Genomic DNA, 113,152 nt, shown 5'->3' with positions numbered 1-113,152 from the left:
CGCACCCGCGAGCTTCGACGTGCTCGCCGCGGCCAGCGAGCAGGACGTCGCCGACGCGCTGCAGGCTGCCGAGGAGGCTGGCCTGATCAGCCTGGGCGGCGGCCAGGTCAGGTTCACCCATCCGGTGTACGCGAGCGTCGTCCGCGCCGGCATCCCCGACCCCGAGCGCCGCAGGCTGCACCAGCGCCTCGCCGACGTGGTCACCGATGTCGAACGACGAGCCCGCCACCTCGCCGCCGCAAGCGTCGAGCCCGACGAGCAGCTCGCCGCCACGCTGGAAGACGCTGCCCGCCTGGCCAGCCGCCGCGGCGCGCTCGACGTCGCCGCCGACCTCGCCGAACAGGCGGCCGAAGCCACGCCGGAGGGCAGCCCCAACGCACCGAGGCGGATCCTGCTCGCCGGCCAGTCGCGCGCCGCTTCCGGTGACCTCGGCGCTGCCCAGCACTGGCTGACCATGCACCTCGACACCCTCCCGCTCGGTCACGACCGAGCCGAGGCCTATCTGCTGCTCGCCACCAGCTCCTGGCACGCCGACGACTCGGCCGCCGCGGAGTGGCACGCCACGTCGGCGCTCGACGCCGCGGCCGGCCACCCGATCGCCGAGGGCAGGGTGCACGCGCACCTGACGGTGATGGCGCCGGAGGACCGTTGGCTCGACCACGGCCACCGCGCGATCGAGCTGCTCCGCGGCACCGACGAGCACGAGTGGCTCGCGTTCGCGCTGTTCCAGACGTTCTACAGCGAGATTCTCAACGGCCAGCGTCCGGACCTGACCATGCTCGACGAGGGGCTGGCGCTCGAGTCGAGTCGGCCAGGTCGTCAGCACAGCACGACCGTGGGCATCTGGTACAAGGCGATCGACGACTTCGACGCCGCACGCGCGCGGTACGTGGCGATGCTGGAGCGGGCCCGGGACGCGGGCGACGAGGCGTCGGTGCTCGAACTGCTGCCGCACCTCGCCGACAACGAGTTCCTCGCCGGCGACTGGGAGCTCGCGGCGCGCTACGTCGACCAGGCGACCGCACTCGCCGGCGAGCTCGACGTACCGACGACGCAGGCGGACTTCGTCGGCCACCTGCTCGCCGCCTACCGCGGCGACTCCGCCGAGGCACGCAGCCACGGCACCGACGTGATGCGACGTGGCGACGAGGCCGGCGACACCTGGCTGGCCCGGGTGGGCATGCGCCTGCTCGCGACCGCCGAGGTCACCAGTGGCGAGTACGTGGCCGCCGCGGACCGCCTCCGCGAGATCAGCGGGCAGCTGGACAAGATGGGCCATGTCGAGCCGGTCGGCGTCCGCATCGAGCTCGACCAGCTCGAGGCGATGAGCGGCTCGGGCGCGGACGACGCCGAGCTGGCCGCGTACGTCAAGCGGCTGGACGAACGCCACGAGGTCATCCCTCGCGCCCGGCTGCGGCTCGCCGCGGCGGTCGGGCACGGGCTGATCGCCAGCCTGCGCGGGACACCGGGGGACGGTGCCGCGCTGGTCGAGGCGGCGCTCGCGGAGGTCGAGGGCGAGCCGTTGCCGCCGTTCGACCAGGCCCGCGCGCAACTCGTCGCCGGCAGGCTGCACCGCCGCGCCCGGGCCAAGGCGGCGGCGCGGCTGGCCTTGGACGCGGCGATCGCCGGCTTCGAGAAGCTGGGCGCGACCGCCTGGGTCGAGCGCGCGAAGTCCGAGCGCGACCGCATCGGCGGCAGGCCGCCGGCACCGGCCGGGCTCACGGCGACCGAGACCCAGGTCGCCAAGGCCGCGGCGGGTGGCGCGACGACGCGGGAGATCGCCGAAGCGCTGTTCCTCAGCCCGAAGACGGTCGAGGCCAACCTCACCCGGATCTACCGGAAGCTCGGCATCCGCTCGCGTGCGGAGCTCGGCGCTGTCATACGTGGTTGATCTATCGGGCTGTGGGCTTTCCGACGAAGATGTTCACGGTGCTGTTCGCCTTTGGCCGGTTGCCTGGGTGGATCGCCCAGTGGCGGGAGATGAACAACGACCCCGCGACGAAGATCGGTCGGCCGCGCCAGGTTTACGTCGGTGAGCCGGAGCGTCCTTTCGTTCCTATCGGTCAGCGGTAGTTTCTTCGTTGGATCCGTCGAACGCCCCCTCTTTTGAGGGGGCGTTTGTCGTGGGCTTCTGCTGGACTGCGACATGCACTTGGCCGACAGCGCTCAGGTCGATCTCAGCGTGGTCGGCGGTACTCCCACCCTCTCCACCATTCTCACCTCGCCCGTCGGGCCGCCACTTTCACCCACTGGGCTGTCACTTCACCCACTAACCCCGGCGACCTTGCGCGCCCGCGACCATCACCCCACCCTGACGCCGCGCATATTCCCACCTCTCCACCATCGTCCATTGCCCGGTCGCTCCTGCCTCTCTCGACCGTCACTCCCGTCCTCTCCGCCATCGCCTCTTTTGGGGGCCTGTGCTGTGCTTCTGCTCTTGCTGTTGCTTTGCCCTGCTGTGCTTGGGTGGATGAGCTGGTCGGGCTGTGGCGGCGGTCGATGGTGGTGGCCGGTCCGGGCGCGTCAAGGGCGCCTCTCTGGGGCGCTTCGCGGAGGAGAGAGGCGTCGCTACGCGACCGCTTTGCGGCCCTTGACTCGCCCCGGACCGGCCACCAGATTTTCACGCGCCGCCCCTGCCCCCGGAACAGGGTCCCGGGCAAGGCCTGCCTGCGCCTTGGGTCTGTGGCCGTGTTGCGGCTGCTTGTGGAGCCCCCGGTCTCTTGTGGTGGCGGATGAAGCCGGGAGATTTCCCTTGCCGGGTTGGGCATTAGACCGATCCGGCTGGTAGAATTGCGCTATGAAATCGACCACCTGCTCGAACACCACCGGCACCGCCGATGGTGTGTCGGCGTGGTCGATGTCCGATGACCAACTCACCACCGCACTCCTCGACAACGCCACCCAGCTGAACCAACTCCAGGGCCGCCAGCTCGAACTGATCCGCGAGGCCGACTCCCGCAACCTCGCCGTCACCGCCGGCGCCGCGAACACCGCGCAGTGGGTTGCTGGTCGGCTTCGGGTCCCGACTGCTGAGGCCGGGGCGATGGTGAAATTAGCCTCTCATCTCGACGCCGAGCTTCCGGCGACCGCGCGAGCGTTGGCTGAGGGTGAGATTTCTGTTCCGCATGCGCGGGTGATCTCGCGGGTGGTGCAGCTGCTGCCCTCCCACATTTCGACGCCGGAGCTGCGTTCCCAAGTCGAAGCCACTCTGCTGAAGCAAGCCGCGACCTTCGACCCCAAAGTCTTGTCGAAGGTCGGGAACAGGCTCTTGGAGACCGTCGCTCCCGATCTTGCCGACCAGGTCCTGGAACTGAAGCTCAAACAAGAAGAAGCCAGCGCCGAACGGGACCGGTTCCTGCGCATGTCCTTCGACGCCACCTCGGGGACGTGGCGGGTCACCGCCCGGCTCCCCAAACTCGTCGGAGAACGACTCAAACTCTTCCTCGACCCGCTCGCCGCACCCCAGCCCGGACCCGACGGCCGCGACACCCGCCTCCCCGAACAACGCAACGTCGATGCTCTGGATGAGGCCTGCCGCCGGTTGCTAGCCGAGCGGCTCGTTCCCTCCCATGGCGGGAACCCCACCCAGCTCGTCGTCACCCTCACGAACACTGGTGGGCGGACTCTGCACACCGGGATCGAACTGTCCCGCAAACTCGTCGACCAGCTGATGTGCGAAGCCGACCGGGCATTCTTGGTCAAGCCCGAGGACCAGCCCGGCCGCGTCACACTGCTGACCGACACCCAGCAGCGACTGTTCCAAGGCAAACTCCGCCGGTTGCTCGAGCTCCGTGATGGTGGGTGTGCGTTCCCCGGCTGCGACCGGCCACCCGGCTGGTGTCACGCCCACCATGTGGTCCCGTGGAGTAAGGGCGGTCCGACCACTCGGGACAACGGGGTCCTGCTGTGTGGGTATCACCACCGCCTGATCCACCAAGGCGCATGGCAGGTCCGAATCGCACTCGACGGATTACCCGAGTTCTTACCCCCCGACTGGATCGACCCCCAGCAACGACCACTCCGCAACCACCGCCTCACCCCAGCCGCCTAAACAGCGGCCGGGTGGCTGCGGCGCGCGTGGGGCGTTTGTCGCGGAAGGCTCCTATAACGTCCGATTTCCCTTCTGAACAACGACTTCGGCTGGGAGAAACGGCGGGTCCATATGGTCCTCAGCTGAGGACCGCACCCCCAGACTCATCTCCACCATCGTCCTCAGCATCCTCGGCCTCACCTACCTCACCGCCCTCTGGCGGTACGGCGAAGCGCTCCCCGGCATCGAGCAGGGGTGATGGCGAGGGGGTTCCCTGATTCCCCGGCACGTTCGCATTCCTTACGGTCAGCCCATGACCGAGAGCGCAGCGGCGTGGACTCCGAGGCAGGTCGTCCTCGCCGAGCACTACGAGGAGTCGGGGATCGCGCCTGACCTGACCGCCCTCGCGGCGTCCGTACCCGAGGGCGCGATCCTGGCGGCCGTCGCGATCCCGGACGACGACGTGGTGCTCCTGGTCGTGGCCGCCGACCAACTCGGCCGCGTCACCGAGGCAGCGGCGCTGGCGGGGATCCCGTTCGACCGGACGATCCCCGCCGTCATGATGGCGCCCGCCACCCGTCCTACCTGCTGATCGCGATCCGCGCCCGCAGCGGTGCCTCCGACGTCAGGTGCCACGCCGCGGTGGTCTCGAAGTCGGGGTTGCGCACGTCGAGGCCGGCGGTCCGGATGGCGTCGAACGTCGCGTCCATGAACAGCTCGCCGTACGCCTTGTCGTTGCACATCCGGAACTCCAACCGGACCTGCTTCTTGCCTTTCACGAAGTCCGTGACGTCGATTGCGCCCTGGTGGTCCGAGCCGTAGATCTGGTACCAGTCCCACGCGTCGCGGGTCGACCGCTTCCACAGCACCTCGCCGTCGATCACGAGCTGCTTGTGCTGGATGTGCTCACCGCCGAACGACCAGGTGTCACCGTGCCAGAACGAGATCTCGTACCGGTCCAGCCCGGGCTGGACTCGGACGTCCTGCCACGCGGTCGCGCAGGTCTCCCCCTCCGGCGAGGTCGTTCCCTCGGGCTGGGAGAAAGACAGCCGCCCGTTGCCGTTGAACGCGACGTTGTCGCCGCCGGTGCGCAGCTTCTTCCATTGCGCTCGTGCCCACGCCGGCGCCTCGACCTTGTGGTGCCGCACGCCGCGGAGGTCGGCGTAGACCTTGCCGATCTCGTTGATGATTCTCGCCTGGCGGTCGGCGCGGTACTGGTCGATGAACGTGCGGAAGCCCTCGTTCGTCTCGGACAGCGTCCACGCGCCGCCGTTCTCGAAGTCGCCGTTGCGTACGGTCAGCCCGCGCGCTCGTACGTCGTCGATGCTCACGTCGGTGGGCCAGTGGCCGACGCCGTTCTTGTGGAACAGGCGGAAAGCGATCGTCGCCTTCTGCTTGCCCGCCAGCGCCGCGGTGAGGTCTACCGTGGTCTTGGCCCAGGTGTAGCCGGTGTCGGCGGAGATGTCGGACTCCCAGGCGACCTGGCCGTCGACGAGTAGCTGCTTGAACTGGTAGTCCTTCAACGCCCATGGGCCAAACGGGTCGCGATGGAAGAACGTCAACTCCTTCTTGGCAGCGCGTGGGTCAACACGGACCTCCTGCTTCGCCTCCGCGTAGTCGCCGGCGGCCGTGCCCGTGAACATGTTGATGCTGAACGACAGTCGTCCGCTCCCACTGTGCCCGCGGTTGGTGTAGCTCGCCTGCTGCTCGTCCAGCGCGACGGGCGCTGCGTACGCGATGACGCCGATCACGCGGCCGTCGTCGATGTAGGGCTGCACGCGGCGCAGGATCTCGGCGACCGTGTCCTCGTGCGGCTCGATCACCGTGTCGAGGAATCGCCCTGTGTACTGGAGGAAAACCAGGTCGAGGTCGTACGGCTCGAGCGTCTGCAGCGCGGAGTCGATGCGCCGTTCGACCCAGTCGGTGTCGTTGGTGTCGGCGTTGTACCCGACGTACGGATAGATGACGCCGTCGAGCACGCCGTCGATGATCTCGAGGTTCTCGGGCGCGATCTCGCCGAAGTAGAGCGTGACGTAGAAGCCGAGCTTCGGGTTGATCGCGTCCTGCGCGGCGCGGACCTGGCTGAGGTACTCGTTGGTGAACAGCGCGCGGTTGCCCGGGCCGGAGAGGAAGTCGTCGATCGCCCAGGCCTTGATGTTCGGGTACTTCTTGGAGAGCTTGGCGATCTCGGTCGACCAGGTGATGAAGTCGAGGTCGTACGGGCGGCTGCAGTTGCCGTTCAGGTGCCTTTCCTGGTTGTTGAAGCACTCGGACGGCGGGACGAGGTAGACCCAGATGTCGATGCCCGCTCTCTGTGCCGCCGGCGCGAACTCCAGGCGCAGGTCGTCCCAGTCCTTGTCGCCGTCCCAGACGCCGTACGTGAATGTGTTGGCGTGCATCGCCTTGAGGGTCCTGATCATCGCGGGCGTGTCGAGGTGCAGGTAGCCGTCGGAGCGCGCCTTCTTCTCGCGGATGATCGCGCCGACCGTGTTGCCGCCGGTCATCGCCGACAGCACACCCTCGGGCGGGAGCTCGACGCGTCGTTCGGTGCCGGTGGCCGCGTTCGTGGGTCCGGTGGTGGCGATCACCGCCACCAGGGCCAGCAGGATGCCGAGCAGATGGCGTGTACGCATGGCCGCCCCCAGGTGTCTACGGGATTTCAGAAACTAATCCACATATCCGAAGCGACGGTAGGGCTTGCGGCAGGACGCGAGCAAGACCCGACGCCCGGGTCCGGCCATCTCACCCTCGCTCGCCGGTGTTAAGAAGTGGGTGAGAAACCGGCCGGTGAGTCGCCCTAACGACGCCGGTCGGGCATCGTAGAGGTATGAGCGCCGCGTACTCCTACCCGCAGCCGTCCGGCCGGCAGTCGAGCGAGACTTCCCGGCGGGTGGTGGGCGGTCTGCAGGTCCTGGGCATTCTCGTGGGCCTGATGTGGATCAGCGAGGTCCTCGACACCGCGCTCGGGCACCGGCTCGACGCGTACGGCATCGAGGCTCGCGACATGGACGGGCTGGTCGGGATCGTCACGGCGCCGTTCCTGCACCTCGGGTTCGGGCACCTGATCTCGAACACTATCCCGCTGGTGACGCTCGGCATCTTCATCGCGATCGGCGGCGCGTACAGGCTGCTGATGGTGACCGCCGGCGTCGCACTGATCTCGGGCATCGGCACCTGGCTGACCTCGCCGTCGTTCACGGTGACGATCGGCGCGAGCGGCCTGGTGTTCGGGTACGCGACGTACCTGATCGTGCGCGGCATCTTCAACCGCAAGCTCGGCCAGCTCGCGATCGGCGTCGGCGTCATCCTCGTGTGGGGCGGCGCCCTCCTCGGCGGCCTGCTGCCGCAGGACGGCATCTCCTTCCAAGGCCACCTCTTCGGCGCCATCGGCGGCATCCTCGTCGCCTGGCTGCTGGCGAGCCGCGACCGCAAGCAGAAGACGCCCGCGCAGGGCCCCACCTACTACAGCTGAGATCCGAGATTCCTGGTATCTTGGCTTTATGGAAAAGCATGTCGCCTTCGCCGCAGTCCAGCCCAAGAACGGGACGGTGACGATCCCTGCCCAGGTCAGGCGGGAGTTCGGACTGGACAAGCCCGGCGCGCAGGTGGAGATCATCGTTCGTGATGGGGAGATCGTTCTCGTCCCTCACCTTGCGGTACGAGTCGACGAGACCTGGTTCTGGTCCAAGGAATGGCAGGCCAAGGAACGCGAGGTCGACGAGGAACTCGCGGCTGGTCGGCGCACCAGGCATGAGACGAGTGCCGACTTCCTCGCCCACCTCGATCGGCTCGACGAGGCGACCGACGAGGCATGAAGCTCGACACGCAACCGGTGTTCGATCGCGAGTATGCGCGGCTACCGCGGGAGCACAAGAAGCTCTTTCGCGCAGCCCTTCACGAGCACTTTCTGCCCGCGGTCGACTCAGGCGCCTTCACTGGAAACCCGCCGTGGCCGACTCGGTTACGCATCCATCGGATCGCCGACACGTCGATCTACTCGCTGACGTGGAGCTTCACTGGGCCGGACGGCCGCGCCACATTCCACCTCGAGTCTGACGACGAAGGCGATCCTGTCCTTGTGTGGCGGCGGATCGGCACGCACGAGATCTACGACCGGCCCTGACCGCTTGCGAAGTCCTCGAACGGCAGGTCGCTCTCGTACTGGTACTCCCGCCACGACGCGACCAGCCCGTTGCGGAAGGTCGCGATGACCACGCCGTGGTACTGGTTGCCGCCTCGGAACGTGTACTCGCCGTACGCCGTCCGGGACGCCTCGTCGTACGCGAGACCGTGCCACTCCATCCGCAGCGGCTCCTCGCCGAAGAACTCGGCGAGCGCCGCGCGGCCGACGTAGCGCTGCTTGTCCGGCGGCTCGAGGTAGAGCGCGTCCTCGGTGAAGTACGCGGCCGCGTCGGCAGGACGCGAACACCAGGCGGCCGCGATCGTCTGCAGGACCTCGCGCGGCGTCATGCCGGCACCAGGGCGCGGCGACGTAGCGCGGGGCCGATCAGCAGCTGAGCCACGCAGCACACCGCGCCGACGACTGCGCAGCCGATCCACAACGTGACTGGGCCGAACGTTCCGAACACCGCCGTTCCCGCGAGCGGTCCGATGATCGTGCCGACCGACCAGGTGAAGCCCGCCAGCCCGAGGTACCGCCCGCGCAGGTCCACCGGCGCGAGGTCCGCGTACAGCCCCATCAGCACGCTCGTCACGCCAATCTCGCCGAGCGTCCACACGACGACGGACACGCCGTAGCCAACCGCGCTGTCCACGAACGCCCCGATGCCGAAGCCGATCCCGACCAGCAGCATCGATCCGCCGGCCACCCGGCTGCGGTCGAAGCGCGGCATCACGCGGACGAGGAACGGCTGCACGACCACGATCGCGGCGCCGTTGAGCGCGATCACGATGCCGTACGTCGCGTTGCTCAGCCCGTCGGCCGCCATCGCGAGCGGGAGGCTCGAGTACGCCTGGAAGTACAGGCTCGCATAGACAATCGAGACCACGAGGAGCAACAGCAGCACGGTGTCGCGGGACGCGACCGCCACGAAGCCGCGGCGCGGCTCGTCCGGATCGCGCTCCGGCTTCGTCTCGGGGACGAGCCGCCAGATCACGATCGCGGCGATCGCGCAGGCCGCGGCGTTCAGCCAGAACAGCAACCCGAAGCCGAACGAGGCGAGGATGCCCGCGCTCAGCGTCGAGATGGAGAAGCCGAGGTTCACCGCCCAGAACAGCAACGCGTACGCACGAACCCGCGCCTCCGGACCGAGGAGATCCGCCACCAGCGCGGAGCTGGCCGGGCGGAACAGGTCGGCCATGACGCCGACGAGGAAAGCCGCCACCCAGATCAGCGGCAGCGTGTCCACCGAGCCGAGCGCGATCATCGCCAGCCCAGTACCGAGGAAGCCGACGATCAACGTACGCCGCCGCCCGACGTGGTCGGTCATCCAGCCGCCGAGCAGGCTGGAGACGACCGACCCGGCACCGACCGCGGCGGCGATCGCACCGGCCATCGCTGCGGTCAGATGCTGTTCCTGGGTGAGGTAGAGGACGAGGAACGGCAGCACGAATCCGCCGACCCGGTTGATCAGTTGGCACGCCCAGAGCGCCCAGAACGGCAGCGGCAACCGTTGCCGCCCGGCGGGCGTCAGCGTCTCCGTTTCACTCACCACACCAGGCTGCCGGCGGTGATCTTCGCTGTCGACGATTAGAGCCTCGCCTAATCGTCGCGTACGCTCGGTGGGGTGATCGAGCTCGACCTGTCGCCGGCGGACCTCAGCCGGATCCGGTTCGCGTTCTCACCCGTGTGGGAGACCGTGACGAGCCTGCGGACGTTGGCGGGCTCGGCGGCGAACGGGCTGCACGGGCCGTGGCTGCGCGACGTACGTCCCCGGCTGGCCGCACTGGACCTCGAAGTGCTGTCCGCGCTGGTGCCCGCGACCGGGTACATCCCCGACTTCCTGACCCCGGCGCCGACCCGCCGCTCGTCGTCGTTCGAGGCCGGGCTGCGCGACCTGTCGGCGACGCCGTTGAAGCACGTCGCGACGGATCTGGAGATGCTGTCCGTGTCGCAGCCGAGCCCGGTGCTCGACCGGCTGATCGCCTCGCCGGCTTCGGCGCTGCGGACGATCGCGGCGGAGCTGTCGCGGTACTGGGCGGTGGCGGTCGAGCCGTACTGGTCCCGGGTCCGTGCGTTGTTGCAGGCCGATCTGGCCTACCGGATGGAGGAGCTCGCGTCGGGCGGAGTGGACCAGCTGTTCCGGACGCTGCATCCGCTGGTCGGGCTGCGGCACGACACGCTGCTGGTCACGAAGGCGTACTGCGGCCAGACCGAGCTCGGCGGCCGGGGGCTGCTGTTGGTGCCGTGCGTGTTCGCCTGGCCGGACGTGCTGGTGTTGACGGCGCTTCCGCACCAGCCGACGGTCACGTACTCGCCCCGGGGCATCGGCCGGCTGTGGGAGACGACGCCCGCGACCTCGGACTCCCCGCTCGCCGACCTGCTCGGTCGTTCGCGCGCGGCGATCGTGGCGCAGCTGGACCTGCCGATGTCGACGACCCAGCTAGCCTGCCAGCTCAACCTGACAGCGCCCACGTTGAGTGTGCACCTGAAGACCCTGCACGCCGCCGGAGTCGTCTCCTCCCGCCGCGACGGCCGTACGGTCCTCTACCGCCGCACCGACCTCGGCGACAGCCTGCTCGCCGGCCGGACATAGCGGAAGGGCACCTTCCACAGGGGAAAGTGCCCTTCTCGACTTGGCAGTCAGCCAGCTCAGGCGAGCTGATAGCCGTTCAGGTCGGCGGCCAGGGCTGGGTCGACCCGGGCCTTGAGGCGGGTGCCGTCGGCGGTGTGTTCCAGGGAGAGCACCTCGCCGCGTTCGTGCACCTTCGCGACGATGTCGCCGCGGGCGTACGGGACCAGTGCGTCGACCTCGATGTCGGGCCGCGGCAGCGCCTCGGCGATCATCGAGAGCAGCTCCGCCACGCCTTCGCCTGTCTTCGCCGACACCACGACCGTGCGGGGCTCGTGGCGGCGGAGGCGGGCGATGGTGAGGGCGTCGGCCACGTCGGCCTTGTTGATCGCGATGATCTCCGGCAGGTCGCCGGCGCCCGCGTCGGACAGCACCTCGCGGACGGCCGAGATCTGACCCTCGGGGTCCGGGTTGGAGCCGTCGACCACATGCACGACCACGTCGGCCTGCGCGACTTCTTCCAGCGTGGAACGGAACGCCTCGACGAGCTCGTGCGGCAGGTGCCGTACGAAGCCCACCGTGTCGGTCAGCGTGAACAGCTTCCCGTCCGGCGTCGCCGCCCGACGCGTCGTCGGGTCCAACGTCGCGAACAACGCGTCCTCGACCAGCACGCCTGCTCCGGTGAGCCGGTTGAGCAACGAGGACTTGCCCGCGTTGGTGTACCCGGCGATCGCGACCGACGGAACGGCGTTCCTCTTACGGTTCAGCCGTTTCGTCGCCCGCGCCGGTGCCATGTCCGCGATCTGCCTGCGCAGCTTGGCCATCCGCGTACGAATGCGCCGCCGGTCGATCTCGAGCTTGGTCTCACCAGGACCGCGCAGACCCACGCCGCCGTTGCCGCCACCGCCACCGGCTCCACCGCCCTGTCGGGACAGGTTGCCACCCCAACCACGCAAGCGGGGAAGGAAGTACGACAGCTGCGCGAGCTCGACCTGCGCCTTGCCCTCTTTGCTCTTCGCGTGCTGGGCGAAGATGTCGAGGATCAACGCGGTCCGGTCGATGACCTTGACCTTGGTGCGTTCTTCCAACGTACGCAGCTGGGCAGGGCTCAGCTCACCGTCGCAGATGACGGTGTCGGCGCCGCTCTCCAGCACTGAGTCACGGAGGTCTTCGACCTTGCCTCGACCGATGTACGTCGCCGGGTCGGGCCGCGAACGCCGCTGAATGAGGCCGTCCAGAACCTCCGAGCCGGCCGTCTCCGCGAGCAGCTTCAGCTCTCGCAGGGAGTTCTCGGCATCGTCAGCGGTTCCTTCGGTCCAGACGCCCACGAGCACGACACGTTCGAGCTGCAGCTGCCGGTACTCGACCTCGGTGATGTCCGCGAGCTCGGTACTGAATCCGGCAACCCGGCGAAGCGCTTGGCGATCTTCGAGATCCAGCTCCCCCGTCGCGGGGTCGTCGAGCTGCTCGAAAGGCACGGGAAACTCTGAGTCAGGGGTGCGATAGGGATCTACAGACACATCTCTCCAGTTGATGGCAGGACTAGTTGCGTCAACACCGCCGGCACGCGGCGGATTCCCCTCACAGCTTCATGTCGAGAAGGATGACACGACTGCCAGCGCAATGCACGCCACTTAATGGGACTCTGTGTAAGCGACGGAGCGAAGAAGGTGGGCCGTACGCTGCGCCGCGGACTCGCGAGCGCGGTGAGCGGCCTGGCGGGCTCGCACGGTCCGGAGAACGACAGCGCGCCGCTCCTCGCGAGAAGCGTCTCGCTGCTCCGGAATCCTGATCGCGGCCATGCCCTCACATTAGGCGTGACCACCGACATTCCTCTTCGGTCCAAGGTCTCCTCCCAGGTCATCCTCTGGGAGGACATCTACCCCAGCCAGCCTCAGGGAACCACTTCGCCACGGAGCGTGAGCACCGCGGGGCCGGTCATCTCCACGTGCCCGTTCGGCAGGAACGTGATCGTCAGGGATCCCCCCGGCACGTCCACCTGGTACGCCTCAGCCGGCCCGTCGGCCGACGCGGCCACCGCGGCGGCCGCGCAGGCCCCCGTACCGCAGGAACGGGTCTCCCCCACCCCGCGCTCGTGCACCCGCAGCGCCACGTGCTGAGGCCCGCGCCGCACCACGAACTCGATGTTCACGCCCACCGGGAAAGCGCTCGGCGGTTCCCACGTCGGCTGCTCGACCAGCGCGCCCGGGTCGTCGAGGGTGTCGACGAACGCCACCGCGTGCGGGTTGCCCATATCCACCGAAACCGCCGACCAGGACCGCCCGGAAGCGGTGACCTTGATGTCGTCCGGCCCCGGGAGCCCCGGCACGCCCATGTCGACGGTCAGCTGCCCGTCCGCCTCGAACCGCACCGGCCGCAGCCCCGCCCGGGTCGCGATCGGCACCGTGCCGGTACGGGAGACCAGCCCCAACTCGGCGAGGTAGTGGGCGAACACGCGTACGCCGTTGCCGCACATCTCGCCGGTCGAGCCGTCGGCGTTGCGGAAGTCCATGAACCAGTCCGCCTCGTCGACCCACGGCGCACCATCGGTCAGAGCGTCTGTACGGACCACGCGCAGCACTCCGTCCGCCCCGACTCCGCGCCGCCGGTCGCAGAGCGCCCGTACGGTCGCGGCGTCGAGGTCGGGAAACTCGGTGCCGTCCGGGTCGTGGAGCAGCACAAAGTCGTTCTCGGTGCCGTGCCCCTTGACCCAGTTCATGCCGCCAAGGTTATTTCACTGGCCAAGCCACCATCGCGGAGCCACCACCACGACGCGTCGGTTCGGCGACGGACGTCACGAAGCCGTGCCGCCCGAACTCGATCGCGGTCGCCGCGCCGATCTCCGCGACCGAGCTGAATACGTGCTGCTTGGCCACGAGCGCCTGTCCGACGGGCGAGGCGATGAACGCGGGCTCCGCCTGCGTCACCGCGTTCCGCGCCGACACCCGCGGCGCCGCGAGTGCCTCGGGCAGCGTCATGTCCAGGTCGACCCGGTTGACCAACGTCTGCGACACGGTGCCGATGATCGTCGCGCCGCCGGGGCTGCCGAGCGCGACGAACGGTTTGCCGTTCTTCAGCACGATCGTCGGCGACATCGACGAGCGCGGCCGCTTGTTCGGGCCGGGCAGGTTCGGGTCGAACGCGTCGCCTTGCGTCGGCGTGAAGTTGAAGTCGGTCAGCTCGTTGTTCAGCAGGAACCCACGGCCCGGAACGACGATGCCGGAGCCGCCGGTCGCCTCGATCGTGAGCGTGTACGACACCACGTTGCCCCAGCGGTCGGACGTCGTGAGGTGCGTCGTGGACTGGCCGTCGTTCTGCTTGCCGGTCTCCTTCGCCGCCTGCTGGCCGCAGCCGGAGTAGCGGCCGTCCGGTACGCCTGGCGCGAGCGGCTTGGGCAACGCCCGCGCGGGATCGATGAGGCAGGCGCGCTCGTCGGCGAAGCCCTGCGAGAGCAGCTGGCGCAGCGGTACGTCGACGAAGTCGGAGTCTCCGACGTACCGGTTCCTGTCGGCGAACGCCAGCGACGCGGCCTCGATGTAGGCGTGCAGCACCGAGGTCTCGTCGGGGGTGTCGGAAGCCTCGAGGATGTTGAGGATCTCGCCGACCGTCGAGCCACCGGACGACGGCGGACCCATGCTGAAGACGTCGAGCCCGTGGTACCTCACGCGGGTCGGCTCACGCAGCGGAGCCTTGTAGTTCGCAAGATCGCGGATCGACAGGTCGCCCGCGCGGACGTTCCGCGTGGTCTCCGGAGCGACCGGCGGGTGCTGGACGGCCTCGACGATCTCCTTGCCCAGCTGGCCGCCGTAGATCGTCCGGACGCCGCGGTCGGCGATCTGCTGGTACGTGTCCGCCATGTCGGGGTTCGTGAACACCGAGCCGACCGCGGGCGCCGATCCACCCGGCAGGTAGAGCTCACGCGTCGGGACGAAGTCGCCGAACAGCGCCTTGTTCTCGTTGACCTGCGAGGCGAACGTCGCGTCGACGAGGAAGCCCTTGTCGGCGACCTTGATCGCGGGCTTGAGCGCCTTGCGCAGGGACCAGGTGCCCCACTTGTCGAGCGCGCGCTGCCAGGTGAGCGGCGTGCCGGGCGTACCGACGGACAGGCCACTGCCGCGGGCGTCGTTGAACGCCAGCGGCAGGCCGGTCGCGGGGTCGACGAACAGCTGGTCGGTCGCGCTCCGGGGCGCCGTCTCGCGGCCGTCGATCGTCGACACCTTGCCCGAACGCGCGTTGTAGTACACGAAGAAGCCGCCACCGCCGATGCCGGCGGAGAACGGCTCGGTCACACCGAGCGTCGCGGCCGCGGCGACCGCGGCGTCGACCGCGTTGCCGCCCTTGCGCAGCACCTCGATGCCGGCCTTGGTCGCGTCCAGGTCGACCGTGCTGACCGCACCGCCGTACCCCTTCGCCACCGGCACCTTCGCGTCGCCGTGGCTCGTTCCGGCTGCCGCCGGCGCGATGCCCGCGCCGGTCAGCGCCAGTACGGCAGCGCCCGCGACGATGGCACGCGTCTTGAATGTCCGCATCCGCCCCACATCCCTCCAGGTCCCACTGAGAGGGGTCCTACCCTGCCGCGTTCTCGTCCATCCGTGAAGTGGGGGCTGCGGCGAGTGCGCGCTCGGGTAGGTCTGGTGCGTCGAACGGCAGCCACCGGATCCGGTCGTCACGCCGGAACCAGGAGTCCTGCCGCCGGGCGAACCGGCGCGTCGCGCGGACGGTCTCCACGCGCGCCTCGTCCTCGGTCAGGTCCTCGGCGAGGAACCTGAGCACCTGCGAGTAGCCGAGCGCGCGGCTGGCGGTCACGCCGTCGCGGAGTCCGGCGGCTTCGAGACGGCGGACCTCGTCGACGAACCCGGCGTCCCACATGCGGTCCACACGCAGCGCGATCCGTTCGTCGAGCACGTCGCGAGGAACGTCGATGCCGACCTGGCGGACGTCGTCGTACGCGTACTCGTGGCTCGGCAGCTGGGCGACGTACGGCTCGCCGGTGAGCTCAATGACCTCGAGCGCGCGTACGACGCGGCGCCCGTTGCTCGGGAGAATCTGCTGTGCTGCTTGAGGATCGAGCTCCGCGAGGCGTTCGTGCAGTGCGCCCGGGCCCTGTTCGGCGAGCTCGGCTTCGAGGCGCGCGCGGAGGTCCGGATCCGTACCGGGGAACTCGAACCGGTCGAGCACGGCGCGGATGTACAGCGCCGAGCCGCCGACGAGGATCGGCGTCACATCGCGTTGCTGGCAGTCGGCGATCGCCTCGCGGGCACGGTGCTGGAAGTCCGCGACCGTGGAGGTCTCGGCGATGTCGAGCACGTCGAGCAGGTGGTGGCGAACGCCCTGCTGCTCGGCCTCGGTGAGCTTCGCGGTGCCGATGTCCATGCCCCGGTAGAGCTGCATGGAGTCGGCGTTCACGACCTCGCCCTGGAGGGCGTGCGCGAGCGCGACGGCCAGGTCGGACTTGCCCGCCGCGGTGGGTCCGACGATCGCGAAGATGGGTGGAGATGGCACGTGAGAAACAGTTCCGTCCGATATGTGTGAAAGCGCACGCTCTGGGGTAGTCGCTGGCCTAGTGGGTGCCCCGGCTTGCTGAGCCTACCTATCCCTACCGGGGCCTGAAGGAAGGACGAAGGGATGACGGAACAGAGCGGTTACGACCGTCCCTCCGACGAGAACAGTGGGGGCTTTGGCCAGGAAGGCGAGGAACGCCCCGAGTCCGGCGGTGGCTCCTCCAGCGGCCAATCCGAGGGCTACGGCGGTGGCGAGTCCAGCGACTCCGGTAGCGACTCCGGCGGCTATGGCGGCGATAGCGACTCCGGCGGCAGCGACCACGGTCACGGATCCGAAGGCGGATCCGACAGCGGATCGAGCTACGGCGGGGGCGACTCCGACCGCGAAAGCGGCAGCGACTCCGACCGCGAAAGCGGCAGCGACTCCGACCGCGAAAGCGGCAGGGACTCCGACCGCGAAAGCGGCGACTCCCGCTATGGGAGCGGTTCCGACGGGGGGTCGGACAGAGGTTCCGATGGCGGATCGGAAGGCGGATCCGACAGCGGATCGAGCTACGGCGGCGGCAGCGACTCCCAGGGCGAGTCGAGCGGCGGCTTCGGCGGAGGTGACTCCGGCGGTTCCGACACGTTGAGTGAAGACAGCGGCCGGGATACTGGCGAGTCGGGCGGCTACGGAGGAGACTCCGGCAGTGAGTCGGAGAGTTTCCAGCGTTCCGACAATTCATAGAAGAAGGAGCTCAACGATGAGCATGTTCGACAATCTCAAAGACAAGGCCGAAGAGCTCAAGGACAAGGCCGCGGACCTGCTCGGCGAGCACGGCGACAAGGTCGACGAAGGCGTAGACAAGGCTGCCGACTTCGCCGATGAGAAGACCGGCGGCAAGTACAGCGACCAGATCGACCAGGGCGCTGACAAGGTCAAGGACGGCCTGGACAGCCTCAAGAAGGACGAGGCCTAAGCCCCCGCGGGCGGGCGGGTCTCGCAGGTAGCGCTGGTTAAGCGCGCGGCGCATCCGCGTCGCGCGTCAGGCGATACATGCGAGACGTGCCCCGGGCTGGGGCGGCCACCAAGACGGTCACGGGCCGCCCCAGCTGGCCACGTAGTACGCGACGCCGTACGGCGCGACGTACGAGCGCAACTCCGACTTGACAGTGCCACCTTCGGCGGCGCCGGCGAGTACCTGCCAGGGCGCCCTCCCCGCGATGAGCAGCTCACGCGCCGTCGCCGGGTCGAGACGAAGCAGGCCTTCGACATCACCGTTCGCGAACAGGTCGGCGACGCCGTCGTCGAACGGTTCCGCGCGCTCGTCGAGGTAGCCCGGCGCCTTCTCCCCGCGCCGCGCCGATCCGTCGCCCATCACCAACAGGCCAACGCCGTTCAGCTCACGCCCGAGCTCAGCGCACAGTGCGGACGACCAGTCGTCCGGCACACCGACGTACCTCCGCGGCCCCTTGTAGCCGGCGCGGTCGAGCAGCCAGGCGCCGATCGTCAACGACAGCGGGAGATTCTCCTCCGCCGTACCGCCGGCGTGGACGTCGACGCCGTACGGGCGCAACGTCCCGCTGGCGTCGGACCCCCACCAGCGGTGCTCGGGAGCCGTGCCGACGCAGACGATCCCGCGCGACACTTCGACGAGCTCGCGCACGGCAGCGTCGCACGCGGCGCGCAGTGGTTCGAGGGTCTCCACCGCGCCCGGCGCGACCTCGGGAACGAGCGCGGGCGGATGCGGGCAGACGGCAGCCGCGAGGCTCAAGAGATGCCGCGGCGCTTGAGGATCTCGTCGATGTCCTCGAAGCCCGAGAGCGGGTCGTCGTCGTTCTTGGCCTTGGGCTTCGACGTACCCTTCTCGATCGCGGCCGGCGCCTTCTTCGCCGCGGCGGGCTGACCAGCGGCGGTCGGCGTCGCGACCTCCTTCGAGGGTGTGGTCTCGCCGCCCTTCGCCTTGCGCCGGCGGCGCACGATGCCGACGCCACCGAGCAGGAAGAACCAGAGCGCGAACAGCGCGACGCCGATCCACACCTTCGGGCTCAGGAAGACGCCGCCGATCCAGCGCGTCGCCTCGACGACCACGGTGTAGATCAGCCGCGACAGATCGGTGAGCCAGATCGCCATCGGCAGCGCGGCCCAGCCGACCAACCTCAGCCCCGCCGACGCACCTCGCTTGCGGAAAGCGAAGAACGCGGCAACCAGCAGCAAGGCCGACAGCCCTCCGGCTACGGGCAGCCACATGAACGCGTCGTATTTCATACCTCCATCCTGCCTACCTCGCGGCCGGATTGCACGAAGGGACTCCCCTGAGTTCGTCCCTGAACGACCCCCGGAGGTTGACACGTAGGATTTTTCCTACGTATTGTCGCCGCCATGAACATCTCGCAGATCCGCACCATCACTGTCTTCGTCTCCGACCAGGACAAGGCCAAGGACTTCTACGTCGACGTGCTCGGGTTCGCCGTACGCACCGACCTGCAGGCCGGCGACAACCGCTGGCTGGAGGTCGCGCCCGCCGAGTCCGGCACCGCGATCGTGCTGCACCGGCCGTTCCCCGGCGCCTCGGCGGGCAGCTCGTCCGGCGTGATCCTGTCCACCGCCGACCTCGACGCCGACGTGGCCGCGATCCGCGCCGCCGGCGGCTCCGTGGACGGGCCGGAGGACCTGCCCTGGGGCCGCCAGGCCACGGTCAAGGACCCCGACGGCAACGCGTTCGTCCTGTCCACGGCGTCCCAGGCCGTGTCTGGCAAATAGCGCCGGTCATCGCGCGTAGCGCGATGGCGCGCGGCGCCCCGCGCCCGGCTGGGCGTGGTGCAGGAGGAATTCATATTGGTTATATGGGTGACGAGGTGCACCGCGTCCAGGCGGGATGTGGGGTGTCGCGCGCCAGGCGATCTTTGCCAGACACGGCCTTAGGGTGGGTGGATGCCGCAGCGCGTCAAGTCGACGCACGCCGACGCCCTGTTCGGGGCGCTGGCGAACCCGACGCGCCGCGACATCCTCGACCTGCTGCTGTCCGGCGCGCAGACCGTGCAGGTGATCGCCGAGCGGTTCGACATGGCGCGGCCGAGCGTCTCGGAGCATCTGAAGGTGCTGAAGGACGCCGGGCTGGTGTCGGAGGAACGGCAGGGGCGGCACCGGTACTACGCGATCGACCCGGTGCCGCTGTACGAGGTGCAGACCTGGCTGTCGCCGTACGAACGGTTCTGGCGCGACCGGATGGGCGACCTCGGCCGCACGCTCGACGAGATGCCCGAGGACTGAGCGGTGGGAACGGACCTGACGCGGATCGAGCTCGACCAGTTCTATCCGCACCCGCCGGCGAAGGTGTGGCGCGCGCTGACCGAGCCGGCGCTGATGGCGACGTGGCTGATGACGGCCGAGGACTTCGCGCCGCGGGTCGGTCAGCGCTTCACGTTCCGCGCCCGCCCCGTCGCCGCGACCGGCTTCTCCGGAACGGTGGCGTGCGAGGTGCTGGAGGCGGACGAGCCGAAGCGGCTCAGCTACAGCTGGAACGACGCCGGCCGCGACGACCCGCTCGGCTGGCTGGTGACCTGGGAGCTGCTCCCGGAGGGTAGGGGCACGCGGGTGCTGTTCACGCACAGCGGCTTCGACCCCGACAGCCCGACCGCCCAACTGTCCCGCACGATCATGGGCAGCGGCTGGCCCCGCATCCTCACCAACCTGGAGTCGGCCCTGACCTGATGCCACAAACTGTGGGGTTCTGGTAGCAACACGCTGGCGTGTTGCTACCAGAACCCCACAGTTTGGGCGGGCAGAGGTGGGCGGGCAGAGGTGGGCGGGCAGAGGTGGGTGGGCAGGCGAGGCTGGGAAGGGGGGCCGCAGGTCAGAACGTGACGGAGGGGAACGTCACGTGGGATGGCTCGAGCTCGGACACCTTGCTCACGCCGAGCAGCTGCATCGTTCGCTTGATCTCCGAGCCCAGGATCTCCGCCGCACGCTGCACGCCACGCTCGCCGCCGGCCATCAGGCCGTAGAGGTACGCGCGCCCCACCAGCACGGCCGACGCGCCCAAAGCGATCCCCGCCACGATGTCGGCACCGGTGAGTACGCCGGTGTCGATCATCACCTCGGTCTTGTCGCCGACCGCCTCGACCACCGGCGGCAGCAGCTCCAACGGGATCGGCGCGCGGTCCAGCTGACGCCCACCGTGGTTGGAGATCACGATGCCGTCAGCGCCAAGATCCACCACCCGCTTGGCGTCCTCGACACTCTGAACCCCCTTGATCACAAGGGATCCCGGCCAGATCTCGCGCATCCACTCCAGATCGGAGAATGTCACCGTCGGGTCGAACATCGAGTTGATCAGCTCCGCCACCGTGCCGTCGAAGGTCGACATCGACGCGAACGTGAGCGGCTTGGTCGTCAGCACGTTGAACCACCACGCCGGGTGGAGGCTCATGTCGAGCAGCGTCTTCACGGTCAACGACGGGGGGATCGTGAGCCCGTTCCGCACGTCGCGGTGCCGGTCCCCCGCCACCGGAACGTCGACCGTCAGCACCAGCGTCGTGTAGCCCGCCGCCAGCGCCCGCTCGATGAGCTCCTTGCCCGGCGCGCGGTCGTTCCAGACGTACAGCTGGAACCACTTGTCCGCGCCGGGTCCCGCCGCGGCGACCTCCTCGATCGTCGACGTGCCCAGCGTCGAGAGCGCGTATGGGATCCCGACCCGCTCCGCCGCGCGCACGACCGACGGCTCACCCTCGTGCTGCATCATCCGGGTGAACCCGGTCGGCGCGAACGCGAACGGGTACGCCGACTCGCGCCCGAGGATCGATGTCGACGTGTCGACCTTCGACACGTCCCGCAGGATCGCGGGATTGAACTGCAGTCGCCGATAGAGCGACCGAGAACGACGAAGCGTGATCTCGTCCTCGGCCGCGCCGTCGGTGTAGTCGAACGGCCCCTTGGGCGTACGCCGCTTCGCGATCGCGCGCAGATCGGCGATCGTGTGCGCACGCGCCAGCCGACGCTTGGTCGCGTCGAGCTCGAGCGGGCGGGTCCGGATCAGCGGACGCAGCTCGGACCATCGGGGCAGTCGACGTTCGATCATGAGCGAGACAACCTCAACGTAAGGATCTGGAACGGACGCAAGGACAGGTTGACAGTGCCCTCGACCAGCACGCGGTCGGCGAGCCGGCGCTCGAGCAGGTCGGTCTCCTCGACCTTCGAGACGTCGAACGAGGTCGACAGCTTGGCCGCCGCGCGACCGCCGAGCGACTCGTACAGCCGCACGACCACGTCGCCCGACTTGTCGTCGGCCAGCTTGACCGCCTCGACCACGACGGCCGGATTGTCAATGGAGACGAGAGGTTCGACGTTGTTCGCACCCTTGACGACCCGAGCGGGCAGGTTGATCCGGTAGCCCTCCTCGACCGCCTCGGAGATCCCCGCGCCCGGCACCAGCGCGTACGAGAACTTGTGCTCGCCGAGGTCGGTGACAGGGTCCGGAGCCTTCGGCGCCCGCAGCAGCGAGAGTCGTACGGTCGTGGTCGTGCCGCCGTCCTCGCGGACGTCGCGGGTCACGTCGTGGCCGTACTTCGAGTCGTTGACGAGCGCGTGTCCGTAGCCCGGCTCACCGACGTGAATCCACCGGTGCGCGCAGATCTCGAACTTGGCCGCCTCCCACGACGTGTTCTCGTGCGTGTCGCGGAACAGGTGCCCGAACTGCGTCTCCGACGCCGACCGGTCGGCCCGGATGTCCAACGGGAACGAGACCTTGAGGAACTTCTCCGTCTCGTCCCAGTCGATCACGTTGTCCACGTTGACCTGGCACTCGCCGGCCTGCACGCGGATCGTCTGCTTGATCGTCGAGCCGCTGAACGAACGCGTCACAGCGACCGCGGCCTCGTTCGGACCCTCCGAGACGACCTCGATGCTCTCGACGTCGACGATGTCCCGGACGTTCTTCCGGTAGAACGGGTCGACGTCCCACGCGTCCCACATGTTCGGGGTGTCGACGTGGAGCTGCAGCAGGTTGCCCGTCGCGCCTGGAGCGAGCGCCTCGCGCTGGGACTCGACCTCGTACACCGACGTGAGCAGGCCGCGCTTGTCGATGACGACCTTGAGCAGCCCGTTCTCCAGCACGAGGTTCGAGCCGTCGCGCGTCACCGTGACGCCCGGGGTGTGGCTGGCATGGACGTTCGCGGCGCCGAGCCCCGGCACGCCCTGACGCGGGTGCGGCGCGGCGTTGAACGCGATGTCCTTCTCGCCCTCGCCGGCCAGCGCCTGCTGCGCCTTGGCGATGATCGCCTCGAGCTCGACCGCGACCCGCGCGTACGTCTCCTCGGCCTCGCGGTGCACCCAGTGGATCGAGCTGCCCGGCAGGATGTCGTGGAACTGGTTGAGCAGAACGGCCTTCCAGATCCGGTCGATGTCCTCGTACGGGTACTCCGCGCCCACTCCGGCGACAGCCGCGGCGGTCGACCACAGCTCGGCCTCGCGCAGCAGGTGCTCGCTGCGCCGGTTGCCCTGCTTGGTCTTCGCCTGCGAGGTGTACGTGGCGCGGTGCAGCTCGAGGTAGAGCTCTCCGACCCACACGCCGGCGTTCGGGTACTCCGCTTCGGCGGCCTGGAAGAACTCGTACGGGTGCTGGATCTCCACCTTCGGCGAGGACTCCAGGTCCGCGACCCGCTCGGCCCGCGCGAGCATCTCGCGGGTGGGTCCGCCACCGCCGTCGCCGTGACCGAACGGGAGCAGCGACCGCGTGCCGCCGCCCTTGTCCTGGTAGTTGCGCTGCGCGTGCGCGAGCTCGCGACCGGTCAGCTGGCCGTTGTAGGTGTCGGCCGGCGGGAAGTGCGTGAACACGCGCGTCCCGTCGATGCCCTCCCACCAGAACGTGTGGTGCGGGAACTTGTTCGTCTGGTTCCAGGAGATCTTCTGGGTGAGGAAGTAGTCGTTGCCCGCCAGCTTGACGATCTGCGGCATTCCGGCGGAGTAGCCGAACGAGTCGGGCAGCCAGACGACCTTGGTCTCCACGCCGTACTCGTCGAGGAAGAACCGCTTGCCGTGGATGAACTGGCGAGCCATCGCCTCGCCGCCGACCATGTTGGAGTCCGACTCCACCCACATGCTGCCGATCGGGATGATCGACCCGTCCGCGACGGCCTGCTTCAGCTTGTCCCAGACCTTCGGGTGGTGGTCCTTCATCCAGGCGTGCTGCTGGGCTTGGGAGAACGCGAACTTGAACTCGGGGTGGTTGCCGACGAGCGAGGTGACGTTCGACACCGTACGGGCGACCTTGCGCACGGTCTCGCGCAGCGGCCACAGCCACGCGGAGTCGATGTGCGCGTGGCCCACCGCGGTGATCTGGTGCGCGCTCGCGTACGCCGGCTTGCCGAGCACGACCGCGAGCTCCGCGCGCGCCGCGGCGGCGCTGCCCGGGACGTCGTCGATGTCGATCGCGTCGAGCGCCCGGTCGAGCGCGCGCAGGATCTCCGACTTGCGCGGGAGCTCGTTCGGCAGTTCCTTCATCAGGCCCTCGAGGACCTCGATGTCGTTGACGAGGTTCCACACGTCGGCGTGGAAGACGGCGAGTTCGGCGCGCCCGATGGAGTACATCGGCTCGGTGCCGGCGGTCGACTTGTCACCGAGCTGGGTCGGCTTGAAGTCCGGCCAGCTCAGCACGTCCGGGTTGGCCGCGGCCTCCAGGTAGACCTGGAACTCGGTGCCGTCGACCGGAAGGTAGATGTTGTCCGGGTTGAGGCCCTTGATCGGGTCGCCGTCGCGGGTGTACGCGAGGCCCTCGGCGCTGAAGCCCGGACCGCCGCCGAACCCGAGGTCGACGACCGCCTCGACGCGCTTGCCGTTCCACTCGGCCGGAACGGTGCCGGTCAGCCGGAACCAGCTGGTGCCCCACGGAGGGCCCCACTTCTCCCCGAGTTGGACGGGTTTGTAGTCCGCTCGCAGTGCGTCGGCGACCGAAACCGGCTCGCCCGGCGCGTGCCACACCTCGATGTCGAGGGGCACCCTTTCGCCGTACACCGCCGGCTTGATCCGTTGCCGGAGAGCCCGCCCGAGACGGTTCTCGATCAGGCTGCGGTCGTCATGCATCAGGCCTCCGAACAGCGCTGGATTGCCCAGCTGGAATCGTTCCTACAACGTACCGTCGAGATTGTCTGCACGACGCTAGCTCACGGCGCCGGCAGGCTCGCCCACCTGCCCACCCACAGCGTCTCCCCCACTCCCAACCGCGACCGGATGCTGACGGTCGGTCTCCCTGAGCTTTCAGATACGGTCTCGACCGTTTATGTTGGACCCCGTGACGGGCCCTCGGGACGAGCAGGAAGGGCGGGCCTTGGTGTTCGGTACCGAAGAAGAGTGGGAGGACCGGCTCGCTGAGCCGTCCGCGGCTCTCGTCTCCGACCTTGCCGCGACGGAGGGCGACCTGGTCGTCCTCGGCGCCGGCGGCAAGATGGGGCCCAGCCTCTGCCACCTCGCGCGGCGTGCTCTCGACGCGGCTGGACAGACGGATCGCCAGGTCATCGCGGTGTCGCGGTGGACTGACAAGGTCGTCGAGAAGCGGCTGACCGAGCGCGGCGTTCGTACGGTCACGTTCGATCTCAGCCCGGACGCCGACCTGTCGGGGCTGCCCGACGGGGCGCAGGTCGTCTACATGGTCGGCGCGAAGTTCGGGTCGACCGGCCAGCCGGCGGCGACGTGGGCGGTCAACGCGCTGCTGCCCGCGACGGTCGCGCGGCGCTACGCCGACTCCCGGATCGCGGCGTTCTCGACCGGCAACGTCTACCCGCTCGTCGCCGTGGACAGCGGTGGCTCGGTCGAGACCGACCCGATGGACCCGGTCGGTGAGTACGCGATGTCCTGCCTCGGCCGCGAGCGCGTCTTCGAGCACGCCGCGCTTTCGCGGGGCACGAAGGTCGCGCTGATCCGGCTGAACTACGCGATCGACCTGCGGTACGGCGTGCTGGCCGACATCGGCCGCTCCGTCCGCGACGGCGACCCCGTCGACGTGACGACCGGGCACGTCAACGTCGTCTCGCAAGCGTACGCGAACGAGGTCGCGCTCCGCTCGCTCCTTCATGCTGACAGCCCGGCGGTCGCACTGAACGTCACCGGCCCCGAGACGCTCTCGGTGCGGTCGGTGGCGGCGGATTTCGGGCAGCTGCTGGGCACCTCGCCCTCGTACGTGGGGACCGAGGCGCCGACGGCGTTGCTGTCGAACGCCTCACGTTGTTTCTCGTTGTTCGGGCCACCGCCGTTGCTGGCCCCGGATCTCATTGCCGCGCAGGCGGACTGGCTGCGATCAGGGGGCGTGCTGTGGGACAAGCCGACGAAGTTCCAGCGGCGGGACGGGCGGTTCTGACATGACCACGATCTTGGAGCTACCTCGGGCTGAGTCCGAGCTGCTCGCCACCGGCTGCGTGATTCCGGCGCACCCGCTGGCGTTGACCGCCGAACGGAAGCTGGACGAGCAGCGGCAGCGGGCGTTGACGCGCTACTACGTGGCCGCCGGCGCGGGCGGCATCGCGGTCGGCGTGCACACGACGCAGTTCGGGATCCGTTCCGTGGGGCTGCTCGAGCCTGTTCTCGACCTCGCCCGGGAGACGATGGACGACGCGCTGGCGGGCCGGCCGTTCGTCCGGATCGCCGGCGCCTGCGGCGACACCGCCCAGGCGGCCGCCGAGGCCGAGCTCGCGGCGTCGCTCGGCTACCACGCGGTGCTGCTCGGCCCGGCCGGGACCTCCGGTCTGGACGAGCAGGAGCTGCTGCAGCGGGCGAAGGTCGTCGGCGAGGTGCTTCCCGTCGTCGGCTTCTACCTGCAGGAGGCCGTGGGCGGGCGTTTCCTCTCGCGGGAGTTCTGGCGGACGCTCGCCGACCTGCCGTGCGTGGTCGGGGCGAAGATCGCGCCGTTCGACCGGTACCGCACGTTGGACGCCGTTCGCGGGATCTCCGAGTCGTCGCGTGGCTCGTCGGTGGCCTTGTACACGGGGAACGACGACAACATCGTCGCGGACCTACTGACGCCGATCGAGCTGGCGGGGCCGTCCGGTCCTGTGACTCGGCGGATCGTCGGGGGCTTGCTCGGGCAGTGGGCGGTGTGGACCGACGCGGCCGTACGGATGCTGTCCGACGTACGCCGCGCGTGGGCCGGCGACGACCACGCGCTGCGCTCGCTGACCACGATGGGGCCGCGGCTGACGGACGCGAACGCGGCGATCTTCGACGCGGTGAACCGGTTCGCCGGGTGCATCCCCGGGGTACATGAGGTGCTGCGGCGACAGGGTCTGCTGGCCGGGACGTGGTGCCTGGATCCGGACGAGGCGTTGTCGCCGGGTCAGGCTCAGGCGATCGACCACGTCTGCCGGGCGTACCCGGAGCTGACCGACGACCAGTTCGTGGAGGAGCACCTTGACGAATGGCTCCGCTGAGTCGTTGCGAGTCGCCGTCGCGACCTCGCCGGAGCTGCAGTCGGTGTTCTTCTCGCCTGCGGCGTGGGCTCGGCTGTGCTCTTCGTTCGCCGTGACGGCAGCGGACGGGCCGGTGACGTCGCCGTCTTCGTACGGCGCGCTGCTCGGCTCGGCCGACGTGGTGGTGACGGCATGGGGCACTCCGCCTCTTTCCGGCGAGCTGCTCGCGGGCGCGCCGTCGTTGGGTTTGCTCGCCCACACGGGCGCTTCGGTGAAGCCGTTCGTCTCCACTGACTGCTGGGCGCGCGGGGTACGGGTGACGCAGGCGGGGATGCCGATGGCCCGTTCGGTGGCGGACGCGGCTTTGGCGCACACGTTGGCTTTGCTGCATCGGCTGCACCGGTTCGACCACTCGATGCGGGACGGGACAGCTTGGACGGTCGCGCGTACGTCGGTGCCGGAGCGGCGCGAGATCGGCCGCGTGCGGATCGGCGTGGTGGGGGCGTCGCGGACGGGGCGCTTCTACATCTCGCGTGTGCTGGCCTTGGGCGCTTCGGTCGTGGTCTACGACCCTTTCCTGTCCGCCTCGGAGGCCGCGCTGCTCGGGGTCTCCGTGGTCTCGCTGGACGAGCTGCTGCGGACGTCACAGCTGGTGGCGCTGCACGCGCCGATCCTGCCGGAGACGCACCACATGATCGGGCGGCGCGAGCTCTCTTTGATGCCTGATGGTGGGCTGCTGGTGAACACCGCGCGGGCGTGGCTCGTCGACGGTGCCGCGCTGCTGGCCGAACTGTCGTCGGGTCGGCTGGACGCGGCTTTGGACGTGTACGACGAGGAACCGCTACCGCTGGCGCACCCGCTGCGCTCGTTGCCGAACGTCCTGCTCGCGCCGCACACTGCTGGGGCGTCGCTGGACGCGCGGCACGACGCTGGTGAGCTGCTGATCGACGAGATCTCTCGTTATGCGGCTGGTCTGCCTTTGGAGCACGAGATCTCCGAGGACATGCTGGCTCGGATGGGCTGACCCCCTTTGTTGTTTGGAATGAGGGCGTCCCTGTAGCGATCTATTCGATAGAGGGCGTCCCTGATTCGAAACGCTCCGCTGGTGGGTCGGCCGCTTCCCGCATCGTGACTGCCTCTTGGGGCTGAGGCCCTCGCTCGGATGTCGGACAGTTGTCCGTGATCATGAACGTGATCATGAAGGCGAACCCGGCGTATACGACTGGTTGGGCTTCATGATCACGTTCATGATCACGGGCTGGGTTGGATGAAGGTGCCCTTCATCCAATGCCGGTTGTTGCTGGCGGAGCTCTTCTGGGTTTGGTGCTGTCTTGGTGCGGTGTTCCGGTGCGAGCTCTCTGGGAGTTGGTGCTCTTCGGGGACTGTGGCGGCGGTCGATGGTGGTGGCCGGTCCGGGGCGCGTCAAGGGCGTCGCGGCGGCTTCGCAGATGGGGCGACGTCGCTTCGCGACCGCGGAGCGGCCCTTGACTCGCCCCGACCCGGCCACCTGTTTTAACGCGCCGCCCCCGCCCCCGGAACAGGTGTCCCGGGGGAGGTTCCTTCTTGCTGGGGTTTGCTGCCGTGCTGAGGTCGCTTGTTGGCCCTCGGTCTCTTGTGGTGACGATGAAGCCGGGGCCGTCCGTTGCCCGCTGTTTTGAATGAAGGGCACCTTCATTCAATAGGTTCGAATGAAGGGGCCCTTCATACAAACTGGCGCTAGAGGTCGAGGCGGTAGATCACTGGTGGGCGGCCCATCTGGCCTTCCGACAGGGTTCCCACTGGGATGGCTGCGCCGGCGCGCTCGAGGCGCTTGAGGAGGCGGCGGGCGCTGCGTTCTTGGATGGAGAATGCCTGCGCCACCTCGGTTGCGGTGACCAGTGGTTCCTCGGCGTTGTCGACGAGGCGTCGCAGCGACTGCAGTGTCGTACGGCTCATGCCCAGCCGCTGTGCCAGGCGGCCGAGGTCGACTGGGCCCTTCTCCGTCACGCGGTCCTTGGTCAGCACGATGTCCGCGTCGTGCGGCGCGGCGAGGATCGCGGCGACGTCGCCCTGGACGCGGGCACGGGCGAGGGCGCGGGCGGCGTGGGCGGCGGCCTCGCCGGCGGAACGGCCGAGGCCGAGCCCCACGTGGACGGCGCCGTGGCGTTCGGCGAGCTGTTCGAGGAACGGTGCGACGCGGAAGTCGTCGGTCGCGCGTTCCAGCGGGCCGCGCGTCGTCACGAGCAGGTACCGGCCCTCGTCGATGCCGACGATCGCGCCGCCGAGCTCGGCGAGGTCGCGTTCGAGGCCGTTGTCGGCGCGGGAGAGCTGAACGAAGCCGATCGCGACCTGCGCGTCGGAGTGGTGCCGGCTGCGGGTGAGCAGGACGAGCTGCTCGACGGCCTCGCGGATGTCGCGCGGCGCGGGCGCGAGCCGGACGACGGGCATCTCCTTGCGCAGTTCGTCGTACGCCGACCGCAGACAGGTGATCGCGACCGTCGCCCCGTCGCGCTGTCGGGCGGTCCGGTGGAACTCGACGACGTCGGCGGAGCGGACGGTCGGTTCGTACACCATGGTCAGCGCGGTCTCGGCGGGCAGCCCCGCCTCGTCGAGCGTCTCGGCGACCTCGTTCGGCTGCAGCGTGTCGATGCTGACACGGCGCAGGTCGGCGCCGGCGCGGAGCAGCTTGAGCAGTGCGGCGAGGAGCGTGACGCCGGAGTACGAGACGTGCTCGGCGGGCAGATCGACGACGTTCTCCGCGGTCGCGATCTCGTGCGGGACGACGCCGGTGAACAGCCAGGCGTCGACTTCCTCGGCGTTGGCGCGGATGATGTCGACGGTCTCCTGCTCGCCCTTGTACGGTAGCGGCAGCGCCTTCAGCTGCGCCGTCGTCTCGACGGCCTCGACGACGCGTGGGACGAGGTCGGACGGGCCGACGACGCCGAACGTGAGCAGAGCCATTACTGGCCTCCTCCGGTGCGGTCCAAGCGGCGATCCATGTCAGGTAGGTTACGGCCGCGACCGGAATAATGGGGGGCGGCGTCCCGAACTAGCCTGACCGGAGTCGACATGTCCCCAGTGAACCAGTGCAGACTCGTCCCATGACGGTGAACGCCGAAAAGGACGCGGACCGAATCCAGGCGCTGCGTTCCCGGCTTCGGGGGCGTGTGATCGCGGCGACGTTGACGCCGTTCTCGTCGTCGGGGTCGGTGTTGCGGGACTCGGTGGCCCCGTACGCGTCCGCGGTGGCCGCTTCGGGAGTGGGTGGGCTCGCGGTGGGGGCGCACACGGGGCGGGGATCTTCGTTACCTGCTTCGGAGCTGGCCTGGTTGGTCGGCGAGTTCGGCACCGTGACTGGACTGCCTGTGGTGGCGGGGGTCGCGGCAGCTCGTGGTGACTTCGAGGCGTCGTTGCCGGTGGCTTCGTCGCTGGTCTCCGCGGGAGCGTCGGGGCTGCTCGTGTATCCGGTGCCGGGAGCCTCTCCTGCCGAGATCGTGGAGTTGCATGCGCTGCTGGGGTCTTCGCTCCAGATCCCGCTGATCGTGTTCGTGCTGTACTCGCGCGCATCGGGCTGCCAGTACTCTCCCGCGACCGTCGCCGAGCTCGTCTCATTGCCATGGGTCGCCGGCGTCAAGCTGGCCTTGCTCGACGACGCGATGGGTTGTCAGGACCTGATCGCCGCGGCCCGTTCCGCCGCACCGTCGACGCTCGTGCTGACCGGCGAGGATCGGATGTACGGGCCGTCGATGATGTGGGGCGCCGACTCCGCGCTGGTCGGCATCGCATCGGCACTGCCTTCGTGGTCGGTGGCAGTGCTGGACGCGTGGATGGCGGGCGACCACTCGGCGTTCGTCGCGGCGTCGATGCGGCTGGATGCCCTTGCGCAGTTGACTTTCCGGGAGCCTATGGAGGGGTACGTCCAACGGATGGCGTGGACGGCGCAGTGGGAGGGGATCATCCCGGCTTCCGCGGCGTACGACCCGTACGGCCCGCCGCTGCCCGCCTCGGAGCGCGAGGAGCTGTGGAAGGCACTCGAGTCGCTTCAGTAGTACAGGTCGCGCAGGCTCTGCTCGCGCAGGTCCTTGGCGATCTGGGCGTACGCCGGCGCGAGCTCCTTGTCGATCAGCTCGGACTCGGTGCGGCCGACCACGACGGCCGCCGCCAGCTGCGGGCGCGCTTTGGCGAGCTCGATGCGCAGGTGGGTCGGCGGGTGGCTCTCGTCGACGCGCAGGTCTCGCTTGGCGGCGACCCGTTTGAGGCGTTCCCACTCGATCGGCGGGACGGACGCCAGGTGCTCGCGTTGGATCCGCCACAGCTCGTCCGGGTGCACCTGGCGGCGGACCGCGGTGTCCATCGTGCGGAGCGAGGCGGTGCCGAGGAGGGCGATCTCCAGGCCTCGCACCGTCGCCTGGCTGGAGCCGATGCGGGAGCCGAGCTGGTCGGCGAGGTACTCGGCGTACTGGCCGGCGCGCAGCGTGACGAGCATGAGCGCGGTGCCGAGCGCGTACGGGATCGCCGAGAGGCCGCGGAGCACGGTGCGCGCGACCGCGGAGAAGAACGCCAGGTCCTCGTCCCAGTGCACGCGCCCGTTCAGCAGGTAGTGGAGCTGACCCATCCCTTGGACCGCGGTGAACACGATCAGCCGGTGCCGCTGGTCGTGGTTGACGAAGTGGCCGATCTCGTGACCGAGGAGCTCGGCGCGTTCCTGCGGGCCGAGAACGTTCCACAGCGGCAGGCCGATCTCGAGGATCGGGCGCTGCCGGATGCCGTACCTCCCCGCCGTGGCGTTGAAGTCCGCGCTGACAACGACCTCGAGCCGCGGCCCGCCGAGCTCCGCCGAGATCCGGTCGACCAGGGCGTAGAGGCGCGGGGCGTCGTCGCGTTCCAGCCGTCGTACGTCCCCGTCGAGCTTGCCGAACCTCGGCCGCATCGCGATCGCGACGCCGATCAGGGCGAGGGCGGGGAACCAGGCGAACGGGTTCCGCCACCAGGCGACGAGCATCCAGACGCCGGTGACGAAGACGGCGAGCGTGAGCAGATGGATCGCGGCCGCGACCACGGTGGCGCCGACGGAGGCGAGATCCCTGCCCGGCTTGAGCTCCTGGCGGTCGCGTACCTCCTCGAACAGCGACCGGACGAGCCGTTCCTCCGCCCGGCGGCGGTACCGCGCGACGCGCGTGTCCTTGGTGGGCTGCTTCGAGGGATCGAGTCCCCAGTCACAGCGATCGCACCACTTGACGAACCGCGGATCCGTCGTCCGCAGCCCCACGCCACACTCCGGGCAGCGCCCATCCCCCGCCTGCATGGCGGCATCATGCCAGCGCTGGCTCAGCTCTGCGCGAAGAACGCCTTCGCCAGCTCGTCCGCGAGCGGGGCGGTGCCGAGGCGCTCGAGGTAGTCGACCTGCTCGTTGGCAGGGAGGGCGAGGCGGCCAATGCGGCGGAGGAGGTCGACGAAGTGGCGCGCCCGGAACGCCGCGCGCATGGGCCGCTCGCGTTCGACGAAGACCTGGTAGTCGTCCAGCGCGTCGGACACCGAGCCGCCGATCTCGGGGTCGTCCAGCCGCCACAGCAGCTCGGCCACCGCGCCGTCGTCCAACATCCCGTGCAGGCGGGCCAGATGCCCCAGCGCCGTGGCGGCATTGTGCCGGAGCTCGATCTCGTCGTGGTCCAACAGCCGCAGACATTCGCCCTGCACGCGTTGCCAGTCGTCGTTATGCAGCGCGAGCCCGAGCAACTCCCGCACAGCCGCCTCGACCCCGCCGCCGTCGAGGGCATGCTGGAGCCGCGACCAGTCCCCTGGTGGGATCGAGACGTACCGACCGATGCTCACGCAGGCAAGTACAGCCGGGGGAACGCCTGGCAGTACAGCGAATTAGTGGCCGATGGTCCCTTCCATGCCCGGCGCCAGCACCGCGCCAGCGCTGGTGCCCAACTCCTGGCCACAAGCTGCCTGGACTGACCCCTTGGCGGCCTCGGGCCGCTGCGTTCTAATGCATTACAACGTGGAAATGTCGGTGCACTCGCGGCGGGATCCCCACACACGTTGGCGATTCGCGTTGTCAGGACAGGAGATTCCAGATGAAGTCGGGAGTGAAAGCGTGGGCCATGAAGCTGGGCGGCCTGGTCGGCGGTTCCGCGATCCTGGCGGCGGGCGGCTTGGCGAGCTCGGGGCAGGCCCCGGATCAGTCACTCGTGCCGGTTGAGGCGGCCGCGACCGTACGGATCATGCCGCTCGGCGACTCGAACACCGCCGGCGCCGACAGCGCGCAGGGTGGATACCGGACCGATCTGTGGCAACTGCTCGCCGCGGACGGCCGGGAGGTGGACTTCGTCGGCTCAGGATCGGCCGGCGGCCCGGCGTTGCCGGACAAGAACCACGAGGGTCACGGCGGCTGGACGATCCAGCAGATCCACGACAACGTGATCGGCTGGCTGCAGACCCAGCAGCCGCAGGTCGTGCTGCTGCAGATCGGCACCAACGACATGTACACCGACGCGTCGACCGCGGGTGCGCCGGCCAGGATGACCGCGCTGCTGAATCGGATCACCAGCACCGCGCCGGATGCCGAGGTGATCGTCACCACGCTGCCGCCCCTCGCCGACGCCAACCACAACCGGCGGGTGCAGGCGTTCAACCAGCTCCTGCCCGGCCTGGTCGGGTCGCTGGCAGGCGCCGGCCGGAACGTGCGGCTGACCGACACCGGCAGCGCGCTGATCCAGGGCGACCTGATCGACCCGTTCCACCCGGGCTACGGCGCGGTGTCGAGGGCGGCGGCCCGCTGGTACACGGCGCTGACCGGCATCGAACTGACCCGGTACGAGGCCGAGCAGACCTCGAACGCGACGTTGGTGAACGCGGTCCGGCTGGGTAGCAACGTGAGCTCGTCCGGCGGCACCAAGGTCGGCAAGATCGATTTCGCGGACAGCTCGGTCACCTTCACCGTCCAGGCCGCCACCGCTGGCCCGCACCGGATCCGGATCCGCGGCGGGAACGGGATGACCACGGTCTGCAGCCACAACCTCTCCGTGAACGGCGGCGCCGCGACGTCCGTGCAGTACCAGCCTCTCGGCTGGGAGAACTGGACCATGGTCGGGGTCGACCTGACCCTGAACGCCGGGCCGAACACGCTGAAGTTCACCAAGGGCGCCTGCTTCGCCGAGATCGACGCGCTCTACCTGAGCGGACCCAGCTGAGTCAGCCTTCGGCGAAGAACGCCTGGGCCAGCTCGCGAATCGTGGCCCAGGCGGGATCGATATGTAGCGGCCGTTGCTCACTCAGCACGTACAGCCGCCAGCGGTACAGCGAATTAGCGGCCGATGGTCGACTCGCGGGCGATCAGCTCGTAGTTCGTGTACACCTCTTGCGGGCCACGGTCCGCGGCCGAGCCGTTCAGCTGGGCGTTCAACAGCTCGATCGACTGCGCCGCCAGCTGTTCCTTGTCCGGCGAGATCGTCGACAGCGTAGGTGTCGAGAAGCGGCCGTCCTCGATGTCGTCGAAGCCCATCACCGCGATGTCGTCCGGCACCCGGATCCCGTGCGACGCCAACGTACGCAACGCGCCAAGCGCCAGCAGGTCGGAGAAGCAGAACACCGCGTCCGGCAACGGCTTCTGGGCCAGCAACAGCTCCATCGCCTCGGCGCCGTCGGCTCGGTGGAAGCGGGTCGCGCTGGCGACCAGGTTCTTGTCCGCCGAGACACCCGCCGACTTCAACGCCTGCTGATAACCCCGCAGCCGGAGCCGCGCCGTCACGCCGGCCGCCACCTTCTGGGAGCCGATCGCCCCGATGCGCTTGCGGCCAAGCGAAATCAGGTGCTCGGTCGCCTCCCGAGCCGCGCGAACGTTGTCGATGACGACGTGGTCCGCCGGTCCGTGGTGGATCCGCTCGCCCAGCAGCACCATCGGCGTCGCGTCCGTACGCTCGTCCAGATCCGCCGCGGTCAACGCCAACGGGCTCAGCACCAACCCGTCAATCAGCTGGTCGCGAATCCCCCCGATCACCAGACGTTCCCGGTCCCGCGCGCCCTCGGTCTGGTCGACCAGAACGGTCAACCCGTGCCCCGCCGCCGCGGCCACGAAGTGGCGAGCCAGCTCGGCGAAGTACGGCTGGTCCAGCTCCGGCACCGCCAGCGCGATCACGCCGGTCCGCCCCTGGCGCAGGCTCCGCGCGGACAGGTTCGGGCGGTAGTTCAGCTCCGCGATGGCCTGCTCGACGCGCTCCCGAGTCTCCTTGCGCACATGGATGTACCCGTTCACGACGTTCGACACCGTCTTCGGGGACACCTGGGCAAGCTCAGCGACATCCCGCAGCGTCGTGCGCATCCATGCCTCCAACTACGTCGCCCCTGACCGTAGGCCATTCTTGCCCATCGGGTGCGCACATCGTGGCAGGTCGGCCGGGTATGCCCTGAACCCAGACCCCGGGCAGCCCGTGCAACCGGTGTGGACCCGTACCCTCAGCCGCTGCTCGACGCCCTGACCCGCTGGCCCGACCGCCCCGCCTTCGAGTACGAGGGCCGCGAGGTCGCCCGCGCCGAGGTGTACGACACCGTCCGTACGTTCGCCGCCGCTCTCCGCGCACGCGGACTGGGCAGGTGCGACGGCGTCGCGATCCTTACCGGGGTCTCGCCCGACGCGTTCGCCGTCCAGCTCGCCGCGCACGTCCTCGGTTGCCGCGTTGTCGCCGTACGGCCCGGCTGGACGCCCCGCCAGCTCGCCCACATGCTCGCGACAGACGTCGCCGCGGTCGTCGTCGACACCGCCACGCCAGAAGTCGAGGAGGCCGCCGGAGCGATTCCGCTGCACACGTTGGAAGATCTGCGGACCCACGCCCCAGCCAGCACCCTCGAAACAGCGTCGAGACCGGACGACATCGGCTGGCTGTTCTTCACCAGCGGCAGCACCGGCAATCCCAAGGGCTGCGCCTACAGCTACCGAGCCCTGGCAGCGCACTGGGCGTACAACCCGGCCAACTGGACGCCTCCGGTAGCGCGCCTCGCCGCCGGGTACGAACGGCTCCTGCTGATGGGAACGCTGTCCAGCCAGGTGGTCATGGACTACCTCACGTTCTGCCTCGCGACCGGCGGCACCGCGGTCATCCCCGACCGCACCGCCCCGTTCGAGGACGCGATCGAACGCCACCGCATCACCGGCATCCTCTGCACCGTCCCCCGCCTCTACGGGCTGCTCGACCGCGTCGAGCGCGACGGCCTGGACGTCAGCACACTCAAGGCGGTCATGGTCTCCGGCTCCCCCATCACCCCGCAGCGCCTCCACGACGCCACCGAGAGGCTCGGCCCGGTCGTCCACCAGGCGTACGGGCAGACCGAGGTCTGTCTGGTCACGCTGCTCACCCCCGACGACCTCGGCGCCTGGCCGTCGCCCGCCGCCGCGTCCGTCGGCCGCCCGCACCCGCTCGTCGAGACCGAGGTCCGCGCCGGCGAGCTGTACGTCCGCAGCCCGTACCAGATGGATGGCTACTGGAACGACCCCGAACAGACCGCCGACGCGCTCGGCCAGGACGGCTGGATGCGCACCCGCGACCTCGCGGACTTCGACGAGCTCGGCTTCCTGCGGCTGATCGGACGAGCGCGCGACATCGTCATCGTGAACGCGATCATCCACTACGCCGGCGCGATCGAGCAGACCCTCGCCAGCCACCCCGACGTCGACCAGGCGTACGTCGTCGGCGCCCCGGACGAGTCAACGGGCGAAGCGATCCACGCGTTCGTCGTCCCGAACGCCGGCCGGACGCCGGATCTCGCCAATCTCGCCAAGCACGTGGGCGAAGAGCTCGGCGACGCGAGCGTCCCGCACACGTTCACGATCCTGGACGACGTCCCCGTCGCACCGAGCGGAAAGCCCGACAAGCGTGCCCTGCTTGGGCTTCTGACCTAAGACCGCAACGAGGGCATGCCGAGCAAGACGCCCTTGACAGGCTCCTCCGCCGGCCGCGCCTGCCGCAGCTCCCACGCGTCGCCCGCCCGGGTGCGGCGGACGTCGAGCAGCGGGCTGTCGGCGACCAGGTGGTGCGGCGCGGCGTACGTCACCGTCGTCCGCACGAAGTCGCCCGGACGCGCCGCGGCGTCCCCCGGCGTGAAGTGCACCAGCCGGTTGTCGCGAGCCCGTCCGGACAGGCGCGCGGTCGCGGCGTCCTTGCGGCCCTCCCCCTCGGCCACGAGCAGCTCGACCTCGCGGCCGACGAACTGCTTGTTCTCCGACCAGGCCAGCTCCTCGACGACCTCGACCAGCCGTTCGTACCGGGACTGCACGACCTGCTTGGGGATCTGCCCGTCCATCTCCGCCGCCGGAGTGCCCGGCCGCTTGGAGTACTGGAACGTGAACGCCGCGGAGAATCGCGCCTCGCGGACGACGTTCAGCGTCTCCTCGAAGTCCGCCTCGGTCTCGCCCGGGAAGCCCACGATGATGTCCGTCGTGATTGCCGCGTCGGGCATCGCCGCACGGACGTTCGCCACGATGTCGAGGTAGCGCGCCTGCCGGTACGAGCGGCGCATCGCCCGCAGCACGGTGTCCGAGCCGGACTGCAACGGCATGTGCAGCTGCGGCATCACGTTCGGCGTCTCGGCCATCGCCGCGATCACGTCGTCGGTGAAGTCGCGCGGGTGCGGGGACGTGAAGCGGACGCGCTCCAGCCCTTCCACCGGCCCCATGGCGCGCAGCAGCTTGCCGAACGCGAACCGGTCGCCGAACTCGACGCCGTACGCGTTGACGTTCTGCCCGAGCAGCGTCACCTCGAGCACGCCCTCGGCGACCAGCGCCTCGACCTCGGCGAGGATCTCGCCCGGCCGGCGGTCCTTCTCCCGGCCGCGCAGCGCCGGCACGATGCAGAACGTGCAGGTGTTGTTGCAGCCGACGCTGACCGCGACCCACGCCGCGTACGGCGACTCCCGGCGCGACGGCAGCGTCGACGGGAACGTCTCGAGGTAGTCCTTGATCTCGACCTGTGCCTCGCCGGCCACCCGGGCGCGTTCCAGCAGCACCGGCAGCGAGCCGATGTTGTGGGTCCCGAAGACCACGTCGACCCAGGGCGCGCGCCGCACGATCTCGCCCTTGTCCTTCTGCGCGAGGCAGCCGCCGACCGCGATCTGCATGTCGGGCCGCGCCGTCTTCTTCGGGGCGAGCAGGCCGAGGTTGCCGTACAGCTTGTTGTCGGCGTTCTCGCGCACGGCGCAGGTGTTGAGCACGACCACGTCCGCGGCGTCGCCGGCGGGCGCGCGGACGTAGCCCGCGTCCTCGAGCAGGCCGGAGAGGCGCTCGGAGTCGTGGACGTTCATCTGGCAGCCGAACGTACGGACCTCGTACGTGCGGGCCGGCGCTGTCGTCGTCATGGCAGGTCCAAGGTTACGGTGCGCCAGTCCGGCGAGCACGCCCAGCCTGCCGCGGGGCCAGATCGACGTGGAACGGGATGGAACATCGGGCAAACACGTACGCATCGGGCACTCCCAGGCGCGGATCCCCTGGTGCGGGCCGAAAGACTTCGAACCAATGGTGTTACAGAACTGCGGGTCTTATCGCGCGACGGCCGACTGAGCGGGTACCTTCCCGTGCATGACTGACACGACCACAAGCTCCGAGGCGGCCTCGCCTGCCGGAACCGGGCAGCCGCTGGTGGTCCTTTCTGCCGTGAACAAGTACTTCGGGACGCTCCACGTTCTGCAGGACATCAACCTCTCCATCAAGCGCGGTGAGGTTGTCGTGGTGATCGGGCCCTCGGGCTCCGGCAAGTCCACGCTCTGCCGGGCGATCAACCGGTTGGAGCCGATCAACTCGGGGTCGATCACCCTGGACGGCAAGCCGCTCCCCGCGGAAGGGAAAGCCCTCGCGCAGCTTCGCGCTGACGTGGGGATGGTGTTCCAGTCGTTCAACCTCTTCCAGCACAAGACGGTCCTGGACAACGTGACGCTCGGTCCGATCAAGGTGCGGAAGCAACCCAAGAAGGACTCAGAAGACAAGGCGATGGCCCTCCTCGAACGAGTGGGCGTCGCCAACCAGGCCAGCAAGTACCCCGCCCAGCTGTCAGGGGGACAGCAGCAGCGGGTTGCGATCGCACGTGCCCTGGCGATGGATCCGAAGGTCATGCTGTTCGACGAGCCCACCTCCGCGCTGGACCCGGAGATGATCAAGGAGGTGCTCGACGTCATGACCGATCTCGCGAAGTCCGGGATGACCATGGTCGTCGTCACCCACGAGATGGGGTTCGCTCGAAGCGCCGCCAACCGCGTGGTGTTCATGGCCGAGGGACAGATCGTCGAAGAACGTGAGCCGGCCGAGTTCTTCACCGACCCGAGGTCCGAACGGGCGAAGGACTTCCTATCCAAGATCCTCAAACACTGACGTGACGCACTGCAGCAGGTCACGGAGGGAGAAAGGGCACGTCATGAGAAACACCAGGTTGCGGCTCCTCGCCGTAGGTGCCGTTGCCGCACTCGCGCTCAGCGCCTGTGGAGGCGGGGGCGGAGAGAGCCTGCTCGAGGTCGCCGACAATCCGAGCTTCGACGCCGGCACCACGATGAAGAAGCTCGCCGACGCGGGCACGATCAAGATCGGCATCAAGTTCGACCAGCCCGGCGTCGGCTACAAGGACCCGGCGACGGACGAAGAGACCGGCTTCGACGTCGAGGTGGGCAAGATCATGGCCGCCGGCCTCGGCATCGCGCCCGACAAGGTCGAGTTCGTCGAGACGATCTCCAAGAACCGCGAGCCGTTCCTCAAGGCCGGCACGGTGGACCTGGTCATCGCCTCGTACTCGATCACCGACGACCGCCGCACTCAGGTCGGACAGTTCGGCCCGTACTACGTGACCGGTCAGCAACTGCTCGTGCGCAAGGACGACAACTCGATCAACAAGGGCGAGGACCTCAGCGGCAAGAAGGTCTGCTCGGTCACCGGTTCGACCTCGCTGAAGTCGGTCGAGGAGAAGTACGGCGCGCAGCCCGTTCCGTTCGCGACGTACTCCGAGTGCGTGACCCAGCTGAAGAACAACTCGGTCGACGCGGTCACCACCGACGGCGCGATCCTGCTCGGGTACGCCTCGCAGGACCCCGACAAGCTCAAGGTCGTGGGTGAGCCGTTCACCGAGGAGCGGTACGGCATCGGTTACAAGCACGGCGACGCCGCGTTCTGCACCTACCTCGCCGACACGTACAAGAAGATCGTCGACGACGGCATCTGGAAGAAGGCCTTCGACCAGACCCTGGGCGAGGCCGGCGTGGACGCTCCGACGCCGCCGGCGCCGGACCCCTGCTCGTAGCGATCATCGCTGCCCGGTGCGTCGCGTACGTACCGGGCAGCGTTGTGTTTGACCTGGTTCCTTGTGTTTCTGAGTGTTCCTGACGACCGAGGGGAGGCAACACCCCGGTGAACGTCCTGATCGACAAGCTGCCGCAGATTCTGGCTGCTTTCGGAACGACGCTGCAGCTGCTCGGCGCGTCCGCGCTGATCGCCACGATCCTCGGGGTCGTGCTGGGCGCGTTTCGGGTGTCGCCTGTGCCGGCGCTTCGCTGGTTCGGCACCGCGTACGTCACGATCTTCCGCAACACACCGCTCGTCGTGGTGTTCATCATCTTCGTCGTGGCGCTACCCGAGCTCGGGTTCCAGTCGAGCTTCTTCTTCCGCGCGGTGATCGCGTTGTCCTTGTACGCGGCGGCTTTCGTCTGTGAGGCCGTGCGATCGGGGGTCAACGCGGTGCAGGCCGGGCAGGCCGAGGCGGCGCGTTCGCTCGGCATGACGTTCAGCCAGACCCTTCGGCACGTCGTGCTGCCGCAGGCGATCCGTACGGTGATCCCGCCGCTCGCGAGCATCTACATCGCGCTGGCGAAGAACACCGCGGTCGCCGAGGCCTTCGGCGTGACCGAAGCCACGTACCAGTTGGACAATCTCGTTCGCGACTTCCCCGGCTCGCTGTGGTTCCTGTTCTTCGGCATCGCCCTGGGTTACGTGATCATCGTGTTCTTCATCTCCGGCATCGCTGGACTTCTCGAACGACGGTGGGCGGTGAGCCGATGAGCCAGCAAACAGCCCAACCCGCGCCGAAGCCGGATCCGAAGGGCAAGAAGGCGCCGAAGGCGAAGAAGGCCAAGCGCGTCCGGCAGCCGAAGGTGAGCCAGTCGTCGGTCCTGTTCGACGTCCCTGGCCCGAAGGCGCGGCGCCGCAACCTGATCGGCGGGATCCTTGCCGGCTTGGCGATCGCGTACGTGCTGTGGCTCGTCCTCCGGTTGCTGTACGAGCGCGAGCAGATCACGTGGGACAAGTGGACGCCGTTCGCCAACCTCGGCATCATCCGGTCGCTCGGCGAGGCGCTCGGGCTGACGCTGCTGGCAGCGGTCGTGTCGATCGCGTGCGCGCTGGTGTTCGGCGCCGTCTTCGCCGCGGGCCGGCTGTCCGACCACCGCTGGCTGCGCTGGCCGAGCATCGCGATCGTGGAGTTCTTCCGCGCGATCCCGCTGGTGCTGCTGATCATCTTCTTGTTCATCGCGTACGGAAACGTCACCGAACGGTTCGGCGCGCTGGTGATCGCGTTGACGCTGTACAACGGCTCGGTGCTGGCCGAGATCTTCCGGGCGGGCATCCTCGCGGTGCCGCGCGGTCAGGGTGAGGCGGGATACGCGATCGGGCTGCGCAAGTCCGGGGTGATGATCCGGATCCTCGTACCGCAGGCGATCTCGACGATGCTGCCGGCGATCATCAGCCAGTGCGTGGTGGCGCTGAAGGACACCGCGCTCGGCCTGGTCATCTCCGCGCCCGACGTGGTCAGCGTGGCGCGCCGGATCGCGATCAACCCGCAGTACGACAACATCCTGGCCGTGGGGCTGGTGCTCGCGGCGATCTTCATCGCGATCAACTACGGGCTGTCTCGACTGGCCGGCTGGCTGGAGGCGCGGCAGCGGCGCAAGGGTCGCGCGGTCGTGCAGGTCACGAACATCCCCGACGCGGGCATGGGTGGGGCTGCGACCGGCTGACCTCTGCTTCTAGCTGCTTCTAGCTGCTTCTAGCTGGCGGAGGGGTCGCCGACGTCGTGGTAGTAGCGGTGGCTCGTGGCCGCTCTGCTGCGGAGCAGGCCGTTGCGGAGCAGCATCGGCTTGCTCTGCTTCGCGTAGATCCGATCGGCGACGTACCCGGCGATCGCGACCGGGATCGCGATCGGCAGCACGACGATGAACAGGACGAGGAACGAGCCGGCGATCGACATGTCGAAAGCGTCCACCTGAACCACCTCCGAGCCCGGGCCGCTCCGGCGAGCACCCCATGCTCGGGATGATCCTCCCGGCGCGCCCGCCGCGCAACGCCCCTTGCCCACGGACGGGGCTCGGCGGTGTCTCGCAGGGGCCGGGAACGCCCCTCCCGTGGGTAAAGTCACGAGCGCCCGCCGCTGGCGGAACCGTGCGAGTTGTTCGAGAGACCTCGGCTTCCAGGCCGAGATCTGTCGAACAAGTCCGTTCGCAACCACCCCCACCACCGCGGCCGCCACCCGTTCGAGCTGGTCGGGCACCGGAGCTGGGCCGGCCGTCCACAGCTGGCGCCACTTCCCTTACCGGAACGGGGTTTCGCGGGCGATTGCCACGTGGCAAACCCCGGTTCGGTGAGGGAAGTCGGGGTCAGCAGCTGCACCCCGCCCCGCTGCGGTGATCAGGTACGTGAGCATGAAGGCAGAGCGCGCCATATCGCCGTTCCAGCTTCATGATCACGTACATGATCACGGCGCCCCCGCTCGAGCTGGCCGGGCAGTGGTGCGCGATCCGGGTCGTCCACAGCTGGCGCCACTTCCCTTACCGGAACGGGGTTTTGCGCGCGATTGCCACGTGGTAAACCCCGGTTCGGTGAGGGAAGTCGGGGTCAGCGGGCGGTTTCGATGGCGCGGGACTCGCGGACGACGGTGACGCGGATCTGGCCGGGGTAGGTGAGCTCTTCCTCGACCTGCTTGGCGATGTCGCGGGCGAGCACCTGGGCCTGGATGTCGTCGACCACGTCCGGCACCACCATCACGCGGACCTCGCGGCCGGCCTGCATGGCGAACACCTTGTCCACGCCGTCGTGCGCGTTCGCGATCTCCTCCAGCCGTTCGAGCCGCTTGACGTACGCCTCCAACGACTCGCGCCGGGCACCCGGGCGCCCACCCGAGATCGCGTCGGCGGCCTGGGTGAGGATCGCCTCGACCGTACGCGGCTCGACCTCGTTGTGGTGGGCCTCGATCGCGTGCACGACGTCGTCGTCCTCGCCGTACTTGCGGGCCAGGTCGGCGCCGATCAGCGCGTGGCTGCCCTCGACCTCGTGCGTCAGCGCCTTGCCGATGTCGTGCAGCAGCGCCGACCGCTTGATCAGTTGCCGGTCCAGACCGATCTCGCTCGCCATCATGCCGGCGACGTGGGCGGACTCGATCAGGTGCTTGAGCACGTTCTGGCCGTACGACGTCCGGTACCGCAGCGTGCCAAGTGTCTGGACCAGCTGCGGGTGCATGTCGGTGAGGCCGGTCTGGACGAGCGCGTCCTCCCCCGCTCGTACGCAGAGCTCCTCGACCTCGCCCTTGCTGCGCTCGTAGACCTCCTCGATCCGGTGCGGGTGGATCCGCCCGTCGAGTACGAGGCTCTCCAGTGCGATCCGCGCGGTCTCCCTGCGGACCGGGTCGAAGCACGAGAGCAGGACGGCTTCGGGGGTGTCGTCGATGATCAGGTTGACGCCGGTGACCTGCTCGAACGTACGGATGTTGCGGCCCTCGCGGCCGATGATGCGGCCCTTCATGTCGTCGCTCGGCAGGTGCAGGACCGAGACGACCGACTCCGAGGTCTGTTCGGTCGCGAGCCGCTGGATCGACGCGGTGATGATCTTGCGGGCGCGCTTCTCGCCCTCTTCCTGGGCCTTGTGCTCGATGTCGCGAACGATGATCGCTGCCTGGCGCTTGGCGTCGTTCTCGATGGTGGCGACGAGCTCGGCCTTCGCCTCTTCGGCGGACAGTCCGGCGGTCCGTTCGAGCACCTGCTGGCGCTCGGCCTCGATGCTGGCGAGCTCGGCCTTCTTGGTGTCGATCTTCGCTTCGGTCTCGGTGAGCTCGCGGGTACGGTCGTCCAGCTCGCGCTGGGACTGGTCGAGGCGCGTCTCGCGTTCGGCGACCCTGCCCTCGCGGCGCTCGATGTCGAGGCGCTGCTCGCGGACCTCACTGCGGAGGGCGCGGACCTCGTGTTCGGCCTCGTCGCGGGTGAGCCGTGCCCTGGCGAGGGCGGCGGAGGCGTTCTCGTCGGCCTGCCGGCGAGTTTCGGCGGCCTCGGTGTCGGCGGTGGTCCGGATGTCGGTGGCGGCCCGGCGCGCCTCGGACTCGGCGTCGGAACGGATCCTCGTGGCGTCGCGACGCGCTTCCTCGAGCTCGTGCTCGGCGGCCGCGACCTTCTGCAGGCCGATCGACTTGGACTTGGACATCTGGACGACCATCACTGCGAGCAGGGCGAGAATGCCCAACCCGACGATGAAAACGACGACCTCCATCGTGGACATCAGCCGCTCCCTTCGTCGAACCCCGGCCAAGGGCTCTACATGTCCGAAGAGATCGCGACAACACCAAGCACCCCTCACCGGGACCGGGAGGGGTCGACACGGGCGCCGCTGCCCTCACCTTGCTGGCTGGCGGACGTCCGAGATCGAGCTCGAATTCACCAAACGAGAAGTACGTCTACGTATCCCGGAAGGAGCCTTCCCGGTCACTGTGAGCTTGTCGTTTTTATTCGGCGTTGTCGTGGTTACTGCTTCGGTGCGTCAGGCTCCGCCAGGCGGCGGAGTGATTCTTCTGGTGTCTAGGAGGCTAGGTGGAGGTTACGAACCGGTCAAGAATGCGCGCCGTCCGTGACGGTTTCGCAGCCTTGGCTGGCCACCCTCGGGGTTGCTGGTCAGGTTGTTAGTCGAGGGGGACCTGGCGCCACGGTACCGGTGAGGACTGCACGATGGAGGTCGTGGTCTGGCCGTGCAGGAGGAACTTGTCCAGGACCTCCTCCAGCGCGGTGACCGTCGGGACGTGGACCTTGACCAGGAAGCAGTCCTCGCCGGTGATCCGGTGGCATTCGACGACCTCTTCGGTGCGTTGGACGAGCTCGGCGATGCGCTGGAGCTGGCCGGGGCCTGGTCTGATGCGTACATACGCGGCGACTGGTCGGCCGAGGGCTGCTGGGTCGAGGTCGACGCGGTAGCCGCGGATCACGCCTCTGCGTTCGAGACGGCTGGTGCGCTGGGCTGCTGTGGGGGCAGAGATGCCGACCTGCTTGGCGAGCTGGCTCATCGACTGGCGGGGGTCGCGCTGGAGCTCTTGCAGGAGCTTGCGGTCGGTGTCGTCGAGCGGGTGTTTGCCGTTCGGTAAGTCTTCGCGGCTCATGCTTTCGGTTCCTAAGGCTGTTCGGCTCGATGGCGTCGATCTTGCCATGGCCGGCTGGTGCTCTGGCGGGCCAGGCTTTGATCTTGTGAAGCGGGTGCCGGCGCAGGCGTACTTCGGGGTCAGCGCGGTGTTCCACTACCTGGGGCCGGCTTTCGCGGTGCTCCTGTTCGCACGAGTGGACGCGCTTGGGGTGGCTTGGCTGCGGATCGCCTCCGCGGCGGTGGTCTTCGGTGTGTGGCGCCGGCCCTGGCGTGCGTTCGCGGCCGCTTCTTCGCGGTCGCGGTGGCTGCTGGTCGCGATGGGCCTGGTGCTCGGGGCGATGAACGTGTGCTTCTACCTGGCGATCGCGCGGTTGCCGTTGTCGACGGTGGGGGCGCTGGAGTTCCTGGGGCCGATCGTGCTGGCGGCGGTGGGACTGCGGTCGTGGCGGAACGTTCTGGCACTGCTGCTCGCCGTCGGTGGCGTGGTGCTGCTGGTGGACGTGCGGTGGGCGGGGTCGCCGCTGGGGGTGGCTTTGGCGTTCGCGAACTGTGCGTTGTTCGTGCTGTACATCGTGCTCGGGCACCGGCTGGCCGCGGACGGTGGCCGGGCGGGCATCGATCGGCTGGGTGTCGCGATGCTGGTGGCCGCCGTCGTGGTGACGCCGGTGGGGTTGGGCGCCGCGCTGCCCGCGTTCTCGTCCTGGGCGCTGCTGGGTGCGGGCGTGGCGGTGGGGGTCTGTTCGTCGGTGATCCCGTACGTCTGCGACCAGCTGGCCATGGCCCGGCTGCCGCGCGCGACGTTCGCCCTGTTGTTGGCCCTGCTGCCGGCGACGGCGACGTTGATCGGGGTCTTGGTGTTGCGGCAGGTGCCGACCTGGGCTGAGTTCGCCGGCATCGCGCTGGTCGTGGTCGGCGTGGCCGTGCACCGTGAGCGTGGCTAGCGGTCGTCTTCCAGCTCGAGATGGTCGAGCAGATCCTCGGTGTCCTCGCCGGCGAGAGCCTCGCGAACGACCCTGACAGCGAGGCTCGGCGGGTACCCCTTGCGCGCGAGCATCCCGGCGAGCCGCCGTACCCGCGCCTGCGGCTCGAGCTGTTGGGTGCTGCGGAGCTTCTTCGCCACCAGTGCCCTCGCGGTGGCGAGCTCCGTCTCCGGGGCGAGCTGGTCGACCGCTTCGTTGACGTCCTGGTCGTCGACGCCACGCTTCCTCAGCTCGTACGCGAGTGCGCGTTTGGCCAGACCCCGACCGGCGTGCCTCGACTCCACCCACGACTGCGCGAACGCGGCGTCGTCGATCAGTCCGACGTCGCCGAACCGACTGAGAACCTCCTCCGCCACCTCGTCGGGAACGCCCTTGCGCTCCAGCGCTTTGGCCAGCTCCGCGCGTGTACGGGGCTGGAGGGCGAGCTGGCGGAGGACGACCGACCGGGCAACTGCCGCGGGATCGGACTGGAGCTTCTCGTCGAGCTCGTCGGGAGGAGCGGCCTTGGCCCGAGCCCTGCGATCGGAGAACTTGCGCCCAGCCATCACGCCTCCACCGAGGTCTGAGGGATGGATGACGAGGCGGATGCCTCGGCGATGAGGAATGGAGTGACCGCCCGCGCCACAGATGAGGGCAGATGGCTTGCGCCATGTGCGGGCGTTCGGGAGGGCTGCCGCCGAGACGAGTGGACATCGGTGACGACCAGCCACCCCCGTGGCGGCGTCGCCGCATCGGCGGCGTGATCGAGGAAGGTGGTGGGTGGTGGCGAGGTCGCCGCCACCGTCGATGGGGACAGTTGGCTTGCGGCACTAGCGAGCCCTCGGGAGGGCTGACGCCGAGACGAATGGTCATCGGTGATGACCAGCCATCGCCGTGGCGGCGACGCCGCGACGGCGGCGTGGGCGTGGGGGTGGCGGGGTGTTGGCCAGCGCGGGGTGGGCACGGAAAGGGGTGCGGCCTGGCGGGGCCACCTGGCCGAGGAGGGAGTCGGGCAGGTGGTTGCGCCAGGCCACACGTTCATGGGGTTGCCGCTCAGAAGTCGACGGGCGGCTCGCCCGCGGCGGCGTCGGCGGGGTTGTCGAGGCGCGGGCCGATGCCGAGCTTCTCCTTGATCTTCTTCTCGATCTCGTTGGCGATCTCGGGGTTGTCCTTCAGGAACTTCCGCGCGTTCTCCTTGCCCTGCCCGAGCTGGTCACCCTCGTAGGTGTACCAAGCGCCGGCCTTGCGCACGATCCCGTTCTCCACGCCCAGGTCGACCAGGCTGCCCTCGCGGCTGATGCCCTCGCCGAACAGGACGTCGAACTCGGCCTGCCGGAACGGCGGGGCCACCTTGTTCTTCACGACCTTGACCCGCACCCGGTTGCCGACCGCGTCCTGGCCGTCCTTCAGCGTCTCGATCCGGCGAACGTCCAGCCGCACCGACGCGTAGAACTTCAGCGCCTTGCCACCGGTCGTCGTCTCCGGCGAGCCGAACATCACGCCGACCTTCTCGCGCAGCTGGTTGATGAAGATCACCGTCGTCTTGGACGAGTTGATCGCACCGGTCAGCTTGCGCAGCGCCTGGCTCATCAGCCGCGCCTGCAGGCCGACGTGGCTGTCGCCCATCTCGCCGTCGATCTCCGCCCGCGGCACGAGCGCGGCGACGGAGTCGATCACCACGATGTCGAGCGCGCCGGAACGGATCAGCATGTCCGCGATCTCCAGCGCCTGCTCACCGCTGTCCGGCTGCGAGACGAGCAGCGCGTCGGTGTCGACGCCCAGCTTCTTCGCGTACTCCGGGTCGAGCGCGTGCTCCGCGTCGATGAACCCGGCCACACCACCCCCGGCCTGCGCGTTCGCCACCGCGTGCAGCGCCAGCGTGGTCTTACCGGAGGACTCCGGCCCGTACACCTCCACGACGCGGCCGCGCGGGAGGCCGCCGATGCCGAGCGCCACGTCGAGCGCGATCGCGCCCGTCGGGATCACCTCGATCGGGGCGCGTCCCTCGTCGCCGAGACGCATCACAGCGCCCTTGCCGTACTGCCGCTCGATTTGGGCGAGCGCGGTATCGAGCGCCTTGTCGCGATCTTGAGCCGCCATGCTGGCCATCCCGTTCGGGTCGGGGGCCCGTCGTGGAGCCCGCGTCTTTTTCGTCGTCACATCCGCGACGTTAGACCGAGCCACCGACAACCGGGACGGCGGTCGGAGCTGCTGTGGACAACGCTGCGAATCGGTCGGTTGTGGACAAAAGGCCGGCCCGCCAGTTGTCCACACCAGCAGCGTAGGCCGAACAGGCGTTCGAACGAAACCGACACGCCGAAACCGCGTCGAAGCCCGGGACAAGCCCAGGGATCAGCGCTCCGAAGCCGGCAACCCCAAGCTCAGCCACACAGCCCGCCACACCTCTTTCGCGGGCGTCCCGGAGTCCAGAGCCTGCTGGACGGTACGCTCACCAAGCTCGGCGATGACGTGGTCGCGCGCCCACGTACGCGCGTAGGTCGCGCCGAGGTGATGGTCCATCCGCCGCCAGAACTCCGTCAGTCGCACCAGCCCAGTATTACCGCACTGGCGCGACACGCTGACTGGGCGGACCATAGGTACGAACCCACCTAGACAAGGACGCGCAAGATGCAACCGTGTGTCGTGCTCAAGTACGGCGAGCTGGCACTCAAGGGGCGCAACAGGTGGAGGTTCGAGGAGGTCCTCCTCCGCAACCTCCGCAACACCCTGGCCGACCTGCCCGACGTCGCCATCCGCCGCCGCAACGGGGTGCTCGTGGTCCACGGCGCCCCGCTCGACGTGCTGATCGAGCGCGGCCAGATCGTCCTCGGGCTCGCGCTCGTGCACCGTGCGGCGATGGTCAAGCCGACGCTCCGCGCGATCGAACGAGGCGTGGTCGCCCTGTTGCGGGAGGGCAAGCCGGCCAGCACGTTCGCACTGAGGCCGCGAAGGCGCTGGAAGGGCTTCGAGGCCGACTCGCACGCGATCGCCGTACGCGTCGGCGACTTCGTCCGCGAGCGCCTCGGCCTCAAGGTCGACCTGACCAACCCCGACGTCGAGGTCGGCATCGAGGTCGACCGGTACGAAGCCCTGCTCTACACCGCGAAGCTGCCCGGCCAGGGCGGCCTCCCCGTCGGCGTCAACGGGCGCGCGCTCACACTGCTGTCCGGCGGGTACGACTCCCCCGTCGCCGGCTACCGCGCGATGCGCCGCGGCCTCTCGAGCGACTACGTGCACTTCTCCGGCATGCCGTTCACCAGCCCGCAGTCGATCTACAAGGCGTACGGACTTGTCACGAAGCTGGACAAGTTCCGCGGCGGCGGATCGAGGCTGTGGGTCGTCTCGTTCGGCAACGCGCAACGCTCGCTCGCGACCGCCGGCGCCGGCAACCTGCAGGTGCTCGCGCAGCGCCGGTTGATGGTCCGCACGGCGTCCTACCTCGCCAAGCAGATCGGCGCCGACGCCCTGATCACCGGCGACTCGCTCGGCCAGGTCGCCAGCCAGACGCTCGCCAACCTGGTCGCGGTGGAGGACGCCGCCGAGCTCCCGTTGCTGCGTCCGTTGCTGGGCTGGGACAAGTCCGAGATCGTGGCCGAGGCCGAACGCATCGGCACCGCCGAGATCTCGATCCTGCCCGACGAGGACTGCTGCACGCTGTTCGCCTCACCGCTCGCCGAGACGCGCGCCGAGGTGCCCCAGCTGGAGAAGATCGAACGCAGGCTCGAGCTCGACCCGATCGTCGAGGAGCTCATCGCGAGCGCCAAGGTGCACGACTTCCCCGCCAAGACGACCTAGGCCAACGACCGGCGGATCCCCTCGAAGTGGTCGCTGACCGCACGCGTCATCTGCCCGGGATCACCGGATCGCAACGCGGCCACGAGATCGCGGTGCACGTCGACGGAGTGCTGGTCGCCCGCCGGAAGTTCCTTCTCCAGCTTGTGAAACAGGTCCCAGAACAGCTCGATCAGCCCCGTCAACAACGTGTTGCCCAACGGCGCGAACAGCGTCACGTGGAAGCGGCGGTCCACGTCCGCCAGGCTGTCCCCCGCCGCGTAGGCCGTCGCCATCTCCTCGACCAAGGCATCCAACGCATCCAGGTCGGAAGCGGACATCCGCCGCGCGACCTCCACGACCAGCCCGGTCTCGAGCGCCTCGCGGACCTGCAACACCTCCGCCAGCGAGCTGCCGCCCACACCCGCGCTGTACGGCAGCTGCTCGAGAATCGGGGCGAAGCTGAACGTACTGACGAACAACCCCCGCCCCACCCGTGCCTGCAGAATCCCCAACGTCTGCAGGCTCTTCGTCGCCTCGCGCAGCGACAGCCGGCTGATCCCGAGCTCCTCCGCCAGCCGCGACTCCGCCGGCAACGGGTCACCGGGCCCGAGCTTCTCGGCCAGGATGAAGTCGCGCAGCCGGCGTTGCGCGTCGAGATACAGCGGGGTCCTCATCCCCCTATGGTCTCGAACGGCAGTCGCAGCTCCGCACCTGGCGGCGTCGCGTTGCTCGTACGGACGCTCGTCAGCTCCGCCGCGGTCAGCGCGCGCTTGTACAGCCGGACCTCGTCGAGCTGCCCGTCGAAGCGGTGCACTCCGTCGAGTCGTTGACCGACGTACACCCGGAACGGCCTTGCGGTGCTGACCGAACCGGCCGGTGCCGCGACCGACGACACCTGCGTGCCGTCGACGAACAGCCGGAGCTGTGCGCCGGCGCGTTGCAGCGCGACGTGATGCCAGGCCTGGTTGTCGTACGCCTGCGTCGACGCCACCGACGCGGTCCCGGCGCCGGTGGTCATCAGCCCCCGGATCCGCGCGGCGCCGGGCTCGGCCCGTAGCCACACCTGTGGGGCGGTTTCGCCTTGCCCATAAGCCCAGAAGATCGCCTGGTCGCCCTTCGTCGCGCCGTACTTGATCCACGCCGACACGGTGAAGTCGCCGCTCCCGATCGCCAGCGACAGCGCGTACGGTGCCTGGAGAGAGCCGCCGGTGAGGTCGATCGCGTCGCCGTACCGTCCCGCGACCGTGCCGGCAGCGCCGCGCACGTACGCGTCTAGGTCGCGGCCCGACTCGTCCGGCGTCCTCGGCCCCGCCGTGCTCCCGTCCGGATGCCCGAGATCGGCCTCGGTGAACGTGGTGAACCGGATCTCGTCGCGCGCGTCGCCACTCTCCAACCCGGCCTCGTACAGCACGCCGATCCGCCCGTTGCCGATCTCCACCAGGTCGGAGTAGCCGGAGCGGTCCAGAGTGATCTGCTTTCCGCCTTGCCAGCTTGCCGACTCGTCGTACGACGAGTAGATCGTCAGCTTCTTGCGGAACGTCGGGTCGTTCGGCGTCGCGAACAGGATCCGGTTGTACCTGTCTCCCTCGTCGGTCGCGTGCAGCCGGAGCGTCGAGCCCTGCACGCGCGGCGTCGCGGCGAGGTTCGTGACGAACGCGAACGGCGCGGTCAGCGTCGCGCCGCCGTCGACGCTGATCGCGTACGCACGCGGCCACTGCGCGCCGGTCGCCTGGTTGCGCGCGGCGAGGTAGATGCGCCCGTCGGCGAGCTCGATCGGGCTGAGCTCCTGCGGGAGGATGCTCGCGCTCGCGCCCGGTCGCGTCCCGCCGAGGTGCCAGGTGTCGCCCGCGTCGTCGCTGTAGACGAGGCCGGCGAGGTTGCCGCTCGGGGTGTCGGCGTTCATCCCGCCGATCAGCCGGCCGGCATGGGCACCGCGCTTCAGCTGGATGCCGTGCACCGGCCCGGTGGCGTACCAGCCCCACGTCGGGTCGTCGATCTCGCTGGCCAGGCTCCTCGGCGCCGTCCAGGCGGTGCCGTCCTGCGCCTTGGTGGAGAACTGGACGTACGGCGTGCGCGGCGTGCTCTGCCCGAACGGGTTCTGCGTCGTGAGCAGCACGATGCGGCCGTCGTTCGGGCCGCCGTCGACGACGATCGGCACCGGGTTGCCGCGGGTCGCGGACGGGCCGCCAGCGACCGTGATCTCCGGGCCCCACGTCGTGCCGTTGTCGGTCGAACGGCGTACGACGAGGTCGAGGTGGCCGGCGTCGTTGCACCAGCTCAGGCCGTTGTCGCGGCGCGCCTCGGCGAACGCGAGCAGCGTGCCCTGCTCGGTGCGGACGATCGCGGGGATGCGGTAGCAGTCGAACCCGTTCGTATCCCGTTTGAACAACACCTGTTGGACGAACACCTGCGGCTCCGGCGCCGCTTGGGCCGGTGCGACGGCGGGCGCGACGGCGAGCGGGACGACAAGGGCGGCGAGCAGGATCAGCGACTTCATGAGGGCTCCTCGGAACGCCAGACTCCTTCTGTCAGATATCTGACAGGTTGCCTGAGGTCGTCGTCAACGGCCGTGGCCACAAGCTGCCGCGCGCTGTTAGGGTCGGGACGTGCCGCACCGGTAGCGGCCTCCTTGTTCTCACAGAGTTTCGTGGAGGTCCGCTCATGTCCTCGATCGAGATCCGGCCGTTCCATCGCGGCGATCGCGAACAGCTCACCCACCTCGTCAACGCCCACCTCCAGGCCGTCGTCCCCGGCGTCTCGGTGTCGGTGAGTACGGTGCTCAGCCAGCTCGAGAGCGAGCCGGCCGAGTTCATCGAGGATCCCTGGGTCGCCGAACGCGTCACACTCGTGGCGTTCCAACGCCAACGTCTGGTCGCGGCGGCTCACCTGCAGCGCTACGCGTCGGACGAGCGCGTCGGCAAGGACTACCGCGACGCCGGCGTGCTCCGCTGGCTGGTCTGCTGGGCGCCCGAGTCGCCCTGGGCGGACGCCGCCGCGGTCGGCGACCAGCTGGCGGCCGCCTGCCTCGCGCAGCTGGTGCGGTGGCAGGTCCGGGTGCGGTACGCGGACGGCTCGCTGCCCGCGCCGGCCTGCTACGGCGTACCGGAGCAGTGGCCGCACGTCCGGGCGATCTACGAACGCGCCGGCTTCAAGCACACCGGCGACACCGAGCTGGTGCTGCTCGCCCGAGTCCCCGACCTTCGCACTTGGTCAGAATGTCAGGACATCAAGACATTAGGACAAGCCGAGATTCGGCGGTCGGTGGGCGTGAACGGGACGCGCTTCACCGCTGTCCTCGAGGGCGCCGAGGCGGGCTACCTGGAGGTGGAGAGCCTCGCCGACGGCGAGCGACTGGCCCGGTTGGCGGGCTGGGCGGACGTGGGGAATCTCTTTGTACAGAAGGAGTTCCGGCGCAAGGGCGTCGCCACGCGGCTGTTCGGCGCGGCGGCCGAGTGGCTGTCGTTGGGCCGCGTGGAGCGGCTGCTGACGTACGCCGCGCCGGACGACACGGCAGAGCTGGCTTTGTACGAGCGGCTCGGGTTCGTGCAGCTCACCCGAACCGCTCGCGGTTGGTCACTCTGATCCGTCGAGTACCTCGCGCAGCCGTTGGGCGAACGCCTCGGGCTGGCCGGGGTAGCCGAACTCGGGGCCCGCGAACCCGCCGTGGTGACTGGGGAACATCGTCACCTGCTGGCCGAGGAACGACGCGGTCGCCTCAGCCGTACGGCCCGTCATCAGGTTGCGCGACTCCTCCCCCATCGCGACGAGGACGCGAGTGGAGCAGGCGGCCAGCGCGGCGGAGTCGGGGCGATAGTCGGTGATCGACAGGGACCGGTCGGAGAGCAGCGGGTCGTCGCGCGAGCCGTCGTCGTCGGTCGGCATCCCGTACGCCGCGGGATCCGGCGCCGGCTGCGCGAAATAGCCCTCGGTGAACTCGCCCTGCCAAGACGTCATTGCGATGAACGTCGCCAGCCCCGCACCGGCGCCCTTCGCCTGGTACGCGTCGAGCATCCCCTGCTGGGCCCGCCTCGCGGCCTCGGCGTCGGGGAGCAGCGGGATGATCGGCGGCTCGTGGGCGACGAGAACGGTCACGTCGTCCGGGTAGCTCGCCACGAGTTCGAGCGCGGTCACCGCTCCCCCGCTGCTCCCGAACACCTCCACCGGCCCGACGCCGAGCTCGGTGATGATCGCGTGCAGGTCGAACGCCTGCACCTCCGGCGTGTGGTCCACCCGCCCGTCCTTGCGCTTGCTGCGACCGAGGCCGCGCGGGTCGTACGTCACGACCGTCCGGTCCGGGAAGTACGACCGCAACGTCGCGAAGCCGGTCGCGTCCATCGGCTGGCCGACCATCAGCAGCGGGGATCGCCCGTCCGCGGTCGGCAGCGGGCCGTAGACGTCGTAGACGAGGTCGACCTCGGGCGTGTCCAGCACACGTTCGTTCACGGCCGGTAGCTCCTTCCAACTGGGCGGCTCCCTGGACTCTATTGCCCAGCTGGACTCGGTACCGTAAGCGCGCCATTCCCATTCGGCCGCGATGGAGAAGGAGCCCCGGTGGACGACGACGCCCGACGGATCGAGAAGGAGGTCGCGCTCCCCGCGACTCCGGAGCAGGTGTGGGAGGCGATCGCGACTGGGCCCGGCATCTCCGCTTGGTACGTCCCGCACGAGATCTTCCCCGGTGAGGGCGGCCTGGTGAGCCTCGGGCCGGGACTGGACGGCCGGGTGCTGGTGTGGCAGGAGGGTGAGCGGTTCGCGTACGGGCGGTTCCCGCTGGAATCGCCGGACCAGCCGGACTACTTGTACGACTTCCGCATCGCCGCGGTCTCCGCGAACGGCGAGATGGACGAGGACACCGAGGACGCCGAGGACGCCACCGAGGAGGTCGTCGAGGAGCCGGTGGCCGACGAGGTCGAGGAGGTCGAGGAACCCACAGCGGAGTCCGAGGACACCGCCGACGAGGCAGCCGAAGACTCCGAGGACTCCGACGACTGGGCGGACGAGGAGCCCGAGACCAGCGTGCTCACCTTCGTCCAGAGCGGGTTCCCCGAGGGCGAGGAGTGGGACGCGGAGTTCGCGAGCTACGACCAGGGCTGGGACCTGTTCCTCGGCAACCTGACCGCGTACCTCACCCACTTCCCCGGCGAGCCCGGTGCGGCCACCGTCGCCGGTGCGAGCCCGGAGCTCAGCGCGGAAGTGGCCTGGACCCAGCTGGTCGCGGCGCTGAACGTCGAGGGCGAGCTCGCCGTCGAGGCGTCGATCGAGCTGAAGCCGGAAGGCCCGGAGGAGATCACCGGCACGGTCGACGCGGTCGTCGCCCACCAGCTGCTCGGCATCCGTACAGAGAACGGCCTGCACCGGTTCGCGGTCGACGGCGACGAGCCCTGCACGGTGAGCATCTACCACTACCTGTACGGCGAGGAGGTTGCCGACGAGGAGGTGGTCGACCAGCTCTCCGGTGACTGGCAGGACTGGCTGGACGAGCTCTTCCCGCTCACCGACGACGAGCTCGACGACGAAGACGAAGAGGACGAAGCCGAGGCAGAGGCCGACTCTGAGGACGAGGACGAGGCGGACACCGACACCTCCGAGCCCGAGGACAAGCCGACCAGCTAGAGCTGTCCTCGCCGCGCGGCGGCGAAGACGTTCCTCAACCGCTCCGCGACGACTGCCGCCTGCCCGTCGTGCAGGTTGCACGGATCGAGCTGGAACCAGCCGTTGGCGACTTCGTGATCGCGCACGACGACGGCCGGCGATCCCGCCGCCAGCGCCGCAGCCACGTCACGTGCGGACGCGCCCGCTTCGGCCGCGTCGACGACGACGAGCAGGCGGTCGAGCGGGTTGCCCGTCGGGTCGGGCACGATCCGGGTCGTGACGCCCGGCGTCTCCGCGAGCGCCTGGCTCCACGACCGAAGCGCTGCCGTCTCGCGGGCGCGGATCGCCGCCGGGTCGCGCCGGTCCCAGGCCGCCAACGCCGCGATCGTTCCGGCGATCGACTCCTTGCCGACCTTCATGCCTCGCCCGATGCCGGCGTTCTGCAGGGCGCAGGCGCGGACGAGGTCCCGCCGACCCGCGACGATGCCCGCGGTGGGTCCACCGAGGAACTTGTGCGCCGAATAGACGACGACGTCGGCACCGGCGGTCAGGAAGCCGCGGAGGTCGTACTCCGAGGCGGCATCGACGATCACCGGCACGCCGCGTTCGTGACACAGCGCGCTGAACCTTTCGAGCGGGACCTGGCCGTAGCCGACGACGTGGTGGGAGACGACGAACAGGCCCGCGGCGGTCTGCTCCGACAGCGCGTCCCGAACGTTGTGCTCGCCGACCAGGGTCGCCGTTCCCACCAGGTCGACCCTCGCCCCCGCGAGTCGGACCGCCTGCGAGAGCGGCGCGCCGTAGTGGCAGTTGTGACCCGCCTGCAGCACGACCCGGTTCCGCAAGCCGTCGGTGTCGGGCAGCTGCTCGACACGGCTCAGGTCGGCGCCGGTCATCGCCGCCGCGACGGCGACCGTGATGCCGGCGCTGGCCGAGGCCGTGACGAACCCCGCCTCGGCGCCCGTGGCCGCCGCGACCGTTTCGCCAGCCAGCGCGTGCAGTTCACTCATCCGTACGAAGCGAGGCAGCATCGCCACCATCGCCGCGGCGACCTCCGGCCCGGCGATCGAGGCGCCCAGCGCCGTCATCGTTCCGGACACGTTGATCACGGTCGGTACGTCCGCCGCATCGGCCACGGTCGGCCCCTCTCCAGGTGAGGTCAGCCCCGGATGCCGGAGAACGCGAGGCCCGCGATCACGCGTCGTTGCAGGGCGACGAAGAAGATCATGACGGGCAGCATGACGACCAGGCTCGCCGCCATCATCTGCGGGTAGTCGGTCTCGTGCTCGCCGGCGAACGAGGCGATGCCGACGGCGAGCGGCATGTTCTCGCTGTACGTCGCGACGATGAGCGGCCAGAGGAACGCGCCCCACGAGCTGATCGCCACGATGATGGCGAGGGCACTCACACCCGGCATGGCCAGCGGCAGCATGATGCGGACGAACGTGGTCACCGGTCCCGCCCCGTCGATCTTGGCGGCGTCACTCAGCTCGCGCGGTAGGCCCAGGAAGAACTGCCGCATCATGAACGTCCCGAAGACCGTGACGATCCCGGGTGCGACGAGTCCCGCGATGGTGTTGAGCAGACCGAGGTTCTGCACGATCTGGTACTGGCTGATCAGCAGCAGCTCGGCCGGAATCATCAAGATGGACAGCAGGATCGCGAAGATCGGCCTGGCGCCGGCGAACTTGAGCCGGGCGAACGCGTACCCCGCCATCGACGCGAAGAGCACCTGGCAGACCGTCTGGATGACCGTGAACAGCACGGTGTTGCGCAGCTGGTCCCAGAACGGAAAGGCCGCCAGCGCCGCGGGATAGTTCCCCCACTGGATCGTCTCCGGAAGGAGCCGTTTGGGGATCGCGGTCACCTCGGCGTTGGTCATGAGGGACGCCGAGATCTGGTAGAGGAACGGAGAGACCATCAGCAGTCCACCGACGCCGAGCACGACGTAGGCGACGACGTTCGATCCACCTCGACGGCTACTCATAGTGCACCCATCTGCGTTGCAGCCGGAACTGGACGAGCGTCACGGCCGCGATCACGAGGAGGACGACGACCCCGATGGCGGCGGCGTATCCCTTGTCGTTGACCAGGAATCCCTCGTCGTAGAAGAGATAGACGAGGGTCTGCGCGTCGTCGATGACGGGGTTCGTCGGGCCGATCATCAAGAACACCAGGTCGAACACCTTGAGCGAGGCGATCACGGTGATGGTCGTGACGAAGAAGATGCTCGGGGTCAGCAGCGGAACGGTGACGTGCAGCAGTCTCCGCACCGGGCTGGCGCCGTCGAGCTCGGCGGCCTCGTACAGCTCGTCCGGAATGGTCTGCAAACCGGCGCCGAGGATGATCATGTTGAAGCCGAGCGTGGTCCAGATCCCCACGACGGCGACCGCGACGATGCTCACGACGGGTGTCTGCAGCCAGAACGGTCCGGTGATCCCGACCAGGGACAGCACGTAGTTGATCACGCCGAACTCGCCGTTGAACATCAGCTTCCACACCATCGCGATGGCGGCCGGCACGGTGACGACCGGCAGGAAGAACAGGATGCGGAAGAACGTCCGACCACGCAGGCCCGGGCGGTTCAGCAGGCTGGCCAACCAGATCGCGAGCGGGATCGAGAGCAGCGTGACCGCGGTGTAGAGCGCGGTGTTGCCGAGCGCCTTCAGGACCTGCGGATCGCCGGCCAGCCTGAGGTAGTTCTCCGCCCCGATCCAGGTCGTCCCGCCGAACGGCCCCCATTCGGTGAACGAGAAGTAGACCGACTGCAGCGTGGGCCACAGATAGAACGCGGAGATCCCCACCACGGTGGGGAAGATGAACGCCCACGGCACCCAGCCGTCGTGCTGCCGGCGCGCCCGTACGAGCCTCACGGCGACGCCGGTCGACGACCCTGGTTTGTGCACCTCAGCCCTTGGCGAGCTGGGCGTTCATCTGCTTGGCCAGCTCGGTTCCGGCGGACTTCGCGTCGACCTTTCCCGACCAGAGGTCGGCAAGCACCTTGGGCTCGAGGCTCGACCACGCCGTGGTGTTCTTGGAGCACGGGTAGGGATAGCCGGTCTTCGCCGCGTCGATCAGGACCTTCAGGTCGAACTCCGGACGGGCAGCGAGGTAGGACTGTTCGCTGCCGGCGAAGGGCGGGATGGTCGAACCGGTGCCACCCAGCAGCTCGGAGAACTCCTTCGACGCGACCCACGAGCAGAAGACGCGCGCGGCGGCCTTGTTCTTGGACGAGGCGCTGATAGAGGTCCCGACGCCGTGCACGACGCAGTCGCTGTTGACCTTCTTCGGAAGGTGGACGAGCTTGATGTTCTTGGCCTGCGGCGACTCCGCCAAGGTAGCGACGGAGGTCGCGCCGCCGTAGAGCATGGCGGCCTTGCCGCTGCCGAACCAGTCGTCGGGATCCTGGTCGCTGAGCTGGTTGATGGACGGCGCCGAGGCGTTCCGCATCATGCTCGCGAAGTACTCCAGTCCCTCGATGGTCTCGGGCTTGTCGTAGCCGGACGTGGACTTGTCCTCGGAGATGACGAAGCCGCCGGCCTGGTGAATCGTGTTGTAGTAGCTGACCTCACCGCTGCCGAGTTCGAACGCTATCCCGTAGACGCCCTTACTGTTCTTCTTGATGCGGTCAGCGGTGCTCTGCACGGTCTCCCACGTCCAGCTGTCGTTCGGGTGCTCCTCCCCGACAGCGTCGAAGAGTGCGGTGTTGTACCAGAGCGCGGTGGCGTTGTAGACGCCCGGAACGCCGTACAGCTTGCCGTCGAGCGTGTAGAGGTCGAGGAGGGGCGCGGGGAAGTTCGTGGGCACGAGCGACTTGTCGTCGACCATGCTGTCGAGCGGCTCCAGGTTGCCGTTTCCCGCGTACAGCTGGAAGTTGGGGCCGTTCATCCAGATCACGTCGGGGGCCGTACCGGAGCTCGTCTGCGTCTGCAGCTTGGACCAGTACCCGTCCCACGGCGTGTCCTGAACGGTGACGCGGATGCCTGGATGCGCCTTGCTGAACGCGGGGAGGTTCTTGCGCACCATGTCGGCCACGATCTTGTCCCACAGGCCGAAGCTGATCTCGGCGTTCTCGGCGTCGCCTTCTCCACCTCCGCCGCCGCCCTTGCTCGAACAGCCCACCAGGGCGGCCCCGATACCCAAGCCCGTCAGGCCCTTGAGAAGGCCGCGTCGGTTCATCACCCTGCTGCTCCGTTCAACGTGACGACCGCGCCCTCGAGCCGCGAGCGTTCCGCGGCCCAGGTGATGCGGTGGGTCTCGAGCGTGGCGTCCGGTCCGCTGAGCTCTTCCTTCGCGACATCTCCAGCTACGGCAGCGAGGAACTCGGCCACGATGTCGCCGTCGGCGCCACCATGGTCACCGAGATCCTGGGACTCCTCGGCGGTCCGCGGGGTGTGCGTCGTGACCGTTCCGGTCTGGAACTGCCTTACGGTGAAGGAGGTTCCGTCGCCTTCGATGGACCCTTCGGTGCCGAAGATCCTGGTCTGCCGGCCGTGGATGTCGGCGAACGCGACGGCGGTGAACGAGGCCGTCGCGCCGCCCTCGTACTCGATCGTGACGACCTGGTGGTCGACGGCGTCGTTGCCTCCGTCGTAGACGCATCGGCCGTACTCGCTTGTCTGCAAGGCGTCCAGGAGGTCGCCTGTCTCGGACTTCCGCCGGACGATGTCGGCGAAGTGGCCCGCACCGCGGCCGTGGTAGATGCGCAGCGCCGAGTAGGTGCAGGTCGGCTCGACGGCGCAGCTCGTACAGCTCGTCCCGGCGCCGACGGGTTTGCGTTCCGGGCGGAACTCCAGCAGCGAGCCGAACGACGAGACTCTCAACGCCCGTTGCCCAATCACGTACGACAGCCAGTCGATGTCGTGGCATGACTTGGACAGCAGCATGGAGCTCGACTCGGACTCGCGAGACCAGTTGCCGCGGACGTAGGAGTGGGCGAAGTGGTACCAACCGATCGGCTCGAGGTGTTCGACGCTGGCGATCCGGCCGATGGCGCCCGACCGTACGACCGCCCGGATCGCCTTGGTGTACGGGGTGTAGCGCATCACGTGGCAGACCATCAGGAACGCACCGGAGCGCTCCGCGGCAGCGGCGATCTGCTCGGCGTCGGCCTCGGTAGGTGCCATCGGCTTCTCGAGCAGGATGTCGTAGCCGAGGTCCGCGCAGGCGACGGCCGGATCCCGATGCTGCCGGTCCGGCGTGGCGACGATGACGGCGTCGGCGATCTTGCCGCGCGCGACCAGGTCGGTCCAGGACTCGAACCGCAGGTCCGGAGCGATGCCGTGGTCGTCTGCCACCCGGTCGCGCTGACGGAGATTGGGATCCGCGACGGCGACGACCTCGGCCCGCCCGGTCTTGCGGAACAGCCTTGCGTACAAGGCACCGCGTGACCCGGCACCGATCACCGCGACGCGCAGCGGAGCGTCTGTGGCAGCCACGTCACTGTGCCTCGGTGTTGCGTACGACGCGTTCGTTGTTCGTCTTGCCGTGATCCATGCCGAGCTCGCGTTCGCGCGCGATCATGGCCGCCGGCCGGTAGTTCAGGATGTACGCGCGGCGGTGCCGGTCGGTGATGTTGCCGCGGGAGTAGTGCAACGTCCGGCCGACGTGTGCCACCGCGGCACCCGGCTGGAGCGGTACGGGCGTCGCCCCGGGCTCGTCCTCCGATCCCTCGCACTCGATGGCACCTCCGCCCTTGCCTGCCGGCCGGTGTGGGCGGACCGGGCCGCGGTGCGAGCCCTGGACGTACCACATGCAGCCGCTGTCCAACGTCGCCTCGTCGAGCGACACCCAGATCGAGACCGCGCGTCCGTCGGGGAGATTGACCCAGTAGCCGGCGTCCTGGTGCCAGGGCGTCGCGGTGGCGGTCCTCGGCGCCTTGTCGATCAGCATGTCGAAGTCGAGCTCGGCGTCGGCACCGATCAGCTCGCGAGCCAGCTCCAGTCCCCGGGCGTGCAGCGGCAGGTCGACGAGCTCGCGGCAGAGCAGGGACGGCCACATGATCTGGGTGATGTTCTCCGTGCCCGTGACGGACGGCTCCGCGCCGGCGCCGAGGTCGCTCCGCTTGCTGCCCGCGTCGATCTCGCCGGACAGGAACCGGTCGTAGATGGTGCGGTAAGCCTCGAGCTCGGCCGTACTCAGCAGGTTGTCGAGAACGACGAAGCCGTCGCGGTCGAGAGCCTCCACGTGGGCTGCCGTTCCCGCGGGCAATTGGTCGGTCTCCATGGCGCCACCCTGTCCGATTAAGCTGGAATGCGCGTCCGGATTCCTCCACCGGACGTTTTCGGGCGTCCCGTCGGCCTGAGCGGAGGTGGTGAACGGTGACCGACCGTGCTCGGCTGCCGGCTGCCTCGGACGTGCCCGATCTGGAGTCGACCTCGGAACGCACGATCGTCGATCTGCGCGGCCTCGGGCCGTTCGTGAGCGTCGGGCGCTACCGCTACCTCGCGGCCCACGACCCTCTGCCGCCGCAGCGCCACGCTCGCCTGCTGGTGCTGGCGCTGCCCTTGCGGGGGCGCTTCGACGTCCTCATCGACGGGCATGTGACGACCGCGGACCCGGGCGAGGCGATCCGGATCCGGCCCGGCAGTACGTACGTCACCGGCATCGGCGTCCAGCCGCGCGGCGAGTTGCTCTGGCTGTTGTTGAACGCGGACGCTCCTGGTGGCGAGCCGGTGGATCCGGTACTCGCCCGGGTGATCCGGCAGCTGGTCGAGTCCGACTGCGCGGTGTGGCCCGTTCCGCCGTTGAGCTCCGACCTGCTCACGCGCGTGTTGGCGGCTCCACCCGGCGACGACGCCCTCAGCCGCGCGTGGCGCCAGTCACTGTGTACGAGCGCGTTGATCGACCTGCTGCGCGGGCGGTCGACGGACGACGCGGATCGGCTGCCGATGCACCCGGGCCTCCGCCGGGCGCTGGAGTGGATGGAGGGGCGGCTGTCCGAACCGATCTCGGTGACGCAGCTGATGGACGTCTCGCAGATGTCGGCGACGCACTTCTACGAGACGTTCACGAAAACGTTCGGGACGAGCCCGAAGGACCACATCCTGCGGGTGAAGATCGAGCGGGCCGAGGACCTGCTCACGGAGGGTTCGCACAGCATCACGTCGATCGCCTATGAGCTCGGTTTCTCCACCAGCAAACACTTCTCGGCCGCGTTCCGCCGGTACGTGGGCATGTCCCCGACCGAGTTCCGCGAAGGGACCGGCAACGCCCTCAGACTGGTCCGTGACGCCCGCCAGTGACTGTGGGAGCGGAGTTGTTGGACAGATCACGGCTTCTAGGCCGAGATCTGTCCAACAAGTCGTGGGCGTTCGCTCCGAGCCCTAGCCTGCGGGCTTGTCCTTCGGCTCCTCGGCGGGCGGCTCGTCCTCGACGACCTCACCCTCGACGACGCCGTCGTCTGCAGCGTCCGTCGCGGAGTCCGTCGGAGCGCCCTCCGCGCCGCCACCCTGCTGAGCGGCGGCATACATCGCGGCACCCATCTTCTCCCGCGACGCCGACAGCTTGTCGAACGCGGCCTTGAGCGCGTCGGTGTCGTCGCCCTCCAACGCCTTCTTCAGCGCCGCGACGTCCTCGGTGACCTCGGCCTTCGCGTCCTCCGGGATCACTTCGCCGTTGTCGGTAAGGAACTTCTCCGTCTGGTACGCCAGCTGGTCCGAGGTGTCCCGCAGGTCCGCGGCCTCGCGGCGCTTGCGGTCGTCCTCGGCGTACTGCTCGGCGTCCCGGATCATCTTGTCGATGTCGTCCTTCGGCAACGCCGAGCCGCCGGTCACCTGCATCCGCTGCTCACGCCCGGTCGCGGTGTCCTTTGCCGACACGTTCACGATGCCGTTCGGGTCGATGTCGAACGTCACCTCGATCTTCGGAACCCCGCGCGGCGCCGGCGCGATGCCTGTCAACTCGAAGTTGCCGAGCAGGTGGTTGTCCGCCGCCATCGGCCGCTCGCCCTGGTAGACCTCCACCAGAACGGCGGGCTGGTTGTCCGACGCCGTCGAGACGATCTCCGTACGCTTCGTCGGGATCGTCGTGTTGCGCTCGATCAGCTTGGTGAAAACCCCACCGTCCTTGGCCAAACGCCCCGTCGCGATGCCCAGGGACAGCGGCGTCACGTCGAGCAACAGGACGTCCTTGACCTCACCCCTCAGCACACCGGACTGCAGGGACGCGCCGACGGCGACGACCTCGTCGGGGTTGACGCCCTTGTTGGGCTCCTTGCCACCGGTCAGGTCGCGCACGAGGTCCGCCACGGCCGGCATCCGGGTCGACCCACCGACCAGGATCACGTGGTCGATCTTGTCCAGCGGGATGCCCGCGTCCTTCAAAACCTGCTCGAACGGTCGGCGGCAGCGCTCCAGCAGGTCCGACGTCATCCGCTGGAACTCCGAGCGGGTGAGCTTCTCCTCCAGGTGCAGCGGTCCGGACTCGCCGAGGGTGATGTACGGCAGGTTGACGTTCGACTCCGACGCCGACGAGAGCTCGATCTTCGCCTTCTCCGCCGCCTCGGTCAGCCGCTGCTTGGCGATCTTGTCCGCCGCCAGGTCGATGCCCTGCTTGTTCTTGAACTGCGCCACCAGCCAGTCGACGACCTTCTGGTCCCAGTCGTCGCCGCCGAGGTGGTTGTCACCGTTCGTCGCCTTGACCTCGAACACCCCGTCGCCGATCTCCAACAGCGACACGTCGAACGTGCCACCGCCGAGGTCGAACACCAGGATGGTCTGGTCCGAGCCCTTGTCCAGGCCGTACGCCAGCGCCGCCGCGGTCGGCTCGTTGATGATGCGCTGCACGTTCAGACCGGCGATCTCACCGGCCTCCTTGGTCGCCTGCCGCTGAGCGTCGGAGAAGTACGCGGGAACGGTGATCACCGCGTCCGTCACCGGCTCGCCGAGATACGCCTCGGCGTCGCGCTTCAGCTTCTGCAGGATGAAGGCCGAGATCTGCTGCGGCGTGAACGACTTCTCGTCGATCTGCTGCTTCCAGGTCGTCCCCATGTGCCGCTTGACCGACCGGATCGTACGGTCGACGTTCGTCACCGCCTGCCGCTTCGCGACCTCGCCGACGAGCACCTCACCGCTCTTGGCGAACGCCACCACCGACGGCGTCGTCCGGGAACCCTCGGCGTTCGTCACGACCGTGGGCTCGCCGCCCTCCAGAACCGCCACCACAGAGTTCGTCGTACCGAGGTCGATACCGACCGCTCGAGCCATACCCGTTCCTCCATCCAAGCCAACGCAGGAGACTTGAGTCTAGCTCACGCAGGTTCGACCGCAAGCAGCAAGCTTGAGTGGAGTTGGCTCAACTCTCAGCGGCTGCCGGCGGGGACGACCGCAGGGTCGGCGCCCGGGCCAGCGCCGCGAACGCCCGCCCACTCCAGCTCCGCCTCGGCGACCAGCCGGTCCACTGCCGCGTCCCAGCGGGCGATCGACGTCGGCTTGTCCGGCCCCAGCAGGTACGCCCGGGCCACGTCACGCTCGGCCGCCAACGGGTCGGTCGCGACGATCCGGTCGATGATCTCCTCCAGGTCGCCGGCGCCTGGGTGCAGCAGGTACGCCGCCCGCGAGCTCGGGAACGACTCGCGGAACACCCCGTCCGGGAGCCCCTTCGGGTTCGCGACGAGGTACGGCTTGCCGCTCGCGATGAAGTCCGAGACCACGCTCGACACGTCCGCGATCAGCAGGTCCGCGGCGTTGAAGCAGTCGAACAGCGTCGGCATCTTCTCCGTGACGACCAGGTGGTGCCCCGCGTGCGCGGACCAGAACGTCGACACCCGCTCGGCGACGAGCGCCGCCTCCTCGTCGACGGTCACGTCGGCGGCGCCGAGCCGCGCCTCCAGCGCGTCGAGCCGGGCCTGCGCGGACGGCGGGACGGTGCGGGCGCCGTTCGCCGTGGCGATCAGCGCGCGGATCCGTTCGTCGACCTCGCGGGCCGCGACGTCGCGGGTGCCGGTCAGCGGGTGCGGCTTGTAGACGAGCCGCACGGGGATCGGCCCGTTGAGCAGCTTGCGGACGATCTGCGGACCCATCTCGGTCAACGAGGTCTGGAACTCCTCGTCGTTCCAGCCCTCCCAGGTCGGCGCGTAGAGCACGGTCAGCGGCCGGTCCGGGTGCGCGACGGGGCGCTTCGTCCGCCGTTCGATGCTGTCGAGCTGCGGCCGCCCGACCTCGACGATCGCGTCGTCGCGTACGCCGACCTTGGCCCGCGCGTACCGGTCGCGACCGCCGGCGCCGGCGACCCAGATCTGGTCGTACGCCTTGCTGAACGGGTTGAAGCTGCCGACCTTGTCACTGTCGCCGTGCCCGATGAACACGCTCTTCACCCGCGGCTCCCGCAGGAACTGGATGTTCTTGCTGCTGTGCGCGACGTAGAACGCGACCTGCACCTGCGGCAACGCGAAGCCCATCAGGTCGACAGCGCCCGGCACGCAGACCACGGGGACGTCGGTCCGCGCGAGCTGCTTGATCGCGTGCCGCTCGCGCACCAGCACCACCGCGCGCCGGCGCATCCGCGACAGTGTGGAGAGCCACATGTCGACCTGGTACGTCGCGTTCGCCGAGCCGCTGAAGTAGAGGACGACCTCGGTCTGGCGTTCCCGCAGGGCTTGGCTCACCGCGTCGAGCAGCTCCTGCCGGCTGGGCTGGCGGCGCAGCCACAGCAGCCAGCGGACGAGCACGACGCAGGCACCGCCGACCACGGCAAGGTACGCGAGCACGAGCGCGGTGAAGACCCATGCCGCGTCCCACTGCACGCTGAGCACGCCGCCCAGCAGCGCGAGGGCGCCGAGCGCGTGCAGCCGCAGGCTGACGTCGTCCTCGAGCACCCGCGGCAGGTGGACGGGGATGAACTTCGTGGGGAGTTGGAGGTTGCGTACCTCCACCGCCGGCACGATGCGCCGCCGGACCAGCTTGAGCAGCACGAGGTAGCCGACGCGCGCCGCGACCACGGCCACCGCGAGCACGGCGAACGTGAGCAGCCCCGGCCGTCCGACGATCGCGGCCATCAGTAGCACCGCGAACGCGAGCACGAAGGCCCGGTGGGTGAGCCCGAACTGGACGCGCCGGAGCGCTGCGGTGAACTCGGGCATCCGGCGGTCGACAAAGGTGTCGGCGGCGACGGCCGCGAGCAGCGCGAACGTGAACAGCAGCGGTGTGGCGAGGACCGCGGTGAGGACCACGGAGGCGTACGCCACGACCAGAAGCACGGCGCCGACCAGCAACGAGCCACGACGCTTGAGCGAGTCCAGCACGGCCAACCCTTCTTCCGACACCTCGATCGCTGACCTGCCCACCTGCCACCTGCTCAACTGCTGGCGAGTGTGACCCCTTCGACCGTCCGCGCCACCTGCGCGCGCAGTCGGTCCATCGCCGGGGGCTGCTCCGGCCCGAGCAGCTCGAGGCGTACCGCAACACGTACTTCCGCGGCGGGATCGCCGAGTCCGCGACCAGCGGAGAGCAAACCCGACAGTCCGTAACCGTCGGCATCGACCAAGTAACCGCCGCGGCTCGAAGGGTAGCGAACGGCGAAGGCGGCGGGATCCAGGCCTGCGGGATTCGTCACGCCGTACGGTTTGCCGCTCGCCACGAAGTCCGACACCACGCTCGACACGTCGCACAGCAGGACGTCAGCCGCTTCGAAGCAGGCGGTGAGGCTGAACGGCGGACCGGGGACGACGCGGTGGGTGCGCTCGTCGTTCGGTCGCAGCTGCTTGCGGGCCCAGACTTCCAACGCGGCAACGCGTTCCGACCTCGTGGTGACCGCAGCGGCGCGTGCGACGTCGAGGTCGTCTCGGGCCGCTTCCAGGCCGTCGGGGACCTCGGCGGGCTGCGGGACGGCGGCGTCGTCGAGCAGCGCGACGATCTCGCGGTCCGCGTTCGCCGTCGCCTCGTCGCGGGTGCCGAGGAGCGGGTGCGGCCGATACAGGACACGGACGCCTTCCTGGTCGAGGAGGGCGCGGACCAGGTCGGGACCACAGACCGCGACCGAGGAGGGGGACGGCTCGCCGCCAGCACCCTCCCAAGTCGGGGCATAGAGGACGGTGAGCCCGTCGCCCTCGTCCGCCTCGTCGGGCCTCGGGCGATCGGCGTCAGGGTGGCGCGGGTGGCCGATCTCTGTGATCGCGGTGAGCTCGAGCGCTTCGGCGCGGAACCGTTCCGCCGCGGCTGGCCCGGAGGTCCAGACCTCGTCGTAGGCCTTGAGGAACGGCGTGCAGTGCGCGGGGTCGTCGCTGTCGCCGTGGCCGAGGTAGACGTGCCTTGTGCCGCGCCGGAGGAGGAGGTCGACGTTGCTGGCGTCGTGCGCGACGTACCCGACGAGCTTCAGGGCGGGCAGGTCGAGCTCTCGCAGCTCCTGGCTGCTCTCGACGCAGAGGACGGGGACGCGGGTCGGGCCGAGCCTGCGCAGGGTGTCGCGGTCGCGGACGAGGATGACGGTCGGAACGTCGAGGTGTTCGAACGTCTCGACCCACATCTCCAACTGGTACAGGGTTTCCGGACTTCCCCCGAAGTAGAGGGCGACGTTCGGTGCGACCTTGCCGAGCGCGCGCTGGATGGCGGCGGTGAACCGTTCGGCGGGGACTCGTCCCATCGCGAGTGCCCCCACGCCGAGGACGCAAACCCCCACCAGGGCGAGGGAAACGGCTGCCGCCGCGCCGATGGCGAGCTCACGGATCGAGCCGGTGAGGACGGCCGCGGTGGCGCCGGCGAGCAGGAGGACGTCGGGCAGCGCGAGCAGGTCCTCGGTGTGCCTGGTGAAGACCGCGGGGAGCGCTTTGGGTACGCGGACGGGCGCGAGATCGAAGCCGCGGCTGACGATCGGCATCGTGCGGCGCCGTTTCATCAGGTCGGCGGTTGCCGAGCCGGCCAGTCGCAGGAGCTGGATCGCGAGGAGCGCCGCGGCGGCGAGGAGGATCCAGCGGGTCTGGTCGGTGCGGACCAGGAAGACAAGGAGCGCCACGCCTCGTACGAGCGCACGCCAGGCTCCGCCGGCGCCGAGGCTGGCGAAGTACGACGACGCACTCGGGGCGAACCGGCGCCAGGCGATCTCCAGCGCGGCGCAGCAGACGGCGGCCGCGAGGAACGTCCAGGCCGAGGGGATGGCGGCGCCGACGAGGAGTGCGGCGTAGGCGAGGACCAGCAGGCTCGCGACGATCGATGCGGTGCGCCCTTGCGGAGACGCGGGACCCCGTTCGGTGGCGGGCGGCACGGGTGCGTGTCCTCACTAGATCTGTGCTCGTGAACTGCGGCGGCCTCGGCGGACTCCGCAACCTATCGGGACGACCACAGGGAGTGAACTCAGGGTGCCCCGGCCGCGTCTGCCGGATATCGCCGGGCGCGCGACACCCCACATCCCGCCTGGCCGCGGTCCAGCTCGTCACCCATATAACCAATATGAGTTCCTCCTGCACCACGCCCAGCCGGGCGCGGGGCGCCGCGCGCACGCGCGCTGCGCGCGCTGGCCGACGCTCTCCGTCATCCCCGGCCGGCCTGTCCGAATGGCATGCCCCCTCCCGGTTGCACCGGGGCCGATCGGTGGCACTATGCACGACGGTCCGGGGTCCCCGGCGCATGCGGTGACCGGTGCGGCGGGTTAGCCTCGTAGGGACTCGTCCGTTCCCGTCAGCCAGCCATCTCCTGCGAGGTCCAAGGTCATGCCGGTCAAGGTGAGCGTCATCGTTCCTGCTCGCCAATCCGCGTCTGACCTGCAAGTTACTCTCGCGTCAGTGCGGGCACAGACCCTTCCGGCCGAAGAACTGGAGATCCTCCTCGTCGGCCCGGACCAGCCGGTCTCGGCGCCGTGGGACGAGGCCTGGGACGCGGGTGTCGCCGCGGCGACCGGCGAGTACGTCCAGCTGGTCGAGCCCGGCGCGACACTCCCCCGCGAGGCGCTGGCGAAGCTGTACGAGCTCGGCCACCGCAACCTCGCCGACCTCGTGATCGGCAAGCAGTCGTCGCCGGATCCGATCGAGGGCGCCTCGCTCGTCCACGGGGTGCGCGACAAGGTGACGATCCACGACTTCCCGCTGTACGAGATCGTGTCGTCGGGGCAGCTGTTCCGGAAGGCATTCCTGGACGAGCAGCGGCTCCGATGCGGCTCGGCCGGTCGGCCGCTCGCGCACCAGATCTTCTTGCTCCGTTCGTACTTCGCCGCCCAGATCGTCTCTCTCCTTGGCGACTTCGTGTGCTACCAGGCTCCTGCCCGGCCTGTCGTTCCGGCTGTCGACGCATTGGAGCACACCGCCGGGCTGCGCGAGCTCGTCGAGGTCGTGGAGTCCCGTACGCATCCGAACGACCTCCGCCTCGCGGTGCTGCGCCGCATCTACCGAGCCGAGCTGCTCGGCCGGATTCCGCCTATCCAGGAAGGCAATGACGCCCTCCTGGCGGAGCTGCAGCGCGCTGCGACGGAGCTGTTCCCGGCCGAGCTGACGGGTGCGCTGCCGGCGATCTCGCGGATGCGTTCGGACCTGCTGCGGGCGACGCGGCTCGACGCCCTGATCGAGCTGGGCCGGCGGGCGGCCTCCGTCGACGCGCACGCGACGCTCTCCGATCTGGAGTGGGTGGACGGCAAGCTGGAGTTGACGCTGTCGGCCGTCCTCACCCAGGGCACGGACGGCGTACCGCTGGGGCTGCTGCGGCGCGGCGGGCAGTACTTCGTCGACCCGGAGTTCAGCGCTGGCCTGCTCGACTGGGAGGCCGGCGAGGTCACGAAGGAGCTGTCCGGGTTCCGGGTCGACATCACCTTGCGGAACGCCGAGTCCGGCGCGGACTGGACGGTGCCGGCGAAGCTCGAGCTGCACGTCGACGAGGGCGAGTCGGCCGGCGACGGAACGCGGTGCGCGGTCACGTTCCGCGGCAAGGCGACGCTCGACCCCGAGCGCGTGGCGGGCAAGCGGGTGCTGCCGCCGGGGTCGTGGGATCTGTGGGTGCAGGTGCGGATGCTCGGGCTGGACCGGCGCGTACGGCTCGGGGCGTCGTCGTCTGACACGCTGGCCGCGAAGCTGCTGCCGGCGGCCTTGGGGCGGCCCGCGCAGGTGGTGATCCCGTTCTTCACCGGTGGCGGCGGTCTCAGCGTGGACGTCGGCCGGCACGCTCTCGGGCTGGCGCAGGCCCTGTCCCATGCGCACGCGATCCCCGGTCCGGGGAACGGGCGGCGGCTGGAGCTCGGGCTGCCCGTGGTGTCGCGGCGCGGGAGTGGCTCGCTGCCGGCGCAGGTGGTGATACGAGACGACGGCTCGCGGGCGACCTCGGTGATGCTGCCGGCGCGGCTGGAGTCCGCCGGCCCGCGGGCGCGGCTGATCGCCGACCTCGGTGCGGACTCCCCCGGCCCGCTGCTGCGGCTGCGGCCCGGGAAGTGGCAGGTGATCGGGCTGCTGGACGGCGAGCTGGGACCCGAGGTGCCGTTGGGCAAACTCGAGGTGGACCAGCGCTCGCGGGCGTACCTCGTCGGCGGGGACCGGATCGGGCTCGTGACGGACCTGTCGCGCCGCGCGGCCCGTGCGGCGATCGCGCGGCCGGGCCTGAAGCGCCTTGGCGTACGCGTGGTGGATCGGCTGCCGAGCAACTGGCGGCACCGTATTCGAGCTGCGGTCCAACGGGCGCGTGCGGCAGTCTAGGTAGGTGCAGCCCCTCTCCATTCCCGGCGCTTTCGTCGTCGACTCGCCGGTGATCCCGGATGCGCGCGGGTCGTTCAACGTCTGGTTCTCGTCTTCGGGTTTCCGTGCTGCTGTTGGGCATTCCTTCACGGTGGCGCAGGCGAACTGCTCCGTGTCGGCACGCGGGGTGGTGCGAGGTCTCCACTACGCGGACGTTCCGCCGTCCCAGGCGAAGCTGGTGACGTGCGTGCGTGGAGCGGTGCTGGACGTCGTGGTCGACCTGCGGGTGGGGTCTCCGACCTACCGGCGTTGGGAGTTCGTCGAGCTGAACGAGGCGACCCGCCGTTCGGTGTACGTGGGCGAAGGTCTGGGCCACGGCTTCGTCTCGTTGACCGACGACGCCACCGTGATCTACCTCTGCTCATCGCCGTACACCCCCGAACGAGAGCACGCCGTCTCCCCGTTCGACCCCGACCTCGCCATCCCCTGGCCGCGCGAAGTCGAGCCGATCCTGTCCGACAAGGACGCCGCCGCCCTGTCCTTGGCCGAGGCCGAAGGCCTGCTGCCGAGGTACGAGGACTGCTTGAACTTCCACGCCGAGCTCGTCACTCGCGACGAAGCTGCTCAGGACTAAGCCGTCCGCCAACCGCGGGCAACGTCGCGAGAGCGACGAGCACAGCCGCCAAGACGGCCGCTGCGACGAGGCCGAGCACTGATGCCCACGGGAGATACGCGGTCTCGTCGTCGAACGCGAGATAGCTGCTGCCCGCGAGCAACCCGAGCCCTCCGGCGAGCGGCAACCCGAGGCCCAGCGGAACGAGGGTCTGCAGCAGCTGCGCACGGCGGGCAAGGCGGTTCGGCGCACCGAGAGCCCTGAGTGCCACCACCTGCGGGCGCCGCTCGACCGCCCGGTCGATCGCGGCGATGCCGAACGCGATCAGCCCGACGAACACCGCGACCGAGGTGACGCCCCACAGGATCACCCGGTAGCCGGCGACCTGGTCCAGCACCTCCCAGTCGGGCATGCTCATGCCGAAGTCGAGCCCGCCGGTGACCGCCAGGACATCGTCATAGACGGCGTTCCAGACCTCCCGGCCGGGATCGGCGATCACGACCCACGTCCTGTGCTCGTCGCCGAGGAGCACCTCGGCGCCCGGGTGATCACGGGGGACGAACAGAGTCGGGAAGACCGCCGGATAGTCGCTCTCGGAGTCCCAGGTGATCTCGGTCGACGGCGCCTCGACCGTGAGTACTCCGTCTCCGCGAGCCGGTCGAAGCTCGAGGGGATCGCCGGCCGGCGGCCTGTTCTCGCCGGTCAACGCCTTCGTGCCGACCCAGGACACCTGGTCGTCGCGGCAGCCGGTGGCGGACGCCAGCAGGACAGTCAGCTCAGCGCAGGTTCCGAGGTAGACCTCGGTGACGCACAACGAACCCGACCCTTCGCAGTCCGGCTGGAACGTGTGCGCGGCGATGATCTGTCGCACATAGGGGCGGTCCGTGAGCTGGTCGATGGGCGGAAGGGGCTTGTCCGACGGCATGAAACCGATCTGCTGTGGGCCGATGTAGGCATTGTGGTAGGAATCGATGTACTGAGGCGTGCGCTCCCACATCACAATCACGCACTGCGCGCCGGTCACCAGGTAGAGCGCGATGAGCAGTCCCGCGACCACGCGAGTCGTTCCGGTGGGCTCGAGCTGAAGACGCCGAGCCGCGATCAGTGCCGCGGGACGTTTCGTCAACTGGGCAAGGACATCTGCCAGCCCTCGGACGATCACCGGGACAGCGATCGGCAGGCCCACACCGGTCAACACCGTTCCCACGAGGAAGGGACCGAGCACCTCCCACACATTGCTGGCCTCGTCGTTCCGGAGCAACGCGTACCCCAGCATCGCCGCGCCCGCGAGCGACGGAACCAGGCGCAACAGGCTCGGGCGGCGGGTTGGCCCGTCGGCGCGGGTCGCCAGGGGACGGGCTGTCACGGCGCGAGTCGGGGCCAGGGACACGAGCACTGCAAGGAGGACCACACCGGCTACGACCGCGAGCACTTGGACCACCGGCGGCAGGAAGTCCACGACCGGGTAGCGCCGGCCCGCGAGCGAGAGCACACCGACGACGGGACGGACGGCGAAGAACAGCCCCGTTCCCACCACCACACCGGCCAGAGCGAGCGTGCCGGCCTCCACTGCCGCGACGAGCCGGGTCCGGCCGGGCGGCAGTCCGAGCAGCCGAAGCGCGGCGAGCCGGCGGTCGCGCACTGACGCCGACAGCCGGTTGACGGTCGCCAGCAACACCAGTACTGGCATGGCGAGGAACACCACGATGACCGCGAGCAGCAGCCGGTGCGACATGTCGAAGTCCTGACCCCACCGCACCGCCTCCGCATGCGACACAGCGAGCGTGGCGAGCAGGACGAACACCCCGAGCGCCGAGGCTCCGACGATGAGTCCGGCGCGGAGCCGTTCGCGCCGGCCGGTCCCCACCGCCAGCCGGACGCCGAGACGAAACTCCGGGCTCATGCCGCCACCCTCCCGTCACGAAGGATGACCTCGCGGTCGGCGTGCGCGGCCACCCGATGGTCGTGGGTAACGAGCACCACGCTCGCGCCGTTGCTCCGGGCGAGTTTGATCAACGCCGTAAGGACGAGCTCGCCCGCCACCGAGTCGAGCGCTCCGGTGGGTTCGTCGGCGAACACGACCGACGGTTCGTGCACGAGGGCACGCGCCACCGCGGCACGTTGGACCTGTCCGCCCGACACCTCGGCGGGACGACGGCCGGCGATGTCGTCGATCTCCAACGCCTCGAGCAGACCCGACGCCTTCCGCATCGCATCCCGCGGAGAACGGTTGAGCTGCAGCGGGAGAACGACATTCTCGCGCAACGTCAGCTCAGGCAGGAGATCGCTGAACTGGAAGACGAATCCGAACGACCGCAGCCGAAGCGCGCTACGCGCACCCTCGGACAGTCCCGTGACGGAACGGTCCTCGAACAGCACCTCTCCTCCGTCCGGACGCAAGATCCCCGCGAGACAGTGCAGCAACGTCGACTTCCCCGAGCCCGACGGACCCATGACCGCGACGATCTCCCCTGCCTGGATGTCGATCGACAGGTCGTCCAACGCGGTCGTGGCGCCGAACGCCAGGCTCAGCTCCCTGCCGACGAGTCGTGCGGTCATCCCAGGTCCCCCCGTTCGAGGCGCTGGACCGTCTCCTCTATCCAGCGCAGATCCGTGTCCAGATGGGCGATCTCGTAGTCCAGCGCGAGCCGCCTCACCACGTCGGCGTCCGCGCGGGCACGGGTCAGCTCCCGCATGCGCGCGAGGTGAATCGCCCGCTGCGCGTCGAGGACGACATGCGGCGGCCGCCCGGAGAGCAGCGCCAACGTCGTCTTGACGAACAACGTGCTCTGCCCGAACGCGATCGGCTGCTCAGGTGCCGCGATCCACAGCTCCAGCTCGGTCACACCGTTCTTGGTGATCGCGTACCGGCGGCGCTCCGGCCCCTCCCCCGTCTCGACGCCGACGACCTCGGCGAACCCGTCACGCTCGAGCCGCCCGAGCGTCGCGTAGACCTGGCCGAACGCCAGCGGCTTGTGCGCGGCGAACAGCTCGTCGTAGCGCTGCTTGAGCGTGTAGCCGTACGACGGCCGCTCTTCGAGGAGGCCGAGCAAGGTACGCCCGACCGGACTGCCAGTGGACATGCCGGGACTATACACCGAGTGAATAGACCACCGCTCGGAGCGCCTCGCGCCAGTGCGGGAGCGGCGGGAGGCGGTGGTTGGCGAGGACGGTGTACGTCGGGCGCGGCGCGCGGTCGGGCGTGTCCGACGAGGAGATCGGGCGGACGCGTTCGGGATCCTTGCCCAGCAGGCGGAAGACCTCCTGGGCCTGCTCGTGCCTCGTGGCGTCGCCCGCGTTCGTCAGGTGCACGACGCCGGGTCCGTAGTCGGCGGCGGCCGAGAGGTGGTCGACGACGTCGCGGGTCCAGGTGGGTTGGCCGCGCTTGTCGGCGACGACGTCGAGGTACTCGCGCTCGCGTTCCTGCTGGATCATCGCGGTGACGAAGTTCGCGCCGTCCGCACTGAACAGCCAGGCGGTACGGACGACCGTGCCGCCGTGGGCGAGGACGGCATGCTCGCCGGCGAGCTTGGTACGGCCGTAATGGTTCACCGGACCGGTCGGATCCGCTTCAGAGTAAGGCGAATCAGCGGATCCAGCGAAGACGTAGTCGGTGGAGATGTGCAGCAACCGCGCACCAACCTCAGCGCTGGCCGAGGCGAGCACGCGCGGACCCTCGGCGTTGACGAGCGAAGCCTCCGCCGGATGCGTCTCGGCCGTGTCCACGTTCGTCCAGGCCGCGCAGTTCACCACGACGTCCGGCCGATGAGCGTCGAACGCGGAACGCACCGCCGAATCGGACGTGACGTCCAGCTCCGCCCGCACCAGGCCGACCGCGCCCAGCCGGGCGACCACCTCGCGGCCGAGCAACCCACCCGCGCCGGTGACGAGCCACCGGGTCATCGCGACCACCACTACCTGTTGTCCCGGTACCAGGCCACGGTCGAGGCCAGTCCCTCGTCGAACGAGACCGCCGGCGCGTAGCCCAGTTCCCCAGCGATCTTCGACCAGTCGAGCGCGTACCGCCGATCATGTCCCTTGCGGTCCTCGACGTACCGCACGCTGGACCAGTCCCGCCCACACGCGTCGAGCAACCGCTGGGTGAGCTCGCGGTTGGTGAGCTCGAAACCCCCACCGACGTTGTAGATCTCACCGGGCCGCCCCCGCTCCAGCACCGCGGTGATCCCCGCGCAGTGGTCGGAGACGTGCAGCCAGTCGCGCACGTTCAGCCCGTCGCCGTACAAAGGCACCTGCCCGCCGTCGAGCAGCGTCGTGACGAACAGCGGGATCACCTTCTCCGGGTGTTGGTACGGCCCGTAGTTGTTCGCGCACCGCGTCACGCGCACGTCGAGCCCATGCGTGCGGTGGTACGACAGCGCGATCAGGTCGCTCGACGCCTTCGACGCGGCGTACGGCGAGGTCGGCCGCACCGGATCGGTTTCCGGCCAGGAGCCGACGTCGATCGACCCGTACACCTCGTCGGTCGACACGTGCACGAACGTCCCCACCCCGTGCCGCAGGGCAGCGTCGAGCAACGTCTGCGTCCCCACGACGTTCGTCTGCACGAAGTCCGCCGCGCCGCGGATCGACCGGTCGACGTGCGACTCGGCCGCGAAGTGCACGACCGCGTCGTGCCCGCCCATCACCGAGTCGACCAGCGCCGCATCGCAGATGTCCCCATGGACAAAGGAGATCCGGTCACGAACGGGAGCGAGGTTGGCCAGATTGCCCGCGTACGTGAGCTTGTCCAACACAGTGACGTCGCCCGCGAACGTACGCACGAAGTGCGACCCGATGAAGCCCGCGCCACCCGTCACCAGGACCCTCATGAGCTGATCTGCACCTTGCTGTGATCGCCGAGCACGAACCGGTGCGCTCGCGGCATCCGCGGCGACGGCGTGACCTCCACGTGGTGGCCGATGAGCGACGCCTCGATCCGCCGCACACCCTCGATCGACGAGTCGTGCAGCACGATCGAGTACTCGATCTCGGAGTCGACGATCCGGCAGTCGTGCTGGATCGACGTGAACGGACCCACGTACGAGTCCACGATGCGCGTCCCCGCGCCGATGATCGCCGGCCCGACGATCCGCGACCGGACCACCGAAGCGCCGGGCGAGAGCACGACCCGGCCGATGAGCTCCGACTCCGCGTCGACCTCGCCCGCGGTCGACGGCGTCAGGGTCTCCAGCACCGAGCGGTTCACCTCGAGCATGTCCGCGACGTTCCCGGTGTCCTTCCAGTATCCGGTGATCACGGTCGAGGCCACGTCGCGCCCCTGATCGATCAGCCACTGCAGAGCGTCCGTGATCTCGTACTCGCCGCGCGCCGACGGCACGAGCTGGCGGACCGCCTCGTGGATCACCGGCGTGAACAGGTAGACCCCGACCAACGCGAGGTCGCTCTCCGTGTCCTTCGGCTTCTCCTCCAGCCGCACGACCCGCCCGTCGGGGTCCAGCGAGGCCACGCCGAACGCGGACGGGTTCGGCACGTGCTGGAGCAGGATCGACGCGTCCGGCCGCTCCTTACGGAACGACGCGACCACATCGGCGATGCCGCCGATGACGAAGTTGTCCCCCAGGTACATGACGAAGTCCTCGTCGCCGAGGAAGTCGCGGGCGATCATCACCGCGTGCGCGAGCCCGCGCGGCGCGTCCTGCGAGACGTACGTCACATCCAGCCCGAACCGCGACCCGTCCCCGACCGCGTCCTGGATCTCCTCGGCGGTGTCCCCCACGACGATCCCGACCTCGGTGATCCCCGCCTCGGCCACCGATTCCAGGCCGTAGAAGAGCACGGGTTTGTTGGCTACCGGGACCAGCTGTTTGGCCGACGTGTGCGTGATCGGCCGCAGCCTCGTTCCGGAGCCGCCAGACAGGATCAACGCGCGCATGAGGGCACCGTACGCGCCGCGCGAGCGGTCACGTCGAGCTATTTTCGTACCTAGGTGTGCCTATTTGTGCAGTACAGGGCGCGTTTCGCGCAGGTTCGGTACCCGATACGGCAACCTACGGTAGGCATCGGGCAACCTACTGGTGAGGGCTGTGCGTCCATGGTCACAGCCGCCGGTCGAGGCGGGAGGACTCGAGTGCGGAGCGATGAGGAGGAGGCGTTCGATGCGTTCGTGCGGAACCGGATGCCCGAGCTGCTGCGGTTCGGTCACATGCTGACCGGCAGCGCCGACGCCGCGGCGGATCTGGTCCAGGACGCGCTCGAACGTACGCTGAACTCCTGGTCGCGGCTCCGGCAACGCGACGATCCCGAGGGCTACGTCCGGCGGACCATGGTCAACCGGAACGTCAGCATCTGGCGGAAGCGACGCCGCGAGTACCTCACCGACGAGGTGCCGGACCGGGTCGAGGACGCCGACATGAAGGTCCCCGACCAGGCCCTGCAGACCGCCTTGTCGTCGCTCCCGCGCAAGCAGCGCGCGGTGATCGTGCTGCGGTTCGCCGAGGACCTGTCCGAACGGCAGGTCGCGGAGATGCTCGGCTGCTCGGTCGGAACGGTGAAGAGTCAGACGTTCAAGGCTCTCGCGAAGCTGCGGGACCAACTGCCCAACCAGGAGGACGCCACGTGGACCCCCTAGAGGACCGTGTCCGTCACCTGCTGAGCGACGACAGCTGGCGGGTGGATGCCGACACCGACAGCACGTTGCGGAAGGTGCGTGAGGGCGCCAAGCGGCGTCGCGTACGTCGCAACATCGGCCTGACCGCCGCGGCCGTCCTCGTCGTGGCAGGCGGGGCTGGTGGCGTGGGCTACCTGGCGAACGTGCTGCCCAACGGCAACGGCAACGTGACCGTGGCGAGCGACGGCAAGGAAAAGGCCCTGCAGGACGAGTCGGGCGCGGCTGGGTCGAGCCAGCCTGGCCCGGCCGACGCCGGCCCGTCGCCGGAGTCGACGGACACCACCGGGGACACGTTCAGGAACCAGGAGATCGCCGAGTTCACTCCCGTGTCGCTCACCGCCGCCGGCCCGGACAGGTTCTGGCTGCTGGGCAAGGGAACGACAGGCACCGCCGACGTGATGACGACCACCGACGGCGGCAAGACGTTCACGCCGGTCGCGACCATCGAGGCGACGGTCGCGGCGGGGACGAACGAGCTGAAGGCCGACTCGATCAGCTCGATCCGGTTCGCCGTCGACGGCGACAACGGCTGGGCGTACGGCCGCGCGCTGTGGGCCACCCACGACGGCGGCTCGACGTGGTCGAAGGTGGACTCGTTGTCCGGCAAGGTCGAGCGGCTGGAGATCGCGTCCGGCCGGGCGATCGCGCTGGTCAAGGACGGCGACAAGTGGTCAGCCTGGGGCTCGCCGGTCGCGTCCGACGAGTGGACTGAGCTGGACGTGGAGCTCTCCGATCCCAGCGACCTGGCCGTGGTGGGCTCGATCGTGGTGATCGCGGACCGTTCCACGGACGAGGGCGTGACCGCGGCGTCGTCGAACGGCGGCGCGGAGTTCTCCCGCTTCGCCTCGCCGTGCTCGCCGGACCTGTCGGGCGGAACGCTGTCGGTGACGGCGGACTCGGTCTGGCTGAGCTGCCCGACCGGCACCGCGGCTGCGGTGTTCGTGTCGCACGACGCTGGGCGTTCGTGGGATCCGGTCGAGGCCGAGAAGTCGCTGCCGAACACCGTCCTGGTCGGCGCCCGGACCTCGTCGTCGACAATCATCGCCGTGCCCGGGCAGGTGGAGATCCTGTCCGACCAGGGCAAGTCCCAGACCGTTCCGATCAAGGAGCTGGGCCAGCCGACGTTCGCGGGGTTCACCAACAAGAACGTGGGCTACGTGCTCGACCTCGACGGGAAGCTGTTCCGTACGACGGACGGCGGACAGAAGTGGTCGAAGGTGCGCCTGTAGCTCAACTGATGGGCCTCGTTTTCGTCCACAGGTAGCCGGATCGGCGGGTTGTCCACAGATCGATCCGCCCGGCTCCCGGTGACCGTTCCACTGCCGCAAGGTGGTGGACATGAACCCACTGCACTCGACCCTCGAGGCCATCGCCGCCCACCAGCACGGCCTGTTCACCCGCCAGCAGGCGCTCGCCGCCGGCTACGACGACGCTCACGTCGACCGGTGCGTACGAGAGCTGGCCTGGCACCGAATACGCCCTGACGTCTTCGTCGAGCGTGCCGTCTGGACCTCCGCTGACGCCGTCCAGCGGCACCTGCTGATGGTCAGGGCCGTCCTGCTGCGGCTCGATGCGCCGGCGGTGGTCAGCCACTGGTCCGCGGCCGCGGCCTGGGGGTTCGCCTTACACCAGCCCAACCTCGCGCGGGTCCACGTGACCCGGACCGACCTGGAGACGTCCCAGCTCACGGTGGGATTGCACGAGCACGCGGGCCAGTTGACGCCGGGCGAGTTCACGCTGCAGGACGAGCTGCCGATCACCTCGGCGGCCCGGACGGTCATCGACGTGGCACGCGTCGGCCCGTACGAGTCGGCCGTCGTCGCCGCGGACTCCGCGATCCGGCTCGGCGTGCTCCGGGCGTGGTTGGTCCATGCGCTCGACGCTGTGCGGGACCAGAGTGGTTCCGGGGCCGCCGGGCGGGTGATCGCGTTCGCGGACGGGCGATCGGAGTCGGCTGGGGAGTCGTTGGCCCGGGTCGTGTTCGCCGAGCTCGACCTGCCGGCTCCCGCCCTCCAGGCGGCGGTCTCCCTCGACGAGCATGACCGGTGCGACTTCTACTTCCGCGAGCACCTGACGGTCGCCGAGTTCGACGGGCGGTCGCCGTACCACCGCGGCCTCCGGGACGGCGAGGACCCCGACATCGTCGTGCGCCGCGAACGAAGACGCGAGGCCGAGCTGCTCGATCTGGGCTACCAGGTCGTACGCGTGACCTGGAGCGACCTGTATCCCGCCAACCGCCACGCCCTGGGCGAACGCGTCCAGCAGGCGTTCGACCGAGCCTCCCGAAAGGAAGCAGTCGCATGATCCGCACCACCACAGCCACCACCGCCATGTTCGCCGCCACTCTCGTCGGCCTCACCGTTCTCGCTCAGCCCGCGAATGCCGAGGTGTACAAGGGCGAAGCGACCGCCTCGTTGAACGTTCGCTCGTTCCCGACACCAGCCGCGGAGCTGCTCAGCGTCCTGAAGAAGGGCACCAAGGTCACGATCGCCTGTAAGGTCGAAGGCCCGGAGGTCGACGGCAACCGGTTCTGGTATCGCGTCCAGTCCGGCAACACCTGGCGCTACGCCGCCGCGCGCAACATCGAGGACGCCGGGAAGTCGCCGCACTACTGCAACCTCGGCCCGCCCGATGGTCAGGTCACCGCGAAGCCGTCGGTCAAGCTCCGCACCACGCCAAGCCTCGATGGAGCAGCGGCGGGCAGCCTGAAGTACGGCGCCAAGCTCAACGCGATCTGCAAGGTGTCGGGCGACGAGGTCGGCGGCAACGACCGCTGGTACCAGCTCTACGACGGCCGCTGGCTGACCGCGCGCTACGTCAAGAACCTCAACGGCATCGTCCCTGAGTTCTGCCGGTAGAACCATGATCGAGACAATGGAGCGTGCACGAGTACACGATTCGGCAACCCAGGCTCGAAGACGCCGACCAGCTGGGCGAGATCCATGTGCGGATCTGGCGGGAGGCGTACGCCGGGCTGATCGTTCAGCGCTATCTCGACGAGCTCGAACCGGCGCGGTCGGCCGATCGCTGGCGGGCGATGCTCGCCGAGAAGGACGACGCCATAGGGCGTCTCGTGGGCCTGGCGGGCGACGAGGTCGTCGGCTTCATCACCGTCGGTCCCGCCCGTGACGACGACCCGCCGACGCCGCTGGAGCTGATGGCGATCAACGTGCTCGCCAGCCACCACGGCACCGGGCTCGCCCGCCGGCTGGTCACCGAGGCGCTCGGCGACCGCGAGGCCTACCTCTGGGTCGTCGACGGTAACGAACGCGCGATGAGCTTCTACCGCAAGTTCGGCTTCGAGCTGGACGGCGGCACGAAGGTCGACGAACGGCTCGAGGCGACCGAACACCGCATGACTCGCCCCCGCGAAACCTAGGCCAGCCGGCGGGATCGACTAGTCCTGCAGCAGCTCGTTGGCGCCGCGGAGGAGCTCGGCGCGGAGGTCCGCGTCGGGAACGTCGGGGAACAGGCTGACCGGATCCGCGACGGCGCTCAGTGCCTGCGTCGCGCGGATGCGTTCCCGCCAGCCGGCCCGCGGCCCGGCGAGCAGCTTCTGCGCCTCCTCCATCCACGCGATCACCCGGTACCCGAGGACGAGGCCCTCGTCCCCGTACACCGACGCGTCGCGGAACAGCAGCCCGAGGACCCGCCTGTTGCTGAGCAGCGCGTCGGCAGAGCCCTCGAGCAGGTGCTTGCGTACGGCCGCGAGCCCGCGGCGTCGCGCGGCTTCGGCCAGCACCTGGTCGAGCTGGTCCAGCAACGGTCCGAGCAGGCTCTCGAGAATCTCGGCCTTCGACCGGAAGTGGTAGTAGAGCGACGCCTTCGTGATGCCGACGCCCTCCGCGATCTCCCGCATCGACGTCCCGCGATAGCTCCGCGTACCAAACAGCTCCACCGCCACGGAACGGATCCGGGTCGGTGTGTCCTCTGCCACAGCCGCCATGGACCGAAGCGTACCAGCCTTGCCTACCGACCGGTCGGTAGATACTCTCCCTACCAACCGGTCGGTAGAGAGGACGAGACGATGATCAACGGAACCAGCGCCGAGAACTTCCGGAAGGTCAACCAGGCGTTCGAGGCGAACTTTCAAGCCGACAAGGAGCTCGGCGCCAGCCTCGCCGTCTACCACCACGGCCGGCAGGTGGTCGATCTGTGGGGCGGCTACGCCGATCTGCGACGCTCCAAGCCTTGGGAACGCGACACGCTCACGATCATCGCGTCCACCACGAAGGCGATGGCAGCGATCGCCGCGCTGCTCCTCGTGGACCGCGGGTCGCTCGACCTCGACGCGACGGTCGCGAGCTACTGGCCAGAGTTCGCCGCCGAAGGCAAGGGCGACATCACACTTCGCCAGCTGCTGAGCCACCAGTCCGGGGTGATCTCGTTGGAGAGGTCACCGCTGACGGCCGAGACGCTGATCGCCGGAACACCGATCGTGGAAGCTATCGCCGCCGTGCGGCCGGAGTGGACGCCCGGCACCGCACACGGATACCACGCCCTGACGATCGGCCACGCGCTCAGCGAGATCGTCCGCCGCCAGACCGGACTCACCGTCGGTCAGTTCTTCGCGACGGAGATCGCGGGACCGTACGGCATCGACGCGTTCATCGGCCTGCCCGAGAAGGAGCTCGGCCGGCTGTCCGACATCTCCGCCCCCGACCCCGGCGCGCTGACGCTGGGCAAGGACGTCGAGGACCTGGCCGACCTGTTCGCAGCGTTGAACGATCCGACCTCGGCCGCCTACCGCGCGACGGCCGGCAGCATCGGAGTCAGCTTCGAGGCGGTCAACGACCACCGGTTCGCGATCGCCGAGAGCCCCTCCGCCGACGGCACCGCCAGCGCGGCGGCACTCGCCAAGCTGTTCGCGCTGCTCGTCAGCGACGTCGATGGCAAGCGGCTGCTCTCCCGCGCGATCGTCGACGAGGCCCGCACGCCCCACGCCAGCGGCAAGGACCAGGTGCTGTGCGTGCGGACGGACTGGGGTCTGGGCTTCATGCTTCCGGGCGGCCCGATGTTCCGCGTCCCCCAGAAGGGCACCTTCGGCCACGGCGGCTCCACCGGCTCGTTCGCGTTCGCCGATCCCGAGCACGAGCTGGCCTTCGCGTATGTCCCGAACCGCATGTCGGAGCTGCTCGAAGGCAGCGACCAACGCGCCTGGAGTCTCGTCGACGCGACCTACGCGAGTCTCGAGGGCTAGGCTCGATCGTTCGTCGGTCCGACCCGGCCCGCCCTGAGGGCCAACGATCATGTTTACATGATCATTAGCCGCTTTACGTGGGGTGGACGCCAGGTAGAGGGGCCACCGGCCAGGTAAGGCGACCACCCACACCTGAATCCCGAGGCTAGGCCGTGACTCCTAGCTATCGCGCGGCGCGCGATGACCGGTGCTCTTGCCAGACACGACCTAATGAGTTGGGAGCGAATCGTCGCTCTTGCTACCGTGGGGGCATGGCTTTCTATCACTATCTCTGAGTCCGGGCACGGCCGTCGCTGCCGTTTCTGCTGCCCGTAGACACTTCGCACTCCCAGGGATAGTCACATGCGCGAACGCGCCCATACCGTCATGCCCGCTGCCGTGGCGCAGCTGTCCGTCAGGGACGTCACCAAGTCCTACGGCACTCGAACCATCCTCGACCAGGTCAGCTTCACCGTCCGTCCCGGCGAGAAGGTCGCTGTCATCGGCGAGAACGGCTCCGGCAAGTCCACCTTGCTGCGACTGCTCGCAGCGGCCGAGGCGCCGGATGCCGGCGAGATCACGGTCAGCTTCCCCGGCGGCACCGGCCACCTGGCCCAGACCCTCGACCTCGACCCGCGCTGCACCGTGCAGGACGCGGTCGACCTCGCTCTCGCCGACCTGCGCGACCTGGAATGCCGGTTGCGCAGAGCGGAGGAGCGTCTCGGCGAGGCCTCGGAAGAGGAGCTCGTCGCGTACGGCGAGCTGCTGATCGCGTTCGAGGAGCGTGGCGGCTACGAAGCGGACGTCCGCGTGGAAGCCGCCATGCACGGGCTCGGGCTCGGCGGGATCACCAGGGACCGCCAGCTCGAAACGCTCTCCGGTGGCGAGCAGTCGCGGCTCGCGCTCGCCTGCGTGCTGGCCGCCGCTCCCGAGCTCCTCCTCCTCGACGAGCCGACGAATCATCTCGACGCGGCGGCCATGCACTGGCTCGAGGAGCAACTGCGCGCCCACCGTGGCACCGTCGTCGCGGTCACCCACGACCGCGGGTTCCTGGAACGCATCGCCACCGCGATCCTCGAGGTCGACCGGGATGCGCGCACGGTGCACCGGTACGGCGAAGGATGGGCCGGCTACCGCGCCGCGAAGGCCGCCGCCCGACGCCGGGCGGAGCAGGAGTACGCGGACTGGCTGGAGGAGGTGGCCAGTACCGAGGAACTGGTCGCGGCCGCCGGGAAGAGGCTCGCCACCACGGGCAAGGACCCGGGGCAGGGCTTCGGCAAGCACCGCCGGTCGCATGAGAACAAGCTCGGCGGGCAGGTGCGATCCGCCCGGGAACGGTTTGCTCACCTGCGGCGACACCCGGTGCCGGCTCCACCCGAACCGCTGCGCTTCACAGCAGCGTTGTCGTCGGCGGGCGGGACCCGTCCCTCGGAGCGCCCACTCGCGGAGCTCGACGACGTACGCGTCGGCTCGCGGCTGCGGCTGGACGGACAACTGGCGATCGCGCCCGGGCAGCGGCTGCTGGTGACAGGCGCGAACGGGGCGGGCAAGACGACGCTGGTGCGGGTTCTGGCGGGCGATCTGGAGCCGGACGCGGGAACCGTACGCCGCCCGGCTCGGATCGGCTACCTGGCGCAGGAGCTGCCCGCGCAGTCCACGCGTCTTCCGCTGCTCGCCGCCTTCGCGGTCGGACTGCCCGGGTTGCCGGACGAGTACACCGATCGCCTGCTGGCGCTGGGGTTGTTCCGTCCGGAGGATCTGCACGTGCCGGTCGCGGCGCTGTCCGCGGGACAGCAACGGCGCTTGCAGGTCGCGAGGCTGGTGACCAGGCCCGTGGACCTTCTCGTCCTCGACGAGCCGACGAACCACCTCGCACTCGACCTGGTCGAGGACCTGGAGGGGGCGCTCGCGGCCTACCCCGGCGCGGTGGTCGCGGTGTCGCACGATCGCGCCTTCCGCGAGCGCTTCGCAGGTGAGCGGCTGGAACTGAGCGGCGGCCGCCGGTGCTGACCCTCACCTGGCCGCCACATCAGCCACACCAGTCACAGCTAGCCCGATGCCGCGAGCTGGCGGCGGTCGACTTGTCGGTGGGCCGAGGCACGATGGACCCATGAAGGATGTGCTCGACCGCTTCTCGACCGCGACCGCTCAGTGGTTCCGGTCGTCGTTCGCCGCGCCCACGCCCGCTCAGCAGGGGGCTTGGGACGCGGTGAGCCGCGGTGAGCACACCCTCGTCGTCGCGCCCACCGGCTCCGGCAAGACGCTCGCCGCGTTCCTCTGGGCCCTCGACAAGCTCGCCACCACGCCGCCGAAGGACAAGGCGCAGCGGTGCCGCGTCCTGTACGTCTCGCCGCTCAAGGCCCTCGCGGTCGACGTCGAACGCAACCTTCGCGCCCCGCTCACCGGCATCAAGCACACCGCCCGCAGGCTCGGCCTGAACGAGCCCGACATCCAGGTCGCGACCCGTTCGGGCGACACCCCGGCCGACGAGCGGCGCAGGTTCGCCAAGGCGCCGGCAGACGTGCTCATCACCACGCCGGAGTCGCTGTTCCTCATTCTCACCAGCCAGGCCCGCGAAGCGCTGCGCGGGGTCGAGACCGTGATCATCGACGAGGTGCACGCCGTCGCCGGCACCAAGCGGGGCGCCCACCTCGCGCTCAGCCTCGAGCGCCTCGACGCGCTGCTCGAGACCAAGGCCCAGCGCATCGGGCTGTCCGCGACCGTACGCCCGATCGAGACCGTGGCCAGGTTCCTTGGCGGCAGCGAAGCGGTCACGATCGTCAACCCGAAGTTCGACAAGGTCTTCGACCTGCAGGTGGTCGTCCCCGTCGAGGACATGGCCGAGCTGGGGCAGCCCGTCGACGACCAGGAGGGCGCGGCCGCCGGTGCCGAGCGGCACAGCTCGATCTGGCCGCACGTCGAGGAACGCGTCGCCGACCTGATCGAGCGGCAACGTTCCACCCTCGTCTTCGCCAACTCACGAAGGCTGGCCGAGCGGCTGACGGCGAGACTGAACGAGATCAACCACGAGCGCACCCACGGCGAGGCGATCCCCGACCACGAGCCGCCCGCCCAGGTGATGGCCCAGTCCGGTGCAAGCCACGGCGCGGACGGCATCCTCGCGAGGGCGCACCACGGCTCGGTCAGCAAGGAGCAGCGCGCGCTCATCGAGGACGACCTCAAGTCCGGCCGGCTGCCCTGCGTGGTCGCGACCAGCAGCCTCGAGCTCGGCATCGACATGGGCGCGGTCGACCTCGTCGTCCAGGTCGAGGCACCGCCGTCCGTCGCCAGCGGGTTGCAGCGCGTCGGCCGCGCCGGCCACCAGGTGGGCGCGGTCTCGAAGGGCATCATCTTCCCCAAGTTCCGCGGCGACCTGGTCACGACGGCGGTCGTCACCGAACGCATGCGAGCCGGGCTGATCGAGGAAACCCACATCCCCGCCAACCCGCTCGACGTGCTCGCCCAGCAGATCGTCGCCGCGGCGTGCGTCGACACCTGGGACGTCGACGACCTGTTCGACCTTTCGCGGCGGGCCGCCCCGTTCGCGACGCTCCCCCGCTCGGCGTACGAGGCCGTACTCGACATGCTCGCCGGCCGCTACCCGTCGGACGAGTTCGCCGAGCTCCGCCCGCGGCTCGTCTGGGACCGGGTCGCCGGCACGCTCACCGGCCGGCCCGGCGCGCAGCGGCTGGCCGTCACGAGCGGCGGCACGATCCCCGACCGCGGTTTGTTCGGCGTGTTCCTCGTCGGGGAGAAGGCGTCCCGCGTCGGCGAGCTCGACGAGGAGATGGTCTACGAGTCCCGCGTCGGCGACGTGTTCACGCTCGGCACCACCGCGTGGCGGATCGAGGAGATCACCCACGACCGCGTGCTGGTCTCCCCCGCTCCCGGGCAGCCCGGCAGGCTGCCGTTCTGGAAGGGCGACACGCTCGGCCGGCCCGCCGAGCTGGGCAAGGCGATCGGCGGTTTCGTCCGCGAGCTCGACAAGGTCGGCCCGGACAAGGCCAAGGAGCGCGCCCGGGTGGCCGGCCTCGACGAGTGGGCCGCCGAAAACCTGGTCAGCTACATCTCCGAGCAGAAGCAGGCGACCGGGCACCTGCCCGACGACCGGACGATCGTGGTCGAACGGTTCCGCGACGAGCTCGGCGACTGGCGGCTGTGCGTGCACACGCCGTTCGGTGCCGCCCTGCACGCGCCGTGGGCGTTGGCGATCGGCAACAGGCTGCAGGAGCGGTACGGCATCGACGTCCAGGCCGTGCACGCCGACGACGGCATCGTGCTGCGCATCCCCGACACCGAGGACCTGCCGCCCGGCGCGGAGCTGGTGGTGTTCGACGCGGACGAGATCGAGCAACTGGTCACCGAGGCGGTCGGCGGCTCGGCGTTGTTCGCGTCGCGGTTCCGCGAGTGCGCCGCCCGCGCGCTGCTGCTCCCCCGCCGCGACCCGAAGCGCCGTTCGCCACTGTGGCAGCAGCGGCAGCGGTCCGCGCAGCTGCTGTCGGTGGCGAGCAAGTACGGCTCGTTCCCGATCGTGCTCGAGACCGTCCGCGAGTGCCTGCGCGACGTCTACGACCTGCCCGGCCTGGTCGAGCTGCTCCGCGACGTCGCCGCGCGCAAGGTCCGCGTGGTCGAGGTCGAGTCGAACGAGCCCTCGCCATTCGCGCGCAGCCTGACGTTCGGCTACATCGCGGCGTTCATGTACGAAGGCGACGCTCCGCTCGCCGAGCGCCGGGCCGCCGCACTCGCGCTGGACCAGACCCTCCTCGCCGAGCTGCTCGGCACCACCGAGTTGCGCGACCTGCTCGACCCGGGCGTGGTCGAGCAGACCGAGCAGGAGCTGCAGCGGCTGGTCTCCGACCGGCGTGCCCGCGGGCCGGAGGACGTCGCCGACCTGCTCCGGCTGCTCGGCCCGCTCGACACCGCCGAGGTGGCGGCCCGTTCGGTGGAGCCCGACCGCGCCGGGCACTGGCTGTCCGACCTCGAGGGCGCCCGCCGCGTGCTCAGGCTGCGCATTGGCAGCGTGGAGCGGTGGGCCTCGATCGAGGACGCCGGCCGGTTGCAGGACGCGCTCGGCGTACCGCTGCCCGTCGGCATCCCGCAGGCGTTCACCGACCCGGTGGCCGACCCGCTCGGCGACCTGGTCGCCCGACATGCCCGCACGCATGGGCCATTCCTCGCCGTCGACGTGGCGACCCGGTTCGGGTTGGGCGTCGCGGTCGTCCTTGACACGTTGCGCCGGTTGGCCGCGCAGGGCCGGGTGACCGATGGGGAGTTCCGGCCCGGCGGCCAGGGCACCGAGTGGTGCGACACCGGCGTGCTGCGCACGATCCGGCGGCGTTCGCTCGCGGCGCTCCGTTCGGAGGTCGAGCCGGTCGACCCGAAGGCGCTCGCCCGCTTCCTGCCCGCCTGGCAGAACGTAGGTAGCCGGCTGCGCGGACCCGAGGGCGTGCTGCAGGTGGTCGAGCAGCTCGCCGGCTGCGCCGTTCCCGCGTCCGCGCTGGACCGGCTGATCGTCGGCTCGCGCGTCGCCGACTACCAGCCGGCGATGCTCGACGAGCTCACCGCGGCCGGCGAGGTGGTCTGGGCTGGTCATGGCGCGTTGCCCGGAACGGACGGCTGGGTGTCGCTGCACCTCGCCGACACCGCCGACCTCACGCTGCCCGACCCGGCCGCGGACTTCGAGCCGGGCGAGCTGCACCAGAAGGTGCTCGACGTGCTGGCGCCGGGTGGCGGGTTCTTCTTCCGCCAGCTGGCCGAGGCGGTCGAGTCGACGAACGACAACGACCTGGTCACCGCGCTCTGGGATCTGGTCTGGGCGGGTCATCTGACCGGAGACACGATGACCGCGCTGCGCTCGCTGGTGTCGGGTGGCAAGAGCTCGCACAAGGGGCGGACGGCTCCGGCGCGGACGCGGTTCGCGCCGCAGCGGTCGGCCATGCGTACGGCGAGGGCGAACCTTCGCCGGGTGGGCCTCCCGCTCGCCGCGGGCCGGTGGTCGCTGCTGCCGGAACGCGAGACCGACCAGACCCGCCGCGCGCACGCGACCGCGGAGGCGCTGCTCGACCGGCACGGCGTGGTGACGCGTGGCGCGGTGACGGCCGAACGGATCCCGGGCGGGTTCGCCGCGACGTACAGGGTGCTGTCGGCGTTCGAGGAGTCCGGCCGCTGCCGGCGCGGCTACTTCGTGGCCGGGCTCGGGGCCGCGCAGTTCGGCGCACCGGGCGCGGTCGACCGGCTGCGGGCACAGACCGATGCGGTGACCGAGCGCGAGCTGCGGACCGTCGTGCTCGCCTCGACCGACCCGGCCAACCCGTACGGAGCCGCCCTGCCCTGGCCCGACCAGACGCCGGCCGAGGAAGGTCAGCGCGGACACCGGCCGGGCCGCAAGGCCGGCGCCCTCGTCGTGCTGGTCGACGGCGAGCTGGTGGTCTACGTCGAGCGCGGCGGACGGACGTTCCTCACCTGGTCCGACGCCCCCGAGCTGCTCCAGCCCGCGGTCGACGCCCTCGCCCTGAGCGTGCGGGACGGCTCGCTCGGCAAGCTCAGCGTCGAACGAGCCGACGGCGAAGCCCTGCTCCAACCCGGCGGCCTCCGCACCCCCCTGGCCACCGCGCTGGCCTCGGCCGGCTTCCACACCACCCCGCGCGGCCTACGACTGCGGGGTTAGCCCATCCCCACCCCGCACGCCACCCTCGAGCTCCCTCCCCCACCGCCCGCCACCCTCGAGCTCCCTCCCCCACCGCACAAGCTGTGGGGTTCTGGTAGAGACACGCCGGCGTGTCCCTACCAGAACCCCACAGTTTGCGACGGTCAGGCGGACTGGCTGGCGAGAGAGCCGAGGAACGCGACGGTCCGGGCCTTGTCCTCGGCCGTTCCGGCCGGGATCGCCTGCACCTCGTCGACCCCCACGTCGGCGAAGCGCCGCAGCGCCGCCTCGACCGCTGCCTCGTCGCCGGCGATGATCGAGTCGCCCGCCGAGCTGAGGCCCTCACGGTCGAAGATCTTCCGATAACTCGGCAGGTCGTACGCCGCGCCGAAGTTCTCGTTCGCCCACGCTCGCGCGCCGTCCGGGTCCGACGTCACCGTCACCATCGCGCTCGCGACCAGCTCCGGGGTCGGGCGTCCGAACTCCGCGGCCGCCGAGCTCAGCGCCGGCAGGAAGTACTCCTCCACCGTCTGCGGCCCGGACCAGGCCACGACGATGCCGTCCGCCAGCTCGCCAGCCAGTCGAAGGTTCGCCGGGCCGAGCGCCGACAGGAACACCGGCGGCGCCGGAACGTCCGGGATGGCGACCGATCCGACCGCGGTCCAGAAGCGCCCGTGGAAGTCCACCTCCTCACCGCGCAGCAGCGGCCGCAGCACGGTGACGTACTCGCGCAGGTTCGCGCCCGGCGAGGCGAACGGCAGCCCGTAGATCCCCTCGATCAGCGGCTGGTGACTCGGCCCGATGCCGAGCACCAGCCGCCCACCGGTCACCGCCTGCACCGTCAGCGCCTGCGCGGCGAGCGCGACCGGATGCCGCGGATACGTACGCACCACAGCCGTCCCCAGTCGCACCGACGGCGCCACCGAGCCGATCGCGCCGAGCAGCGTGAGCGGGTCCCAGGCGCCGACCTCGCCGAGCCACGCGGTGCTGAACCCCGCCTTCGCGATGTCTTCGAACGCCCCGCGGGCAGCATCGATGGGCAGTCCGGTGAGCTCTGGCCATGTCCCGATTCGCATGCCTTCGAGTCAACGTCCGGGAAGACCACGCACCAAGACGCGGTTGACCCCTGCAGCGATAAGGAACCGTGATCGTAGGAGGCAGGCATGGAGCTGAGGCAGCTGCGCTACTTCGTCGCCGTCGCCGAGGAACTGCATTTCGGCCGCGCGGCCGAACGCCTGCACGTCGCTCAGCCCGCCGTCAGCCAACAGCTCGCCAGGCTGGAACGACAGCTGGGGGTCACGCTGCTCGACCGCAACCCGCGCAGCGTTCGGCTCACCGAGGACGGGGAGCGCATGCTCGTCGAGGCCCGCGCCGTCCTGGCCGCGGCCGAGCAGGCCGCCGCGGTCGCGGCGCAGCTGAAGGCGGGAACGATCCACACGCTGCGGTTCGGTACCAGCCCCGGGCTCGGCCCGCGGATCGAGAAGGGCATCGAGGCACTCCGCGCCGCCGACCCCGAGCTGGTCGTCGAGCTCGACGCACGATCGGTCGCGCAGCAGCTCGCCGCGATCCGTTCCGGCGACCTCGACGCGGCACTCGTCCGGGCGATCGCACCGCGGCACGGCGTCGAGACCTTCGAGCTCTGGCACGACCAGGTCGCGGTCGCCCTCCCGGCGAGCAGCCCACTCGCCCAGCAGGACACGATCCGGCTCGAGCAGCTCGCCGATCTCCCGCTCCGCCTCCCCGCGGAAGAGTGCGACTCGCTCTTCCGTGCCGCGATCCTCGACGCGTGCCGCAAGGCCGGGTTCGAGCCGCGGCTCGGCCGGAAGGCGACGACGATCGAGGACACGCTCGTCGAGGTGGGTACCGGCGCGATGTCGTGGGCCGCCACGTTCTCCTGCAGCCAGGCCGTCGAGGACGGCAAGGCCTCTGTCCGGTTGGTCGACCCTCCGCTCATGCTTCCCGGCGGCGTCGTCGTCCCGGAAACACTTCCCACCGCGTGCGCACGGGAGTTGGCGGCCGCGTTCGGTTGACGCACCCGGCGCCGCGGTGGCACGTTGCGCGCATGGACACCGTCGAGTTCACGCCGACGTTCGAGCAGCTCGCCTGGACGTTCGGCGGCGTCGAGCCGATCATGAAGATCAAGCCGGGAACGATGCTGCGGCTGTGGTGTGAGGACGCGTACTCGGGCAAGCTCCGCTCGACGAGCGACCTGCCGAGCCAGTGCGTCGACATCAACCAGGTCAACCCGCAGACCGGGCCGTTCTACGTCGAGGGCGCCGAGCCCGGCGACACGCTCGCGCTGCACTTCGTCGCGCTGGAGCCCGCGCGCGACTGGGGCGTGTCGACGCTGATCCCGTTCTTCGGTGGGCTGACCGGCACCGACCGGACGGCGCTGCTGCAGGACGCGCTGCCGGAGCTCACCTGGGTCTACCAGTACGACCGCGCGCGGCACCTCGTCACCTTCGAGGCGGCGCGCAGCGACTTCCGCCTCGAGCTGCCTGCCGAGCCGATGCTCGGCACGGTCGGCGTCGCGCCGCCGGCGCGGGAGGTGCGTTCGTCGCTCGTCCCCGAACGGTTCGGCGGCAACATGGACACGCCGGAGATGAAGGCCGGCGCGACCTGCTACCTCGGCGTGAACGTTCCCGGCGCGCTGTTCTCCGTCGGCGACGGGCACTACCGGCAGGGCGAGGGCGAGGCGTGCGGCACCGCGGTCGAGGGCGCGATGAACGTCACCGTGATCGTCGAGCTGATCAAGGGCGGTGCGCCGGCGTGGCCGCGGATCGAGCAGGACGACTGGCTGATCGCGATCGGTTCGAGCCGCCCGCTCGAGGACGCCTGGCGGATCGCGCAGGTCGAGATGATCACTTGGCTGGGCGAGCTGTACGGGCTCGACCCGATGGACGGGTACCAGGTCGTGTCGCAGACCGCGAAGGCGCCGATCGCCAACGTGGTCGACGCGAACTACAGCTCGGCCGTCAAGATCGCGAAGTCGCTCCTGCCCGCCCCGAACGCGTACGGTGGCATGCATGATCACCTCCGTTCGTTAGGAAGTGCGTGATGGATCTGCAGCTGTCCGGCCGGCGTGCACTGATCACGGGTGGAACGAAGGGCATCGGCCGCGCGATCGTCGAGGGCTTCGCGGCCGAAGGTGCCGCCGTGGGTTTCTGCGCCCGCACCGCCGCCGACGTGGAGGCGACCGAGCAGAACCTCAAGCAGCACGGCGTTCCCGCACTCGGCCGCGCGTTGGACGTGGCCGACGGCGCGGCGGTGACGAACTGGGTGAACGACGTCGCGGCGGAGTTCGGCGGCATCGACATCGTCGTGGCGAACGTGAGCGCGCTCGCGATCCCGGACGAGGAGGCGAACTGGCAGACGTCGTTCGCTGTCGACATGATGGGCACAGTCCGCCTCGTCAACGCCGCCTTGCCGCACCTCGAGCGCAGCTCCGCGGCGTCCATCGTCACGATCTCGTCGGTGTCGGGGCGCGAGGTGGACTTCGCGGCTGGACCGTACGGGACGTTCAAGGCGGCGATCGTGCAGTACACGCAAGGGCTCGCGTATCAGCTTGCTGGCAAGGGAATCCGGGCCAACACGGTGTCGCCGGGCAACACGTTCTTCGAGGGCGGCGTGTGGGAGGGGATCAAGAGCGGCAACCCCGACCTGTACGAGATGGCGGTCGGCCTCAACCCCACCGGCAAGATGGGTTCGCCCGAAGAGATCGCGAACGCCGTTGTCTTCATCGCCAGCCCCGCCGCCAGCCGCGTCAGCGGCACCAACCTCGTCGTCGACGGCGCCCTCACCCGCGGCGTCCAGCTGTAGTTGTCGATGGACGTGCTCACCTGCGGGCACGTTGCCCACAAGGGCAACGGGCGACTGTGCCGGCACCTGTTGGGCGAAGGCTCCGACCTCGAGGACCGGGTGTGGCACCTGACCGGGACGGGCCTCGACCGCGACGTGGTGTGCACCGCGTGTGACACCTCCGACGAGCCACTCGACCTCGTCGAAGCCTGCGAAGGCTGCGTCGAACGTGCCCAGGAGGACGACGCCAACGTGATCGCCATCCGCGGCGCACCCGGCGTCGGCGTACGCGACGAACCCATCCGTACCGACACCTGGCGAACGCCGCTGCCGCACGAGGTCATCGACGTCGCCGCCGTTCCCGACAGCCCTGCGACCTGGCTGCTCCTCACCCCCGATCGGGTGCTGCGATGGAACGCCGACACCGGCGAGGTCGACCGGGAGGCCCGCTACGAGCTCGCGACGCACTCGTTCGAGGTCTGGGCTGAGCGGGAACCCCGAACCCGCGTGCACGCGGCCGACGGTGGCCGGTACGTCGCGGTCGGCGTCGACTACGGCCGGTTCGGCAAGGTCCTGGACCTCGACACCGGAAGCGTGACGATGGAGCTGGACCGCGGGGAGTACCACCAGAACACGGTCCCGTTCCCGCTCGCGTTCGTCAGCACCGAGGACGGCCTGCGGCTCGTGCATGGGACCGCCTGGAACCGCTTGGACGTGTCCGATCCGGCGACGGGAGAGCTCCTCACGCGACGCGACTTCGTCAGCGTGGGGAACGAACGGCCCGAGCACTACTCCGGCGACTTCCAGGGGCGGTTGCACCTGTCGAGGACGGGTCGCTATCTCGGGCTGGACGGGTGGGCCTGGTCGCCCGCCGGGCTGCCGCGGGTCTTCGACCTGCACCGCTGGCTCCGGGTGAACGTGTGGGAGTCGGAGGACGGCCCGTCGCTGCTGACCCTGGCCCTGCGCTGGTACCTCTGGGAAACGCCGATGTGCTGGACGGACGACGAGCTCTTCGTGGTGTGGGGCATCGGACCCGACGACGAGATCATCGTCCCCGGTGTCCGCGTCTTCGATCCGCTGACCGGTCACGAGGTTCGCGCGTTCGCCGGACCGACCGGCTCCGGCGCCTTGTTCTCCGCCGGTTCCGCGCTCTACTCCGCCGACCCGGGCGGCCTGACGCGGTGGGATCTGTCGACCGGCGAGCGGACGGGTACGGTGACGGGCTTCGTTCCCACGCACCACCATCCGGCGAGCCGGGAGCTTGTCGAGCTCCGCGACGGCGCGATGGTCCGCTGGCGCCTTCCGGGTTAGGCTCCCGGCTCATGGCCACTCCGCTACCGACCTTTCGCTACCACCCCGACCCGCTCGCGACCGGGAGCATCGTCAAGTCCGACGCCGAGTGTGAGATCTGCTGCGCGGTGCGCGGCTATCGGTACACCGGGCCGGCGTTCTCGCAGGTGGTCGACGAGGTCGAGGCGGTCGTGTGCCCGTGGTGCATCGACGACGGGTCGGCGGCGGAGAGTCTGGAAGCGACGTTCGCCGAGCCGGAGGGGTGGGACGACGACGTACGGCTCGACGTGATCGACGAGGTCTGCCTGCGGACGCCGGGCTTCCACAGCAGCAAGCGGCCGCAGTGGCTGGACCACCACGGCGACGCCGCGGAGTATCTCGGCCGGCACACCCGGGAGCAGCTCGCGACCCGCGGACCCGACGCCGTCCAGGCCGCCAAGGAGGCCGGCGAGGGCGACACGTACGTGCTGTTCCGCTGCACCGACTGCAGCGAGTTCCTGGCGTACGTCGACTAACAGGACTTGCGCAACACGGCCCCGGACGTGCCCGCCAGGGCGATCGACGTCACGGCCGCGCCGTCGTGATCGAGGTACTCCCCACCCAGCTCGACGGTCCTCGGCGCGCTGTCGGTGCGGTTGGCGTTGACGACGGCGGCCCCGCAGGCGAAGTCCCGGCGGAACAGGTTCGTCCCCACCGAACGGTACGGACCTGTCGCCGCGCCGAGGTCCCAGTCGTACTCGCCATGCCACGGCGTCGGGTCACCGTAGCCGTCGGTGCGCCCCATCTCGGCGATGGCCGCGGCGTCGTCGCTCGCCATCAGGTAGCTCGCCAGCGCGTACCGGAACGGCCGCTCCGCGCCTGGGGTGAAGTGCGGCTGCACCCAGGTGATCTTGCCGCGCGCCTCGTTCGAGGCGACCTCCGCGACCTGCCGGCTCCAGCCTTCGGGGTACTCCGAGAGCAGGTCGTCGTCGGAGAACGTCAACCACCACTCGTCGAACCCGCCGTCGAGGTGCTCGGTGTACGTGTCCCAGACGCCCTCGTACAGCCGGGCGTTCGACAGGTTCGCGACCGTGCGCAGCCCGGCGGCGACCAGCTCCTCGCGGGTGGAAGCGAGCATCGAGACGTACGCGTCCTGGATCGCCGCGTCGGTCGGGTACTTCGCTGGGCAGGTCCCGGCATGGTAGGCGTCGCAGGGAAACAGGGCGTTGTCCATGAGGATGCCGTCGAACCCGGCCGCGGTGCTGCTCGCCACCACGTTCGCCACCCACGTCGCCTGGTAGTCGGGGTCGCCGACGTCCATCTGCCAGTGTCCGGGGTAGCCCGCGTACTCGAGCCGCTGCCCGTCCGAGCCCAGCAGGAACCACTCCGGGTGGTTCGCCTCGGCGTCGCAGTACCCGACACCGGTGGGCAGCTGCGGGTCGTCGACACCGTCCCGGCAGGCGTAGCTGCGCGTCGAGCTCAGGTCCTTGTAGACGAACACCTCGATGGCCGGGTTCGCCGCCTTCAGCTTGGGGATCAGGTGGCCTTCCCAGGCGTTCAGCACGACGTAGTCGCGCCGCTGTGCCTCGGTGGCGATCATCGCGTCGGAGACCGGCGTGCCGTTCAGATGCAGCCAGAACGATCGCGCCTGTCCTGCTTCGAGGGGCCGCACCGGCCCGGAAGCAGTCGCCGGCCCACAGAGCATCGCGACGGCGAGCACACCGACGGTGAGAACGACAGACAACCTGCGCATGACCGACTCCTTGTCCCCCGTCGACGGTGATGACATGAGCTACGACAACGCGCGCCCCACGGCCGAGGCCCGCGTGTCCGGCGTGGCCAGTCGTACGGCGTCCGCCGTCAGGTCGTCCGGCTTCGTCTGCGACTCGCGCTCGGCCGACACCCGCGCCTGGTAGACCTCGACCTCGTTCTGGACGCGTTCGCCGTCCCACCCGAGAACGTCGGCCACCAGCGCGGCCACCGGCGACGCGCTCTCCGTACCGCGGTGCGGCTCCTCGATCGAGATCCGGGTCCGCCGCGCCAACACGTCGTCCAGATGGACGGCCGCCTCGTGCGTCGCCGCGTACCGCGCCTCGACCCGCAGATACTCCCCCGCCCCGTCCAGCGCCTCCAAGAGCGACGGATCCGAAGCAGCCAGCTCGAGCACCTCGTCGACCATCGAACCGTACCGATCGAGCAGCCGCTGCATCCGCCACACCGGCAGCCCGGCCTCGGCGGCCAGCTCGTCGATCTGGTTGACCAACGCGTGGTAACCCTCCGCACCCAGCAACGGAACGTGCTCGGTCACCGAGGGCGGGATGTGCCCGAGGTCCGGACGCGCCGCGTCGACCGCGTCCTTCGCCATCACCCGGTACGTCGTGTACTTGCCGCCCGCGATCGACACCAACCCCGGCAACGGCCGCGCCACCGCGTGTTCGCGCGACAGCTGGCTGGTCTTCTCCGACTCACCGGCGAGCAACGGCCGAAGCCCCGCGTACACACCTTGAATGTCGTCGCGCGTCAACGGCACTGCCAAGACGGAGTTGACATGGTCGAGGATGTAGTCGATGTCCGCCTGGCTCGCGGCCGGATGCGCCTTGTCGAGCTCCCAGTCGGTGTCGGTCGTCCCGATGATCCAGTGATTGCCCCACGGAATGACGAAAAGAACGGACTTCTCCGTTCGAAGGATCAACCCAACCTCGGAGGCGATGCGGTCGCGCGGAACGAGCACGTGCACGCCCTTCGACGCACGTACGCGGAACCGGCCGCGTCCACCGGTGAGCCGCTGGATGTCGTCGGTCCACACGCCCGTGCAGTTGATGACGACCTTCGCGCGCACGGTCGTGGTCTCACCGGAGTCGACGTCACGGACCTCGGCACCGACGATGCGTTCGCCCTCGCGGAGAAAACCGATGACTTCGGAGGAGTTGCGCACGACCGCGCCGTACCGCGCCGCCGTACGGATCACGGTCAACGTGTGCCGCGCGTCGTCGGCTTGCGCGTCGTAGTACTTGATCGCGCCGACCAGCGAGTCCTGTCGCAGCCCCGGGCACAGCTTCAACGCGCCGTGTCGGGTGAGGTGCTGGTGCATCGGAACGGACCGGCCGCGCGCCATCGTGTCGTACATGATCAGACCGGAGCCGACGTACGGCCGCTCGACCATCCTTGTCTTCAACGGATAGAGGAACGGAACAGGCTTCACCAGGTGCGGCGCGATGCGCGTCAGCATCAGCTCGCGTTCCTTGAGCGCCTCGGCGACGAGATGGAAGTTGAACTGTTCCAGATAACGCAACCCACCATGGAAGAGCTTGCTCGACCGGCTCGACGTTCCACTCGCGAAGTCGCGACTTTCGACAAGCGCGGTGTCCAACCCGCGAGTGACGGCGTCCAACGCCGTACCGGCACCGGTCACCCCACCGCCGATGACCAGCACGTCGAACGTCTGATCGCCCAGCTTTCGCCAGGCTTCGGCCCGTTCTTCAGGACCAAGTCGCCCAGAACCTCTCACGGCCGCGCTCCTCACTCCCGCAACTGGTCACTACGGATTATTGACAGCTGCCGTTGATGATCAATCTACTAGGGGGTCACATACGAGTTTCGAGACGGCCCATCCCGGGCCGCCTGTCGACTCCGTACCCGGACAACGTTGTCCGGCACCTGGGGAGGCGCACATGGGGACGATCATCCTCTCGGAGACACTCGGCACGATGCTGCTCACACTGCTGGGGTGTGGCGTCGTTGCCAACCATCTCCTGACGAACACCAAGGGACGCGGCGGCGGCTTCCTGATGGTGAACTTCGGTTGGGGCATCGCGGTCTTCGCCGGCGTGTACGTCGCCGCGAAGAGTGGTGCACACCTCAACCCCGCCGTCACGCTGGGCATCCTCGCGAGCGGGGCGGACGAGTACGCCGCAGGCGTGGACATCACCGTCCTGAACACCATCGCCTACTTCATCGGTGAGTTCCTCGGCGGCTTCCTGGGCGGCGTGCTGTGCTGGCTGGCGTACCGGCAGCACTTCGACCAACACGACAACGCGGCGGAGAAGCTGGGCGTGTTCTCCACCGGACCGCAGTACCGGAACGTGACGTGGAACCTCGTCACCGAGGTCATCGCGACGTTCGTCCTGGTGTTCGTGATCCTGTTCTTCGCCGGAACGCCGTCCGGCCTGGGGCCGTTGGCTGTCGCCATGCTGGTCGTCGGCATCGGCGCCTCGCTCGGTGGTCCGACCGGCTACGCGATCAACCCCGCTCGCGACATGGGACCACGACTAGCGCACCTGGTCGTGCCGATCAAGGGCAAGGGTTCGAGCGACTGGGGCTACTCGTGGATCCCCGTCGTCGGGCCTATCGTCGGCGGTGTCGTCGCCGGACTGGTCGCGATGCTCGTCAAGAACGCGATCGGCTGACCTTCTTCCGTACTCGACACTGACCGGAGCATGCAGACATGACCGACTACGTGGCAGCGATCGACCAAGGTACGACGAGCACCCGGTGCATGGTGTTCGACCACTCCGGAGCGGTGGTGAGCGTCCACCAGCTCGAGCACGAGCAGATCTTCCCGCGCGCGGGCTGGGTGGAGCACAACGCCGAGGAGATCTGGGCGAACACCCGCGAGGTCACCGCGGGCGCGCTCGCCAAGGCCGACATCACCTCGGCGAACATCGCGGCAGTGGGAATCACCAACCAGCGTGAGACAGCGCTGGTGTGGGACCGTTCGACCGGCAAGCCCGTCTACAACGCGATCGTCTGGCAGGACACGCGTACGGACCGGATCGTCGACCAGCTCGGCGCACTCGGCGGCGGCGCCGAGCGCTACAAGGACAAGGTCGGCCTTCCGCTCGCGACGTACTTCTCCGGGCCGAAGGTTCGCTGGATCCTGGACAACGTCGACGGCGCGAAGGAAGCGGCGGAGCGCGGCGACCTGCTGTTCGGCAACATGGACACCTGGTTGCTGTGGAACATGACCGGCGGCGTGGACGGCGGCCTGCACATCACCGACGTGACGAACGCGTCGCGGACGATGCTGATGGACCTCACCACGCTGTCGTGGGACGCCGACATCGCAGCGGAGATGGGGATTCCGCTGTCGATGCTGCCGGAGATCCGGCCGTCGTCGCAGGTGTACGGCGAGGGTCGGCAGGGCGGTTCGCTGCCGGGGGTGAAGATCGCCGGCGACCTCGGCGACCAGCAGGCGGCGACGTTCGGGCAGGTGTGCTTCGACGTCGGCACGGCGAAGAACACCTACGGCACCGGCAACTTCCTGCTGCTCAACACCGGCACCGAGCAGGTGAAGAGCGAGAACGGGCTGCTCACCACGGTGTGTTACAAGATCGGCGACGCCGACGCGGTGTACGCGTTGGAGGGCTCGATCGCGGTGACCGGCTCGCTGGTGCAGTGGGTGCGGGACAACCTCGGGCTGATCGGCTCGGCGCCGGAGATCGAGGAGGTCGCTCGTACGGTCGAGGACAACGGCGGGGCGTACTTCGTTCCCGCGTTCTCCGGCCTGTTCGCGCCGTACTGGCGGTCCGACGCGCGCGGCGCGCTCGTGGGCCTCACGCGGTACGTCAACAAGGGCCACATCGCGCGTGCGGTGCTGGAGGCGACGGCGTTCCAGAGCAAGGAAGTCATGGACGCGATGAACGCCGACTCCGGGGTCGACCTCACCGAGCTCAAGGTCGACGGCGGCATGGTGCAGAACGAGCTGCTGATGCAGTTCCAGGCCGACATCCTCGGCGTTCCGGTGTTCCGCCCCCAGGTCGCCGAGACGACTGCGCTGGGCGCGGCGTACGCGGCGGGCCTGGCGGTCGGGTACTGGTCCAACCAGGACGACCTGCGCCAGAACTGGCAGGAGGACAAGCGCTGGACGCCGTCGATGGACGCGGCCAAGCGCGACAAGGAGTACGCGAACTGGAAGAAGGCCGTGACCCGCACGTTCGACTGGGTCGAGGCCGACGACTGATCCATCGCGGCGATCGGACTTTGTCAGAATGTCAGGACATTAAGACATTCTGACAAAGTCCGATATGCTCGCTTCAAGGTGTGCCGGGAAGTCTGGTCGGCGAGGGTGTTGTGCTGTCGACGAAAGGACCTCCCCATGCGTGCCGGTGACCTGTGCTCCCCGTTCCCGAGCGTGCGGATGGACACCCCGGCGATCGAGGCCGCCCGCCTGCTCGCCGGACAGGACCTCCCCGGACTCGTCGTCGTCGACGCCCGCGACAAACCCGTCACCGTGCTCCCAGGTACGCAGGTCCTCAGGCTCGCCGTTCCGCAGTACATCCAGGACGATCCGGCCCTCGCCCGCGTCGTCGACGAGGCGCATGCGGACCAGTTCCTCGCCGAGCTCGCCGACCGGACCGTACGCGAACTGTTGCCCGAGCAGCCACGCGAGCTCCCGGTCGTCGACGGCAACGCGACCGTGCTCGAGGTCGCCGCGCTGATGGCCCGTTCCCGCAGCCCCCTCGTCGCCGTCGTCGCGCGGAACGGCGTCCTCGACGGCGTCATCACCCTCGACGCCCTGCTCGACCGGATGCTCGGGACATGACCGCGATCGCCTGGATCGCGGTGGCGATCTTCGTCCTCGCCTATGTCCTGATCGCGACCGAATGGGTCCACCGCCTCGCCGCCGCGCTCGGCGGCGCCTGCCTGATGCTCGTGCTGGGCATCACCGACACCGAGCACGCGTTCTTCTCCGAGGTCGCCGGCATCGACTGGAACGTCCTGTTCCTGCTGCTCGGCATGATGCTGATCGTCTCGGTCCTCCGGCGTACGGGGCTGTTCGAGTACCTCGCGATCTGGTCCGCCAAGCGCGCCCGCGGGCAGCCGTTCCGCGTGATGGTGATCCTCGTGCTCGTCACGGCGGTCGCCTCGGCCGGGCTGGACAACGTCACCACGGTGCTGCTCGTCGCGCCCGTCACGTTCCTCGTCTGCGACCGGCTCGGCGTTCCGGTGACCCCGTTCCTGATCGCCGAGGTGATGGCCTCCAACATCGGCGGCGCGGCGACCTTGGTCGGCGACCCACCGAACATCATCATCGCGTCGCGCGCCGACCTGTCGTTCAACGACTTCCTCATCCACATGGCGCCGTTCATCGCGGTCGTGCTCGTGGTCTACATCGCCTTGTGCCGTTGGCTTTTCCGCAAAGCGTTCCGCTACAACGCCGAGCGCGCCGCGTCGGTGATGGAGCTGCGCGAGCGCGACGCCATCCGCGACGTACGCCTGCTCGTCGTGTCCCTGGTCGTACTCGGCCTCGTCCTGGTGGCGTTCGTCCTGCACACCTGGCTCCATCTGGAACCCGCGGTGATCGCGATCGTCGGCGGGCTGTTGCTGCTCGCCCTGTCCAGGCTGGATCCCGGCGACGTCGTGCGTGGCGTGGAGTGGCCGACGCTCGCGTTCTTCGCCGGCCTGTTCGTGATGGTCGGCGGCCTGGTGTCGACCGGGGTGATCGACCACGTCGCCTCGGCCGCGTCGGACGCCGTCGAGGGGCGGCTCGGCCTCGCCACGATGGCGCTGCTGTGGGGATCGGCCGGGCTGTCGGCGATCGTCGACAACATCCCTTACGTGGCAACGATGTCGCCGATCGTCGCGGAGCTCGTCTCGAACGCCGGCGGCAACGACCAAGCCCAGGTGCTCTGGTGGGCGCTCGCGATCGGCGCCGACCTCGGTGGCAACGCGACCGCGATCGGCGCCTCGGCGAACGTCGTCGCGCTCGGGTTGGCCGAACGAGCGGGCAAGCCGATCTCGTTCTGGGAGTTCACCAAGTACGGCCTCGTCGTCACCGCGGTGACGATCACCCTCGCGGTCCCGTACCTCTGGCTGAGATACCTCTAGGCGATCTGCTCGAAGCGGTAGCTGGTCTTGACCCGCCTGTTCACGAACGCGCCGACGCTTCGCGTCGCGAGCAGGGCGGTGTGCACGAGCGGCGGCACGTCGTAGTACTGGTAGACGTCGCCGCCGACGTACTCGAGCTCGAGCGTGCGCGAGTCGAGGTCGTAACCGACACTCGCCACGCTCGACGACTGGATCCGCTGGCGTTTCATCACGTTACAGCCTAGTCCCGCGGCTCCTCTCGGACGGCGCTGACCAGCTGGGTCGGGTTGATGAAGCGCAGTCCGACCACGAGCAGCACGACCATCGAGAGCGTGTAGATCACGGCCATCGCGTCGACCGCCTGCTGCGACCGGATGCCTGCCGCCGAGACCGCGGTGTAGAGGGCGACGACCAGCGTGGACGACTCCGGGCCCTGGACGAGGAACGTCAGCTCGAACATCCCCACCGTTCGCACCAGCACGAGGATCGACGCCGCGAGCATGCCCGGAACGAGCAGCGGCCCGATGATGCGCGCGAAGATCGCGCCGGTCTTCGCCCCGCACATCCGTGCGGCCGCCTCGATGCGCGGGTCGATCTGCTCGATGAACGGCGTCATCACCATGATCACGAACGGCACCGACGGCACCAGGTTGACGAGGATCACGCCCGCCAGCGAGCCCGCGATGTGGAACTTGTAGAGCACGGTCGCGAGCGGGATGCCGTACGTGATCGGCGGGATGAGAATCGGCAACAGGAACAGCAACATCAGCACGCGCTTGAACGGAAAGTTCCGTCTGGCAAGGGCGTACGCCGCCGGCACACCGACCAGCACCGAAACCACCACGACCGCGAGCGCCACGATCACCGTGACGATCAGCACCTGCAGCAGGCCGAACTCCTGCCACGCCTCGGCGTACCGCCCGAGCGTGTACTCCGTCGGCAGCCAGGTGTCGAACCACGATCGGGCGAACGAGTTCACCACGACGGTCGCGATCAGCGCGAGCAGGTTGACGAGGAAGAACGCGACGGCGCCCCAGACGAGCACCGAGGAGACCTTGAACGTTCTCATCCCTTGCCTCCCGAGCTGCCGCGGTACAGGCGCGATCGGACGGCCAGCACCAACCCCACGACGGCGAGCTCGACGCCGCCCATCACCATCGCGATCGCCGACGCGAGCGGATAGTCGTACTGCTCCCAGCCGGCTCGGTACGCCGCGAGCGAGATCACGTGCGTCTCCCCCGACGGCTCGCCGACCATCACCGCCGACGGGAAGACCGAGAACGCCAGCACGAAGGCGAGGCAGAACGTCACCGCGAGCCCCGGCATCAGCAGGGGCAGCGTGATCCGCCGGAACCGCTCCCACCACCCCGCGCCGAGCGTCGCGGCGGCCCGTTCCAGCGTCGGGTCGATGCCCGACAGGTACGACAGCGTGAGCAGGAACGCGAACGGGAACCCCGTGATCACCAGGGAGAGCAGCACACCCCAGTACCCGGGCACGAATCGGATCGGCTCGTCGATCAGGCCGACCGCTTCGAGCGTCCGGTTCATCCAACCGGCGTTGCCGAGATAGGTGAGCAGGCCCTCGGCGGTGAGCACGGTGCCGAGAGTGATCGGCACGACGAGGATCGCTGTCAACAGCCGCTTACCTCGGAACCTCCCGCGCATCTTGTACGCGATCGGCACCGAGGCGAGCACGTTGAACAACGCCGCCGGCAACGCCAGTCGCAGCGTGAGCCAGATCGTCTCGCTCTGGAAGGGATCGGAGAAGAACGTGCGGTAGTTGTCGAAGATGCCGCTGGTCTTCGGCGTGAACGACAGCTGCAGCCCGTACAGGAACGGATAGAGGAACAGCCCGACGATGAGCACGACCGCGGGCAGCAGCAGGAGCAGGGTGCGGTCGACTCCGCGTTCGGCGAGCCGGTGCCGCAGCGACACTTCGGCCACTACGCCGCCACCTCGTCCGGCGCGGCCGGGCTGTCGGCGGAGAAGACCAACACCCGTTCGGTCGGCACCGTGATCGCGACCTGGTCGCCGGGCACCAGCCGTTCCGTGGTCCGCAGGTGCAGCGAGGTGCCGTCGTTCGTCCGTACCTGGACCGCGAGCTCGCGACCCTGATACTCGACCACCTCGACGGTGACCGCGACGCCGCCCGTCTGCGCCCCGACGACGAAGTCCTCGGGGCGGATCGCCACGACTCCTTCTTGCCTGCCGGCGAGGTTGTCACGGTCGATGCCGGTCAGCTTGAGCCCGTGGCCTTCGAGCTCGAGCCGGCTTTCCGTGCCGCCGACGATGCTGAGCTCGATCAGGTTGCGGTAGCCCATGAAGCCGGCGACGTACCTGTTCGCCGGCTCGGTGTAGAGCTCCTCCGGCGAGCCGATCTGCTCGACGTGGCCGTCGCGCAGCACGACCAGGCGGTCGGCGAGCGAGAGCGCCTCCTCCTGGTCGTGCGTGACGTACACCGTGGTCAGGCCGAGTTGCTGGTGGATGCGGCGAATCTCCGTCCGCATCTCCTGGCGAAGCTTGGCGTCGAGGTTGGACAGCGGCTCGTCCATCAGGACGAGCGCGGGCTCGACCACGATCGCGCGGGCGATCGCGACCCGCTGCTGCTGCCCGCCGGACAGTTGGGCGGGCAGCTTGTCGGCGTGTTCTTCCAATTGGACAAGGCGAATCGCGCTGTCGACGCGTTGTTTGAGCTCGCTCTTCGCCGTCTTGCGCATCTGCAGGCCGAACGCGATGTTCTTGCGTACGGACATGTGCGGGAACAGCGCGTAGCTCTGGAACACCATGCCGAACCCGCGTTCCTCGGGTGGCAGGGTGTCGATCCGCTTCTCGTCGAGGTGGATCGTTCCCGCGGTGAGCGGCAGCAGGCCGGCGAGGCAGTTGAGTGCCGTCGACTTGCCGCAGCCGGACGGGCCGAGCAGCGCGATGAACTCGCCGGAGTCGATGACCAGGTCGAGCGCGTCAAGCGCGGTTTGACGACCGAACGTTCGCGTCACCCCGGCAAGCCGGAGTTGACGGAAGCCGTCGGAACGTGCGTGCGTCATTGTTTCTTGACCTTCGATCCGCCGATTTCCCTGTCCCACTTGTCGAAAGCGGCAACGAGCTCCTTCGCCTCGAGTGGCGTGGCCTTCGGGTTGTCGGCGATCAGCTTCTCGAACGAGGGGTCGCCGTAGTCCTTGATCGCCTGTTGGCTCTCGGCGGGCGCCATGTCGATAGTGACGTCCTTGATCGCCGGGCCGGGGTAGAAGAAGCCCTTGTCGTACGCCTTCGCCTGCTGGTCCGGCTTCAGCATCCACTGCAGCAGAAGGAGAATCGCCGAGATGTTGTCGGCGCTGACGCCCTTCGGGATCACGGCGTAGTGGGCGTCGGTGACCCAGGTGAAGCCCTCGACCGCGCCGACCTTGACCTCCTTCGGCACGGTGCCGAGCACGCGCGGGTTGACGTACCAACCGGTCGTGGAGGCGATGATGCCGACCGAGCCGTTGCCGAGGTTCTTCATCGTGTCGGCGGTGCCGGACGGGTAGAACTCGACGTACTTGTCCAGCTCGGCGAGGTACTTCCAGGTCTTCTCCCAGCCGTTGATCGGGTCCTTGGGATCCTTGTCGCCGAGGATGTAGGGCAGGCCCATGAGCAGCGTGCGACCGGGGCCGGAGTTGGCGGGGCGCGCGTACATGAACTTGCCGGGGTTGGCCTTGGCCCAGTCGAGCAGGCCCTGCGCGGTGGTGGGCGGCTGCGGCACCTGCTTGGGGTCGTACTCCAGCAGCGGGCCGGACGGGTAGTAGGTGACGACGACGCCCTGGTCCTGGGCGAGCTTCTGCATCTCGGCAGCGGGCTCGAGATAGTCGGCCATCGGGGCGTCGAGGCGGTCGCCGAAGTCCTTGACGATCGGTAGCCAGAGACCCTGGTCGATGCCGGCGGACAGACCGTCGTTGCCGGTGAGGACGAGGTCGGTCTGGACGTTGCCGCCGTCCTGCTGGGCCTTGATCTTGCCGGCGGTCTCGGGGCCGGTGGCCTTCTGGTACGTGACGCGGGTGACGACGTCCTTGTTGTTGGCGACGAAGTCGTCGATCATCGCCTGTGTCAACTGCAGGTTGCCGGCGACGTCGAGGATGTCGAGCGTGACGGGCTTGCTCGGCTTGTCGGGCACGGAGCTCGCGTCGGTGGGAGCGGCACTGTTCTCGCCGCCCGTGCCGTTGCCCGTCCCGCCTGGCGGTTCGGGCGCGCCGCAGGCGGCTCCGACGAACATGGCGGCGAGCGCTGTGGCGGTGGCGATGGGACGGATGACACGTCGAGCTCGAGCGTTCATGAACGCGTGACCCCTTCTCGTCGATCGCGGGCAGCGTTGCCCGCACCCCCGTCGGACGCCGCGTCGAGGCGGTATCGCGTGACGTGGTCCACGAAGGATGGAAAACGCTTGCACAAGTTGTCAAGCGTAGACCCGGCAAGCGCTTTCTCGTTCTGGCGTCCCGCTGGCGTCTCGCTGGCGCCGCGTTCAGGACTTGGCGAGACTGTCGAACAGGAGACCGGTGGCGGCCCTGAGCCGGGCGCGGAGGTCGGAGTTCGGCGGAGCGAGCGTCCAGTGCGCGATGATGCCGTCGATCATGGCGACCAGGGTCTCGGCTGCGACCTTGGTGTCGACGTTCTCGAGCTCGCCTCTTGTTGTGCCCTCGTCGAGAAGCGTCGTGGCGTCGGCGATGGTGCGGTGGAAGTTGTGCTCGAGCTTCTTCGCCATCTCTGGTAGGCGTCGCGCGAGGCTGTAGAGCTCGAACGCGAGGGTGCCGAACTCGGGGTTCTTGGTGGCGTGCTCGGCCATGTTGTCGACGAGGGCCATGAACCGGTCCCTGACGGTCGCGCCTTCGGGGCCTTCGGGGATGGACCAGAACTGAAGGTCGAACAGGTAGTCGACGAGCGCTATGGCGATCTCGTCCTTGCTCTTGAAGTGCCAGTAGATCGCGCCCTTGGAGAGGCCTGCCTCGGCGACGACGTCATCCATCCTCGCGCCGTGGTAGCCCTTGTGCGCGATGACCGCGGCGGCCGCAGCCAGTATCTGCTGCCGCCTGGTATCCCGATCCTCCCGCCTCGCCACCCTGCCACCTTAGCCTCGAGCGACCGACCAGTCGGTCCACGCCGGGGTTCCTAGTGATCATGTACGTGATCGTGAAGGCGTGGTGGTCTATACGACGGTTGCGGCTTCATGATCACGTTCATGATCACGGCGGCTGGGTGGGGCGAAGATCCCTCGGTTGGGTGCTCTCTTCGTGCGGAGTCGCGACGAGATCTCATTGGGCATTGGGAACTGGCGTGGGCTGTTGCGGCGGTCGATGGTGGTGGCCGGTCCGGGGCGCGTCAAGGGCGTCGCGACGGCTCCGCAGAGGGGCGACGTCGCTTCGCGACCGCGGAGCGGCCCTTGACTCGCCCCGGACCGGCCACCTGTTTTTCACGCGCCGCCCCTCCCCCGGGAACGGGTGCCCGGGCCAGGCTTGCTTGTCGTTCAGCTTTGCTGCCGTGCGCAGGTCGCTTGTGCGCCCCCGGTCTCTTGTGGCTCAGATGAAGCCGGGAGGTGGCCGTTCCCGCTCCGCTGTTTGAATGAAGGGCACCTTCATTCAATAGGTTCGTATGAAGGTGCCCTTCATACGAACGCCATGGCTCAGCTGCTGCGGCGCGTCCCCCGCGTTGTTTCGAATCAGGGCGTCCCTCTATCGAATAGATCGCTACAGGCACGCCCTGGTTCGAAACCGCCCACCTTCTCCAACCAACCGACTGGTCGGTCTGCACTGGACCGACTGGTCGGTCGAGGGCACGCGGCGCGGCCTCTTGCCGTCTGTCTGGGAGGAACTGATGGGGATCGAGGAGCACCTGCCCTCGGGGATTTTGCTCGCCAAGACCGAGAAGCTCGTCGGCTACGTTCGCAAAGCCAGCCTGATGCCGCTCACGTTCGGCCTGGCCTGCTGCGCGTTCGAGATGATGGCCGCCGGCGCGCCCAAGCACGACTTCAGCCGCTGGGGGCTCGACGCGTTCCGCGCCACCCCAAGAGCCGCCGACCTGATGATCGTCGCCGGCAGGGTCAGCCAGAAGATGGCACCCGTTCTACGGCAGCTGTACGACCAGATGCCCAACCCGAAGTGGGTCATGGCGATGGGCGTCTGCGCCAGCAGCGGCGGCATGTTCAACAACTACGCGATCGTGCAGGGCGTCGACCACATCGTTCCCGTCGACATGTACATCCCCGGTTGCCCACCCCGCCCGGAGATGCTGATCGACGCGCTGCTCAAGCTCCACGACAAGATCCGCGGCTCCGACATCAGCGGCAACCTCAAGCCACGCGAGAGCCGCGACGAGAAGCTACCAACCGCCGCGGTGGACCACTTCCCCAAGCGGACGGCGTCCACGCTTTAGCGACGGCGACAACGTGTCCGGCAGCCGGTGGCCCAGGGCGATCACGCCGACCGGCGAGAACTCCTCCGGCACCGAGAACGCCGTACGGAACGGCGACAGCTTCGCCGCGGGCACTCCGAAGAAGCACGCGCCCAAGCCCTCGTCCGTCGCCGTCAGCAACATCAGCAACGCAGCCATGCCGGTGTCGATGTGCCAGTACGGCACCGGCCAGCGCGCCTCGTCGCGGTCGGTCCAGCCCTTGTCGGGCTCGGCGTAGCGGTCGAGGTACGCCGACTTGTTCGAGAGCGCCACGATCAACACCGGCGCGCGCCGCATGCCGCGCATCCAGCGGTCCGGCTCGCCCTCCCCGACCGTCGCCGCCCAGAATCGCGCGACGGCCTCCGGAGTGTCCAGCACCAGGAATCCCCACCCCTGGCTGAAGCCAGCGGACGGTGCGTGCAGGGCGTTCGTCAGCACCCGCTGCACCACCTCCGGGTCCACCGGACGGTCGGCGAAGTTGCGCACCATCCGGCGGCGCAACACGACGTCGCTGAACTCCATCAGCCCGCCTCTGCCAGTTGCCGCTCGCCATCGGCCACGACCGAGGCGAGCCGCGAACGTACGGCAGCCAACGAAGCCAATCGCTCGTCGAGCTCGGCCAACCGATGCCGCGCCAGTTCGACCGCCGGCGGGCAGGCGGCATGCGAGGTCCAGTCCACCTCCAGGCAGTCCACAAACAGGAGGACGTCCGCCGTGCCGAGGCTCAGCAGGTACTGGATGTTCGCCACCCGCCGCACGTCAGGATCGGCGTACTCGCGGTACCCGTTCGACCGGCGCGACGGCCCGAGCAGCCCCTGCTCCTCGTAGTAGCGCAGCGCGCGCGTGGTCGTCCCCGGACGGCGCGCGAGCTCGCTGATCTTCACCTATGTGACGCTACCCCCTCCATCCACCGGCAACACAAAGCCCGTGGCGTACGAAGCCTCCGGCCGAGCGGCCTGAACGATCCAGTGCGCGATCTCCCTCCGGCTGAGCGATCCGCCCCAGCGGGATCCGCTCCACCAACAGCTTGCCCACAGCCGCGATCCGTTCCGCGGAGAAGCCGTTGTGCTCCAGGACGGGCGTGTCCGTCACCCCCGGTGCGATCCCCACGACCCGCACCCCGGACGACGCCAGCTCGATCGCCCACGTGCGCGTGAGAAGGTCCAGCGCGACCTTCGTCGCCCCGTACACCGAGTTGCCCGGCCAGCCACGCCCACCGATCGCCGTGCTGACGTTCACGATCGCTCCGCCACCACCAGCTTGGAGCGACGGGAGCAGCAGCTGGGCGAGGTGGATGGGCGCGAACAGGTTCGTCGCGAACGCGCTGTCAAGCTGCGCTTGCGTGATGGTGCCGAGCAGGCCGTTGGGTACGACCGCCGCGTTGTTCACGAGCACGTCGACACCCGGCAGCGCCGAGGCGATCCGGTCGCGGCGGCCGCTTCCGGTACCCGCGCCGGTGACGATCACACTGGTCATATCCACATGCTCGACATTCACGCCAGCGTCAAGGTCAACCCTCGGACAGAATGGACCGCATGAGCGACGTACGGATCTGCTTCCTCGGCGACTCCTACGTCGCGGGCGTCGGTGATCCCGAAGGACTGGGCTGGGTCGGGCGGGTGGCGGCAAAGTCGCGCAAGGACCGCGTCCCACTCACGGCGTACAACCTCGGCATTCGGCGCGACACCTCGCAGGACGTCCTCGAACGCCTCCCCGACGAGGCCGGCCGACGTCTCGCGGACGGTGCCGACAACCGGCTCGTCGTCTCCTTCGGCGTGAACGACACGATGGAGGAGAACGGCAAGCGTCGGGTCGAAGCCGTCCAGACGATCGCGGCGCTCTCCGACATGGCCAAGTGGGCCAAGAGCCACAAGCTGCCCCTGTTCCTCGTCGGGCCGCCCGCGGTGATCGACGACGCGCACAACCGGCGGCTGCTCGAGCTCACGATCGTGCTGAAGGAGTACACCCGCCGCCAGGACATCGCGTTCGTCTCGTTGACGCCCGAGCTGCACGAGAACAGGCAGTGGCGGGCGGGGCTCGCGGCCGGCGACGGGGCGCATCCGAGCGCGGTGGGGTACGAGCTGCTCACCTCGCTCGTGCTGCCCGGCTGGTGGAGCTGGCTGGGGCATGCCGGAAGGTGACACCGTATGGCTGACCGCGCGCCGGCTGCATCGCGCGCTTGCCGGGCGGGTGCTCACGCTCGCCGACCTGCGAGTGCCACAGCACGCTACCGCCGACCTGCGGGGTCAGACGGTCAAGGAGATCGTGTCGCGCGGCAAGCACCTGCTCCTGCGTACGTCGGAGGACCTCACGCTGCACACGCACCTCGGCATGGACGGCACGTGGCGGATCCTGCACGCCGGGCGGACCGTCCCCGGACCCGGCGACCACCGCGTACGGGTCGTGCTAGGCAACACCGAGTGGGTCGCGATCGGCTCGCTGCTCCGCGTCGTCGAGCTGCTGCCGAGCGGGCGCGAGGAGACGGCGGTCGGGCATCTCGGGCCCGATCTGCTCGGCCCCGACTGGGATCCCGACGAGGCCGTACGACGCCTGACCGAGGCGCCGGACGAGGCGATCGGCGACGCCCTGCTCGACCAGCGCAACCTGGCCGGGATCGGCAACCTCTACAAGGCCGAGCTGCTGTTCCTGCGCGGCGTGCATCCGTGGACCCCGGTGAGCGACGTGAAGGACATCGACCGCATGGTCAGGCTCGCCCGCCAGCTGCTGTGGACGAACCGCGAGCACCCCGAGCAGTCCACGACCGGCGACCTGCGGCGCGGCCGTTCGCACTGGGTGTACGGCCGCGGCGGCGAGGCCTGCCGGCGCTGCGCCACGCTCGTCGCGCGCGGCGAGCAGGGGCCGGCGGGCCGGCAGCGGGTCACGTTCTGGTGCCCGACCTGTCAGCCCGAGCGTCTCGACCGGCGGTAGTCGCTCGGCCGGACGCCGTACTGGCGCGTGAACGCCACGCTGAGCGCGTACGCGTTCGCATAGCCCACCCGCCGCGCGATCGCGTCGACCGTGTGCTGGCTGTCGGTGAGCAGGTCGGCGGCCCAGCAGAGCCGCCAGCCGGTGAGGTACGCGATCGGCGGCTCGCCGACGAGCTCGGCGAACCGCTTGGCGAACGACGCCCGCGAAGCACCGACCTTCCGCGCCAGCTCGGCCACCGTCCACGGGCGCGCGGGATCGTCATGCAGCAGGCTCAGTGCCTCGCCGACCACCGGGTCCTTCTGCGCGATGTACCAGGACGGCTCGCGCGCGTCCGGCCGAGCGAACCAGGCCCGCAGCGAACGGATCAGCAGCAGGTCGAGCAACCGGTCCAGCAGCGCCTGCTGGCCCGGCTCGTCACGGGCGATCTCGTCGGCGACCAGGCCCAGCGGGGAGTCGACGAGCTCGGCGGCCTTGACCGCGATCAGCCGCGGCAGCGCGTTGAGCAGCCGGCCGTCGACCTCGCCGCCGATGCTGTACTCGCCGAGCAGGACCAGCGCCGGGCTGTCCGGACCGTCGCCGCAGGTACGGGTGCCGTTCAGGATCGTCGCGCTGATGTCCGCGCCGGCGGGGTCATGGCACGTTCCGTCGGGCTGGAAGACGACCTGCACAGGCGTGTCCACGGGGTCGGCGATGACGAACGGCTCCGGTCCGCGGACCAGCGCGATGTCGCCCTCGTCGAGCCGCACCGGCCCCTCCCCCGCGTCGATCCACGCGCCGCTCCGGGCGACCGCCACGACCGCGAGCGGCGGGCAGGCGTCGAACCGCCACGACCACGGCGGCGTGAGGAACGTCTGCCCCACGAACGCGCCGCGGGCACGGGTGTGGTCGAGCAGGTCGGTCAGCGCGTCCATGTCCTCCAGCATAGACGCGCTGACATCGAACGGAGACGTCCAGCCATCGCCCGTCTCCGTTCGCGGCGGTTGGCTGGAACGCATGCCGATGACAGTCGACGCCCGAGAGGCGTTCCTCGCCGAA

General features: G+C 69.2%; 105 protein-coding genes (2 of these 105 only partly in view). 51 read left to right on the top strand and 54 right to left on the bottom strand.

The genetic code is table 11. From position 1 onward, the window contains the following. The 4 genes from JOD67_RS18335 to JOD67_RS18320 all read left to right on the top strand — a co-directional run. Positions 1–1,891 carry the 3' portion of a helix-turn-helix transcriptional regulator gene (locus tag JOD67_RS18335; RefSeq protein ID WP_205118825.1) on the top strand. The gene continues 863 nt to the left of window position 1, outside the view, so the window shows 1,891 of its 2,754 coding nt (coding positions 864–2,754); its start codon lies beyond the left edge, outside the window; its stop codon occupies positions 1,889–1,891. 29 nt (positions 1,892–1,920) lie between these two features. Then, positions 1,921–2,073: a citrate/2-methylcitrate synthase gene (locus tag JOD67_RS18330; protein WP_239553903.1), complete on the top strand. Its 153-nt coding sequence runs from the start codon at positions 1,921–1,923 to the stop codon at positions 2,071–2,073. 724 nt (positions 2,074–2,797) lie between these two features. Continuing rightward, positions 2,798–4,051: an HNH endonuclease signature motif containing protein gene (locus JOD67_RS18325; protein ID WP_205118824.1), complete on the top strand. Its 1,254-nt coding sequence runs from the start codon at positions 2,798–2,800 to the stop codon at positions 4,049–4,051. Positions 4,052–4,343: 292 nt separating this feature from the next. Beyond that, positions 4,344–4,622, top strand: coding sequence for a hypothetical protein (locus tag JOD67_RS18320; protein WP_205118823.1), 279 nt, complete (start codon positions 4,344–4,346; stop codon positions 4,620–4,622). On the opposite strand, the gene JOD67_RS18315 is transcribed toward JOD67_RS18320, so the two are convergent. Then, positions 4,612–6,663, bottom strand: a complete 2,052-nt coding sequence (locus JOD67_RS18315; RefSeq protein ID WP_205118822.1) for a hypothetical protein — start codon at positions 6,661–6,663, stop codon at positions 4,612–4,614. The genes JOD67_RS18320 and JOD67_RS18315 overlap by 11 nt on opposite strands. Before the next feature lie 194 nt (positions 6,664–6,857). Between JOD67_RS18315 and JOD67_RS18310 the strand changes: the two genes are divergently transcribed. The 3 genes from JOD67_RS18310 to JOD67_RS18300 are packed head-to-tail and all read left to right on the top strand — an operon-like array spanning position 6,858 to position 8,153. Beyond that, a complete protein-coding gene (locus JOD67_RS18310; protein ID WP_205118821.1) occupies positions 6,858–7,502 on the top strand; it encodes a rhomboid family intramembrane serine protease in 645 nt (214 codons plus the stop codon). A 28-nt stretch (positions 7,503–7,530) separates the two neighbouring features. Then, entirely contained in the window at positions 7,531–7,845 is a 315-nt protein-coding gene (locus tag JOD67_RS18305) for an AbrB/MazE/SpoVT family DNA-binding domain-containing protein (RefSeq protein WP_205118820.1), read from the top strand. Next, a complete protein-coding gene (locus tag JOD67_RS18300) occupies positions 7,842–8,153 on the top strand; it encodes a hypothetical protein (RefSeq protein WP_205118819.1) in 312 nt (103 codons plus the stop codon). The genes JOD67_RS18305 and JOD67_RS18300 overlap by 4 nt, the downstream gene beginning before the upstream one ends. Here JOD67_RS18300 and JOD67_RS18295 read toward each other — a convergent pair. Next, positions 8,138–8,500: a nuclear transport factor 2 family protein gene (locus tag JOD67_RS18295; RefSeq protein WP_205118818.1), complete on the bottom strand. Its 363-nt coding sequence runs from the start codon at positions 8,498–8,500 to the stop codon at positions 8,138–8,140. The genes JOD67_RS18300 and JOD67_RS18295 overlap by 16 nt on opposite strands. Further along, complete coding sequence (locus JOD67_RS18290; RefSeq protein WP_307782440.1) at positions 8,497–9,702, bottom strand: MDR family MFS transporter; 1,206 nt, start codon at positions 9,700–9,702, stop codon at positions 8,497–8,499. The genes JOD67_RS18295 and JOD67_RS18290 overlap by 4 nt, the downstream gene beginning before the upstream one ends. A gap of 75 nt (positions 9,703–9,777) precedes the next feature. Here JOD67_RS18290 and JOD67_RS18285 point away from each other — a divergent pair, with 75 nt between their 5' ends. Beyond that, positions 9,778–10,746: an ArsR/SmtB family transcription factor gene (locus JOD67_RS18285; RefSeq protein ID WP_205118817.1), complete on the top strand. Its 969-nt coding sequence runs from the start codon at positions 9,778–9,780 to the stop codon at positions 10,744–10,746. A gap of 56 nt (positions 10,747–10,802) precedes the next feature. On the opposite strand, the gene hflX is transcribed toward JOD67_RS18285, so the two are convergent. The 4 genes from hflX to miaA all read right to left on the bottom strand — a co-directional run bounded on the left by hflX (position 10,803) and on the right by miaA (position 16,224). Further along, a complete protein-coding gene (gene hflX, locus JOD67_RS18280) occupies positions 10,803–12,200 on the bottom strand; it encodes a GTPase HflX (RefSeq protein WP_307782439.1) in 1,398 nt (465 codons plus the stop codon). Between the two features lie 416 nt (positions 12,201–12,616). After that, positions 12,617–13,441 carry a diaminopimelate epimerase gene (dapF, locus tag JOD67_RS18275; RefSeq protein ID WP_205118815.1) on the bottom strand — a complete coding sequence of 275 codons (825 nt, stop codon included), beginning with the start codon at positions 13,439–13,441 and terminating at the stop codon, positions 12,617–12,619. Between the two features lie 10 nt (positions 13,442–13,451). Beyond that, positions 13,452–15,251, bottom strand: a complete 1,800-nt coding sequence (ggt, locus tag JOD67_RS18270; protein WP_205118814.1) for a gamma-glutamyltransferase — start codon at positions 15,249–15,251, stop codon at positions 13,452–13,454. A 37-nt stretch (positions 15,252–15,288) separates the two neighbouring features. After that, on the bottom strand, positions 15,289–16,224 hold the full coding sequence (gene miaA / locus JOD67_RS18265) for a tRNA (adenosine(37)-N6)-dimethylallyltransferase MiaA (protein WP_205118813.1): 936 nt from the start codon (positions 16,222–16,224) through the stop codon (positions 15,289–15,291). A gap of 123 nt (positions 16,225–16,347) precedes the next feature. Between miaA and JOD67_RS18260 the strand changes: the two genes are divergently transcribed. Both JOD67_RS18260 and JOD67_RS18255 read left to right on the top strand, forming a co-directional pair. After that, positions 16,348–16,950 carry a hypothetical protein gene (locus tag JOD67_RS18260; protein WP_205118812.1) on the top strand — a complete coding sequence of 201 codons (603 nt, stop codon included), beginning with the start codon at positions 16,348–16,350 and terminating at the stop codon, positions 16,948–16,950. A 16-nt stretch (positions 16,951–16,966) separates the two neighbouring features. Beyond that, on the top strand, positions 16,967–17,182 hold the full coding sequence (locus JOD67_RS18255; protein ID WP_205118811.1) for an antitoxin: 216 nt from the start codon (positions 16,967–16,969) through the stop codon (positions 17,180–17,182). A 117-nt stretch (positions 17,183–17,299) separates the two neighbouring features. Here the strand turns inward: JOD67_RS18255 and JOD67_RS18250 are convergent, their stop codons facing one another. Beyond that, positions 17,300–17,977: a class III extradiol dioxygenase subunit B-like domain-containing protein gene (locus JOD67_RS18250; RefSeq protein ID WP_205118810.1), complete on the bottom strand. Its 678-nt coding sequence runs from the start codon at positions 17,975–17,977 to the stop codon at positions 17,300–17,302. Next, the gene (locus JOD67_RS18245) at positions 17,974–18,471 is read right to left on the bottom strand and encodes a hypothetical protein (protein WP_205118809.1); all 498 of its coding nucleotides are present in this window, start codon (positions 18,469–18,471) and stop codon (positions 17,974–17,976) included. Before JOD67_RS18245 ends, JOD67_RS18250 begins: the two co-directional genes overlap by 4 nt. A gap of 114 nt (positions 18,472–18,585) precedes the next feature. On the opposite strand from JOD67_RS18245, the gene JOD67_RS18240 reads away from it, so the two are divergent. The 3 genes from JOD67_RS18240 to JOD67_RS18230 all read left to right on the top strand — a co-directional run bounded on the left by JOD67_RS18240 (position 18,586) and on the right by JOD67_RS18230 (position 19,917). After that, positions 18,586–18,966, top strand: coding sequence for a glyoxalase superfamily protein (locus tag JOD67_RS18240; RefSeq protein WP_205118808.1), 381 nt, complete (start codon positions 18,586–18,588; stop codon positions 18,964–18,966). Positions 18,967–19,137: 171 nt separating this feature from the next. After that, positions 19,138–19,476 carry an ArsR/SmtB family transcription factor gene (locus tag JOD67_RS18235; protein WP_205118807.1) on the top strand — a complete coding sequence of 113 codons (339 nt, stop codon included), beginning with the start codon at positions 19,138–19,140 and terminating at the stop codon, positions 19,474–19,476. 3 nt (positions 19,477–19,479) lie between these two features. Continuing rightward, positions 19,480–19,917: an SRPBCC family protein gene (locus tag JOD67_RS18230; protein ID WP_205118806.1), complete on the top strand. Its 438-nt coding sequence runs from the start codon at positions 19,480–19,482 to the stop codon at positions 19,915–19,917. A 142-nt stretch (positions 19,918–20,059) separates the two neighbouring features. Here JOD67_RS18230 and JOD67_RS18225 read toward each other — a convergent pair whose 3' ends face one another. Continuing rightward, on the bottom strand, positions 20,060–21,283 hold the full coding sequence (locus JOD67_RS18225) for an alpha-hydroxy acid oxidase (protein WP_205118805.1): 1,224 nt from the start codon (positions 21,281–21,283) through the stop codon (positions 20,060–20,062). Beyond that, positions 21,280–24,282, bottom strand: coding sequence for an alpha-mannosidase (locus JOD67_RS18220; RefSeq protein ID WP_205118804.1), 3,003 nt, complete (start codon positions 24,280–24,282; stop codon positions 21,280–21,282). The genes JOD67_RS18225 and JOD67_RS18220 overlap by 4 nt, the downstream gene beginning before the upstream one ends. 208 nt (positions 24,283–24,490) lie before the next feature. Here JOD67_RS18220 and JOD67_RS18215 point away from each other — a divergent pair, with 208 nt between their 5' ends. Genes JOD67_RS18215 through JOD67_RS18205 form a run of 3 tightly spaced genes read left to right on the top strand, consistent with a single transcriptional unit; the run spans position 24,491 to position 27,621 of the window. Beyond that, entirely contained in the window at positions 24,491–25,552 is a 1,062-nt protein-coding gene (locus JOD67_RS18215; protein WP_307782438.1) for an NAD-dependent epimerase/dehydratase family protein, read from the top strand. 1 nt (position 25,553) lies between these two features. Beyond that, the gene (locus JOD67_RS18210) at positions 25,554–26,618 is read left to right on the top strand and encodes a dihydrodipicolinate synthase family protein (protein WP_205118803.1); all 1,065 of its coding nucleotides are present in this window, start codon (positions 25,554–25,556) and stop codon (positions 26,616–26,618) included. Then, a complete protein-coding gene (locus JOD67_RS18205; protein WP_239553902.1) occupies positions 26,599–27,621 on the top strand; it encodes a hydroxyacid dehydrogenase in 1,023 nt (340 codons plus the stop codon). Before JOD67_RS18210 ends, JOD67_RS18205 begins: the two co-directional genes overlap by 20 nt. A gap of 692 nt (positions 27,622–28,313) precedes the next feature. On the opposite strand, the gene JOD67_RS18200 is transcribed toward JOD67_RS18205, so the two are convergent. Beyond that, complete coding sequence (locus JOD67_RS18200; protein ID WP_205118802.1) at positions 28,314–29,537, bottom strand: hypothetical protein; 1,224 nt, start codon at positions 29,535–29,537, stop codon at positions 28,314–28,316. A gap of 140 nt (positions 29,538–29,677) precedes the next feature. On the opposite strand from JOD67_RS18200, the gene JOD67_RS18195 reads away from it, so the two are divergent. Beyond that, complete coding sequence (locus JOD67_RS18195) at positions 29,678–30,625, top strand: dihydrodipicolinate synthase family protein (protein ID WP_205118801.1); 948 nt, start codon at positions 29,678–29,680, stop codon at positions 30,623–30,625. On the opposite strand, the gene JOD67_RS18190 is transcribed toward JOD67_RS18195, so the two are convergent. Then, positions 30,619–31,881, bottom strand: a complete 1,263-nt coding sequence (locus JOD67_RS18190; RefSeq protein WP_205118800.1) for a M48 family metalloprotease — start codon at positions 31,879–31,881, stop codon at positions 30,619–30,621. The genes JOD67_RS18195 and JOD67_RS18190 overlap by 7 nt on opposite strands. 23 nt (positions 31,882–31,904) lie before the next feature. Then, positions 31,905–32,408, bottom strand: coding sequence for a hypothetical protein (locus tag JOD67_RS18185; RefSeq protein ID WP_205118799.1), 504 nt, complete (start codon positions 32,406–32,408; stop codon positions 31,905–31,907). A gap of 248 nt (positions 32,409–32,656) precedes the next feature. Between JOD67_RS18185 and JOD67_RS18180 the strand changes: the two genes are divergently transcribed. Continuing rightward, entirely contained in the window at positions 32,657–33,772 is a 1,116-nt protein-coding gene (locus JOD67_RS18180) for a GDSL-type esterase/lipase family protein (protein WP_205118798.1), read from the top strand. Positions 33,773–33,885: 113 nt separating this feature from the next. On the opposite strand, the gene JOD67_RS18175 is transcribed toward JOD67_RS18180, so the two are convergent. Further along, on the bottom strand, positions 33,886–34,899 hold the full coding sequence (locus JOD67_RS18175; RefSeq protein WP_205118797.1) for a LacI family DNA-binding transcriptional regulator: 1,014 nt from the start codon (positions 34,897–34,899) through the stop codon (positions 33,886–33,888). Positions 34,900–35,019: 120 nt separating this feature from the next. Here JOD67_RS18175 and JOD67_RS18170 point away from each other — a divergent pair, with 120 nt between their 5' ends. After that, the gene (locus JOD67_RS18170; protein ID WP_205118796.1) at positions 35,020–36,474 is read left to right on the top strand and encodes a class I adenylate-forming enzyme family protein; all 1,455 of its coding nucleotides are present in this window, start codon (positions 35,020–35,022) and stop codon (positions 36,472–36,474) included. On the opposite strand, the gene miaB is transcribed toward JOD67_RS18170, so the two are convergent. After that, positions 36,471–37,925, bottom strand: coding sequence for a tRNA (N6-isopentenyl adenosine(37)-C2)-methylthiotransferase MiaB (gene miaB, locus JOD67_RS18165; protein ID WP_205118795.1), 1,455 nt, complete (start codon positions 37,923–37,925; stop codon positions 36,471–36,473). The two genes, JOD67_RS18170 and miaB, sit on opposite strands and share 4 nt — an antisense overlap. Positions 37,926–38,145: 220 nt before the next feature. Between miaB and JOD67_RS18160 the strand changes: the two genes are divergently transcribed. The 4 genes from JOD67_RS18160 (at position 38,146) to JOD67_RS18145 (ending at position 41,555) form a co-directional block, all read left to right on the top strand. Then, positions 38,146–38,931, top strand: a complete 786-nt coding sequence (locus JOD67_RS18160; RefSeq protein WP_372442335.1) for an amino acid ABC transporter ATP-binding protein — start codon at positions 38,146–38,148, stop codon at positions 38,929–38,931. A 43-nt stretch (positions 38,932–38,974) separates the two neighbouring features. After that, positions 38,975–39,847 carry a glutamate ABC transporter substrate-binding protein gene (locus JOD67_RS18155; protein WP_205118794.1) on the top strand — a complete coding sequence of 291 codons (873 nt, stop codon included), beginning with the start codon at positions 38,975–38,977 and terminating at the stop codon, positions 39,845–39,847. A 107-nt stretch (positions 39,848–39,954) separates the two neighbouring features. Next, a complete protein-coding gene (locus JOD67_RS18150) occupies positions 39,955–40,602 on the top strand; it encodes an amino acid ABC transporter permease (protein WP_205118793.1) in 648 nt (215 codons plus the stop codon). Then, positions 40,599–41,555 (top strand): amino acid ABC transporter permease, encoded by a 957-nt coding sequence (locus JOD67_RS18145; RefSeq protein ID WP_205118792.1) that lies wholly within the window; start codon positions 40,599–40,601, stop codon positions 41,553–41,555. The genes JOD67_RS18150 and JOD67_RS18145 overlap by 4 nt, the downstream gene beginning before the upstream one ends. Positions 41,556–41,584: 29 nt before the next feature. On the opposite strand, the gene JOD67_RS18140 is transcribed toward JOD67_RS18145, so the two are convergent. The 3 genes from JOD67_RS18140 to JOD67_RS18130 all read right to left on the bottom strand — a co-directional run bounded on the left by JOD67_RS18140 (position 41,585) and on the right by JOD67_RS18130 (position 44,947). Continuing rightward, a complete protein-coding gene (locus tag JOD67_RS18140) occupies positions 41,585–41,800 on the bottom strand; it encodes a hypothetical protein (protein ID WP_205118791.1) in 216 nt (71 codons plus the stop codon). A 629-nt stretch (positions 41,801–42,429) separates the two neighbouring features. Beyond that, complete coding sequence (gene rny, locus JOD67_RS18135) at positions 42,430–44,079, bottom strand: ribonuclease Y (protein WP_205118790.1); 1,650 nt, start codon at positions 44,077–44,079, stop codon at positions 42,430–42,432. Positions 44,080–44,476: 397 nt separating this feature from the next. Further along, on the bottom strand, positions 44,477–44,947 hold the full coding sequence (locus JOD67_RS18130; RefSeq protein ID WP_205118789.1) for an Lrp/AsnC family transcriptional regulator: 471 nt from the start codon (positions 44,945–44,947) through the stop codon (positions 44,477–44,479). 85 nt (positions 44,948–45,032) lie between these two features. Between JOD67_RS18130 and JOD67_RS18125 the strand changes: the two genes are divergently transcribed. After that, positions 45,033–45,869 (top strand): EamA family transporter, encoded by an 837-nt coding sequence (locus tag JOD67_RS18125; protein ID WP_205118788.1) that lies wholly within the window; start codon positions 45,033–45,035, stop codon positions 45,867–45,869. On the opposite strand, the gene JOD67_RS18120 is transcribed toward JOD67_RS18125, so the two are convergent. The 3 genes from JOD67_RS18120 to JOD67_RS18110 form a co-directional block, all read right to left on the bottom strand. Next, positions 45,866–46,453 carry a regulatory protein RecX gene (locus tag JOD67_RS18120; RefSeq protein WP_205118787.1) on the bottom strand — a complete coding sequence of 196 codons (588 nt, stop codon included), beginning with the start codon at positions 46,451–46,453 and terminating at the stop codon, positions 45,866–45,868. The two genes, JOD67_RS18125 and JOD67_RS18120, sit on opposite strands and share 4 nt — an antisense overlap. Positions 46,454–46,940: 487 nt before the next feature. Next, positions 46,941–47,987 (bottom strand): recombinase RecA, encoded by a 1,047-nt coding sequence (gene recA, locus JOD67_RS18115; RefSeq protein WP_205118786.1) that lies wholly within the window; start codon positions 47,985–47,987, stop codon positions 46,941–46,943. 252 nt (positions 47,988–48,239) lie between these two features. Then, a complete protein-coding gene (locus JOD67_RS18110; RefSeq protein WP_205118785.1) occupies positions 48,240–48,434 on the bottom strand; it encodes a DUF3046 domain-containing protein in 195 nt (64 codons plus the stop codon). An 81-nt stretch (positions 48,435–48,515) separates the two neighbouring features. Here JOD67_RS18110 and thiI point away from each other — a divergent pair, with 81 nt between their 5' ends. Beyond that, complete coding sequence (gene thiI / locus JOD67_RS18105) at positions 48,516–49,682, top strand: tRNA uracil 4-sulfurtransferase ThiI (RefSeq protein WP_205118784.1); 1,167 nt, start codon at positions 48,516–48,518, stop codon at positions 49,680–49,682. Here the strand turns inward: thiI and JOD67_RS18100 are convergent. Next, positions 49,679–50,335, bottom strand: coding sequence for a FadR/GntR family transcriptional regulator (locus JOD67_RS18100; RefSeq protein ID WP_205118783.1), 657 nt, complete (start codon positions 50,333–50,335; stop codon positions 49,679–49,681). The two genes, thiI and JOD67_RS18100, sit on opposite strands and share 4 nt — an antisense overlap. Continuing rightward, positions 50,332–52,158, bottom strand: coding sequence for a sialidase family protein (locus tag JOD67_RS18095; protein ID WP_205118782.1), 1,827 nt, complete (start codon positions 52,156–52,158; stop codon positions 50,332–50,334). The genes JOD67_RS18100 and JOD67_RS18095 overlap by 4 nt, the downstream gene beginning before the upstream one ends. A gap of 164 nt (positions 52,159–52,322) precedes the next feature. Between JOD67_RS18095 and JOD67_RS18090 the strand changes: the two genes are divergently transcribed. After that, a complete protein-coding gene (locus JOD67_RS18090) occupies positions 52,323–53,243 on the top strand; it encodes a GNAT family N-acetyltransferase (protein WP_205118781.1) in 921 nt (306 codons plus the stop codon). Here the strand turns inward: JOD67_RS18090 and JOD67_RS18085 are convergent. Further along, the gene (locus tag JOD67_RS18085; protein ID WP_307782437.1) at positions 53,235–54,104 is read right to left on the bottom strand and encodes an alpha/beta fold hydrolase; all 870 of its coding nucleotides are present in this window, start codon (positions 54,102–54,104) and stop codon (positions 53,235–53,237) included. The two genes, JOD67_RS18090 and JOD67_RS18085, sit on opposite strands and share 9 nt — an antisense overlap. 108 nt (positions 54,105–54,212) lie before the next feature. Between JOD67_RS18085 and JOD67_RS18080 the strand changes: the two genes are divergently transcribed. Continuing rightward, positions 54,213–55,274 (top strand): SRPBCC family protein, encoded by a 1,062-nt coding sequence (locus tag JOD67_RS18080; RefSeq protein WP_205118780.1) that lies wholly within the window; start codon positions 54,213–54,215, stop codon positions 55,272–55,274. Here JOD67_RS18080 and JOD67_RS18075 read toward each other — a convergent pair. The 6 genes from JOD67_RS18075 to JOD67_RS18050 are packed head-to-tail and all read right to left on the bottom strand — an operon-like array spanning position 55,271 to position 61,478. After that, the gene (locus JOD67_RS18075; RefSeq protein ID WP_205118779.1) at positions 55,271–56,389 is read right to left on the bottom strand and encodes an aminotransferase class V-fold PLP-dependent enzyme; all 1,119 of its coding nucleotides are present in this window, start codon (positions 56,387–56,389) and stop codon (positions 55,271–55,273) included. The genes JOD67_RS18080 and JOD67_RS18075 overlap by 4 nt on opposite strands. Positions 56,390–56,412: 23 nt before the next feature. Then, positions 56,413–57,240 carry a carbohydrate ABC transporter permease gene (locus JOD67_RS18070; RefSeq protein WP_239553900.1) on the bottom strand — a complete coding sequence of 276 codons (828 nt, stop codon included), beginning with the start codon at positions 57,238–57,240 and terminating at the stop codon, positions 56,413–56,415. Beyond that, complete coding sequence (locus tag JOD67_RS18065) at positions 57,233–58,126, bottom strand: carbohydrate ABC transporter permease (RefSeq protein WP_205118778.1); 894 nt, start codon at positions 58,124–58,126, stop codon at positions 57,233–57,235. The genes JOD67_RS18070 and JOD67_RS18065 overlap by 8 nt, the downstream gene beginning before the upstream one ends. A gap of 34 nt (positions 58,127–58,160) precedes the next feature. Continuing rightward, positions 58,161–59,432 (bottom strand): ABC transporter substrate-binding protein, encoded by a 1,272-nt coding sequence (locus tag JOD67_RS18060; RefSeq protein ID WP_205118777.1) that lies wholly within the window; start codon positions 59,430–59,432, stop codon positions 58,161–58,163. Next, positions 59,432–60,691, bottom strand: coding sequence for a Gfo/Idh/MocA family protein (locus tag JOD67_RS18055; protein ID WP_205118776.1), 1,260 nt, complete (start codon positions 60,689–60,691; stop codon positions 59,432–59,434). The genes JOD67_RS18060 and JOD67_RS18055 overlap by 1 nt, the downstream gene beginning before the upstream one ends. A gap of 1 nt (position 60,692) precedes the next feature. Further along, positions 60,693–61,478 carry a phytanoyl-CoA dioxygenase family protein gene (locus JOD67_RS18050; protein WP_205118775.1) on the bottom strand — a complete coding sequence of 262 codons (786 nt, stop codon included), beginning with the start codon at positions 61,476–61,478 and terminating at the stop codon, positions 60,693–60,695. A gap of 95 nt (positions 61,479–61,573) precedes the next feature. Here JOD67_RS18050 and JOD67_RS41945 point away from each other — a divergent pair, with 95 nt between their 5' ends. Continuing rightward, on the top strand, positions 61,574–62,497 hold the full coding sequence (locus tag JOD67_RS41945; protein WP_205118774.1) for an AraC family transcriptional regulator: 924 nt from the start codon (positions 61,574–61,576) through the stop codon (positions 62,495–62,497). 81 nt (positions 62,498–62,578) lie between these two features. Here JOD67_RS41945 and dnaK read toward each other — a convergent pair whose 3' ends face one another. The 3 genes from dnaK to JOD67_RS18030 form a co-directional block, all read right to left on the bottom strand. After that, positions 62,579–64,459: a molecular chaperone DnaK gene (gene dnaK / locus JOD67_RS18040; RefSeq protein ID WP_205118773.1), complete on the bottom strand. Its 1,881-nt coding sequence runs from the start codon at positions 64,457–64,459 to the stop codon at positions 62,579–62,581. 95 nt (positions 64,460–64,554) lie between these two features. Beyond that, complete coding sequence (locus JOD67_RS18035; RefSeq protein ID WP_205118772.1) at positions 64,555–66,537, bottom strand: CDP-glycerol glycerophosphotransferase family protein; 1,983 nt, start codon at positions 66,535–66,537, stop codon at positions 64,555–64,557. Positions 66,538–66,548: 11 nt separating this feature from the next. Then, the gene (locus tag JOD67_RS18030; protein ID WP_205118771.1) at positions 66,549–68,450 is read right to left on the bottom strand and encodes a hypothetical protein; all 1,902 of its coding nucleotides are present in this window, start codon (positions 68,448–68,450) and stop codon (positions 66,549–66,551) included. Between the two features lie 517 nt (positions 68,451–68,967). Here JOD67_RS18030 and JOD67_RS18025 point away from each other — a divergent pair. Beyond that, the gene (locus tag JOD67_RS18025) at positions 68,968–70,857 is read left to right on the top strand and encodes a glycosyltransferase family protein (RefSeq protein WP_205118770.1); all 1,890 of its coding nucleotides are present in this window, start codon (positions 68,968–68,970) and stop codon (positions 70,855–70,857) included. Positions 70,858–70,861: 4 nt separating this feature from the next. Beyond that, complete coding sequence (rfbC, locus tag JOD67_RS18020) at positions 70,862–71,470, top strand: dTDP-4-dehydrorhamnose 3,5-epimerase (RefSeq protein ID WP_205118769.1); 609 nt, start codon at positions 70,862–70,864, stop codon at positions 71,468–71,470. On the opposite strand, the gene JOD67_RS18015 is transcribed toward rfbC, so the two are convergent. Genes JOD67_RS18015 through JOD67_RS17990 form a run of 6 tightly spaced genes read right to left on the bottom strand, consistent with a single transcriptional unit; the run spans position 71,442 to position 77,342 of the window. Next, complete coding sequence (locus JOD67_RS18015; RefSeq protein WP_205118768.1) at positions 71,442–73,352, bottom strand: FtsX-like permease family protein; 1,911 nt, start codon at positions 73,350–73,352, stop codon at positions 71,442–71,444. The genes rfbC and JOD67_RS18015 overlap by 29 nt on opposite strands. Continuing rightward, a complete protein-coding gene (locus tag JOD67_RS18010; RefSeq protein WP_205118767.1) occupies positions 73,349–74,008 on the bottom strand; it encodes an ABC transporter ATP-binding protein in 660 nt (219 codons plus the stop codon). Before JOD67_RS18010 ends, JOD67_RS18015 begins: the two co-directional genes overlap by 4 nt. Next, positions 74,005–74,532 (bottom strand): PadR family transcriptional regulator, encoded by a 528-nt coding sequence (locus JOD67_RS18005; RefSeq protein WP_205118766.1) that lies wholly within the window; start codon positions 74,530–74,532, stop codon positions 74,005–74,007. Before JOD67_RS18005 ends, JOD67_RS18010 begins: the two co-directional genes overlap by 4 nt. A 7-nt stretch (positions 74,533–74,539) precedes the next feature. Continuing rightward, a complete protein-coding gene (gene rfbD, locus JOD67_RS18000) occupies positions 74,540–75,352 on the bottom strand; it encodes a dTDP-4-dehydrorhamnose reductase (RefSeq protein ID WP_205118765.1) in 813 nt (270 codons plus the stop codon). An 11-nt stretch (positions 75,353–75,363) separates the two neighbouring features. Then, positions 75,364–76,278, bottom strand: coding sequence for a dTDP-glucose 4,6-dehydratase (gene rfbB / locus JOD67_RS17995; protein WP_205118764.1), 915 nt, complete (start codon positions 76,276–76,278; stop codon positions 75,364–75,366). Beyond that, positions 76,275–77,342, bottom strand: a complete 1,068-nt coding sequence (locus tag JOD67_RS17990) for a glucose-1-phosphate thymidylyltransferase (RefSeq protein ID WP_205118763.1) — start codon at positions 77,340–77,342, stop codon at positions 76,275–76,277. Before JOD67_RS17990 ends, rfbB begins: the two co-directional genes overlap by 4 nt. Positions 77,343–77,537: 195 nt before the next feature. On the opposite strand from JOD67_RS17990, the gene JOD67_RS17985 reads away from it, so the two are divergent. From JOD67_RS17985 to JOD67_RS17965, 5 genes are all read left to right on the top strand, one after another. Next, positions 77,538–78,038 (top strand): SigE family RNA polymerase sigma factor, encoded by a 501-nt coding sequence (locus JOD67_RS17985; protein ID WP_205118762.1) that lies wholly within the window; start codon positions 77,538–77,540, stop codon positions 78,036–78,038. Then, positions 78,026–79,306, top strand: coding sequence for a beta propeller repeat protein (locus JOD67_RS17980; protein WP_205118761.1), 1,281 nt, complete (start codon positions 78,026–78,028; stop codon positions 79,304–79,306). Before JOD67_RS17985 ends, JOD67_RS17980 begins: the two co-directional genes overlap by 13 nt. A gap of 109 nt (positions 79,307–79,415) precedes the next feature. Continuing rightward, positions 79,416–80,381 carry a type IV toxin-antitoxin system AbiEi family antitoxin domain-containing protein gene (locus tag JOD67_RS17975; protein ID WP_205118760.1) on the top strand — a complete coding sequence of 322 codons (966 nt, stop codon included), beginning with the start codon at positions 79,416–79,418 and terminating at the stop codon, positions 80,379–80,381. Beyond that, positions 80,378–80,935, top strand: a complete 558-nt coding sequence (locus JOD67_RS17970; protein WP_205118759.1) for an SH3 domain-containing protein — start codon at positions 80,378–80,380, stop codon at positions 80,933–80,935. The genes JOD67_RS17975 and JOD67_RS17970 overlap by 4 nt, the downstream gene beginning before the upstream one ends. A gap of 23 nt (positions 80,936–80,958) precedes the next feature. Beyond that, positions 80,959–81,456 carry a GNAT family N-acetyltransferase gene (locus JOD67_RS17965; protein ID WP_205118758.1) on the top strand — a complete coding sequence of 166 codons (498 nt, stop codon included), beginning with the start codon at positions 80,959–80,961 and terminating at the stop codon, positions 81,454–81,456. An 18-nt stretch (positions 81,457–81,474) separates the two neighbouring features. Here JOD67_RS17965 and JOD67_RS17960 read toward each other — a convergent pair whose 3' ends face one another. Then, on the bottom strand, positions 81,475–82,023 hold the full coding sequence (locus JOD67_RS17960) for a TetR/AcrR family transcriptional regulator (protein WP_205118757.1): 549 nt from the start codon (positions 82,021–82,023) through the stop codon (positions 81,475–81,477). Positions 82,024–82,104: 81 nt separating this feature from the next. On the opposite strand from JOD67_RS17960, the gene JOD67_RS17955 reads away from it, so the two are divergent. The 3 genes from JOD67_RS17955 to JOD67_RS17945 all read left to right on the top strand — a co-directional run bounded on the left by JOD67_RS17955 (position 82,105) and on the right by JOD67_RS17945 (position 89,923). Beyond that, positions 82,105–83,277, top strand: a complete 1,173-nt coding sequence (locus JOD67_RS17955) for a serine hydrolase domain-containing protein (RefSeq protein WP_205118756.1) — start codon at positions 82,105–82,107, stop codon at positions 83,275–83,277. A gap of 366 nt (positions 83,278–83,643) precedes the next feature. Beyond that, positions 83,644–85,266 carry a ribosomal protection-like ABC-F family protein gene (gene abc-f / locus JOD67_RS17950; RefSeq protein WP_372442367.1) on the top strand — a complete coding sequence of 541 codons (1,623 nt, stop codon included), beginning with the start codon at positions 83,644–83,646 and terminating at the stop codon, positions 85,264–85,266. Positions 85,267–85,366: 100 nt separating this feature from the next. Beyond that, the gene (locus tag JOD67_RS17945) at positions 85,367–89,923 is read left to right on the top strand and encodes an ATP-dependent helicase (RefSeq protein ID WP_205118754.1); all 4,557 of its coding nucleotides are present in this window, start codon (positions 85,367–85,369) and stop codon (positions 89,921–89,923) included. 143 nt (positions 89,924–90,066) lie between these two features. Here JOD67_RS17945 and JOD67_RS17940 read toward each other — a convergent pair whose 3' ends face one another. Next, entirely contained in the window at positions 90,067–90,978 is a 912-nt protein-coding gene (locus tag JOD67_RS17940) for a TIGR03564 family F420-dependent LLM class oxidoreductase (protein ID WP_205118753.1), read from the bottom strand. A gap of 87 nt (positions 90,979–91,065) precedes the next feature. On the opposite strand from JOD67_RS17940, the gene JOD67_RS17935 reads away from it, so the two are divergent. From JOD67_RS17935 to JOD67_RS17915, 5 genes are read left to right on the top strand one after another with little or no spacing between them, the layout of a single operon-like run. Beyond that, positions 91,066–91,932: a LysR family transcriptional regulator gene (locus tag JOD67_RS17935; RefSeq protein WP_205118752.1), complete on the top strand. Its 867-nt coding sequence runs from the start codon at positions 91,066–91,068 to the stop codon at positions 91,930–91,932. A gap of 32 nt (positions 91,933–91,964) precedes the next feature. Continuing rightward, positions 91,965–92,960 carry an acetamidase/formamidase family protein gene (locus JOD67_RS17930; protein ID WP_205118751.1) on the top strand — a complete coding sequence of 332 codons (996 nt, stop codon included), beginning with the start codon at positions 91,965–91,967 and terminating at the stop codon, positions 92,958–92,960. After that, the gene (locus JOD67_RS17925) at positions 92,960–93,721 is read left to right on the top strand and encodes an SDR family NAD(P)-dependent oxidoreductase (RefSeq protein ID WP_205118750.1); all 762 of its coding nucleotides are present in this window, start codon (positions 92,960–92,962) and stop codon (positions 93,719–93,721) included. The genes JOD67_RS17930 and JOD67_RS17925 overlap by 1 nt, the downstream gene beginning before the upstream one ends. A gap of 6 nt (positions 93,722–93,727) precedes the next feature. After that, on the top strand, positions 93,728–95,011 hold the full coding sequence (locus tag JOD67_RS17920; protein WP_205118749.1) for a WD40 repeat domain-containing protein: 1,284 nt from the start codon (positions 93,728–93,730) through the stop codon (positions 95,009–95,011). 11 nt (positions 95,012–95,022) lie between these two features. Beyond that, positions 95,023–95,505 carry a CbrC family protein gene (locus JOD67_RS17915; RefSeq protein WP_205118748.1) on the top strand — a complete coding sequence of 161 codons (483 nt, stop codon included), beginning with the start codon at positions 95,023–95,025 and terminating at the stop codon, positions 95,503–95,505. Here JOD67_RS17915 and JOD67_RS17910 read toward each other — a convergent pair. Next, entirely contained in the window at positions 95,502–96,722 is a 1,221-nt protein-coding gene (locus JOD67_RS17910) for a putative glycoside hydrolase (protein WP_205118747.1), read from the bottom strand. The two genes, JOD67_RS17915 and JOD67_RS17910, sit on opposite strands and share 4 nt — an antisense overlap. Before the next feature lie 39 nt (positions 96,723–96,761). Beyond that, positions 96,762–98,477, bottom strand: coding sequence for a glycerol-3-phosphate dehydrogenase/oxidase (locus tag JOD67_RS17905; RefSeq protein WP_205118746.1), 1,716 nt, complete (start codon positions 98,475–98,477; stop codon positions 96,762–96,764). Between the two features lie 163 nt (positions 98,478–98,640). On the opposite strand from JOD67_RS17905, the gene JOD67_RS17900 reads away from it, so the two are divergent. From JOD67_RS17900 to JOD67_RS17885, 4 genes are all read left to right on the top strand, one after another. Then, positions 98,641–99,375: an MIP/aquaporin family protein gene (locus tag JOD67_RS17900; protein WP_205118745.1), complete on the top strand. Its 735-nt coding sequence runs from the start codon at positions 98,641–98,643 to the stop codon at positions 99,373–99,375. A 38-nt stretch (positions 99,376–99,413) separates the two neighbouring features. Then, positions 99,414–100,928 (top strand): glycerol kinase GlpK, encoded by a 1,515-nt coding sequence (gene glpK, locus JOD67_RS17895; RefSeq protein WP_205118744.1) that lies wholly within the window; start codon positions 99,414–99,416, stop codon positions 100,926–100,928. Between the two features lie 135 nt (positions 100,929–101,063). After that, the gene (locus JOD67_RS17890) at positions 101,064–101,510 is read left to right on the top strand and encodes a CBS domain-containing protein (RefSeq protein WP_205118743.1); all 447 of its coding nucleotides are present in this window, start codon (positions 101,064–101,066) and stop codon (positions 101,508–101,510) included. Next, positions 101,507–102,796: an ArsB/NhaD family transporter gene (locus tag JOD67_RS17885; protein ID WP_205118742.1), complete on the top strand. Its 1,290-nt coding sequence runs from the start codon at positions 101,507–101,509 to the stop codon at positions 102,794–102,796. The genes JOD67_RS17890 and JOD67_RS17885 overlap by 4 nt, the downstream gene beginning before the upstream one ends. Here JOD67_RS17885 and JOD67_RS17880 read toward each other — a convergent pair. The 6 genes from JOD67_RS17880 to JOD67_RS17855 form a co-directional block, all read right to left on the bottom strand. Further along, positions 102,793–103,005 carry a KTSC domain-containing protein gene (locus JOD67_RS17880; RefSeq protein ID WP_205118741.1) on the bottom strand — a complete coding sequence of 71 codons (213 nt, stop codon included), beginning with the start codon at positions 103,003–103,005 and terminating at the stop codon, positions 102,793–102,795. The two genes, JOD67_RS17885 and JOD67_RS17880, sit on opposite strands and share 4 nt — an antisense overlap. Before the next feature lie 11 nt (positions 103,006–103,016). After that, positions 103,017–103,844: an ABC transporter permease gene (locus JOD67_RS17875; RefSeq protein ID WP_205118740.1), complete on the bottom strand. Its 828-nt coding sequence runs from the start codon at positions 103,842–103,844 to the stop codon at positions 103,017–103,019. After that, positions 103,841–104,719, bottom strand: coding sequence for an ABC transporter permease (locus tag JOD67_RS17870; RefSeq protein WP_205118739.1), 879 nt, complete (start codon positions 104,717–104,719; stop codon positions 103,841–103,843). The genes JOD67_RS17875 and JOD67_RS17870 overlap by 4 nt, the downstream gene beginning before the upstream one ends. Continuing rightward, positions 104,719–105,819: an ABC transporter ATP-binding protein gene (locus JOD67_RS17865; RefSeq protein ID WP_205118738.1), complete on the bottom strand. Its 1,101-nt coding sequence runs from the start codon at positions 105,817–105,819 to the stop codon at positions 104,719–104,721. The genes JOD67_RS17870 and JOD67_RS17865 overlap by 1 nt, the downstream gene beginning before the upstream one ends. Beyond that, the gene (locus JOD67_RS17860; protein ID WP_205118737.1) at positions 105,816–107,081 is read right to left on the bottom strand and encodes an ABC transporter substrate-binding protein; all 1,266 of its coding nucleotides are present in this window, start codon (positions 107,079–107,081) and stop codon (positions 105,816–105,818) included. The genes JOD67_RS17865 and JOD67_RS17860 overlap by 4 nt, the downstream gene beginning before the upstream one ends. Positions 107,082–107,267: 186 nt before the next feature. After that, positions 107,268–107,861: a TetR/AcrR family transcriptional regulator gene (locus JOD67_RS17855; RefSeq protein ID WP_205118736.1), complete on the bottom strand. Its 594-nt coding sequence runs from the start codon at positions 107,859–107,861 to the stop codon at positions 107,268–107,270. 752 nt (positions 107,862–108,613) lie between these two features. Here JOD67_RS17855 and JOD67_RS17850 point away from each other — a divergent pair. Further along, complete coding sequence (locus JOD67_RS17850) at positions 108,614–109,171, top strand: NuoB/complex I 20 kDa subunit family protein (RefSeq protein ID WP_205118735.1); 558 nt, start codon at positions 108,614–108,616, stop codon at positions 109,169–109,171. Here the strand turns inward: JOD67_RS17850 and JOD67_RS17845 are convergent. From JOD67_RS17845 to JOD67_RS17835, 3 genes are read right to left on the bottom strand one after another with little or no spacing between them, the layout of a single operon-like run. After that, entirely contained in the window at positions 109,118–109,711 is a 594-nt protein-coding gene (locus JOD67_RS17845) for a nitroreductase family protein (RefSeq protein ID WP_205118734.1), read from the bottom strand. The genes JOD67_RS17850 and JOD67_RS17845 overlap by 54 nt on opposite strands. Beyond that, complete coding sequence (locus tag JOD67_RS41940) at positions 109,711–110,073, bottom strand: MerR family transcriptional regulator (protein ID WP_205118733.1); 363 nt, start codon at positions 110,071–110,073, stop codon at positions 109,711–109,713. The genes JOD67_RS17845 and JOD67_RS41940 overlap by 1 nt, the downstream gene beginning before the upstream one ends. A gap of 10 nt (positions 110,074–110,083) precedes the next feature. Continuing rightward, on the bottom strand, positions 110,084–110,665 hold the full coding sequence (locus JOD67_RS17835) for an SDR family NAD(P)-dependent oxidoreductase (protein WP_205118732.1): 582 nt from the start codon (positions 110,663–110,665) through the stop codon (positions 110,084–110,086). A 59-nt stretch (positions 110,666–110,724) separates the two neighbouring features. Between JOD67_RS17835 and JOD67_RS17830 the strand changes: the two genes are divergently transcribed. Together JOD67_RS17830 and JOD67_RS17825 are read left to right on the top strand one after the other, a co-directional pair. Next, positions 110,725–111,330: a GDSL-type esterase/lipase family protein gene (locus JOD67_RS17830; protein ID WP_205118731.1), complete on the top strand. Its 606-nt coding sequence runs from the start codon at positions 110,725–110,727 to the stop codon at positions 111,328–111,330. Beyond that, a complete protein-coding gene (locus JOD67_RS17825) occupies positions 111,317–112,117 on the top strand; it encodes a DNA-formamidopyrimidine glycosylase family protein (protein WP_205118730.1) in 801 nt (266 codons plus the stop codon). The genes JOD67_RS17830 and JOD67_RS17825 overlap by 14 nt, the downstream gene beginning before the upstream one ends. Here JOD67_RS17825 and JOD67_RS17820 read toward each other — a convergent pair. Continuing rightward, positions 112,090–113,028, bottom strand: a complete 939-nt coding sequence (locus JOD67_RS17820; protein WP_205118729.1) for an AraC family transcriptional regulator — start codon at positions 113,026–113,028, stop codon at positions 112,090–112,092. The two genes, JOD67_RS17825 and JOD67_RS17820, sit on opposite strands and share 28 nt — an antisense overlap. Before the next feature lie 82 nt (positions 113,029–113,110). Here JOD67_RS17820 and JOD67_RS17815 point away from each other — a divergent pair, with 82 nt between their 5' ends. Beyond that, positions 113,111–113,152: the beginning of a pyridoxamine 5'-phosphate oxidase family protein gene (locus JOD67_RS17815; RefSeq protein ID WP_205118728.1), read on the top strand. It continues 402 nt past the right edge of the window; 42 of the gene's 444 nt are visible here — the first part of the coding sequence; it begins with the start codon at positions 113,111–113,113; its stop codon lies off the right edge, out of view.

The organism is Tenggerimyces flavus (assembly GCF_016907715.1).
In the GTDB taxonomy this organism is placed as follows: Bacteria; Actinomycetota; Actinomycetes; order Propionibacteriales; family Actinopolymorphaceae; genus Tenggerimyces; species Tenggerimyces flavus.
This window is presented reverse-complemented; position numbering and strand designations above follow the sequence as displayed.

Excerpts from the sequence above, each read along its gene's own strand:
- JOD67_RS18330 (WP_239553903.1), top strand. The coding sequence starts at position 1,921 with ATGTTCACGGTGCTGTTCGCCTTTGGCCGGTTGCCTGGGTGGATCGCC.
- JOD67_RS18325 (WP_205118824.1), top strand. The coding sequence starts at position 2,798 with ATGAAATCGACCACCTGCTCGAACACCACCGGCACCGCCGATGGTGTG.
- JOD67_RS18320 (WP_205118823.1), top strand. The coding sequence starts at position 4,344 with ATGACCGAGAGCGCAGCGGCGTGGACTCCGAGGCAGGTCGTCCTCGCC.
- JOD67_RS18315 (WP_205118822.1), bottom strand. The coding sequence starts at position 6,663 with ATGCGTACACGCCATCTGCTCGGCATCCTGCTGGCCCTGGTGGCGGTG.
- JOD67_RS18310 (WP_205118821.1), top strand. The coding sequence starts at position 6,858 with ATGAGCGCCGCGTACTCCTACCCGCAGCCGTCCGGCCGGCAGTCGAGC.
- JOD67_RS18305 (WP_205118820.1), top strand. The coding sequence starts at position 7,531 with ATGGAAAAGCATGTCGCCTTCGCCGCAGTCCAGCCCAAGAACGGGACG.
- JOD67_RS18300 (WP_205118819.1), top strand. The coding sequence starts at position 7,842 with ATGAAGCTCGACACGCAACCGGTGTTCGATCGCGAGTATGCGCGGCTA.
- JOD67_RS18295 (WP_205118818.1), bottom strand. The coding sequence starts at position 8,500 with ATGACGCCGCGCGAGGTCCTGCAGACGATCGCGGCCGCCTGGTGTTCG.
- dapF (WP_205118815.1), bottom strand. The coding sequence starts at position 13,441 with ATGAACTGGGTCAAGGGGCACGGCACCGAGAACGACTTTGTGCTGCTC.
- ggt (WP_205118814.1), bottom strand. The coding sequence starts at position 15,251 with ATGCGGACATTCAAGACGCGTGCCATCGTCGCGGGCGCTGCCGTACTG.
- JOD67_RS18260 (WP_205118812.1), top strand. The coding sequence starts at position 16,348 with ATGACGGAACAGAGCGGTTACGACCGTCCCTCCGACGAGAACAGTGGG.
- JOD67_RS18255 (WP_205118811.1), top strand. The coding sequence starts at position 16,967 with ATGAGCATGTTCGACAATCTCAAAGACAAGGCCGAAGAGCTCAAGGAC.
- JOD67_RS18245 (WP_205118809.1), bottom strand. The coding sequence starts at position 18,471 with ATGAAATACGACGCGTTCATGTGGCTGCCCGTAGCCGGAGGGCTGTCG.
- JOD67_RS18240 (WP_205118808.1), top strand. The coding sequence starts at position 18,586 with ATGAACATCTCGCAGATCCGCACCATCACTGTCTTCGTCTCCGACCAG.
- JOD67_RS18235 (WP_205118807.1), top strand. The coding sequence starts at position 19,138 with ATGCCGCAGCGCGTCAAGTCGACGCACGCCGACGCCCTGTTCGGGGCG.
- JOD67_RS18225 (WP_205118805.1), bottom strand. The coding sequence starts at position 21,283 with ATGATCGAACGTCGACTGCCCCGATGGTCCGAGCTGCGTCCGCTGATC.
- JOD67_RS18220 (WP_205118804.1), bottom strand. The coding sequence starts at position 24,282 with ATGCATGACGACCGCAGCCTGATCGAGAACCGTCTCGGGCGGGCTCTC.
- JOD67_RS18210 (WP_205118803.1), top strand. The coding sequence starts at position 25,554 with ATGACCACGATCTTGGAGCTACCTCGGGCTGAGTCCGAGCTGCTCGCC.
- JOD67_RS18200 (WP_205118802.1), bottom strand. The coding sequence starts at position 29,537 with ATGGCTCTGCTCACGTTCGGCGTCGTCGGCCCGTCCGACCTCGTCCCA.
- JOD67_RS18195 (WP_205118801.1), top strand. The coding sequence starts at position 29,678 with ATGACGGTGAACGCCGAAAAGGACGCGGACCGAATCCAGGCGCTGCGT.
- JOD67_RS18190 (WP_205118800.1), bottom strand. The coding sequence starts at position 31,881 with ATGCAGGCGGGGGATGGGCGCTGCCCGGAGTGTGGCGTGGGGCTGCGG.
- JOD67_RS18180 (WP_205118798.1), top strand. The coding sequence starts at position 32,657 with ATGAAGTCGGGAGTGAAAGCGTGGGCCATGAAGCTGGGCGGCCTGGTC.
- JOD67_RS18175 (WP_205118797.1), bottom strand. The coding sequence starts at position 34,899 with ATGCGCACGACGCTGCGGGATGTCGCTGAGCTTGCCCAGGTGTCCCCG.
- miaB (WP_205118795.1), bottom strand. The coding sequence starts at position 37,925 with ATGACGACGACAGCGCCGGCCCGCACGTACGAGGTCCGTACGTTCGGC.
- JOD67_RS18160 (WP_372442335.1), top strand. The coding sequence starts at position 38,146 with ATGACTGACACGACCACAAGCTCCGAGGCGGCCTCGCCTGCCGGAACC.
- JOD67_RS18155 (WP_205118794.1), top strand. The coding sequence starts at position 38,975 with ATGAGAAACACCAGGTTGCGGCTCCTCGCCGTAGGTGCCGTTGCCGCA.
- JOD67_RS18145 (WP_205118792.1), top strand. The coding sequence starts at position 40,599 with ATGAGCCAGCAAACAGCCCAACCCGCGCCGAAGCCGGATCCGAAGGGC.
- rny (WP_205118790.1), bottom strand. The coding sequence starts at position 44,079 with ATGTCCACGATGGAGGTCGTCGTTTTCATCGTCGGGTTGGGCATTCTC.
- JOD67_RS18130 (WP_205118789.1), bottom strand. The coding sequence starts at position 44,947 with ATGAGCCGCGAAGACTTACCGAACGGCAAACACCCGCTCGACGACACC.
- JOD67_RS18120 (WP_205118787.1), bottom strand. The coding sequence starts at position 46,453 with ATGGCTGGGCGCAAGTTCTCCGATCGCAGGGCTCGGGCCAAGGCCGCT.
- recA (WP_205118786.1), bottom strand. The coding sequence starts at position 47,987 with ATGGCGGCTCAAGATCGCGACAAGGCGCTCGATACCGCGCTCGCCCAA.
- thiI (WP_205118784.1), top strand. The coding sequence starts at position 48,516 with ATGCAACCGTGTGTCGTGCTCAAGTACGGCGAGCTGGCACTCAAGGGG.
- JOD67_RS18100 (WP_205118783.1), bottom strand. The coding sequence starts at position 50,335 with ATGAGGACCCCGCTGTATCTCGACGCGCAACGCCGGCTGCGCGACTTC.
- JOD67_RS18095 (WP_205118782.1), bottom strand. The coding sequence starts at position 52,158 with ATGAAGTCGCTGATCCTGCTCGCCGCCCTTGTCGTCCCGCTCGCCGTC.
- JOD67_RS18090 (WP_205118781.1), top strand. The coding sequence starts at position 52,323 with ATGTCCTCGATCGAGATCCGGCCGTTCCATCGCGGCGATCGCGAACAG.
- JOD67_RS18070 (WP_239553900.1), bottom strand. The coding sequence starts at position 57,240 with ATGAGTAGCCGTCGAGGTGGATCGAACGTCGTCGCCTACGTCGTGCTC.
- JOD67_RS18060 (WP_205118777.1), bottom strand. The coding sequence starts at position 59,432 with ATGAACCGACGCGGCCTTCTCAAGGGCCTGACGGGCTTGGGTATCGGG.
- JOD67_RS18050 (WP_205118775.1), bottom strand. The coding sequence starts at position 61,478 with ATGGAGACCGACCAATTGCCCGCGGGAACGGCAGCCCACGTGGAGGCT.
- dnaK (WP_205118773.1), bottom strand. The coding sequence starts at position 64,459 with ATGGCTCGAGCGGTCGGTATCGACCTCGGTACGACGAACTCTGTGGTG.
- JOD67_RS18015 (WP_205118768.1), bottom strand. The coding sequence starts at position 73,352 with ATGAGCCCGGAGTTTCGTCTCGGCGTCCGGCTGGCGGTGGGGACCGGC.
- JOD67_RS18010 (WP_205118767.1), bottom strand. The coding sequence starts at position 74,008 with ATGACCGCACGACTCGTCGGCAGGGAGCTGAGCCTGGCGTTCGGCGCC.
- JOD67_RS18005 (WP_205118766.1), bottom strand. The coding sequence starts at position 74,532 with ATGTCCACTGGCAGTCCGGTCGGGCGTACCTTGCTCGGCCTCCTCGAA.
- rfbD (WP_205118765.1), bottom strand. The coding sequence starts at position 75,352 with ATGACCCGGTGGCTCGTCACCGGCGCGGGTGGGTTGCTCGGCCGCGAG.
- rfbB (WP_205118764.1), bottom strand. The coding sequence starts at position 76,278 with ATGAGGGTCCTGGTGACGGGTGGCGCGGGCTTCATCGGGTCGCACTTC.
- JOD67_RS17990 (WP_205118763.1), bottom strand. The coding sequence starts at position 77,342 with ATGCGCGCGTTGATCCTGTCTGGCGGCTCCGGAACGAGGCTGCGGCCG.
- JOD67_RS17975 (WP_205118760.1), top strand. The coding sequence starts at position 79,416 with ATGAACCCACTGCACTCGACCCTCGAGGCCATCGCCGCCCACCAGCAC.
- JOD67_RS17970 (WP_205118759.1), top strand. The coding sequence starts at position 80,378 with ATGATCCGCACCACCACAGCCACCACCGCCATGTTCGCCGCCACTCTC.
- JOD67_RS17960 (WP_205118757.1), bottom strand. The coding sequence starts at position 82,023 with ATGGCGGCTGTGGCAGAGGACACACCGACCCGGATCCGTTCCGTGGCG.
- JOD67_RS17955 (WP_205118756.1), top strand. The coding sequence starts at position 82,105 with ATGATCAACGGAACCAGCGCCGAGAACTTCCGGAAGGTCAACCAGGCG.
- abc-f (WP_372442367.1), top strand. The coding sequence starts at position 83,644 with ATGCCCGCTGCCGTGGCGCAGCTGTCCGTCAGGGACGTCACCAAGTCC.
- JOD67_RS17945 (WP_205118754.1), top strand. The coding sequence starts at position 85,367 with ATGAAGGATGTGCTCGACCGCTTCTCGACCGCGACCGCTCAGTGGTTC.
- JOD67_RS17940 (WP_205118753.1), bottom strand. The coding sequence starts at position 90,978 with ATGCGAATCGGGACATGGCCAGAGCTCACCGGACTGCCCATCGATGCT.
- JOD67_RS17935 (WP_205118752.1), top strand. The coding sequence starts at position 91,066 with ATGGAGCTGAGGCAGCTGCGCTACTTCGTCGCCGTCGCCGAGGAACTG.
- JOD67_RS17930 (WP_205118751.1), top strand. The coding sequence starts at position 91,965 with ATGGACACCGTCGAGTTCACGCCGACGTTCGAGCAGCTCGCCTGGACG.
- JOD67_RS17925 (WP_205118750.1), top strand. The coding sequence starts at position 92,960 with ATGGATCTGCAGCTGTCCGGCCGGCGTGCACTGATCACGGGTGGAACG.
- JOD67_RS17920 (WP_205118749.1), top strand. The coding sequence starts at position 93,728 with ATGGACGTGCTCACCTGCGGGCACGTTGCCCACAAGGGCAACGGGCGA.
- JOD67_RS17915 (WP_205118748.1), top strand. The coding sequence starts at position 95,023 with ATGGCCACTCCGCTACCGACCTTTCGCTACCACCCCGACCCGCTCGCG.
- JOD67_RS17910 (WP_205118747.1), bottom strand. The coding sequence starts at position 96,722 with ATGCGCAGGTTGTCTGTCGTTCTCACCGTCGGTGTGCTCGCCGTCGCG.
- JOD67_RS17900 (WP_205118745.1), top strand. The coding sequence starts at position 98,641 with ATGGGGACGATCATCCTCTCGGAGACACTCGGCACGATGCTGCTCACA.
- glpK (WP_205118744.1), top strand. The coding sequence starts at position 99,414 with ATGACCGACTACGTGGCAGCGATCGACCAAGGTACGACGAGCACCCGG.
- JOD67_RS17890 (WP_205118743.1), top strand. The coding sequence starts at position 101,064 with ATGCGTGCCGGTGACCTGTGCTCCCCGTTCCCGAGCGTGCGGATGGAC.
- JOD67_RS17885 (WP_205118742.1), top strand. The coding sequence starts at position 101,507 with ATGACCGCGATCGCCTGGATCGCGGTGGCGATCTTCGTCCTCGCCTAT.
- JOD67_RS17880 (WP_205118741.1), bottom strand. The coding sequence starts at position 103,005 with ATGAAACGCCAGCGGATCCAGTCGTCGAGCGTGGCGAGTGTCGGTTAC.
- JOD67_RS17875 (WP_205118740.1), bottom strand. The coding sequence starts at position 103,844 with ATGAGAACGTTCAAGGTCTCCTCGGTGCTCGTCTGGGGCGCCGTCGCG.
- JOD67_RS17865 (WP_205118738.1), bottom strand. The coding sequence starts at position 105,819 with ATGACGCACGCACGTTCCGACGGCTTCCGTCAACTCCGGCTTGCCGGG.
- JOD67_RS17860 (WP_205118737.1), bottom strand. The coding sequence starts at position 107,081 with ATGAACGCTCGAGCTCGACGTGTCATCCGTCCCATCGCCACCGCCACA.
- JOD67_RS17850 (WP_205118735.1), top strand. The coding sequence starts at position 108,614 with ATGGGGATCGAGGAGCACCTGCCCTCGGGGATTTTGCTCGCCAAGACC.
- JOD67_RS17845 (WP_205118734.1), bottom strand. The coding sequence starts at position 109,711 with ATGGAGTTCAGCGACGTCGTGTTGCGCCGCCGGATGGTGCGCAACTTC.
- JOD67_RS17835 (WP_205118732.1), bottom strand. The coding sequence starts at position 110,665 with ATGACCAGTGTGATCGTCACCGGCGCGGGTACCGGAAGCGGCCGCCGC.
- JOD67_RS17830 (WP_205118731.1), top strand. The coding sequence starts at position 110,725 with ATGAGCGACGTACGGATCTGCTTCCTCGGCGACTCCTACGTCGCGGGC.
- JOD67_RS17825 (WP_205118730.1), top strand. The coding sequence starts at position 111,317 with ATGCCGGAAGGTGACACCGTATGGCTGACCGCGCGCCGGCTGCATCGC.
- JOD67_RS17820 (WP_205118729.1), bottom strand. The coding sequence starts at position 113,028 with ATGGACGCGCTGACCGACCTGCTCGACCACACCCGTGCCCGCGGCGCG.